This window comes from Pseudomonas sp. 2995-3 (assembly GCF_002742565.1).
GTDB lineage: Bacteria > Pseudomonadota > Gammaproteobacteria > Pseudomonadales > Pseudomonadaceae > Aquipseudomonas > Aquipseudomonas edaphica.
Genome location: NZ_LJSB01000054.1, coordinates 57,672 through 171,790 on the forward strand (window position 1 = coordinate 57,672; position 114,119 = coordinate 171,790).

105 protein-coding genes, 1 tRNA gene and 9 pseudogenes (2 of these 115 cut by a window edge) are annotated in these 114,119 nt (G+C 59.2%); 56 read left to right on the forward strand and 59 right to left on the reverse strand.

Going from position 1 to position 114,119, the window contains the following annotated elements; translation table 11 throughout:
* A protein-coding gene (locus AOA62_RS02055; RefSeq protein WP_017139019.1) for a carbon-nitrogen hydrolase family protein crosses the window boundary here: on the forward strand, positions 1-598 show its 3' portion. Its footprint begins 152 nt before the window's first position; only the last 598 of its 750 coding nucleotides appear in the window; the start codon falls outside the window, past its left edge; the stop codon is at positions 596-598.
* A gap of 1 nt (position 599) precedes the next feature.
* The gene (locus AOA62_RS02060; RefSeq protein WP_099547684.1) at positions 600-1,046 is read left to right on the forward strand and encodes an N-acetyltransferase; all 447 of its coding nucleotides are present in this window, start codon (positions 600-602) and stop codon (positions 1,044-1,046) included.
* A 35-nt stretch (positions 1,047-1,081) separates the two neighbouring features.
* Here the strand turns inward: AOA62_RS02060 and AOA62_RS02065 are convergent, their stop codons facing one another.
* Complete coding sequence (locus tag AOA62_RS02065) at positions 1,082-1,321, reverse strand: DNA-binding protein (protein ID WP_017139021.1); 240 nt, start codon at positions 1,319-1,321, stop codon at positions 1,082-1,084.
* A gap of 81 nt (positions 1,322-1,402) precedes the next feature.
* Between AOA62_RS02065 and AOA62_RS02070 the strand changes: the two genes are divergently transcribed.
* From AOA62_RS02070 to AOA62_RS02095, 6 genes and pseudogenes are all read left to right on the forward strand, one after another.
* The gene (locus tag AOA62_RS02070; RefSeq protein ID WP_099547685.1) at positions 1,403-1,768 is read left to right on the forward strand and encodes a helix-turn-helix domain-containing protein; all 366 of its coding nucleotides are present in this window, start codon (positions 1,403-1,405) and stop codon (positions 1,766-1,768) included.
* 151 nt (positions 1,769-1,919) lie between these two features.
* Positions 1,920-2,561 carry a UvrY/SirA/GacA family response regulator transcription factor gene (gene uvrY, locus AOA62_RS02075; RefSeq protein ID WP_003190387.1) on the forward strand — a complete coding sequence of 214 codons (642 nt, stop codon included), beginning with the start codon at positions 1,920-1,922 and terminating at the stop codon, positions 2,559-2,561.
* A 1-nt stretch (position 2,562) separates the two neighbouring features.
* On the forward strand, positions 2,563-4,386 hold the full coding sequence (gene uvrC, locus AOA62_RS02080) for an excinuclease ABC subunit UvrC (RefSeq protein WP_099547686.1): 1,824 nt from the start codon (positions 2,563-2,565) through the stop codon (positions 4,384-4,386).
* A 32-nt stretch (positions 4,387-4,418) separates the two neighbouring features.
* Positions 4,419-4,979 (forward strand): CDP-diacylglycerol--glycerol-3-phosphate 3-phosphatidyltransferase, encoded by a 561-nt coding sequence (pgsA, locus tag AOA62_RS02085; RefSeq protein WP_099547687.1) that lies wholly within the window; start codon positions 4,419-4,421, stop codon positions 4,977-4,979.
* Between the two features lie 63 nt (positions 4,980-5,042).
* A tRNA-Gly gene (locus AOA62_RS02090) sits at positions 5,043-5,118 on the forward strand.
* 176 nt (positions 5,119-5,294) lie between these two features.
* Positions 5,295-5,519: pseudogene (locus AOA62_RS02095) on the forward strand (integrase); the annotation flags it as partial.
* Between the two features lie 266 nt (positions 5,520-5,785).
* Here AOA62_RS02095 and AOA62_RS02100 read toward each other — a convergent pair.
* On the reverse strand, positions 5,786-6,181 hold the full coding sequence (locus AOA62_RS02100) for a RidA family protein (RefSeq protein WP_099547688.1): 396 nt from the start codon (positions 6,179-6,181) through the stop codon (positions 5,786-5,788).
* A gap of 141 nt (positions 6,182-6,322) precedes the next feature.
* On the opposite strand from AOA62_RS02100, the gene AOA62_RS02105 reads away from it, so the two are divergent.
* A complete protein-coding gene (locus AOA62_RS02105; RefSeq protein ID WP_099547689.1) occupies positions 6,323-7,237 on the forward strand; it encodes a LysR family transcriptional regulator in 915 nt (304 codons plus the stop codon).
* Between the two features lie 30 nt (positions 7,238-7,267).
* Here AOA62_RS02105 and AOA62_RS02110 read toward each other — a convergent pair whose 3' ends face one another.
* The 15 genes from AOA62_RS02110 to AOA62_RS02180 all read right to left on the reverse strand — a co-directional run bounded on the left by AOA62_RS02110 (position 7,268) and on the right by AOA62_RS02180 (position 21,365).
* Positions 7,268-7,705, reverse strand: a complete 438-nt coding sequence (locus AOA62_RS02110) for a hypothetical protein (RefSeq protein ID WP_017139026.1) — start codon at positions 7,703-7,705, stop codon at positions 7,268-7,270.
* Complete coding sequence (locus AOA62_RS02115; protein WP_099547690.1) at positions 7,686-8,453, reverse strand: SDR family oxidoreductase; 768 nt, start codon at positions 8,451-8,453, stop codon at positions 7,686-7,688. Before AOA62_RS02115 ends, AOA62_RS02110 begins: the two co-directional genes overlap by 20 nt.
* 8 nt (positions 8,454-8,461) lie before the next feature.
* A complete protein-coding gene (locus tag AOA62_RS02120) occupies positions 8,462-9,232 on the reverse strand; it encodes an SDR family NAD(P)-dependent oxidoreductase (RefSeq protein ID WP_017139028.1) in 771 nt (256 codons plus the stop codon).
* Between the two features lies 1 nt (position 9,233).
* Positions 9,234-10,382 (reverse strand): hypothetical protein, encoded by a 1,149-nt coding sequence (locus AOA62_RS02125; protein WP_017139029.1) that lies wholly within the window; start codon positions 10,380-10,382, stop codon positions 9,234-9,236.
* 13 nt (positions 10,383-10,395) lie between these two features.
* Complete coding sequence (locus tag AOA62_RS02130) at positions 10,396-11,601, reverse strand: AfsA-related hotdog domain-containing protein (RefSeq protein WP_099547691.1); 1,206 nt, start codon at positions 11,599-11,601, stop codon at positions 10,396-10,398.
* Positions 11,598-12,128: a DUF2867 domain-containing protein gene (locus tag AOA62_RS02135; protein WP_099547692.1), complete on the reverse strand. Its 531-nt coding sequence runs from the start codon at positions 12,126-12,128 to the stop codon at positions 11,598-11,600. Before AOA62_RS02135 ends, AOA62_RS02130 begins: the two co-directional genes overlap by 4 nt.
* A gap of 13 nt (positions 12,129-12,141) precedes the next feature.
* Positions 12,142-12,735, reverse strand: a complete 594-nt coding sequence (locus tag AOA62_RS02140) for an NAD(P)H-dependent oxidoreductase (RefSeq protein WP_017139032.1) — start codon at positions 12,733-12,735, stop codon at positions 12,142-12,144.
* A gap of 139 nt (positions 12,736-12,874) precedes the next feature.
* Positions 12,875-13,450 carry an acyl-homoserine-lactone synthase gene (locus tag AOA62_RS02145; protein WP_017139033.1) on the reverse strand — a complete coding sequence of 192 codons (576 nt, stop codon included), beginning with the start codon at positions 13,448-13,450 and terminating at the stop codon, positions 12,875-12,877.
* A 159-nt stretch (positions 13,451-13,609) separates the two neighbouring features.
* Complete coding sequence (locus tag AOA62_RS02150) at positions 13,610-14,311, reverse strand: autoinducer binding domain-containing protein (protein WP_032865893.1); 702 nt, start codon at positions 14,309-14,311, stop codon at positions 13,610-13,612.
* 209 nt (positions 14,312-14,520) lie between these two features.
* Complete coding sequence (locus AOA62_RS02155; RefSeq protein ID WP_099547693.1) at positions 14,521-15,513, reverse strand: LacI family DNA-binding transcriptional regulator; 993 nt, start codon at positions 15,511-15,513, stop codon at positions 14,521-14,523.
* Between the two features lie 82 nt (positions 15,514-15,595).
* Complete coding sequence (locus AOA62_RS02160) at positions 15,596-17,098, reverse strand: sucrose-6-phosphate hydrolase (RefSeq protein WP_099547694.1); 1,503 nt, start codon at positions 17,096-17,098, stop codon at positions 15,596-15,598.
* On the reverse strand, positions 17,095-18,240 hold the full coding sequence (locus AOA62_RS02165; protein WP_099547695.1) for an ABC transporter ATP-binding protein: 1,146 nt from the start codon (positions 18,238-18,240) through the stop codon (positions 17,095-17,097). Before AOA62_RS02165 ends, AOA62_RS02160 begins: the two co-directional genes overlap by 4 nt.
* A gap of 27 nt (positions 18,241-18,267) precedes the next feature.
* The gene (locus AOA62_RS02170; protein WP_017139038.1) at positions 18,268-19,110 is read right to left on the reverse strand and encodes a carbohydrate ABC transporter permease; all 843 of its coding nucleotides are present in this window, start codon (positions 19,108-19,110) and stop codon (positions 18,268-18,270) included.
* On the reverse strand, positions 19,107-20,069 hold the full coding sequence (locus tag AOA62_RS02175; RefSeq protein WP_099547696.1) for a carbohydrate ABC transporter permease: 963 nt from the start codon (positions 20,067-20,069) through the stop codon (positions 19,107-19,109). The genes AOA62_RS02170 and AOA62_RS02175 overlap by 4 nt, the downstream gene beginning before the upstream one ends.
* Positions 20,070-20,090: 21 nt before the next feature.
* Complete coding sequence (locus AOA62_RS02180) at positions 20,091-21,365, reverse strand: ABC transporter substrate-binding protein (protein ID WP_026013843.1); 1,275 nt, start codon at positions 21,363-21,365, stop codon at positions 20,091-20,093.
* Positions 21,366-21,529: 164 nt separating this feature from the next.
* Between AOA62_RS02180 and AOA62_RS02185 the strand changes: the two genes are divergently transcribed.
* Positions 21,530-23,095 carry a carbohydrate porin gene (locus AOA62_RS02185; protein ID WP_017139041.1) on the forward strand — a complete coding sequence of 522 codons (1,566 nt, stop codon included), beginning with the start codon at positions 21,530-21,532 and terminating at the stop codon, positions 23,093-23,095.
* Between the two features lie 22 nt (positions 23,096-23,117).
* Positions 23,118-23,331: pseudogene (locus AOA62_RS02190) on the forward strand (helix-turn-helix domain-containing protein); the annotation flags it as partial.
* 389 nt (positions 23,332-23,720) lie between these two features.
* Here AOA62_RS02190 and AOA62_RS02195 read toward each other — a convergent pair.
* Positions 23,721-24,208, reverse strand: a pseudogene (locus AOA62_RS02195) (enoyl-ACP reductase); the annotation flags it as partial.
* An 11-nt stretch (positions 24,209-24,219) separates the two neighbouring features.
* Here AOA62_RS02195 and AOA62_RS02200 point away from each other — a divergent pair.
* The 5 genes and pseudogenes from AOA62_RS02200 to AOA62_RS02220 all read left to right on the forward strand — a co-directional run bounded on the left by AOA62_RS02200 (position 24,220) and on the right by AOA62_RS02220 (position 29,949).
* Positions 24,220-25,343, forward strand: a pseudogene (locus AOA62_RS02200) (IS66 family transposase).
* A gap of 69 nt (positions 25,344-25,412) precedes the next feature.
* Positions 25,413-25,820, forward strand: a complete 408-nt coding sequence (locus AOA62_RS02205; RefSeq protein ID WP_017139043.1) for a DUF3224 domain-containing protein — start codon at positions 25,413-25,415, stop codon at positions 25,818-25,820.
* A 268-nt stretch (positions 25,821-26,088) separates the two neighbouring features.
* Positions 26,089-27,351 carry a serine hydrolase gene (locus AOA62_RS02210; RefSeq protein ID WP_099547697.1) on the forward strand — a complete coding sequence of 421 codons (1,263 nt, stop codon included), beginning with the start codon at positions 26,089-26,091 and terminating at the stop codon, positions 27,349-27,351.
* Positions 27,352-27,467: 116 nt separating this feature from the next.
* Positions 27,468-28,805: an alginate export family protein gene (locus tag AOA62_RS02215; protein ID WP_099547698.1), complete on the forward strand. Its 1,338-nt coding sequence runs from the start codon at positions 27,468-27,470 to the stop codon at positions 28,803-28,805.
* Between the two features lie 40 nt (positions 28,806-28,845).
* Entirely contained in the window at positions 28,846-29,949 is a 1,104-nt protein-coding gene (locus AOA62_RS02220) for a polyamine ABC transporter substrate-binding protein (RefSeq protein ID WP_099547699.1), read from the forward strand.
* A gap of 46 nt (positions 29,950-29,995) precedes the next feature.
* On the opposite strand, the gene AOA62_RS02225 is transcribed toward AOA62_RS02220, so the two are convergent.
* Together AOA62_RS02225 and AOA62_RS02230 are read right to left on the reverse strand one after the other, a co-directional pair.
* The gene (locus AOA62_RS02225) at positions 29,996-30,607 is read right to left on the reverse strand and encodes a TetR/AcrR family transcriptional regulator (RefSeq protein ID WP_099547700.1); all 612 of its coding nucleotides are present in this window, start codon (positions 30,605-30,607) and stop codon (positions 29,996-29,998) included.
* A 99-nt stretch (positions 30,608-30,706) separates the two neighbouring features.
* A complete protein-coding gene (locus tag AOA62_RS02230; RefSeq protein WP_099547701.1) occupies positions 30,707-32,461 on the reverse strand; it encodes a sigma-54-dependent Fis family transcriptional regulator in 1,755 nt (584 codons plus the stop codon).
* Positions 32,462-32,731: 270 nt separating this feature from the next.
* On the opposite strand from AOA62_RS02230, the gene AOA62_RS02235 reads away from it, so the two are divergent.
* The 3 genes from AOA62_RS02235 (at position 32,732) to AOA62_RS02245 (ending at position 36,076) form a co-directional block, all read left to right on the forward strand.
* A complete protein-coding gene (locus AOA62_RS02235; RefSeq protein ID WP_099547702.1) occupies positions 32,732-34,207 on the forward strand; it encodes a benzaldehyde dehydrogenase in 1,476 nt (491 codons plus the stop codon).
* Between the two features lie 73 nt (positions 34,208-34,280).
* Complete coding sequence (locus AOA62_RS02240) at positions 34,281-35,048, forward strand: coniferyl-alcohol dehydrogenase (protein ID WP_099547703.1); 768 nt, start codon at positions 34,281-34,283, stop codon at positions 35,046-35,048.
* Positions 35,049-35,128: 80 nt separating this feature from the next.
* The gene (locus AOA62_RS02245) at positions 35,129-36,076 is read left to right on the forward strand and encodes a transporter (RefSeq protein WP_099547704.1); all 948 of its coding nucleotides are present in this window, start codon (positions 35,129-35,131) and stop codon (positions 36,074-36,076) included.
* On the opposite strand, the gene mhpT is transcribed toward AOA62_RS02245, so the two are convergent.
* The gene (mhpT, locus tag AOA62_RS02250) at positions 36,054-37,262 is read right to left on the reverse strand and encodes a 3-(3-hydroxy-phenyl)propionate transporter MhpT (protein WP_099547705.1); all 1,209 of its coding nucleotides are present in this window, start codon (positions 37,260-37,262) and stop codon (positions 36,054-36,056) included. The two genes, AOA62_RS02245 and mhpT, sit on opposite strands and share 23 nt — an antisense overlap.
* A 306-nt stretch (positions 37,263-37,568) precedes the next feature.
* Here mhpT and AOA62_RS02255 point away from each other — a divergent pair, with 306 nt between their 5' ends.
* Positions 37,569-38,894: an OprD family porin gene (locus AOA62_RS02255; RefSeq protein ID WP_099547706.1), complete on the forward strand. Its 1,326-nt coding sequence runs from the start codon at positions 37,569-37,571 to the stop codon at positions 38,892-38,894.
* A 5-nt stretch (positions 38,895-38,899) separates the two neighbouring features.
* Here the strand turns inward: AOA62_RS02255 and AOA62_RS02260 are convergent, their stop codons facing one another.
* Positions 38,900-39,388, reverse strand: a complete 489-nt coding sequence (locus tag AOA62_RS02260; RefSeq protein WP_099547707.1) for a MarR family winged helix-turn-helix transcriptional regulator — start codon at positions 39,386-39,388, stop codon at positions 38,900-38,902.
* A 213-nt stretch (positions 39,389-39,601) separates the two neighbouring features.
* Here AOA62_RS02260 and AOA62_RS02265 point away from each other — a divergent pair, with 213 nt between their 5' ends.
* From AOA62_RS02265 to AOA62_RS02290, 6 genes are all read left to right on the forward strand, one after another.
* A complete protein-coding gene (locus AOA62_RS02265; RefSeq protein WP_017139056.1) occupies positions 39,602-40,432 on the forward strand; it encodes a p-hydroxycinnamoyl CoA hydratase/lyase in 831 nt (276 codons plus the stop codon).
* 76 nt (positions 40,433-40,508) lie between these two features.
* Positions 40,509-41,957, forward strand: coding sequence for an aldehyde dehydrogenase (locus AOA62_RS02270; protein ID WP_099547708.1), 1,449 nt, complete (start codon positions 40,509-40,511; stop codon positions 41,955-41,957).
* Positions 41,958-42,019: 62 nt separating this feature from the next.
* Positions 42,020-43,894, forward strand: a complete 1,875-nt coding sequence (locus AOA62_RS02275; RefSeq protein ID WP_099547709.1) for a feruloyl-CoA synthase — start codon at positions 42,020-42,022, stop codon at positions 43,892-43,894.
* Complete coding sequence (locus tag AOA62_RS02280) at positions 43,891-45,126, forward strand: thiolase family protein (RefSeq protein ID WP_099547710.1); 1,236 nt, start codon at positions 43,891-43,893, stop codon at positions 45,124-45,126. Before AOA62_RS02275 ends, AOA62_RS02280 begins: the two co-directional genes overlap by 4 nt.
* A 34-nt stretch (positions 45,127-45,160) precedes the next feature.
* Positions 45,161-46,903 (forward strand): acyl-CoA dehydrogenase, encoded by a 1,743-nt coding sequence (locus AOA62_RS02285; protein ID WP_099547711.1) that lies wholly within the window; start codon positions 45,161-45,163, stop codon positions 46,901-46,903.
* Between the two features lie 55 nt (positions 46,904-46,958).
* The gene (locus AOA62_RS02290; RefSeq protein ID WP_017134659.1) at positions 46,959-47,672 is read left to right on the forward strand and encodes a GntR family transcriptional regulator; all 714 of its coding nucleotides are present in this window, start codon (positions 46,959-46,961) and stop codon (positions 47,670-47,672) included.
* 6 nt (positions 47,673-47,678) lie between these two features.
* Here AOA62_RS02290 and AOA62_RS02295 read toward each other — a convergent pair whose 3' ends face one another.
* Positions 47,679-48,629: a PDR/VanB family oxidoreductase gene (locus tag AOA62_RS02295; protein WP_058420702.1), complete on the reverse strand. Its 951-nt coding sequence runs from the start codon at positions 48,627-48,629 to the stop codon at positions 47,679-47,681.
* A 29-nt stretch (positions 48,630-48,658) separates the two neighbouring features.
* Positions 48,659-49,720, reverse strand: coding sequence for an aromatic ring-hydroxylating dioxygenase subunit alpha (locus AOA62_RS02300; RefSeq protein WP_099547712.1), 1,062 nt, complete (start codon positions 49,718-49,720; stop codon positions 48,659-48,661).
* Positions 49,721-50,154: 434 nt separating this feature from the next.
* Between AOA62_RS02300 and AOA62_RS02305 the strand changes: the two genes are divergently transcribed.
* The 6 genes from AOA62_RS02305 to AOA62_RS02330 all read left to right on the forward strand — a co-directional run bounded on the left by AOA62_RS02305 (position 50,155) and on the right by AOA62_RS02330 (position 56,093).
* Positions 50,155-50,823 carry a GntR family transcriptional regulator gene (locus tag AOA62_RS02305; protein ID WP_099547713.1) on the forward strand — a complete coding sequence of 223 codons (669 nt, stop codon included), beginning with the start codon at positions 50,155-50,157 and terminating at the stop codon, positions 50,821-50,823.
* A 76-nt stretch (positions 50,824-50,899) separates the two neighbouring features.
* Positions 50,900-51,709, forward strand: a complete 810-nt coding sequence (locus tag AOA62_RS02310) for an ABC transporter substrate-binding protein (protein WP_099547714.1) — start codon at positions 50,900-50,902, stop codon at positions 51,707-51,709.
* 12 nt (positions 51,710-51,721) lie between these two features.
* The gene (locus tag AOA62_RS02315; RefSeq protein WP_056857994.1) at positions 51,722-52,498 is read left to right on the forward strand and encodes an amino acid ABC transporter permease; all 777 of its coding nucleotides are present in this window, start codon (positions 51,722-51,724) and stop codon (positions 52,496-52,498) included.
* 2 nt (positions 52,499-52,500) lie between these two features.
* The gene (locus tag AOA62_RS02320) at positions 52,501-53,280 is read left to right on the forward strand and encodes an amino acid ABC transporter ATP-binding protein (RefSeq protein ID WP_065888097.1); all 780 of its coding nucleotides are present in this window, start codon (positions 52,501-52,503) and stop codon (positions 53,278-53,280) included.
* Positions 53,281-53,303: 23 nt separating this feature from the next.
* On the forward strand, positions 53,304-54,914 hold the full coding sequence (locus AOA62_RS02325) for a gamma-glutamyltransferase family protein (RefSeq protein ID WP_099547715.1): 1,611 nt from the start codon (positions 53,304-53,306) through the stop codon (positions 54,912-54,914).
* A gap of 420 nt (positions 54,915-55,334) precedes the next feature.
* Positions 55,335-56,093 (forward strand): SDR family NAD(P)-dependent oxidoreductase, encoded by a 759-nt coding sequence (locus tag AOA62_RS02330; protein WP_017136800.1) that lies wholly within the window; start codon positions 55,335-55,337, stop codon positions 56,091-56,093.
* A 477-nt stretch (positions 56,094-56,570) separates the two neighbouring features.
* On the opposite strand, the pseudogene AOA62_RS02335 reads toward AOA62_RS02330, so the two are convergent.
* From AOA62_RS02335 to AOA62_RS32415, 5 genes and pseudogenes are all read right to left on the reverse strand, one after another.
* Positions 56,571-57,119: pseudogene (locus AOA62_RS02335) on the reverse strand (RraA family protein); the annotation flags it as partial.
* A gap of 326 nt (positions 57,120-57,445) precedes the next feature.
* A pseudogene (locus AOA62_RS32410) lies at positions 57,446-57,529 on the reverse strand (transcriptional regulator); the annotation flags it as partial.
* A 64-nt stretch (positions 57,530-57,593) separates the two neighbouring features.
* Positions 57,594-58,778 (reverse strand): MFS transporter, encoded by a 1,185-nt coding sequence (locus tag AOA62_RS02345; protein ID WP_032865561.1) that lies wholly within the window; start codon positions 58,776-58,778, stop codon positions 57,594-57,596.
* 112 nt (positions 58,779-58,890) lie between these two features.
* Positions 58,891-59,181 (reverse strand): annotated as a pseudogene (locus tag AOA62_RS02350) (hypothetical protein); the annotation flags it as partial.
* Positions 59,164-59,326 (reverse strand): annotated as a pseudogene (locus AOA62_RS32415) (serine--tRNA ligase); the annotation flags it as partial. The pseudogenes AOA62_RS02350 and AOA62_RS32415, both read right to left, overlap by 18 nt.
* A gap of 168 nt (positions 59,327-59,494) precedes the next feature.
* On the opposite strand from AOA62_RS32415, the gene AOA62_RS02355 reads away from it, so the two are divergent.
* From AOA62_RS02355 to AOA62_RS02370, 4 genes are all read left to right on the forward strand, one after another.
* Positions 59,495-60,796 carry an MFS transporter gene (locus AOA62_RS02355; RefSeq protein WP_017136628.1) on the forward strand — a complete coding sequence of 434 codons (1,302 nt, stop codon included), beginning with the start codon at positions 59,495-59,497 and terminating at the stop codon, positions 60,794-60,796.
* A gap of 39 nt (positions 60,797-60,835) precedes the next feature.
* Positions 60,836-61,831, forward strand: a complete 996-nt coding sequence (locus AOA62_RS02360) for an amidohydrolase family protein (protein WP_017136627.1) — start codon at positions 60,836-60,838, stop codon at positions 61,829-61,831.
* A gap of 62 nt (positions 61,832-61,893) precedes the next feature.
* A complete protein-coding gene (locus tag AOA62_RS02365; protein ID WP_099547718.1) occupies positions 61,894-62,667 on the forward strand; it encodes an IclR family transcriptional regulator in 774 nt (257 codons plus the stop codon).
* 187 nt (positions 62,668-62,854) lie between these two features.
* Complete coding sequence (locus tag AOA62_RS02370) at positions 62,855-63,529, forward strand: RraA family protein (protein ID WP_099547719.1); 675 nt, start codon at positions 62,855-62,857, stop codon at positions 63,527-63,529.
* A gap of 60 nt (positions 63,530-63,589) precedes the next feature.
* Here AOA62_RS02370 and mrdA read toward each other — a convergent pair.
* Positions 63,590-65,528: pseudogene (gene mrdA, locus AOA62_RS02375) on the reverse strand (penicillin-binding protein 2).
* Between the two features lie 463 nt (positions 65,529-65,991).
* Entirely contained in the window at positions 65,992-66,897 is a 906-nt protein-coding gene (locus AOA62_RS02380) for a LysR family transcriptional regulator (protein WP_099547720.1), read from the reverse strand.
* Positions 66,898-66,992: 95 nt separating this feature from the next.
* On the opposite strand from AOA62_RS02380, the gene AOA62_RS02385 reads away from it, so the two are divergent.
* From AOA62_RS02385 to gabP, 4 genes are all read left to right on the forward strand, one after another.
* Positions 66,993-67,778 (forward strand): SDR family NAD(P)-dependent oxidoreductase, encoded by a 786-nt coding sequence (locus tag AOA62_RS02385; protein ID WP_099547721.1) that lies wholly within the window; start codon positions 66,993-66,995, stop codon positions 67,776-67,778.
* A gap of 183 nt (positions 67,779-67,961) precedes the next feature.
* Positions 67,962-69,359, forward strand: a complete 1,398-nt coding sequence (locus tag AOA62_RS02390) for an aspartate aminotransferase family protein (protein WP_099547722.1) — start codon at positions 67,962-67,964, stop codon at positions 69,357-69,359.
* Between the two features lie 72 nt (positions 69,360-69,431).
* On the forward strand, positions 69,432-70,799 hold the full coding sequence (locus AOA62_RS02395) for a glutamine synthetase family protein (protein ID WP_099547723.1): 1,368 nt from the start codon (positions 69,432-69,434) through the stop codon (positions 70,797-70,799).
* A gap of 251 nt (positions 70,800-71,050) precedes the next feature.
* Positions 71,051-72,460 carry a GABA permease gene (gabP, locus tag AOA62_RS02400; protein ID WP_026013749.1) on the forward strand — a complete coding sequence of 470 codons (1,410 nt, stop codon included), beginning with the start codon at positions 71,051-71,053 and terminating at the stop codon, positions 72,458-72,460.
* A gap of 100 nt (positions 72,461-72,560) precedes the next feature.
* Here the strand turns inward: gabP and AOA62_RS02405 are convergent, their stop codons facing one another.
* The 4 genes from AOA62_RS02405 to AOA62_RS02415 all read right to left on the reverse strand — a co-directional run bounded on the left by AOA62_RS02405 (position 72,561) and on the right by AOA62_RS02415 (position 75,133).
* A complete protein-coding gene (locus tag AOA62_RS02405; RefSeq protein ID WP_099547724.1) occupies positions 72,561-73,580 on the reverse strand; it encodes an alpha/beta hydrolase in 1,020 nt (339 codons plus the stop codon).
* A 15-nt stretch (positions 73,581-73,595) separates the two neighbouring features.
* Complete coding sequence (locus AOA62_RS02410; RefSeq protein WP_099547725.1) at positions 73,596-74,051, reverse strand: GNAT family N-acetyltransferase; 456 nt, start codon at positions 74,049-74,051, stop codon at positions 73,596-73,598.
* A 257-nt stretch (positions 74,052-74,308) separates the two neighbouring features.
* Complete coding sequence (locus tag AOA62_RS31695; RefSeq protein ID WP_017137682.1) at positions 74,309-74,485, reverse strand: hypothetical protein; 177 nt, start codon at positions 74,483-74,485, stop codon at positions 74,309-74,311.
* 396 nt (positions 74,486-74,881) lie between these two features.
* Complete coding sequence (locus AOA62_RS02415) at positions 74,882-75,133, reverse strand: hypothetical protein (RefSeq protein ID WP_099547726.1); 252 nt, start codon at positions 75,131-75,133, stop codon at positions 74,882-74,884.
* 96 nt (positions 75,134-75,229) lie between these two features.
* Between AOA62_RS02415 and AOA62_RS02420 the strand changes: the two genes are divergently transcribed.
* Both AOA62_RS02420 and AOA62_RS02425 read left to right on the forward strand, forming a co-directional pair.
* Positions 75,230-76,015 (forward strand): helix-turn-helix transcriptional regulator, encoded by a 786-nt coding sequence (locus tag AOA62_RS02420; protein ID WP_017137684.1) that lies wholly within the window; start codon positions 75,230-75,232, stop codon positions 76,013-76,015.
* A 183-nt stretch (positions 76,016-76,198) separates the two neighbouring features.
* On the forward strand, positions 76,199-77,563 hold the full coding sequence (locus AOA62_RS02425; RefSeq protein ID WP_099547727.1) for a glycosyltransferase family 39 protein: 1,365 nt from the start codon (positions 76,199-76,201) through the stop codon (positions 77,561-77,563).
* 222 nt (positions 77,564-77,785) lie between these two features.
* Here AOA62_RS02425 and AOA62_RS02430 read toward each other — a convergent pair whose 3' ends face one another.
* On the reverse strand, positions 77,786-78,211 hold the full coding sequence (locus AOA62_RS02430) for a helix-turn-helix domain-containing protein (protein WP_017137689.1): 426 nt from the start codon (positions 78,209-78,211) through the stop codon (positions 77,786-77,788).
* Between the two features lie 81 nt (positions 78,212-78,292).
* On the opposite strand from AOA62_RS02430, the gene AOA62_RS02435 reads away from it, so the two are divergent.
* Positions 78,293-78,784: a DUF2938 domain-containing protein gene (locus tag AOA62_RS02435; protein WP_026013751.1), complete on the forward strand. Its 492-nt coding sequence runs from the start codon at positions 78,293-78,295 to the stop codon at positions 78,782-78,784.
* On the opposite strand, the gene AOA62_RS02440 is transcribed toward AOA62_RS02435, so the two are convergent.
* Positions 78,748-79,299 (reverse strand): GNAT family N-acetyltransferase, encoded by a 552-nt coding sequence (locus tag AOA62_RS02440; protein ID WP_099547729.1) that lies wholly within the window; start codon positions 79,297-79,299, stop codon positions 78,748-78,750. The genes AOA62_RS02435 and AOA62_RS02440 overlap by 37 nt on opposite strands.
* Positions 79,300-79,456: 157 nt before the next feature.
* Here AOA62_RS02440 and AOA62_RS02445 point away from each other — a divergent pair, with 157 nt between their 5' ends.
* The 3 genes from AOA62_RS02445 to AOA62_RS02455 all read left to right on the forward strand — a co-directional run bounded on the left by AOA62_RS02445 (position 79,457) and on the right by AOA62_RS02455 (position 81,968).
* Positions 79,457-80,311 carry an AraC family transcriptional regulator gene (locus AOA62_RS02445; RefSeq protein WP_099547730.1) on the forward strand — a complete coding sequence of 285 codons (855 nt, stop codon included), beginning with the start codon at positions 79,457-79,459 and terminating at the stop codon, positions 80,309-80,311.
* A gap of 47 nt (positions 80,312-80,358) precedes the next feature.
* The gene (locus AOA62_RS02450; RefSeq protein WP_099547731.1) at positions 80,359-81,429 is read left to right on the forward strand and encodes an FAD-binding oxidoreductase; all 1,071 of its coding nucleotides are present in this window, start codon (positions 80,359-80,361) and stop codon (positions 81,427-81,429) included.
* 239 nt (positions 81,430-81,668) lie between these two features.
* Positions 81,669-81,968 (forward strand): putative quinol monooxygenase, encoded by a 300-nt coding sequence (locus AOA62_RS02455; RefSeq protein WP_017137694.1) that lies wholly within the window; start codon positions 81,669-81,671, stop codon positions 81,966-81,968.
* Positions 81,969-82,073: 105 nt separating this feature from the next.
* Here the strand turns inward: AOA62_RS02455 and AOA62_RS02460 are convergent, their stop codons facing one another.
* A complete protein-coding gene (locus AOA62_RS02460) occupies positions 82,074-82,970 on the reverse strand; it encodes a LysR family transcriptional regulator (RefSeq protein WP_017137695.1) in 897 nt (298 codons plus the stop codon).
* 320 nt (positions 82,971-83,290) lie between these two features.
* Between AOA62_RS02460 and AOA62_RS02465 the strand changes: the two genes are divergently transcribed.
* Positions 83,291-84,145, forward strand: coding sequence for a DNA/RNA non-specific endonuclease (locus AOA62_RS02465; protein ID WP_099547733.1), 855 nt, complete (start codon positions 83,291-83,293; stop codon positions 84,143-84,145).
* A gap of 195 nt (positions 84,146-84,340) precedes the next feature.
* Here the strand turns inward: AOA62_RS02465 and AOA62_RS02470 are convergent, their stop codons facing one another.
* The 3 genes from AOA62_RS02470 to AOA62_RS02485 form a co-directional block, all read right to left on the reverse strand.
* On the reverse strand, positions 84,341-84,646 hold the full coding sequence (locus tag AOA62_RS02470; protein ID WP_099547734.1) for a hypothetical protein: 306 nt from the start codon (positions 84,644-84,646) through the stop codon (positions 84,341-84,343).
* Between the two features lie 220 nt (positions 84,647-84,866).
* The gene (locus AOA62_RS02480) at positions 84,867-85,928 is read right to left on the reverse strand and encodes an ATP-binding protein (RefSeq protein ID WP_017137699.1); all 1,062 of its coding nucleotides are present in this window, start codon (positions 85,926-85,928) and stop codon (positions 84,867-84,869) included.
* Positions 85,925-86,674, reverse strand: coding sequence for a response regulator (locus AOA62_RS02485; RefSeq protein WP_026013754.1), 750 nt, complete (start codon positions 86,672-86,674; stop codon positions 85,925-85,927). The genes AOA62_RS02480 and AOA62_RS02485 overlap by 4 nt, the downstream gene beginning before the upstream one ends.
* A gap of 389 nt (positions 86,675-87,063) precedes the next feature.
* Between AOA62_RS02485 and AOA62_RS02490 the strand changes: the two genes are divergently transcribed.
* Entirely contained in the window at positions 87,064-87,840 is a 777-nt protein-coding gene (locus AOA62_RS02490; protein WP_099547736.1) for an ABC transporter substrate-binding protein, read from the forward strand.
* Positions 87,841-87,980: 140 nt separating this feature from the next.
* Here the strand turns inward: AOA62_RS02490 and AOA62_RS02500 are convergent, their stop codons facing one another.
* From AOA62_RS02500 to AOA62_RS02550, 11 genes are all read right to left on the reverse strand, one after another.
* Complete coding sequence (locus tag AOA62_RS02500; protein ID WP_017137702.1) at positions 87,981-88,607, reverse strand: transcriptional regulator; 627 nt, start codon at positions 88,605-88,607, stop codon at positions 87,981-87,983.
* On the reverse strand, positions 88,607-89,740 hold the full coding sequence (locus tag AOA62_RS02505; protein WP_017137703.1) for an FAD-binding oxidoreductase: 1,134 nt from the start codon (positions 89,738-89,740) through the stop codon (positions 88,607-88,609). Before AOA62_RS02505 ends, AOA62_RS02500 begins: the two co-directional genes overlap by 1 nt.
* Positions 89,741-89,761: 21 nt before the next feature.
* Positions 89,762-90,709, reverse strand: a complete 948-nt coding sequence (locus AOA62_RS02510) for an ornithine cyclodeaminase family protein (protein ID WP_099547737.1) — start codon at positions 90,707-90,709, stop codon at positions 89,762-89,764.
* An 83-nt stretch (positions 90,710-90,792) separates the two neighbouring features.
* Positions 90,793-92,139 carry an ATP-binding protein gene (locus AOA62_RS02515; RefSeq protein WP_099547738.1) on the reverse strand — a complete coding sequence of 449 codons (1,347 nt, stop codon included), beginning with the start codon at positions 92,137-92,139 and terminating at the stop codon, positions 90,793-90,795.
* Complete coding sequence (locus AOA62_RS02520; protein WP_017137706.1) at positions 92,115-92,780, reverse strand: response regulator transcription factor; 666 nt, start codon at positions 92,778-92,780, stop codon at positions 92,115-92,117. Before AOA62_RS02520 ends, AOA62_RS02515 begins: the two co-directional genes overlap by 25 nt.
* 82 nt (positions 92,781-92,862) lie before the next feature.
* Entirely contained in the window at positions 92,863-93,285 is a 423-nt protein-coding gene (locus tag AOA62_RS02525) for a hypothetical protein (RefSeq protein ID WP_017137707.1), read from the reverse strand.
* A gap of 23 nt (positions 93,286-93,308) precedes the next feature.
* A complete protein-coding gene (locus AOA62_RS02530; RefSeq protein WP_099547739.1) occupies positions 93,309-94,073 on the reverse strand; it encodes a hypothetical protein in 765 nt (254 codons plus the stop codon).
* 61 nt (positions 94,074-94,134) lie between these two features.
* Complete coding sequence (locus tag AOA62_RS02535) at positions 94,135-95,202, reverse strand: ABC transporter ATP-binding protein (protein ID WP_099547740.1); 1,068 nt, start codon at positions 95,200-95,202, stop codon at positions 94,135-94,137.
* Positions 95,199-96,728 carry an iron ABC transporter permease gene (locus tag AOA62_RS02540; RefSeq protein ID WP_017137710.1) on the reverse strand — a complete coding sequence of 510 codons (1,530 nt, stop codon included), beginning with the start codon at positions 96,726-96,728 and terminating at the stop codon, positions 95,199-95,201. Before AOA62_RS02540 ends, AOA62_RS02535 begins: the two co-directional genes overlap by 4 nt.
* A 63-nt stretch (positions 96,729-96,791) precedes the next feature.
* Complete coding sequence (locus tag AOA62_RS02545; protein ID WP_017137711.1) at positions 96,792-97,805, reverse strand: iron ABC transporter substrate-binding protein; 1,014 nt, start codon at positions 97,803-97,805, stop codon at positions 96,792-96,794.
* A gap of 281 nt (positions 97,806-98,086) precedes the next feature.
* The gene (locus AOA62_RS02550) at positions 98,087-98,389 is read right to left on the reverse strand and encodes a hypothetical protein (protein ID WP_099547742.1); all 303 of its coding nucleotides are present in this window, start codon (positions 98,387-98,389) and stop codon (positions 98,087-98,089) included.
* Positions 98,390-98,999: 610 nt separating this feature from the next.
* On the opposite strand from AOA62_RS02550, the gene AOA62_RS02555 reads away from it, so the two are divergent.
* Together AOA62_RS02555 and AOA62_RS02560 are read left to right on the forward strand one after the other, a co-directional pair.
* A complete protein-coding gene (locus AOA62_RS02555) occupies positions 99,000-99,917 on the forward strand; it encodes a hypothetical protein (protein WP_099547743.1) in 918 nt (305 codons plus the stop codon).
* Between the two features lie 2 nt (positions 99,918-99,919).
* The gene (locus tag AOA62_RS02560; RefSeq protein ID WP_017137713.1) at positions 99,920-100,282 is read left to right on the forward strand and encodes a hypothetical protein; all 363 of its coding nucleotides are present in this window, start codon (positions 99,920-99,922) and stop codon (positions 100,280-100,282) included.
* A gap of 146 nt (positions 100,283-100,428) precedes the next feature.
* Here the strand turns inward: AOA62_RS02560 and AOA62_RS02565 are convergent, their stop codons facing one another.
* The 3 genes from AOA62_RS02565 to AOA62_RS02575 are packed head-to-tail and all read right to left on the reverse strand — an operon-like array spanning position 100,429 to position 104,478.
* Positions 100,429-101,766, reverse strand: coding sequence for a cytochrome c (locus AOA62_RS02565; RefSeq protein ID WP_099547744.1), 1,338 nt, complete (start codon positions 101,764-101,766; stop codon positions 100,429-100,431).
* A 16-nt stretch (positions 101,767-101,782) separates the two neighbouring features.
* On the reverse strand, positions 101,783-104,020 hold the full coding sequence (locus tag AOA62_RS02570; protein ID WP_017137715.1) for a molybdopterin cofactor-binding domain-containing protein: 2,238 nt from the start codon (positions 104,018-104,020) through the stop codon (positions 101,783-101,785).
* Entirely contained in the window at positions 104,020-104,478 is a 459-nt protein-coding gene (locus tag AOA62_RS02575) for a (2Fe-2S)-binding protein (protein ID WP_017137716.1), read from the reverse strand. The genes AOA62_RS02570 and AOA62_RS02575 overlap by 1 nt, the downstream gene beginning before the upstream one ends.
* A 427-nt stretch (positions 104,479-104,905) precedes the next feature.
* Between AOA62_RS02575 and AOA62_RS02580 the strand changes: the two genes are divergently transcribed.
* Both AOA62_RS02580 and AOA62_RS02585 read left to right on the forward strand, forming a co-directional pair.
* A complete protein-coding gene (locus AOA62_RS02580; RefSeq protein WP_026013756.1) occupies positions 104,906-105,646 on the forward strand; it encodes a hypothetical protein in 741 nt (246 codons plus the stop codon).
* A gap of 117 nt (positions 105,647-105,763) precedes the next feature.
* The gene (locus AOA62_RS02585) at positions 105,764-106,063 is read left to right on the forward strand and encodes a hypothetical protein (protein ID WP_017137718.1); all 300 of its coding nucleotides are present in this window, start codon (positions 105,764-105,766) and stop codon (positions 106,061-106,063) included.
* Positions 106,064-106,303: 240 nt separating this feature from the next.
* Here AOA62_RS02585 and AOA62_RS31985 read toward each other — a convergent pair whose 3' ends face one another.
* The 3 genes from AOA62_RS31985 to AOA62_RS31990 all read right to left on the reverse strand — a co-directional run bounded on the left by AOA62_RS31985 (position 106,304) and on the right by AOA62_RS31990 (position 107,683).
* Positions 106,304-106,831 (reverse strand): hypothetical protein, encoded by a 528-nt coding sequence (locus AOA62_RS31985; protein WP_017137719.1) that lies wholly within the window; start codon positions 106,829-106,831, stop codon positions 106,304-106,306.
* Positions 106,832-106,892: 61 nt separating this feature from the next.
* Positions 106,893-107,519, reverse strand: coding sequence for a helix-turn-helix domain-containing protein (locus AOA62_RS02595; RefSeq protein WP_017137720.1), 627 nt, complete (start codon positions 107,517-107,519; stop codon positions 106,893-106,895).
* 5 nt (positions 107,520-107,524) lie between these two features.
* Positions 107,525-107,683: a hypothetical protein gene (locus AOA62_RS31990; RefSeq protein WP_177032274.1), complete on the reverse strand. Its 159-nt coding sequence runs from the start codon at positions 107,681-107,683 to the stop codon at positions 107,525-107,527.
* A 242-nt stretch (positions 107,684-107,925) separates the two neighbouring features.
* On the opposite strand from AOA62_RS31990, the gene AOA62_RS02600 reads away from it, so the two are divergent.
* The 3 genes from AOA62_RS02600 to AOA62_RS02610 all read left to right on the forward strand — a co-directional run bounded on the left by AOA62_RS02600 (position 107,926) and on the right by AOA62_RS02610 (position 111,769).
* Positions 107,926-110,040, forward strand: coding sequence for a TonB-dependent receptor (locus AOA62_RS02600; RefSeq protein ID WP_099547745.1), 2,115 nt, complete (start codon positions 107,926-107,928; stop codon positions 110,038-110,040).
* A gap of 257 nt (positions 110,041-110,297) precedes the next feature.
* Positions 110,298-110,840, forward strand: coding sequence for a sigma-70 family RNA polymerase sigma factor (locus AOA62_RS02605; protein WP_099547746.1), 543 nt, complete (start codon positions 110,298-110,300; stop codon positions 110,838-110,840).
* A complete protein-coding gene (locus AOA62_RS02610) occupies positions 110,837-111,769 on the forward strand; it encodes a FecR family protein (RefSeq protein WP_099547747.1) in 933 nt (310 codons plus the stop codon). The genes AOA62_RS02605 and AOA62_RS02610 overlap by 4 nt, the downstream gene beginning before the upstream one ends.
* 1 nt (position 111,770) lies before the next feature.
* Here the strand turns inward: AOA62_RS02610 and AOA62_RS02615 are convergent, their stop codons facing one another.
* Positions 111,771-113,588, reverse strand: coding sequence for a sigma-54-dependent Fis family transcriptional regulator (locus tag AOA62_RS02615; protein WP_017137725.1), 1,818 nt, complete (start codon positions 113,586-113,588; stop codon positions 111,771-111,773).
* Positions 113,589-113,939: 351 nt separating this feature from the next.
* Here AOA62_RS02615 and AOA62_RS02620 point away from each other — a divergent pair, with 351 nt between their 5' ends.
* A protein-coding gene (locus AOA62_RS02620) for an ABC transporter ATP-binding protein (RefSeq protein ID WP_017137726.1) crosses the window boundary here: on the forward strand, positions 113,940-114,119 show its 5' portion. The gene runs 915 nt beyond the window's last position; 180 of the gene's 1,095 nt are visible here — the first part of the coding sequence; it begins with the start codon at positions 113,940-113,942; its stop codon lies beyond the right edge, outside the window.

A 114,119-nucleotide genomic window follows, 5' to 3' on the forward strand; every position in this document is an offset into this window, starting at 1 on the left:
ACCCGCTTTGGCCGCCCAACTGGCAATTACGCCCGAGGACGTGCTGCTGGCGCCGCTACGTGAGATGGCGCAAGAGTTGCGAATGACCGCAGTGGTGGGCATGCCGATTCGCTTGGCACCCGGGACCGGTGTGTTTATTGGCGCCCTGGTGTTGGGCGCAGATGGCTCGCTGGCGGTCTACACCAAGCAGCATTTGCACCCGGGCGAAGAGGTGGCGTTTGTCGCAGGGCAGGGCGGTGCAGCACTCGAATGGGCGGATGACCGGATTGCGCTGGCGGTCTGTGCGGACTTTTCCCACGCCAGCCATCCGCGTCTGGCAGCAGAGGCTGGCGCTACGGTGTACGCCGCCGGTGTGCTGATCAGCGAAGGCGGGTACGCGACCGACAGCGCGCTGCTTCAGGGGTATGCCGCAGAGCATCGCATGCTGGTACTGATGGCCAACCATGGTGGCCCGTCCGGCGGTTATACCTGTGCGGGGCGCAGCGCTATCTGGAGCGCTGATGGAACCCTGCTTGCCGACGTACCGGGCATTGGCGAGGCCTTGGTGATTGCTCGCCGCAACGGTGAGCAATGGACTGGCCAAGTGGTAGCCTTCTGAAATGGCTTTTCACCTGCGCGCGGCGACGGACCGCGACCTGCCATTCGCACGAACGCTGACCCATGAAGCCATGAACCGCTATTACCTGCAGTACGATTTGTTGTGGTCTGACCATGGCTTTGACGTCGCCTGGGCTTCGCGTGAAAACTGGCTGATTTGCCAGAATGAAACCGTGATGGGGTTTATCAGCGTGAATCGTGACAGCCAGGCACTCTATATTCGCGAATTACACCTGCTCGAGCGCTGCCGCAAACAGGGCGCTGGCAGTTGGGTGTTACAGCAGATGGTGCTTAAGACGTGTGCGCAGGGCTTGGGCCTTTTACGCTTGACCGTGTTCAAGACCAACCCGGCGAGACGCCTGTATCAGCGCCAAGGGTTGAGTATTGTCGGGGAGGAGGACTGCTTTTGGCGCATGGAGCGCGAGTGTCGAGCGGCTGTCGTGGACTAAATCAGGCACGCTGTAGGAATAAGCGCATACTGCGCTCAGGACACACTGCTTGGATTAAGGTGTTGAGCGACGCGTTCATCCACGATAATCCCTTCTTTCATGCCCAGCAGCACCGCTACTTTATGGGCTTCCCCACGCCGTCCCTTTTTACGCCCAGCAAGCACTTGATACGTGGTGGCCGGATCAACGCCATGTTCACGTGCGAACGCTTGAACTGACTTTCCTTGATATTCCAGCCAGGCCTTGGCTTGTGCAGCGGTACGGATTCCGGGCATAGTTCAAAACCGTTCAAGTTTGTGTAATACGAGATGAATGTGTCACCTCTTGGGGTGTGCCAGATAGGATCATACATCCAAATGAGTGGAATCGGTTCGCGTTTGCGGCAAGAAAGAGAGCGACTTGGCTTGTCGCAAAAAGCATTTGGTGAAATTGGAGGGGTTGAGGCCAATGCCCAGGGTAAATATGAAAATGGGGGCCGGGCGCCTAAAGCCGACTACCTGTCACGGGTAGCCGAAAAAGGTGTGGACATCCTGTATGTGTTGACCGGCAACGCCACCCCGATTCAATTGGAAAACCTCAGCCAGATAGAAGAAAAGGTCCTCGGTGATTACCGCGCCATGTTCAAGGAAGACCAGGATGCAATCCGCCGCCTGACGTCTACCCTGGCCGAACATTCGGCTGCGTCGAATGGGAAAAGCAAACCGCAACCCCAGGATTCCTGACCTTTTACCCAGGAAATAGCGCTGCTTGTCATCCGACGGGCCGCCGCATCGCGTTGAAACTCTATATATATGACGCTAGCAGCTAGGTCTGCGCCTTGGTTTTTTGCTAAGGTGTTCAGCAACCTATAAGACCATATCGCGAGGTGTCTGCTTGATTAGGGTGCTAGTAGTCGATGACCATGATCTCGTTCGTACGGGCATTACACGAATGCTGGCTGACATCGATGGCCTGCAAGTAGTCGGCCAGGCTGAATCGGGGGAGGAATCCCTGATCAAGGCTCGGGAGTTGAAACCCGATGTGGTTTTGATGGACGTCAAGATGCCTGGGATTGGCGGTCTTGGTGCCACCACCAAATTGTTGCGCAGCCATCCGGACATCAAGGTCGTGGTGGTCACTGTGTGCGAGGAAGATCCGTTTCCTACACGGCTTCTGCAAGCTGGGGCAGCCGGTTACCTGACCAAGGGCGCAGGCCTGGCCGAGATGGTGCAAGCCATACGCCTGGTATTTGCCGGCCAGCGCTATATCAGCCCGCAGATTGCCCAGCAGTTGGCGATCAAATCGTTCCAGCCTACCAGCGACTCGCCGTTTGATGCGCTGTCGGAGCGGGAAATCCAGATCGCCTTGATGATCGTCGGCTGCCAGAAAGTACAGACGATCTCCGACAAGCTGTGCCTGTCGCCCAAAACCGTCAACACCTACCGCTATCGTATTTTCGAGAAGCTCGCCATCAGCAGTGATGTTGAGTTGACCCTGCTCGCGGTACGCCACGGCATGGTGGACGCCAGCGCCTGACATGACCACACCGTTTGATCCAAGTGCCTTTCTCTCAACCTGCAGTGGCCGCCCTGGCGTGTACCGCATGTTCGACAGCGAGGCACGCCTGCTTTACGTGGGCAAAGCCAAGAACCTGAAGAACCGCCTGGCGAGCTACTTTCGCAAGACCGGGCTGGCGCCGAAAACCGCCGCGCTGGTGGCGCGTATCGCCCAGGTTGAAACCACCATCACCGCCAATGAAACCGAGGCGCTGCTGCTGGAGCAGACGCTGATCAAGGAGTGGCGGCCGCCCTACAACATCCTGCTGCGTGACGACAAATCCTACCCCTATGTGTATTTGTCCGACGGCAACTTCCCGCGCCTGAGCATTCACCGAGGCGCAAAGAAGGCCAAAGGCAAGTATTTCGGCCCGTACCCGAGCGCCGGTGCGATCCGCGAAAGCCTGAGCCTGCTGCAAAAGACCTTTTTTGTGCGCCAGTGCGAAGACAGCTTCTACAAAAACCGCACGCGGCCGTGCCTGCAATACCAGATCAAACGTTGCAAGGCACCCTGTGTCGGCTTGGTTGAACCTGCTGAGTACGCCGAAGACGTGCGCCATTCGGTGATGTTCCTCGAAGGACGCAGCAATGCCCTCACCGATGAACTCTCCGGCGCCATGGAGCAGGCCGCCAGCACCCTGGATTTCGAACGGGCCGCTGAGTTGCGCGACCAGATTTCGCTGTTGCGCCGCGTGCAGGACCAGCAAAGCATGGAGGGTGGCAACGGCGACGTCGATGTGATCGCTGCATTCGTCAACCCGGGCGGCGCCTGTGTGCACCTGATCAGCGTGCGTGGCGGGCGAGTGTTGGGCAGCAAGAACTTTTTCCCGCAGACCGGTATCGACGAGGAAGTGGCCGAAGTCATGGCCGCCTTCCTTGGCCAGTACTACGTCAGTAGCCCCGAGCGCGACTTGCCGTCCGAACTGATCGTCAACGTGGTGCATGAGGACTTCCCCACGCTGATCGAGGCGATCCACGAGCTGCGCGGGCGCGAGCTGGACATCAGCCACCGTGTACGCGGTACCCGCGCGCGCTGGCAGCAACTGGCGGTGACCAACGCCGAACAGGCCCTGGGCGCGCGTCTGGCCAATCGTCAGCACGTTGCCGCACGTTTCGATGCCCTGGCCGAGGTCCTCAACCTCGACGAGCCGCCCCAGCGCCTGGAGTGCTACGACATCAGCCACTCCAGCGGCGAAGCCACCGTGGCTTCCTGCGTGGTATTCGGGCCGGAAGGGCCGATCAAGTCCGATTACCGGCGCTACAACATCGAAGGCGTCACCGCCGGCGATGACTACGCCGCCATGCACCAGGCGCTCACGCGGCGCTTCAGTAAGCTCAAGGACGGCGAGGGCAAGCTCCCCGATATCCTGCTGGTAGACGGCGGCAAGGGCCAGTTGTCCATGGCCCGTGACGTGCTCAACGAACTGGCCGTGCCCGACCTGATCCTGCTCGGCGTGGCCAAGGGCGCCACGCGCAAGGCCGGTTTCGAGACGTTGTACTTGAATGATGCCGCCCATGAGTTCACTTTGAAGGGCGACTCACCCGCATTGCACCTGATCCAACAGATTCGTGACGAAGCCCACCGTTTTGCCATTACCGGCCACCGCGCCCGCCGTGGCAAAACCCGGCGAACCTCAACCCTGGAAGGGGTGGCGGGCGTTGGCCCGACGCGCCGTCGCGACTTGCTTAAACATTTTGGTGGCTTGCAGGAGCTATCCCGTGCCAGCATTGACGAAATAGCCAAAGCCCCCGGTATCAGTAAAAAGCTCGCAGAATTGATTTATGCAAGTCTGCACAGCGAATAGAATGCCTTCTCACCTCGTAGCCAGTTGTGCCGATGAATATCCCTAATCTGATCACCGTTCTACGCGTCCTGCTTATCCCGATTTTCATTTTGTTGTTCTATTTGCCCTACGAATGGAGCTACGCCGCCTCCAGTTCGGTGTTTGCCTTCGCTGCCGCAACCGACTGGCTCGACGGCTACCTGGCGCGCCGCCTGGAGCAGAGCACGCCATTCGGCGCGTTCCTTGACCCTGTGGCCGACAAACTCATGGTCGCCGTCGCCCTGGTCCTGCTGGTGCAGGAACATGGCAACCTGTGGCTGACCCTGCCGGCCGCCGTGATCATCGGCCGCGAGATCGTTGTCTCGGCCCTGCGCGAGTGGATGGCCGAAATCGGCGCCCGCGCCCACGTGGCCGTCTCCAACATGGGCAAATGGAAAACCGCCGCGCAAATGCTTGCGCTGGTGATTTTGCTGGCCAACCCATCGGACTTCTCGATTTGGGTTCTTATCGGTTACGCCTTGCTGCTCATCGCCGCCGGCCTGACCCTGTGGTCCATGCTTCAGTATTTGCGCGCCGCCTGGCCGCATCTGCGTACCACCGTTGAAAAGAAATAAAACTTTTTTGAATCAAGGGGTTGACGGGGGTTCTGGATTCTATAGAATGCACACCACCAAGACGCGGGAATAGCTCAGTTGGTAGAGCACGACCTTGCCAAGGTCGGGGTCGCGAGTTCGAGTCTCGTTTCCCGCTCCAAAATTTGATCCACAGATGTCCACTGGACGCTGGGATCCACGAAATAGACGCTTAGGCGTCTTTTTTCGTTTCTGCGGAAAACCACTGGAATCCAGGGCAATCCGGTACGTTTAAGTATCGTTTTAAGTACTGTCTAACCGACAGACTCGAATTCGTATTGTTGCTGGATCCCCTCAGGTCGCCAAACCACCCTCTCGCAAATCCTCAGGGTCTTCAAAAAAGACATTTTGCCGACCCTCGCTGAACGTCCTATCAAAAGCATCACCCGCCATGACCTGCTGGCCATTCTCAATACCATCGAACAACGCAAAGCCTTCATCATGGCTGAAAAATGCCGAACCTGGTTCAACCAGCTGTTTCACTATGCCCTGGTAAAGGTCGAAGGTATGGAACTCAATCCCCGGTGACGAACACCCCTATCTACTGATGGAGCATTCTTCCTGATTTGGTTTGCGAGCTGCGTCGAGCTGTTGGCTTCCTAGAGACGATATGGTGCCTCAAAACCTAGACAAATACCCCCATGGCCGAATCGTTATAAACATGTGTTTTCACACAGCCTGGCCAGAAGCAGGCGATGACATCAGGCATAAACCGACCGGGAGCGGAGGGTCACTTCAGAAAAAACAAGAGGGTTCCCTTTGTCGGTCGGAGAAGGCCTGAGCTGAGTTTATGGGGATAGTTTGGCAATCACCTTGATCTCGAAGTCGAAGCCGGACAACCAGGTCACGCCGATAGCGGTCGCCGTCGGGTAGGGAGCTTCGCCCCAGTACTCGGCCGCTACTTCCCAGATTGTTTCGAATGTTGAGTCGGGGTCGACCATGAAGATGGTCGTGTCCACCACATCCTCGAAACTACTGCCGGCCTCGGCCAGGATCGCGTTGAGGTTGTCGAAGGCCAGGCGAACCTGTGCCGCGAGGTCTGGCTCGGCCGAGCCATCCTTGCGGCTGCCGACCTGACCGGATACGAACAGAAAACCGTTGGAGCGAATCGCCGGTGAGTAGCGGTGGAGCTCGTACAGTGCATGGCGGTCAGGCGGGAAAACGACATCACGTTTGCGGGTCATTGCATACCTCCTTCGGGGGCCATCGCGGCCCGCTGTTTACGATGGAGCCAGTGTAAAAAGACGAGCGACCTGAATAAACGCGCAACGCTGGTCATGACTGTTTGTAGAATCCAAACTATCCAGATCCGAGTGAGGCGTGAAATGGACCGTTTCGATGCAATGCAGGCCTTTGCCCGAGTGGTGGAAACCGGCAGCTTCACCAAGGCGGCAGCCACCCTGCACATGAGCAAGACCACCGTTACGCAGCTCGTTCAGCAACTGGAAGCGAGGCTGCGTGTGCGTTTGCTCAACCGCACCACACGCAAGGTCAACGTCACCGCCGACGGCGCGGCCTACTACGAGCGCGTCATCCGGCTACTGGTCGATATGGACGACGCCGAGACCAGCCTGTCCAGCGCGTCGATGACACCGCGCGGGCGGCTGCGGGTGGATGTGCCCAGCCCGCTGGCGCGAATGCTGCTGATACCCGCCTTGCCGGGGTTCTTTGCACGCTACCCGGAAATCCAGCTGACCGTGGGCGCGAGCGATCGCATCGTCGATATCATTGGCGAAAACGTCGACTGCGTGTTGCGCGGCGGCGAGATCACCGATCAGTTCCTGGTGGCAAGGCATGTGGGCGATCTGAACATCGGCATGTATGCCGCGCCCGGCTATCTGCAGCGCTTCGGTATGCCGGCGCACCCTCGTGAGATGGAGGAGGGCAGGCACAGTACCGTTGGCTTCCTCTGGTTTCGTACCGGCAAATCCTTGCCCTACGCGATGCAGCGGGGTGAGGAACGCATTGAGGCCCAGGGTCGCCCGCAACTGACGGTCGACGACGGTAATGCGTACCTCGCCGCCGGCCTGGCTGGCCTGGGCATGCTTTGGCTACCGCAGTACATGGCCAAACCGCACCTGGTCAGCGGCGAGCTGCTGCCGCTGTTTGAGGACTGGCACATGGCGCCAATGCCGATGTATCTGGCATTCCCGCCGAATCGCCACGTCAGCGCCAAGGTGCGGGTATTTATCGACTGGGTAATAGAATTGATGGCCGAGCATGCGCCGGTGGTTAAGTGAAACAGGGCCCACAATGGGGGCCCGGCAGGATCAGGAAGAGCGGGCCCCTTGTTGGGTGGGTTTGGCGACGTTGCGCTCGAATAATCCGTGGGAAAACTCCAGTACCGCCAGCACCAGTTGAACGGCACCCAGCACCAGCAAGAACGGCGAAGCGCCACCGCTGACGGCCACTACCTGCAATACCACTACGATCACGCGTAGCAAGGCGCTGAGACGGGCGTGTTCGCGTGTGGGCGCTCGCCAACGCACAAAGCCCCACACGAGATATGCCCACGCACCGATGTTGAGCAGGAACATGGCCGTGGGGTCGAGCGTCGAGAAGGGGCTGTCGAAGCCCAGTTGATGATCGAGCCATTGGATCAGTGAATAGGCCCAGATGGACACCACCGGCAAGGCGAATGGAGCCATTGCAAGAACGTCGTATGCAGCGCCGACGCGTACGATTTTCTCATGTGTGGATTGGGTCATTGCGAGTCTCCTCCTGGAGTGGCTGGTTCAACAAGTCACGAATTTCTTGGAACTCTCCCGATTTCAGTCCATTACGATGGCGCTCGGCCAAGACGTAGGCGATATGCCCAGCGCGGGACTCGGCGTCGACGATGTAGCCGGGAGTTGCCGCTCGTTGTCGCAGCGCGACAAGGTCGCTGAAACGCTCATCCGCCGCCATGATGGTTCGTGCCACCGTTGTTTGGACGTTGCAGAGCCCCAGAACGGCAAAGAAGGTGTGTGGGTTTTCCAATTGATAGATTTTTGCCAGGGCGTTCAACGCCGCCTTGGATACCGAATATGAGAGCATCCCTGCACGTTGGCGCAGTGCCGAAATCGATGATGAGAAGACCACGGTACTGGGGGGCTGCGTCGCACTCAGCATAATGTCCAGGACCATTTTCACGGCGCCCAGGTTGAGCGCCAAGACGCTATTGAACTCCTGCATCGAGGTCTGCGTGGCCAGTTGGGGCGCGCTGCCGAACCTTCCCGCATTCAGGTAGACGGTCTCTACCGGGGTAGGGGTGCGCGATAGCAACGCCTGCAAGATTGCCGGCGCGCGCTCGATATCGGTCAAATCGCACCGCAGGAAGTGGAAGCGCTCCTGTGGCGGGATATTGGCCGCAGGGCTTCGTGACACCGCGAGCACTTCGTCGCCCCTGGCCAGGTGATAGCGCGCCAAAGCGTTGCCGATACCGGTGCTTACACCGGTGATCAATATGCTAGCCATGATTGCCCCTAGAATTTGCCGATGTGATAGCCGCCATCGGCGCTGAGCACCGTGCCGGTGATGTAGCTGGATCTCTTGCTCAGCAAAAACACGATCGCATCGGCGATTTCCTCTGGCTGGGCAAAGCGCTTCATGGCCGTCACGTCAAGCTTGCGCTGGGTGTTTTCCGGGTGGGCAGCCAGCCGTTCCGGAGAGTTCATACCTCCCAGTGTCGGCCCGGGCGCTACGGCGTTGACGCGCACGGCAAAGCGGGATTCGCTGTCGCAGGCATTTTCCATGGCGGCGACCTGCGTCAAGGCATTGAGCGCTGTCTTGCTGGCGACATAGGCCGCCTGATTGGCCATGGGCATCACGCCAGCGCACGAGGACACGTTGACGATCGCTCCATTGGGGTACTGGCTGATCAATGCCAGTTCTTTTTGCAGGCAGTAAAGGGGGCCGTTCAGGTTGGTGTGGATGACCCTGTTCCAGTCCTGCGGTTGGATTGTTGCGATCGGCGCGTAGGGGGCGGTAATGCCTGCGTTGTTGATTGCATAGTGCAACCGATCAACCTCGCCAGCCACCGTCGCGAATGCCTCGGCTACTGACGTTTGCGACGCCACATCGCAAAAGATGAACTGCGCCGAAGCACCCAGTATCTCCAGAGCGGCGTCAGCCTTTTGCTGGTTCCTGCTCATCAGGAACAGCCGTGCGCCTGCTTCGGCCAGTTGCTTTGCCACCGCCAGGCCGATGCCGCTTGCACCGCCGGTAATGACGATGTTCTTGTCTTTAAATTCCATGTTATTGATTCCCGTAATGGATGTGAGCAGGACGCTTGTAATGCTCATTTACACAGCAATACACCCGATCGAGTTGCGGATTGCTCTTGTCCCGAAAGCAGTTACCGTCAAACCGGCATTGCTGGACCTGATCCTCGTGGCCGGCGAGCGACTTGCTGATCAGGTCGTTATCGGCAAAAAGGGCCCGGCTCATGCCGATCAGGTCGCAGTGACCAAGCCGCAGTTGATCTTCTGCCTCCTGCAGGGAGCCAATGAAACCGGCATAGCCGACCGGGAGCGAGGTGAACGACTTGATCAGGCGTACCCCTTCGACGAACTGTCGCTGAATTGTCGGATGGGCAGTAAGCATGTAGCGGAAGGTTTCCTTGATGGTGATCGAGCACATGATTGCCGACGTCCCCGCGTCCGCCAGGGCTGCCACCACGTCCTCGAGCAGTTCCGGTTGCTGCCCTCTGGCGCCCAGACAATCATCGATGCCCAGGCGCACGGAAACCTCCAGGTCTCCAGCGGTAACCCTATGAATGCGGTCGATGACTTCCAGCAGGAACCGCGCTCGCTTGATGGGGCTTGCGCCATAGGCGTCACGGCGATGGTTGGTCCAGGGCGACAGAAAACTGCTCAGCAGATAGCCGTTGGATGCCTGAAGCTGGACCATCCTGGCACCGGCCTGCCTGGCACGCAGAGCCGCTTGGGCAAACTGATCGCAGACAGCGTCGATGTCCTCGACACTCATCTCTACCAATAGATCGGCGCCGCTGCTGGCGGATAACGCACTGCGGCTCGGGCAAAGCAGCGGTTGGCCGCTGATCTGCGTGCCGCCTTGGGCTCCGTAATGCTGAAGTTGCACCACCACTGGGCAGTCCCGCTGGCGACCGTACTCCACCAGCGGCACGAGCTTTTCCAGGTTGGCATCGCTGTGCAGGCACAGGCCACGCGCATGCAGGCGCGTGGAGGGCGCTATGGAGGAGTTGCCCAGCACCACCATGGCGCAGCCACCGTCGATCACATGTTTATAGAAGGTGAGCATTTCCTCGGACAGCGAACCGTCCGAGGTGGCCAGGTCGATGCCCATCGGGGCGAAATACAAGCGGTTTTTCAGCGAAACGCTCTGGCCGATCACCAGTGGGCGTTGTGATATCTCATAGCTCATGGGCGCACGATCCTCATGCCACGATTTGCTCGTGGGCGAGAGAGGCAGGTGAAGGGGCAGCGGCAGCGGCCCATTGCATCTGCCCGGCAAAGAAGCAGTGGCACTTGATCGTTTCACGCAGTTCGCTGGCCTGGTTCTTGGACAGCTTGCCGAACACCAGCACTCGCTGGTCGGACTCGCTGGTGGAGCAGCTCGAAGCAACTGGCAGACTGAGGAAACCACCCCCTTCGATGTAGAGCGATACGGTACTGACCGTGCTCCAATCGATGGCCCCGGCTTGATGAGTCACCAGCACTCCCAGTACCGAGAGCAGGCTCAGCCTGGCTTGCAACACGCTATCGGCGTGATGCACGAGGATGTTCTTGGGCAAGCGATCAGAAGGGGCAAACCAATGATCCTGAGGGTAGTTCAACGAGCGCATGCGTTTGAACAGCGGTAACTTGATCACTGCGCCTTGTAGCCAAAGACGCGACACCAGCCGACCGTTCTGATAGAAGTTCGCGCACTTGTCGATGGACTTGGGTTGTGATCGCTTGAGGCCCTGGGCCTGCTGCACCACGACTTCGACTTCATAGGCCGATTCGGTGTAGGCATTGAAGGAAATGCGCAAGTCTTCGATAGAAATGGAAACTGCGCCGCGTTGGTGTCCCAAGTAGTTGTAGACGTAGTGGTACATGGCTTGCCTGGCCACTTCGATCAACATCAGGCCTGGTACATGTTCGTGCTGCTTGTTGTAGAAGTAGTAATTCTTGGTGTCGTTGATCAACAGATAAGACCCCTGCCTGGCCTTATCCCACTGCGCGAGCGCTTCAAGGCATTCGATCATGCGTAATACCTGGTCGGCCGGTATTTCGGCATCACCGCCCTGAAAATGCTGGGCCAGGTAGCGTTGGGCCTGCTGGGGGATGAATTCAGCCGTGAGGATGAAGTGGTCGCCGCACTCGGTATAGAAGTCAGTCAGGCGGATCTCGAAGGTGGAGAGTGTGCTCGCCTGCTGCGCGCTGATGGTCAAGGGCAGATAGCGCAGCACATACTGGCCATCTTGCGCACGGTACAGGGCCTTGAACAGGGCCTGATCCTGCGCGTTGCCAGCCAGTATTTCGGCACCGATCGGAGTGCTGAGAAAACTGGGCAGAAGCAGCCTTGGTCGAGCGATCAGGACATCCTTGGATGTGTCTTTGTGCAACAGATGAGGGTCAATCGAGTCTGCGCTGTTCATGAGTTGCGATCTCCAAGTGAGCGAGTTGGGGAATGTAGGGGGAGGTGGGACAGTAAAAGCTTGATGATGAGCCCATGCACCGGCGCCACCGGCAGCATGTACAGGCGGCCGAACGTGTTGAAGGTCTTGACGGAGGTGGTGATATGCAGGCAACGCGGTTGCGCGAGTGTTGCATCGATCGAGACCATGACCGCCAGATGGGTATCGCGTGAGGTCAGTACCAGCTTCTGTGCGCTGATGGCCTCGATGGTGAAGAAATCGAGCTTTTCGCCGACCGTCGGGACGCACTGTGGTGTGACGCCCGAGAACCCGCCGATCCTCTCGACGTGAAAGTGCTGGGAGATGCTGTCGCGCAGCCTGAACGCGCCTTTGAGCCAGGCGGGCGTCGCGGCCGTCATTTGGCAGTACAGTTCGAATACCGTGGATTCGGTGTCGATGATCGCGCTGGCCGAATGCAGAAAATTCAGCTCATGGTGCGCGGCCACCAGGCTGGCGCACGGTGGGATCTGGTCATTTGGCGTCTTCATCCTTGATGACGCCTTATTGCAGCAGGGCGATTTGCGCCTGCTCGGCCTGCAACAGCATGTTTTCGTAGAGCTGGTCGGCGGATGCCTGGTCCTCAATGACCTGTTCGGCGACATTCCGAGCGGTGACGTCGATTGATTCGTCATCGATGAATACCGATTCGTAAATCCCGACAACAGGCAGGTAGATACCTTTGACATACGCCACCGTCTGCTGCAAAGGCCTGAGCAATTCATCCAGTGTGTAACGGTTGAACCCGCCAGCGCGGTAGCCTGTGGATGGTGCACCCACCGTGGTGATGATCATGAACTCCTTGTTCTTGAGCTTGTCGCCGCCGCGTGCGTAGGCATAGCCGGGGGTGAACACTTCATCGATCCACTGTTTCATGATTGCCGGGCAGGAATACCAATACAACGGAAACAACAACACGATGCGGTCATGGGCATCGAGCAACGCTTGCTCTGCATGAATATCGAACCCGGTGGGCGTGACCGCGCTGGCCAGGCTATGGACCTTGACGCCACGATGGCTGATCTTGCTCATGATCGCGGTATTGACGCGGGAAACCGAGAGATCAGGATGGCCAGAAATGACAATGACGTTTTTCATGTAGGGCGCGTGTCCTTTATAGAGTCGGTTGGAATGCCGATGCAGCACTATTTAAGAGTAGGTGCCTGAGGTTGTAACCTAACCTTTTGGGGAGTCGGCTTGGCCAACTTGCCGGCAGCGGCAGGCCTTTCGTGGTGCTTCAGGCCACTGCTCGATCAACAAGGCTGGGCGGTACCCTGATCCAGTTGGCCATGATCTTATGCCCGTCGATTACGGTCAGCTTGCCCTCGCAATGCGCGTCGAAGCCCGCTTTGCGCAACAATCGGGCAATCCCCGGCGGAGAGACCGTGATCAATTGGCGAACCTCGTGGCGAGCCGCGACCTTGAGCACTTCGTGCAGTAGCGCCACGGCGTTCGGCGATGACAGTGAATGGCCAGTGAAGGTCTGTTGTTGCAGGTCGACGGCGGCAAAACGGGAGATTTCCCAGATGTCTGCGGAATGAGGGAGTGCCTGGCCGCCAATCACCTGGGGGAACACCTCTCCCAGCAGATAGGGCTTGTGCGTGGGCAGCAGCCGCGCTACGCCGACGATGCGCGGGCCTTGATGGGCGATCACGTATACCGTGTCGTCGCGGTCGAATTGATCCAGTTCCTCACCGATCGCACAATCCAGATGCCATCCAAGCTTCTCGACAAATACGCGATAGCGATAGAGCAACAGGGCCTGCCACAGTTCTATCGGTAATGTAAGGCGCGTACCCGTGGTCATATACATGAGGAACCCTCGGCAAATAATCGAGGGGCTATTCGGCAGAATAATCGAATGCTTAGGTACTGCTCTTTTGGGCAGGTGTGCCGCCAAGGTGCGAGTATCATTATTGTTGTTATCACTCAGCGACCTTAACGCATCAGAGGTGCGGAACTGAGTTGTGTGTCAGACGAGCAAGCCCAGTGAAGTGGCGCGCACTACGGTAGCGGTACAGTTATGGACGCCCAGTTTCGAGCCTGCATTGCGCAGGTGAAACTTGATGGTTTCCCGCGATAGCGAGAGGATCAAACCGATCTCGTGGGCGGTCTTGCCGTCGGCTGCCCACTTAAGGACTTCACATTCGCGCCGCGACAGCGATTTTTCCTGTGGTAATTGCCAGTGCGGTGTCAGCACGCGCAAGAAACCCTGATGGGCGACCTGCACCAAAAAACGCATGTATTTTTGATTGGCGGCAAGCTCTTGGGTAGTAATAGGGTCATTGGGGCGCGCCAGTGTCAGCATGCCGCCGCTGCCGCGGCCGTCCAGACAGGATTGCGCCCAACCGTGGGCTAGTCCGACGGCGCGGGCTTCCTCCCACATCTGCGGGTTTTGCTGGGTCATTTGCTCGTCCCAGACAATCGGTACCGTCGATTTCGTGCAGTGTTGTACCGTCGGGTCCACGGCGATGTATTCGCATTGGGTATAGCGTTGTCGCCACGAAGGCAGAAAGTTGTTGCTCATCACGACCTTGGGGCGGGTGACGGGTATAGGTATTCGGATCCCATAGGCGCAATAGTCAAACCCTAGATGTTTTGCAGTGCTTACGATCCGGGTCAACAATTCAACTTCGGTTCGGGCATTGTCGATCGTGTCTAGCAAATCATCCATCCACTTCACTGTCATTCTCCTTGAATTGACCTTGTTACGTTCTATCTGCGCCGAAAATCACTTTCGGAGGCACTGATGACGCAGGGCAGTGTTGTCATGGCTGGGTTGACTGATCGGCCACAACCACGCCGAGCCAGCAATGCCTGCCCCTGTCGTGCTACCGGTAGCTGGATAACTGAGGGCGGCTTTCGCCGAATTAACTAAATCCTTTATAGCGATGTCCTGGCAACCAATGGGCAATCAACTGGCTGGGCTCCGGATACGTCGAGGGCTTCGATCAGGTGCCGGGCGGCCCTGCGCCCGATCTCGTAGTACGGCAGTTGTACCGTTGTCAGCGGTGGGATGAACAGTTCAGCGATACCGATCATGTTGTCGTAGCCGAGTACTGCGACATCGTCTGGAATTTTCAGGCCACGGCCCAACAACAACTGATAGGCACAAAAGGCAATGCGGTCGTTGCCACAGATCAGAATGTCGAATTGGGGACGACCGTCCATGATGTGCCTGTCGAGGATGGCTGCGGTTTCACCATAGGCGTCATGATCAGAAAGGTCGTATTGCAGGAGCGCGTCAGGCGCCAGGCCGAATGCCTGACAGGCGCGCTGCATGCCTTTTTGTCGCAGGTGCCAGGCCAGGCTCTTTTTGGGCAAATTGATACACAGAGGGCGCCTATAGCCCTGGCTCAGGGCGTGGTGTACCGCCCGATACTGTCCCATTTCGTCGTCTGGCACATAACTGACCAGGTGACTGTCATCGGCCAGGCAATTGGCGAGTACCAGGGGTTTGCTCTTCAAACGCTCAGGAATGCACACCTGGCGTAACCCCATGGCACTGAAGATCAGCCCGTCGGGACGGTGCGATAGCATCAGGTCGATATTCTGGTCGGTGGGCGGGTTGCTTAGCAGGTTGAGGATAAAGACATTCCAGCCAGCTTGCTGTGCGGTCTGTTCGATGGACAGCAGTAACTCGACAGCAAACGGTGTTGTAGCAGTGTCCAGTGCGAACACACCGATGGTTCGACTCTGGAGGTTGTCGCCACGAATCTTTCGCGCCGACATGCTCGGCACGAATTGTAATTCGTCAATGGCACGACGCACCCGTTGATAGGTTTCGGGGCTCAGTTTTTCCGGATTGCTGAGCGCTCGGGAAACCGTCATCAGGGACACGCCGGCCAGCCGTGCAACGTCTTTCACTGAAGTCATGCGAAGAGAAACCGGTCAGATTGACGACGAATCATGACACATGACACATGGTTTGCGCTTCTCGCGACTCCAATGACGCTGCTCATAACCATCCCGAGGCGAGAGACCATGCCCTGGAAATCGAGACACGTCCGCCACTCCCGCTTGCAACAAGCTTCACACCCAAACTACCGGGCTGTGGGTATAGGCGACTGCTGAGGCTGAAACGCCCGTTTTCGTCGAACACCTCAATGGACGAGCGATCGAGGAACACACGCAGTGCCAGCAAGCCTTGTGTCGGGTCTATCGCCACGCTGCGCTGACCGGTGACTTGCGCACCTGAGCGGCTGCGGTCAAGGACCAGGCGCTGCAACACCGCATCGTAGTAGAGCAGGGTCTGTTCATGGCCATCGTCGCTACAGCGCAAGGCGATCCCCAAGTGCCCATCGGTGCAGTCGAGCACATCCAGGTGCACATGGATTTCCAGCCTATCGCCATTCACGTGCGGCACGTCCCGGGTTCCCTGCTCATCCCACCAGGGCGTACTCGGCAACGCTGCCTGGCGCAGAGCGGTGAGCTCCCGTGCCGGAAACATGCAAAGGCGATCTGCGCTGAGTTCAAGCTCGCGTGGCAAACCGAGCATGCCGCACCAATGATGGGCCTGGCTTGGCATCGGGCTTTCCCACATGTCGAGCCACGCCCACACGAGGCGCCGACCATCGGGGGCCAATAGCGTTTGTGCGGCATAGAAGTCGTGGCCATTATCCAGCTCGATAAACGGCCCGCCAGTGAAGTGCCACTCGTTGTCGAGTCGGCCCACGCGGTAACCCGTCTGGTACTTGTTGAGCCGTTCGTAACCTTCGGACTGCATTCCTTGAGGGGAGTACAGCAGTACATCGTGTCCGTTCAGCCGAAACAGGTCCGGGCATTCCCACATATAGCCATCACCCTCGCTGCCGCTTGCCACATAGTCGAGAAACTCCCAGGCGTGCAGATCGGTGGAACGGTACAACGGCAGCAGCGGCGTATCGCCCAGGCGTGCGCCGACAATGAGGTACCAGCAGCCATTTTCCTTCCATACCTTGGGGTCACGAAAGTGCATGATGGTGTCTTGCGGTGGGGTCTCGATGACGGCGCCATGCTTGACGAACTGGATGCCGTCAGTGCTGGTGGCCAGGCACTGAACTTGACGGATCAAGCGTTCATCCCCCACTTCTCCCAGCCAGGTGTGGCCGGTGTAGATCAGGGCCAAGGTCTCTCCACACACCACGGCACTACCGGAAAAACAACCGTCACGGTCGAAGTCTTCGCCAGGTGCCAGCGCGATGGGCAGGTGCTGCCAATGAACCAGGTCGGTACTCTTGGCGTGCCCCCAATACATAGGGCCCCATTTGGCTTCGAAGGGGTAATGTTGATAGAACACGTGGTATTCGCCACGAAAGTACACGACCCCGTTAGGGTCGTTCATCCAGCCTGCCGGGGGGGCGATATGATAATCGGGTCGATAATCCTGGATGACGCGAGACAGGCCATCAGTCAGTGCACGCTGCGCAAGGTCGAGGCAGGAAGACATTGGATCGCTGATGTTATTTGACGGCATGGTCATAGGGCCTGTACTCGGACTGCGTGCAGGGAGACATCACTGCGCGGGTTTTCAACAGTGTGGGGGGGGCGCTTCAAGGCAGTGCCGTCCTCGCCGAACAGGTGCAGGTTGCCGATGTCCAGCTGCAGCTCGACCCGATCGCCAGCCTGCCAGCCGGCGCTGACCTCACAACGACAGATCAGTGGCTCGTCCTGACCTGTTTCGAGGTGCACATACGTTTCGCTGCCAAGGTATTCGACCCCGGTCACGACGATTCCGGCGTCTGCCTCTGCCGCTTTGAGCGAAATGTGCTCGGGGCGAACCCCCAGGGTCAGCAGCGTACCCGCCGCCAGGTCGGCGCTCTCGAAGGGCAGGGTGGTCATGCCCAACACGGGGGCGTCGACCAGGCTGGTGGCTCCCGGGGCCTGCAGGCGTGCCGCCAGAAAATTCATTTTGGGCGAGCCGAGGAAACCGGCGACAAAGCGGCTTGCTGGACGCTCATAGAGTTCACGCGGTGAGCCGACCTGCTCTACGCGACCGCCGTTGAGCACAACAATTTTATCCGCCAGGGTCATCGCCTCCACCTGATCGTGGGTGACGTAGACCATTGTCGAGCCAAGTCGATCATGCAGCCGGGCGATTTCGTTGCGCATCTGCACCCGCAAGGATGCATCCAGATTGGAGAGCGGCTCATCGAACAACAAAATGTCCGGTTCGCGCGCCATGGCCCTACCCATCGCCACACGCTGACGCTGCCCGCCAGACAGTTCCTTTGGCTTGCGTTGCAGCAGTTTGTCCAACTGCAGGATTTGCGCAGTTTTCAGCACGCGCTCGCGCAGACTGGTCTTTTCAGTCTTGGCCAGTTTGAGACCAAAGCTGATGTTGTCGTAGACGCTCATATGCGGGTACAGCGCATAAGACTGAAACACCATGCCGACGCCACGCTCGCGCGGTTCCAGGTCGTTGACCCTTCGCCCGTCGATCAACAAGTCGCCGCCGCAGATGGAATCCAGCCCGGCGATCAGTCGCAGCAGGGTCGACTTTCCGCAACCCGAAGGGCCAACGAAGACCACGAATTCACCCGCAGCAATCTCCAGGCTGACGTCGCGAAGAATCCGTGCGCCGCCCAATTGTTTGTTCACATTATCTAGCTTCAATTTGATCACGATGCTGTTCCTTGTAGTTGTTGGGCATCAACCCTTTAGCGCGCCGGCAGTGAGGCCGGAAACGATTCGACGCTGGAAGATCAGCACCAGGACCACCAGTGGGACGGTGACCAGTACCGATGCGGCCATCAACAGCCCCCAAGGCAGCTCATGGGGGCTCCCGCCGGAAATCAAGGCGATGGCAACAGGCACCGTGCGTTGTGAGTCTGTAAGGGTGAAGGTCAAGGCGAACAGGAACTCGTTCCACGCGGCGATAAAGGCCAACAAACCGGTGGTGACCAGTGCGGGCCATAGCAGTGGCAACAGCACCCGGGTAAGCGTGACCCAGGGCGAAGCGCCATCCATGATTGCCGCTTCTTCCAGTTCATGAGGGAGTTGACCCATGAACGTGGTCAGCACCCAGACGGTGAAGGGCAGGGTGAAAATGGTGTAGCTCAGGATCAACGCCCAAGACGTGTTGTACAGGCCCAGAGCGCGGATCACTTCGAACAGCCCCGACAGTACCGCGACCTGGGGAAACATCGACACGCCCAGCACCATCATCAATACCGTGCCACGCCCACGGAATTTCACTCTTCCCAAGGCATAGGCGGCAGTCACACTGAGGAACAGCGCCAGCGTCACCACGCAAAGCGCGACCGTCAGCGAGTTACCGATAGCCCGCAGGAATGAGGCTTGGTGGAGTACCGTCGCATAGTTGGAAAAGTCGGGATTGTCGACCCAGTAACTGACCTCGAACAAAGCGCTGGACGGCTTTAGTGACGTCACGATGGCGTAATAGAAAGGGAAGACCGCATACAGCAACAAAACCCCGATCAGGCACCAGAACCCGAAGCGCAACAGCGCTTTTTTGAGTAAGCGCAGGCTCATGCTCGAACCTCCATTTGACGGCGTCCGAGGTAGAGGTAAAGCATGGCGATTACCGCAACGACCAGAAACAGCAGAGTCGAGGCCGCGCTGCCATAGCCAACATCCTGGAACTCCACCAAGTGTTGGCGGGCATAGACCGACATGCTCATGGTGCTGGAAGAGTTTGAGGTCAGCACATAGATGACGTCGAATACCCGCAGGGAATCGAGGATGCGGAAGATCGCGGCCACCAACAAGGCTGGCATCAACAGTGGAAGCGTAACGCGCCAGAACACTTTCAGCGGATGAATACCATCGACCTTGGCGGCTTCGTAACAATCGCTCGGCAACATCTGCAAGGCAGCCAGCATCAATAGCGTGACAAAAGGCACCGTCTTCCAGACGTCGACGATGATGACCGCCCACATCGACAGATCCGCATCTGCTGTCCAGGCCAGGGGAGCATCAATCAGGCCGACGCTCAGCATCATGTGATTGATGATGCCGAACTGGTCGTTGAGCATCCATGACCAGATCTTCGCCGAGACAATGGTAGGAATTGCCCACGGAATCAGAATCAGCGCACGCACCAGGGAGCGGCCGGTGAACTTGGTGTTCAGCAGCAACGCCACCAGCAGCCCCAGGACGACTTCCAGTCCCACCGACACCACGGTGAAATGCAACGTGTTGCGCACGGCGTTCCACCATTGTGGATCAACCAGGATGCCCGACCAGTTGGCGCCGTCGCGGGACAGATAATTGCTCAAGCCCACGAAGGATCCGCCACCGGTGTCCGCCAGGTCGGCGTCGGTCAGGCTGAACCAGAATGTCCGTAGCAGCGGCCAGGCGGCCACCAGGGCCAGACACAGCAACATCGGTGTCAGAAACAGCCAGGCAGCGCGTATTCGGCGACGCTCTATGGGGGTTTCCCTGATGAGCAGGCGCTCATCAGGGCAGGCATGGGTAATAGAGGCAGGCATGGTGATTTTCTTCCTTGTGGCTTACCAGTTCTTGCGTTTGATGCGCGTGAGTTCGCTTTCCAGTTCGGCCAGTGCCTGATCGACAGGCAACTCGCCTGCCAGCACGCCATGCACTCGATCGAAGAACGCATTGGAGACCCGTGGGTAACGCTCGGCGGTGATTGAGGCGGGGCGCATGACCCCGTCGCTGAGAATGCTGTGGAGCTGACTGTAATAAGGCATTGACGCGAGCAATTCGGGGTCCTGATACAGCGACTCGATAACCGGGTTATAGGCGCCGATCAGGGCACGGTGTTTTTGCTCTTGAGCACTGGTGAGGTAGCTCACCAACTCTGCCGCGAGTTTGGGATGAGCGCTGTAACGGGATACCGCCAGGCCCCAGCCGCCGAGCGTGGACGCATGGCTACCGGTCATGCCGCCTCGGGGCAGGGGAGCAACCCCAACCTTGTCCTTGACGACACTGTCCTGGCTTTGCACCAGGGCCCAGACATAAGGCCAGTTACGCATGAACAACGCATTTCCCGACTGGAATACGCCACGTCCTTCTTCCTCGGTGTAGTTGAGTACGCCGCGTGGGGAGATGTCGCCTACCCAGCTTTTCGCCAGGGCCAAAGCAGTTCTTGAGGCCTGACTGTTGACCACGATCTCTCCGCGTGGATTGACCAGCCCGCCTTCCGGTTGGCTGCTGATCCACTCCAGCGCATTACACGTCAGCCCCTCGTAAGCGCGTCCCTGGAAGATATAACCCCACGCATTGGCGTTCCCGGCGTTGCGTTCAGCCTGTTGAACCTCCCTGGCGGTAGTGGTCATTTCCTCCCAGGTCTGGGGAACCTGCTTGTTGTACTTCTCGAGCAAGTCCTTGCGGTAATACAGCAGGCCCGAGTCGGTGAACCACGGCATCGTTACTAGCCGTCCATTCACAGTCGCGTTATCCACCTGTGCCTGGAAGTAGCCTTGCGTCGCATCGGCGGGCAGCACGTCGCGCAAATCCAACAGATGTTTGGCCAGCATCCCGGGCCACACCATATCGATTTGAATGATGTCGATGTCAGTGGACTGCGCGCTGAGAATTTGTTGGTAGAACGACAACCTCTCGGTCGCCGAGTTAGGCGTGGAAACCACTTGGACGTTGTGGCCGGTCTGTTTGGACCATGCCTCGACTGCCTCTTTGCAGAGTTGCAGCTCCGCACCCACCGCGCCGCACGAGATCGTCAAATCGGCTGCGTTCGAGACGGATGGAAGTCCGACACAGAGGGTGAACAGTGCGGCAGGAAGAAGAGATTTCAGATGTTTCATTGATCACCCTTTATTTTTGTTTTTAGAGAAGTTAACGTTAACACGGCCAAATGTATCAGCGTATTTGCGATAAGACATCCTTTTTTCGCCAATTGGAACAACTCGCAACTCACGCAAAAAAGCCCGGTCGCGGGAGCAAACAATAAAAAAATAGGAAATCCACCATGCGGAAAGGATCAAACTGGCTACTTGCAGGTGTGCTCGGCACATCGGCGGCAACCTCTCAGGCCATGACTCTGGAAGAGCGCATGGCCGCGTTTGAAGCCCGTGCCAGCGCAGCAGAACAGCGTGCAGCCGCGGCTGAACAGCAGACCCAAGCACTTGCCAGGGAACTGCAGCAGATCAAACTCGCCACACCTCCCTTGCAGCCCGCCGCGTCTACAGCGAAAGTCATTGCGGAGCCTGCTTTGGACACCCGGGTGGCGAAACTCGAAGCCCGTCAGCAAAGCCTGGAGAAAGAGGGCAATACCGGACACCTCACGGATGGGTTCAGCTTCCACGGCTATGCCCGCTCTGGATTGCTGGTCGACGAAGGGCTTGGTGGTGGCCGTGGTGGCCCTTATACAACGCCGGCCGGCTCGGTCGGTGGCGCAGTCGGGCGACTCGGTAACGAGGACGACACCTACATGCGTATAGACCTGTCGAAAGAAATCTATGCGCAAAACGGTACCCGTTCCAAATTCACGGTCTCCATCGCCGACGGGGTGGAAAGCTCCAATGACTGGACGGCCGACGAGAGCAAACTGAACGTACGCCAGGTGTTCACCGCGCTCGACCATGTGGCGGCGTTCAAAGGGAATTCAGTGTTCGAGAACGCCACGCTGTGGGCAGGCAAGCGATTTGATAGAGATAATTTCGATATCCACTGGTTGGACTCTGACGTCGTCTACCTGGCCGGCACCGGCGGTGGCATTTACGATGTGCAGATGAACAAGAATTGGCGCTCCAATTACTCCTTGATTGGGCGTAGCTACGGGGATTTCAGTCAGGGCGGTATTAATGCCAATGTGGAAAGCTACATCCTGACCTCCAACCAGTTCTTCGAGGAGGGTCAATGGCAGTGGATGTACAACGCCATCGGCGCAAAGAAAAACGATTTCGGTACCCGCACCAATAAGGCAGGTTTGACGCCTGCGAATTCCGGCTTGCACACCATGTTGGCCAATCACCAGAAAAACTTTTTCGGCAGAGAAGGCTTCTTCAAAACCGCGCTGCTCTATGGGCAAGGCCTGGGGGCCGAGGTCAAGAACGTTGGCTCGGACGGTGAACTGATTGACGACGCCCGCGCTCTGCGTCTTGCACTTTACGGTGAGACGCCTATTGCGCCTGACTGGCGCATCGGGCCCAGTTTGCTGGCCGAACAGAGCAAGGACAGATACGTCAAGGGTGACGACTACCGCTGGCTAACCCTCAACGTGCGATTGGCTAACCAAATCAACAGCAACTTCGAGATGGCCTACGAAATGAGTTGGCAAACCATGAAGCTCGACCCCAAGGGCTATCTACAACGTAATGCGGTCGACGGTAACTTCTGGAAATTCACTGTCGCCCCGACATTCAAACTTGACGTTGGAGATCTTCTCACGCGTCCCGAATTGCGAGTGTTCGCAAGCTTCATGAACTGGTCTTCGGATCTGGACAGATTCAGTACCACAGACTCCTTTGGCATGACGGACTTCCACGCTGGAGGCGTATGGCAATACGGCATACAGATGGAAACCTGGTTTTAATATTTGAACGCGTCCGGCCAACCGCCTTCAGCGCACCTGTCGGCTGTTGTCGCAAACAGAGATGTCGGCTGCAGACATCTGCTTTGAAGTTGGCTATGAAGACCTCTCTAACTTCAACAGACACTTTCGCATCGAAATGGAACAGACACCGAGCGAACATCGTCGCGGAACAGGCGATGACGTTATTCAATCGAAACGGTGCTCATCAATCCCTGCCTTTCACCAAAGCGCATTGAGTAAGTGATTACCGGTCGAAGCTGATCAGCCAGCAGTTGTCCCTACGACAAGAAAATGAGGAAATGACGATGATATTGCCTCGCGCAGTGGTATTTGGCGAAGCCCTGACTGAATCGCCCCGGGTTTCGTAGACACCTCTTTGCCTTACATTGGATTAATATCGAGCCGTGTGAGTTGCATGGGATTAATCATTAAGATGGGGGGGCGTAACATAACGCATTTACGTCCCCCGGTAACCGGGGCAAGTTGGATTTCTTGCCTATACGGTTAAGTTATTTCAGCAAATGAATGCTTCATGAGTCTCCAGGTGGCGGCCTATTGGCCGCCCCTGATCCAAAAGTGCAGAAGCATTGAGTCTTAATAACAAGCTTCCGCAACCTATGAAGCCTCAATCTTCAATGTTGCCCATCGCTGTGGTATTGAAGCCGCCATCGACATACAGTATTTCGCCGCTAATTCCGGACGCCAGCTCCGAACACAAGAATGCGCCAGCGTTGCCAACTTCTTCGATAGTAACGTTGCGGCGCAGTGGAGTCTGCGCCTCGTTAGCCGCGAGCATCTTGCGGGCCTAGTGAGCCGGCAAGATAACGTACACTGGCTTCGAGAGAGGCTTTTGCCATGCCCATGACGTTTATAGTTAGGCATGGTGCGTTCCGTGCCCAGGTAGGAAAGTGTCAAAAGGCTGCCATTACGGCCTGCCATCATTTTACGCCCTGCCTTGGCCAGCGCGACGAAGCTATAAGCGCTGATATCGTGGGCAATCCGAAAACCTTCACGGGTGGTCGATTCGGTGAAGTCGCCCTCAAGTTGGTCACTGGGGGCGAAGCCGACAGAGTGCACAATGCAGTCCAGGCTGTCCCAATGAGCGCCCAAGGCTCGCGGCGCAGTTGCTGTCCCAGGTTGATTCCCTCGGGCAGCAGGTCGACCGGATGGGCAAGAAGAACGACCGCTACCAAACCATCATCGAGCAGCTCACCCACGAAATCGCCTGGTTCAAACGTAACAAGTTTGCCAAGCGCAGTGAGCAATTGAGCCCTGCCCAAGGCTGCCTGCTCGACACCGACATCGCGGCCATCGAAGCCGAGCTGAAGGCGTTGAATCCGCCGGCCGCGCCGGCCTGGCTATCGCCCGCTCGACACTGGCGCAGTGGGTCGGCCAAACTGGCGTGCAGCTCCAGCCCTTGGTCGACGCACTGCGCGAAACAGTGCTTGCTCAAGGTGTGATCCACGCTGACGAAACGCCGGTGCAGATGCTCACGCCGGGCGAGAAGAAAATCCATCGCGCTTATGTCTGGGCCGACTGCACTACGCCTTTTTCGGCGCTCCAGGCAGTGGTGTACGACTTCAGCCCAAGCCGTGCGGGCGAACATGCACGCAACTTTCTTGGCCAGTGGAATGGCAAGCTGGTTTGCGATGATTATGCCGGCTACAAAGCCAGCTTCCAGCAAGGCATCACCGAAATCGGCTGCCTGGCTCACGCCCGCCGCAAGTTTTTCGATTTGCACGCGACGAACAAAAGCCAACTGGCTGAGCAGGCGCTGCACTCAATTGGCGGGTTGTACGAAATTGAACGGCAAGCGCGGGAAATGATCGACGAAAATCGCTGGCGAATACGCCAGGAAAAAGCGGCCCCCATTATCGACGCACTGCATACCTGGATGTTGGCCCAGCGTGATCTTGTGCCCGAAGGGTCGGCTATCGCGAAAGCTCTGGATTACAGCCTCAAACGCTGGACGGCACTGACTCGATATCTCGAGGACGGGGCTGTGCCCATAGATAATAACGCGGTCGAAAATCAGATAAGGCCGTGGGCACCTGGACGCTCGAACTGGTTGTTCGCCGGGTCGCTACGCAGCGGTAAACGGGCAGCTGCGATCATGAGCTGGATTCAGTCCGCCCGCATGAATGGGCATGATCCTTATGCGTATCTCAAAGATGTGCTGACGCGCCTGCCGACGCAGCGAGCAAGTGAGATCGACCAACTGCTGCCAGAGCATTGGATCTCGGCCTGACGTTCTCAACGTGAGGGTGCTCTTGCATTAGAATGACCGCTCAACTCATATGGAACAGGATTGATCCGAATGGAAGCGCGAGCCACTTTTTCCTCCAAGAATTTCAAACCAACTGACCTGACTCTCACGCCCGAAATTACAACAGGCTTACCAGTGTCGATCAGCTCCATGGAAAAGTCCTATACAGGAGCTATCGATGGTATTTCTTCAACAGCCTTTACTGCGGCGTTCGACCAAGCGTCAAGAAGGGGCAGCTACATCGCGATGGAGAGCTTCAAGGGTACGGTGAATGGGGTAGAGGGTTCCTTTAACTTCATTCATTCCGCCTCCACTACCGGAATTGATCGTGCAGATGAGTTTTTCTGCATAGTTGGAGGCAGTGGTACGGACGGTTTGAAAGGGATATCAGGGTCAGGAGGGATCACAATTGACACCGATGGAACGCACCATATTTGGTTGAATTACCACCTCGAATAATTTAACAAACCGTAAGGGGCACCGCCCCTGACGCACCAGGGAGGTGTCCTGGCTAGGTGCTTACCGTGGCTTTGCCGGACGCTTACCTTTGATCGACGGTAACAATCCACGCAAAGGTAATGTGTGACCACACAGGCTGCAGTTGCCCCGGGCACTGCGTGTAAGGGGATATATTTTCATGGTAAAAAGTTTTATTGACTAAAATATTATATGGGGTAATTATTTCTCTGCATCTGCTTCATGCAGAGTCATCTTCAGGGTTACCCCGATGAGTCATAAAGCCCAATTCTCCCTCGCGACTTCTTATGTCGAGGCCAATGAGTCTTCATTGGCCACTCGCGTGGCGCCGCTGCTGATGCAGGGGTTTCCCGCCGCGCCGGAACACCGGGTAACGTGGAACAACTGGATGCGCACGCCCTTCAATCAGTGGGGGTTCCGTCATCTGGCGCGACTGCGCCCCAGCATTGATGTGTCGGCGGGGCCAGGGCCTGTCGGTCAGCTTCAGGAGGCCCCGCGCGCGCTGGATCAGCTGTGTTTCGACAGTGAGAGTGGGCTGGGCATCCGTGTGATCGAGCACCTTGTCGCCAGCCAGACGGACGCCTTTTTGGTGATGCAGGGTGACACGGTGTTGTACGAGCGCTACTTCAACGGTCAGCGCGCCTGTGACCGGCACATCATGTTCTCGGTCACCAAGTCGCTGATCGGTACCTTGGGTGAACAGTTGGTGACGAGCGGCGTGCTCAAGCCCGAGCGGCCGGCCGCTTACTACGTGCCTGAACTGGCGGGCAGCGCATTTGGCGATGCGACGGTGCGCCAATTGTTCGATATGGCGGTGGGCATCGACTACAGCGAAGTGTATGACGACCCCAATTCAGAAAGCTCGCAGTACGGCTATGCCTGCGGCTTTCAACCCGCACCGGCGCAGTACGCGCAGTTCGAGTCGTTGTACCAGTACTTGCCATCCCTCAAGAAACGCGGCAGCCATGGGGGCTTTTTCCATTATGTGACGGCCACCACCGAAGCCTTGGCCTGGGTCATGGAGCGTGCCTCGGGCAAGGCCTGCAGTCAGATGCTGGAAGCGATCTGGGGGCGCTTGGGCTGCGAGCGCGACGGTTATTTCATGGCCGATCCCTGGGGCCGTAACGTTGCCGGGGCGGGCTTCAGTGCCACCTTGAGAGACATGGCGCGCTTCGGTCGCCTGCTCGCCAACGACGGTCGCCAGGACGGCGTTGAGCTGCTGTCGCCCGAGACCGTGGCCCGTATCGCCTCCGGCGCTGATCCGGCGATCTACGCGCAAAATGCCGAGTTCTCCAGCTGGACGCCGGGTGCGTCCTATCGCAGCCAGTGGTACGTGTTCAACGACCACAGCCAGGCCCTGATGGCCGGGGGTATTCACGGCCAGTACCTGTTCATCGACAAGCCGTCCGGCGTAGTGATCGTCAAGCAGTCTTCGCTTACCGATGCGGTCAGCCCATTTGATACTGACAGCGTGCGCATGCTGCGCGCGATCGCCGCCCACCTGAGCCACTGACCCACGCCAAACAATAAGAGTTTTGCGTTCTATTCACCTGGCTTGCCCAGGTGTTGGCGGCGCCCTGCGTCGCCATTGACTGCCCTGTAACAACAATAATTCCACAGGAGCTTCTAATGGTATTCAGCAAGCGTTTCTCTCGAGCGCTGTTGGCGGTCGGCTTACCCTTGACCACCCACGTCGCATTCGCGGGCTACACCTTTGAGGACGGCGATCTCAAGGGCGAAGTCAATCTCACCGCAGGCGGGGCAACGTTGTTTACCCGTGGGGTCAACTTCGGCAGCGGCCGGGTCGATGCGCGCAACGGTAAAAACGGCGGCGCCCGGATCAACTGGCAAGAGGTTTACGTAAAACCGGGGGTCAAACTCGAGTACGCGCTGCAACCGGATTTCAGCCTGCTCGCGGGCGGTTCCCTGGTGGCGGCGAGCACCTTTGGCGATGGTGACGCGGGTGGCTTCAGCCGCAGTTCCGATGGCAAGGCCGCCGCCGAAGAACTCTATGGCGGTTTTCGCGCCGGCGAGTGGAAGCTCACCGCCGGCCGCCAGAACTACATGATCGGTACGGGGTTCATCGTCATGGATGGCAACCTCGACCAGTACAAGGATGGCGCTTACTGGCTCGGCCCGCGAACCGCGTTCAGGGATTCGGCGATCCTCGCCTGGGATCATGGTGCGCTGAAGTCTCAGGCTTTCACCTTGCGCACCGATGATGACTTGGGCGATTTTCGCATGACCGGCGTCAACCTGGATTACAACCTCGATGACCAGGTGACGCTCGGCGCCATGGCCATGAAGGTCAATGCCCTTGGCCCCAGAGGTAGCACGCTCCCGCGCCGCCGGGACGGGATGCAGGTGTATAACCTGCGGGCGCTCAACGCCAAAGTGCCCGGCGTACAGGCGCTGACGCTGAATGCCGAGTACGCGCTGGAGCGGGGCAGCGGCGAGGGTGTCGATTACGCTGCCAGCGCCTGGTATGCCCAGGCCGACTATGCCTTCAACACCTTGCCGCTGACGCCGGTCCTTGGCTACCGCTACGCGAGCTTTTCCGGCGACGACAACCTCACCGACAACCGGCAAAAAGCCTGGGACCCACTGAGCAAAGGCTTCGTCGATTGGAGCACGTGGCTGGTCGGGGACGTGGTCGGCAACTACCTGCTGTTCAACAGCAACGAAAATGTCCAGCAGTTCTCCCTCAAGACCCACCTCAACGAAACCCTGACCCTCGGCGCGATTCACTACCAGTTCTGGCTGGATGAGAAAAACTACCTGGGCGCACCGGTCAGCGATCGGCGCTTTGCCGACGAAAGTGTAGTTTTCCTCGACTGGACACCCACGCCGTCGTTCTATACGTCGCTGTCCTACAACTGGGTCAAGCCACTGGCCGCCGCCAAACAGGTGTTTGGCGATGACCAGACGTTCAGTGCGCTGGAACTGTATTTCACCTACCGCTATTAAGTGCTGCGAGCCATCGCGGCCGCGCTGGAGTGTTTTGATCATGAACAGATTTCTGCGTAATACCGTACTGGGCACTGTCGCCTCGTTGCTCATCAGTGGTGTTTGCCTGGCTGAAGAACGCACCGTACGGATCTACAACTGGATCGAATACCTGCCACCCGAAGTGCTGAAGAGCTTCGAGGAAGAAACCGGCATTCGGCCTATTTATGATGTGTTCGACAGTGCCGAAACCATGGAGTCCAAACTGTTGACGGGCAACTCCGGGTACGACGTGGTGTTCCCCGGCACCGCTAACCTGGGGCACTTGATCACGGCCGGTGCCGTGCAACCGCTGGACCGCAAGCAGTTGCCCAACTGGCAGCACCTGGACCCGCAGTTCATGCAGTCCCTGGAAGCCGTGGGTGACACCGGCAACCGCTACGCCGCGCCTTACCTGTGGGGCACCACATTGATCGGCTACAACGTCGACAAGGTGCGCAAAGCCCTCGGCCCCGACGTGCAAATGAACAGCTGGGACATCATCTTCAAGGAAGAAAACCTCGCCAAACTCGCCAGTTGTGGCGTGGGTTTTCTCGACGCCGGCAACGAGATCCTGCCGATTGCCTTGCACTACAAGGGCCTCGACCCCAATAGCCAGAAGCGTGAGGACTATGTGCAAGCCCAGGCGGTGATGATGAAGATTCGCCCTTACGTGACTTACTTCAACTCGTCGCGCTACGGCATGGACCTGGCCAACGGTGATATCTGTGTGGGCGTGGGCTGGTCCGGCGGCGTCGCACTGGCCATGCGCCTGGCAGATGCCGCCGGCAAGGGCGTCAAGGTCCAGATGGCACTGCCCAAGGAAGGCGCGCCGATGTGGTCGGACGTGATGATGATCCCGGCCAAGGCCCCTGATCTGGCGGAGGCCCATGCGTTCATCAATTACATCCTGCGCCCGGACGTGATTGCGCGCATCAGCAACAAGATCGGCTACCCCAACCCGAACAGGGACGCTACCGCGCTGGTGGACGCCAGCATCCGCAACGACCCCAACATGTATGTGCCGGACGAAGCGCGCAAGACCCTGTTTGCCCTGGAGCCGATTCCGGCCGCCGTGGAGCGCATCCGTACCCGCACCTGGACCGCCATCAAGAGCAACCGATGATCTGTGTGACCCGGTGCGTGCGCGCCGGGCTCGACTCAGGAGGCAATCAGGCCTGCATGCCGTAAAACACCAGCTCGGTGATACGCCTGACCTGCAGGGAGTGCGCGTCGATATCCGGGTGTTCCTGGTTTACCAGCCTGAACAATTGCAGGTGCGAATAGTCGTTCAACAGGAACGCGGCCAATTCCACATCGAGTTGCGCGCGCAGCTTGCCGGCCCGTTGCAGTTCCCGCAGCAGTTCGCTGATTTCGGCCCTGAGCGCATCGTTCATGGCCCGGTAGCCTTCGGGCAGTCCATTGCTGCCGCCGAACAGGATCAGCGGCAGCAGTTCACGCCACAGGCTGGGGTGCATGACCTCCAGGGCATAGCCCGTGAGCAGGCGTTCCAGGTGGCAGAGCGCTTCGACCGGGTCGTCTATTTGGTGGATCAGGCTGCGGGTGTCGCTGATCGCGCGTTGATCGGCGTGATGCAGGATCTCCAGGATGATTTCCTGCTTGTTGCCGAAGTACTTGAACACCGTCGGCGGCGACACTCCGGCCTGGCTGGCGATCTGTTCGATGGTGGTGTTCTGGAAACCCTGGCGCTCAAACAGTTCGACCGCAGCTTCACTGATAGCTTGCCGGCGCTCGGCTTTCTGACGTTCACGCAGTCCACTCACAGGAGATCCTTGTCACGAATAATAAAGAGGGGCGCGTGTCGGCCCCATACCCCTGCAAAATACTTAATTGGGTAAAGCTTTTAAAGCACTAATTGCCATTCAAGGAGTTTGCCGCCGGTGCTTCTTCATACGGTAAGCAAATTGAGCACGGCTGAGCCCCACGAGCCTGGCGGCCGCGGCCAGGTTGCCGGCGCTTTGTTGCAATGCTTCAGTGATCAGGCGCGATTCAAGGCCTTCAATGGAAACCCCCTGGTCCAACGGGTCGAGGGTATCCAGCAGCGTCGAGCGAGGCGCCTGCGCGGTATTTGACAGGCTGCCTTGGTCGTCGAGGCCATAGGGCTCGGCGGGCATCGGTTCGTTGCGAAACAGATGCACCAGGTCAATGGCCTGGCCTTCGTCGCTGGCGATCAGGCCGCGTTCGATGAGGTTTTGCAGCTCGCGCACATTGCCCGCGAAGTCGTAGCGCAGCAACGTCTTCAGGGCGCGCATGGTCAGGCCTGCCGGGGTCCGGGCGTAGTCCTGGCAGAAGCGCGTCAGGAACGCATTGATCAGTAGCGGGATGTCGTCCCGGCGTTCACGCAGCGGGGGCAGGGCGATGGGGTAAACGTTCAGCCGGTAGAACAGGTCTTCGCGAAAGCTCCCGTCTGCCACCGCTTTACGCAGGTCGATATTGGTGGCGGCCACCACGCGCACATCCACCTTGATCCCGCGCACCCCGCCGACCCGTTCGATTTCCCGTTCCTGCAAGGCTCGCAGCAACTTGCTTTGCCCGGGCAGGCTGAGGCTGGTGATTTCATCCAGGAACAGGGTGCCACCCTGGGCCCGTTCGAATCGTCCGGGGCGCGAGTGCGTAGCGCCGGTATAGGCGCCGCGTTCGACACCAAAGAGTTCGGCCTCCACCAGGTTATCCGGGATGGCGGCGCAATTGAGTGCCACAAACGGGCTGTCATGGCGACGACTGAGCTGGTGCAGCTGGCGCGCAAACATCTCTTTGCCCACACCGGACTCACCGCTGATCAGCACCGTCGCGGGCGTCAGTGCAACCCTTTGCAGCGCTTGCATCGCCGCGTTGAACGCGGCACTGGCGCCTACCAACGGTTGCGGCTGGCGGGTTCCGCCACTGCTGCCCACGGGGCCTGCGAGCGTGGGGGTGGCAGGGCCAGTGACGGCCTGGGACACATTCAGGTAGCGCAGGTCCTGTTCGACATCACCCCATTGCTCGGCCGTCTTGCCAATCACGCGGCAACGGCGATGGCCCATGCCACGGCATTCCACTTCGCGGAAAATCACCATTTGCCCGAAGAGGCCACTGACGAAGCCGATGGCGTAGCCGGTTTCGGTCCAGCACACCGGGTCCTGGCCGATGCCGTAGGCCCCCACATGTTCATCGGCTTCGCACGAGTGGTGCCAGAGAAATTCCCCTTCATAGAACCCCGAGTCGGCATCGAACTTGAAGTGCAGCGGTTCGACCTTGGTCATGCCTTCCAGGGTGTGCAGGTGTGTCCCGGCGCGAAATACCGCGGCGGCATCGGCCTGTGGCCAGCGCTCGCGGATCAAGCGCGCATCCCGTGCGCCGGAGGCATAACCGGTGCGGGTGAACAGGCCCCGGGCCTGGTCCAGTCCCAGGCGCTCGATGACCTCGGCGCGCAGGGCGCCGAACGACGAACTGTGCAGCAACAACATGCGTTGATCGTTGAGCCAGATGCGCCCGTCTTCAGGGGAAAAGAACAGGCAGTCGGCCAGTTCCGCAGTGGTGGGCGAGCTGCTGTCACTGAGTTGGCGACTGTCGCCTCGCGGAGGGTAGGGCGCGCTGGCCACCCGGTCGTCGGGCAGCGCGCTGTGGGGATTAGTCATTGTTATGCCCCTGCAAAGCGAGTGATCGATATGAGCAACTGCTCAGATAGTTATAAAACATAACCTTATCAATTGAACAAGTGGCTGAGCCCGGGTTTTTTGCGGGTCAACGCCCCAGGCGTGTGAGCGTTGCGCGGCAGGCCTCGACCCAGAGCCCTCGCCGGTTTATGTGCGCGCCGTTGCGTGCAAGCGGCACAGCCTTTGCTCAAGACTGGATGCGGCGTTTGCACCCTGTGCAGACGATGACAATTACAAGAACCGGAGTTGCCAATGCCAGTGTCTGAAACCACCCCCTTTCTACAGCGGGCCATCGCGTCCGAATGCCTGTTCAACGGCGACTGGATTCCCGTGTCGGGATCTGTGATTGACGTGATTGAACCCGCCACCGGCGAACCCCTGATGCGCTGCGCCATGGCCAACGCGGCCGACATCGCCGTCGCCTGCCGCAGTGCGGCCCTAGCGCAGCCGGCCTGGGCTGCGTTGGGCCCACGGGAGCGCGCCGAGGTGTTTCGCAAGGCGGCGGACCTGGCCCAGCGGTCCTTCGCCGAGCTGGCGCTGTACGTCGCCCGGGAAACCGGGGGCGCGTTGTTCAAGGGCGAGCACGAAGTGCGTGAAGCGATTGTGCTGCTGCATCAGGCGGCGGGGCTGTTGTCCCAACCTCACGGGGTGGTGCTGCCCAGTGCAGCCGGCCGACTGTCCTATGCACGGCGCCAGCCCCACGGCGTGGTCGGGGTGATTTCACCGTTCAACTTTCCGCTGGTGCTGTCACTGCGCTCAGTGGCCCCGGCGCTGGCGGCAGGCAATGCAGTGGTGCTCAAGCCTGACCCGCAGACCCCGGTCAGCGGGGGTTTTCTCATTGCCCGGCTGTTTGAAGAGGCGGGCTTGCCCAAGGGCCTGCTGCAGGTGATGCCCGGCGCGGCGCCGGCGGGGGAAGCGCTGTGCCGCGATCCGAATGTGCGGATGATTGCGTTCACCGGGTCCACGGCGGCGGGGCGCAAAGTCGCTGAAGTGGCCGGGCGACACCTGAAAAAGGTTGCGCTGGAGCTGGGCGGGAAAAACCCGCTGATCATTCTTGAAGACGCCGACCTCGACCTGGCCGCGAGCAATGCAGCCTGGGGCGCCTGGCTGCATCAGGGGCAAATCTGCATGGCGACCGGGCTGATTCTCGTGCATCAATCCATCGCTGAAAGCCTCACCCGCAAGCTGGTGGACAAGGCCCGGACACTCACGGTGGGCAATGCCGCCCGGGGTGAAGCGGCGCTCGGCCCGTTGATCAACCAACGGCAATTGCTGCGCGTGCACGAGATCGTCAGTGACAGCCTGCAGGCCGGCGCACGGCTCGAGGCGGGCGGCGACTATGACCGGTTGTTCTACCAGCCCACCGTACTCAGTGGCGTACGTCCGGGCATGCGCGCCTTTGAGGAAGAGCTGTTCGGCCCGGTGGCCACGGTGGTCAGCTTTACCACCGACGAGGAAGCGATCGAACTGGCCAACCGCACGGAGTACGGCCTCTCGGCCGCCATCATCTCGCCGTCGGTTGGGCGCGCCATGGCCATCGGTGAGCGGCTGGACTGCGGCCTGCTGCACATCAACGACCAGACCGTGGCCGACGAATGCATCAACCCGTTCGGCGGGCGCGGTGCTTCCGGCAACGGCGGCAGCGTCGGCGGGCCGGCCGACTGGGACGAGTACAGCCAGTGGCAGTGGGTCACGCTGAAAAATACGCCGCCTGTCTATCCATTCTGAGCCATAGCCGTTCTGGGCGCTGGCTCATCGCTTTGTTACCCCCGTGCCTATACAAAAATAAGAGGGCTTGAACATGAACCTGTACAACAAAACCCTGATTGTCACCGGCGTCGCTTCAGGCATTGGCGCCGAACTGGCGCGGCTCGCGCGTTTCCAGGGGGCCACGGTGATCGGCGTGGATCGCCATGAACCGCAACTGACCCTGGATGGTTTCTTCCAGGCTGACCTGGGTGACCCTGTCAGCATTGATGCGCTGGTGGCGCGCCTGCCCGCGCGGGTCCACGGGCTGTGCAACATCGCTGGTGTGCCCGGTACGGCGCCCGTGCACGCGGTGGCCACGGTCAATTACCTGGGGCTGCGGCACCTGACTCAATCGCTGCTGCCACGCATGCCGGCGGGCGGCAGCATCGTCAATGTCGCCTCGGTGCTTGGCGCGCAATGGCCGCAACGGCTGGAGCTGCACAAGGCGCTGGCCGCGATACCCAGCTTCGAGGCCGGGCAGCAGTGGCTGGCGGCCAATCCGGTGGAGCAGGGCAGCTGTTATCAATACTTCAAGGAGGCGCTGATCGTGTGGAGCTTCCAACAATCCCAGGGCTGGTTTCGCGATCACTCGGTGCGTATCAACTGCGTGGCGCCGGGGCCGGTGTTTACCCCGATTCTCGGCGATTTCGTCAGCATGCTCGGGCCGCAGCGGGTGGCCGAGGACAGCCAGCGCATGACCCGTCCAGCCCTGGCCGATGAGGTAGCGGCGGTGATTGCCTTCCTCTGCTCGGATGCTGCGCGCTGGGTCAACGGGGTCAATCTACCGGTGGATGGCGGTTTGGCCGCCACCTACGTGTAGGGCCTGCCACAGCAATAAATCCCGGTGCGGCCCCTCGTGCCGGGAGTCTTGAACAACAACAAAAATACAGGACATACAAGATGCTCAAGCCTATCTTGCGGACGGTTGCGGCCACGACATTTGTCGCACTGACATCGACTGCACATGCTTACGACCTGCCCGGACTCAACCTCGGCACCACCAGTTTCTACGACGGCTCGCCAGCGCCGGCCGGCCCTGGCTGGTACCTGGAGGAGTACCTGACCTACTCGCGGGCCAGCCGTTTCAATGATGCCCACGGCAACAAGCTGGCGCTGCCCAAGCAGGACCTGGAAGTGGTGGCGCCCACCACGCAGATCATCTACGTCGGCCAACCCCTGGCCAATGGCGCGATGCCCGGCTTCACCCTGATCAACACTTCCCTGGCCCGGGTGAATGTCGACGATGGGTTGAACAATGTGGCGCTGAGTTCCCGTGCTGGCTTCGGTGACCTGACTGTCGGTGCCTTCCTGCAACTGCCAACTCTGAATCGCGCCGATGGCAGCCCGCTGTTGACCCAGCGTGTCGAGGCTGATGTCTCGATCCCGGTGGGGGCCTATGACCGCCATCGCTCGATCAACCCCGGCAGCAACTTCTGGTCATTCAACCCGTATTACGCGGCGACGTACTGGTTCAGCCCGACATGGTCGGCGAGCGGGCGTTTCATGTACCTGTGGAATGGCAAGAATGATGATCCGCAGGCTGGCTTCGGGGATGTTTCCGATACCCAGGCCGGCCAGGCATTGCATGCCAACCTGACGCTGCAATATGCCTTGAGCCAGCAACTGAGCGTGGGGGTGAACGGCTATTGGTTGAAGCAGATCACCGACACCCAGGTCGATGGGCACGCCGTGAGCGGGCGCCGGGAAAAGGTCTGGGCCATTGGCCCAGGCCTGGTCTATGCGTTCAGCAAGGAGGAGGTGCTATCGGTAAACGCCTACTTTGAACAGCAGGCGCAGAACCGCACCGAGGGCAACAAACTGGTGCTCAACTGGCTGCATAAGTTCTAGTAGGCGCGGTACGCACCATCACGCTGATGATGGTCAGTGCGGCAATCACCACCCCGGGGGACGTCGCCAGCAGTACCCCCGCGGTGCCGGCGCCGGCAGCGAGGAGTTGCCCGGCCGCCAGCGGCCCGGCCACCGAACCCAGGCGGCCCACTGCCACGGCGGCCCCGACGCCGGTGGCACGCACCGAGGTGGGATACGAGGGCGGTGCCGAGGCGTACAGCACCAACTGCGCAGCCATCACGAACAAACCGGCGGCAAAGCCGGCAATGGCCATGGGCACGATGCCCACTGACAGCCCGACCCCGGCCAGGGCCGCCAGCAGCCCGGCGTACACAGACAGCACCACTTTGAGGGCATTACAGCGGTCCAGCAGCACGCCGCCGAGCAGCGACCCCAGGGCGCCGCCGATATTGAAGAGCATCTGCACCATGCCCGCCTGGGGTTTGCTGAAACCCTGTTCCAGCAACAGCGACGGCAGCCAGTTAAGCAGCATGTACATCACGGTCAGGGTGAAGAAGTAGCTGAGCCACAAGGCCAGCGTGGTACGTGCGCGACCTTCGCCGAACAGCGCCTGGCCGGTGGAGGGGCGGGCGCCGTGGGTGTTGTCGAGCTGTTGGCGAAAGGCACTGGATTCAGGCAGCAGCAGGATCATCAGCGGCACGGCCAGCAAGGGCGCCAGGCCGCCGATAATAAACGTGGTCTGCCAGTGCTCACTGGAAAACATCGCCACCACCGCGGCCAATGCTCCCCCCAGCGGCACCCCGCAGTACATCACGCTGATGGCCGTGCCACGGTTGCGTTCGCTCACCGCTTCGGCGCACAGCGCGATCAGGTTGGGCAACGCGGCGCCCAGCCCCAGGCCGGTGAGAAAGCGCACCAGCAACAAGCTTGAGTAGCTCTCGACAAATGCGGTGCTCAGTGAAAACAACCCGAACAGCAGCACGGCGCTGACCAGGATTTTCTTGCGCCCGATCCGGTCGGCAATCCAGCCCCCGAAGAACGCCCCCGGCAGCAGGCCGATGATGCCGACGCTGAACACCCAGCCGAGCATCTTCGGATCCAGGGCGAAGGTTTGACGTAACCCAGCGGCGGCGGTGCCGGCGGCTTGCAGATCGAACCCTTCGATCAGCGCAACGATAAAGCACAACGCAATAGTCAGCGTCGAACGACGCGATGGACTGTCCATGGCAAACCTCATTGTTGTTTTTGTTGTGGTGGCGAGCTTGAGTGGCTGCTAAGGATTAAGATAACAAATATAACTAAAAAATGAATCGTGGAATAAAATCAGTAAAAAAACAGAATAAAGTCATTAAATTCAATTGATTGAGATATTTGTTTGTTCATGGATAAAAAATAGATAGCTTTATTAATGTTCGATTATCGGTCAGTTACGGTTGACGAGTACCGTCGGCTGTTTCCATTCTTGGTTTGCGAGGCTCACAGGGCCGCGCGTGCGCCAACCCAATAACAACAACAAAAATGGACATCGAACATGCCAGAACTCCCTATGGAGGACGCCGTTGCAGCGGCGTCCGTCTCCTGTGTGTCGAACAACACTCCACGCCGGCTGATGGCATTGTTGGCCTTGAGCGTGCTGCCCGGTTCGCTGTGGGCTGCAGGCTTTATCGACGACAGCCACGGCACCCTGACCTTGCGCAATTACTACCTGGACCGCGACTACAAGGATGACGGTGCGAAGACCGCCGCACGGGAATGGGCACAGGCGTTCATCCTCAACCTGGAATCGGGTTACACCCCTGGCCCGGTCGGCTTTGGCCTGGATGTACGCGGGTTGATGGGGGTCAAGCTCGACTCTTCGCCGGACCGCAGCGGTACCGAGTTGTTGCCGGTGTCGGCCAGCGACAAGCGCGCCGCCGACGACTACTCGCGCCTGGCCCCAACCGCCAAACTGCGGTTCGCCCAAACCACGGTCAAGGCCGGCGATGTGTCGATCTTCCTGCCGTTTGCCTTTGCCAGTCCGTCGCGGCTGCTGCCGCAAACGTTTCGCGGCACCACGTTGAGCTCCAAGGACATCGATGGCCTGACCCTCAACACGGGCTATATCGACCGCATCAACAAGCGCGACTCCACCGACTACCAGGCCATGACCATCGCCTCACCCAACCGGCGCTTCAACGCCACCGCCACCACCTCGCACCTGGCTTATGTGGGCGGTGATTACCAGGTCAACAAAGACCTCAGCCTGCGGGTCTATCACTCGCAGATCGCGGACCTCTATCAGCAGGACACTCTGGCGCTGCTGCACAACCTGCCGGTGGGTGATGGCGTGCTCACCAGCGACCTGCGCAGTTTTTTCAGCCGTGAGGATGGCAGTGCCAAGGCGGGCAAGGTGGATAACCGCAACCTCTCGGCGTTGTTTGGCTACCGCCTGGGCGGCCATCGCGTCAGCCTTGGCTACATGCACTCAAGCGGGGAGACGGCCACGCCCTATATCTCGGGAACGGAGTTGATGGGCATGAGCGAACTGACCATGAGCTCGGACTTTCTCAACGCCAAGGAGCGCACCTGGCAGGCCATCTACGACTATGACTTCGCGGCATCGGGTGTGCCGGGGCTCAAGACTCGGCTGCGCTACGTGCGTGGCGACCACATCGAACTGGCCGCGTTGAGCGCCGAGGATCGCAAGGAGCGCGAGTTCCAGATGGAACTGGGGTATGTGATTCAGAGCGGTCCGCTGAAGAACGTCGGGTTCATGGCGCGCAAGTCGATCTACCGCAATGACTTCCCGAGCGGCGCGGCCTTTCGCGATGAAAACCAGACCCGTTTCCTGGTGCTCTACACCGTGGCGCTCTGGTAGGCCGATCAGTCCTGGTAGACCTTCTTCAGCAAGCGCAGCAGCTCTTCACGTTCCTGGCCGTCGAGGGCGGCCGTGGCGTCGAGGTCACTCTGGGCGGCGATCGCCTTGAGTTCCTTGAGCAGGGTTTCGCCGCTCTTGCTGAGGAAGATCCCGTAGGAGCGCTTGTCCGGTTTGCAGCGTACCCGCACGGCCAGAGCGCGGCTTTCCAGCTTGTTCAGCAATGGCACCACCTGGGGCGGCTCGATGGCCAGGGCGCGAGCCAGGTCGGCCTGCATCAGCCCGGGGTGCTGCTCGATGATCGCCAGGGCCGAGAACTGCGCCGGGCGCAGGTCGTGGTCCGATAACCGGCCGATCAGGTTCTGGAACAGCTTGAGCTGGGCGCGGCGCATGGCGTAACCGATCAGATCGTCCAGGGCTGAATCCAGCGGCGGCCGTACCTCGTCGTTGTCGGGCAGGGCCTGGCTGGCGGTGGCGATGGTGGAAGGCTTGGCCATTGGCAGTGCAATCCTCAGAAGGTGCAGGTTAATAAGAGTATCTAGTTTGCCGGTGTTGGCGCGCTATGGCTATGCCGGGTTTTGAAAGCGCCTGCACCGCGCGGGTTTTAAGCAGGAAAAATATTGGTTATTCAGATTAATAGTTAATTGACATAACTATATTTGCGGTTTAATTTCGAATCATCTTCACACCCAGAACAAGAGCGTACCGCCATGAGCAATTACGAAGGCCGTTGGACCACAGTCAAGGTTGAGATCGAAGAAGGCATCGCCTGGGTCATTCTCAATCGTCCGGAAAAACGCAACGCCATGAGTCCGACCCTGAACCGGGAAATGATCGACGTCCTGGAAACCCTCGAGCAGGATCCTGCCGCCGGCGTGCTGGTCCTCACCGGTGCGGGCGAAGCCTGGACGGCGGGCATGGACCTCAAGGAATACTTCCGCGAAGTGGATGCCGGCCCGGAAATCCTCCAGGAAAAAATCCGCCGCGAAGCCTCGCAATGGCAATGGAAACTGCTGCGCATGTACGCCAAGCCGACCATCGCCATGGTCAATGGCTGGTGCTTCGGCGGTGGCTTCAGCCCGCTGGTGGCGTGCGACCTGGCGATCTGCGCCGACGAAGCGACCTTCGGCCTCTCGGAAATCAACTGGGGCATCCCGCCGGGCAACCTGGTGAGCAAGGCCATGGCCGACACCGTGGGCCATCGTCAATCGCTGTACTACATCATGACCGGCAAGACCTTTGGCGGGCAGAAAGCTGCGCAAATGGGCCTGGTCAACGAAAGCGTGCCCCTGGCTCAACTGCGCGAAGTGACCATCGAACTGGCGCGCAACCTGCTGGAGAAAAACCCGGTGGTGCTGCGTGCCGCCAAGCATGGCTTCAAGCGCTGCCGTGAACTGACCTGGGAGCAGAACGAGGATTACCTCTACGCCAAGCTCGATCAGTCGCGCCTGCTCGACACCGAAGGCGGTCGCGAGCAGGGCATGAAACAGTTCCTCGACGACAAGAGCATCAAGCCTGGCTTGCAGGCCTATAAACGCTGAAGGGCGCGGCCGCCTGGCCGCGCCGTTGTACCCTGCTTGAACGTATTCCCGATAAAGACAATAAAGAGGAATCACCATGCTGGACGTGCCCCTGTTGATCGGCGGCCAGTCGTGCCCCGCCCGTGACGGTCGAACCTTCGAACGTCGCAACCCAGTGACCGGTGAAGTGGTCTCGCGGGTGGCTGCGGCGACCCTGGAAGATGCCGACGCCGCGGTCGCCGCCGCCCACGCCGCGTTCCCCGCGTGGGCGGCGCTGGCGCCCAACGAACGCCGCACCCGCTTGCTCAACGCTGCCGAGCAATTGCAGGCGCGCAGCAGCGAATTCATCGCCGCCGCCGGCGAGACCGGCGCCATGGCGAACTGGTATGGCTTCAACGTGCGTCTGGCGGCCAATATGCTGCGCGAAGCGGCGTCGATGACCACCCAGATTACGGGGGAAGTGATCCCCTCCGATGTTCCCGGCAGTTTCGCCATGGCCTTGCGCCAGCCTTGCGGTGTGGTGCTGGGCATCGCGCCGTGGAACGCTCCGGTGATCCTCGCCACGCGCGCCATCGCCATGCCGCTGGCCTGCGGAAACACCGTGGTGCTCAAGGCCTCGGAGCTGAGCCCGGCAGTGCACCGCCTGATCGGCCAGGTATTGCAGGACGCCGGCCTGGGCGATGGCGTGGTCAACGTCATCAGCAATGCCCCGGCCGATGCCGCCGCGATTGTCGAGCGATTGATCGCCAACCCGGCCGTGCGGCGGGTCAACTTCACCGGCTCGACCCATGTCGGGCGGATTGTCGGCGAGCTCTCGGCGCGTCACCTCAAGCCGGCGTTGCTGGAGTTGGGTGGCAAGGCGCCGTTGCTGGTGCTCGACGATGCCGATCTTGACGCGGCTGTGGCGGCGGCGGCCTTTGGCGCCTATTTCAACCAGGGCCAGATTTGCATGTCCACCGAACGCCTGATTGTCGATGCCAGGGTCGCCGATGCGTTCACCGCCAAGCTGGCGGCCAAGGTCGCGACCCTGCGTGCGGGTGACCCTGCTGCGGCGGATTCGGTACTCGGTTCCCTGGTGGACGCCAGCGCCGGCACACGCATCAAGGCCCTGATCGACGATGCCCTGGCCAAGGGCGCGCGACTGGTGATAGGCGGCCAGCTCGAGGGCAGCATCCTGCAGCCGACCCTGATCGATGGCGTCACCGAACACATGCGCTTGTACCGCGAAGAGTCCTTTGGCCCGGTGGCCGTCCTGCTGCGCGGAGACGGTGATGAAGCCTTGTTGCGCCTGGCCAACGATTCCGAGTTCGGCCTGTCGGCGGCGATCTTCAGTCGCGACACCGGGCGCGCGCTGGCACTGGCGCAGCGGGTCGAGTCGGGTATTTGCCATATCAACGGCCCGACCGTGCATGACGAAGCGCAGATGCCGTTTGGTGGGGTCAAGTCCAGTGGGTACGGCAGCTTTGGTGGCAAGGCGTCCATTGAGCACTTCACGCAATTGCGCTGGGTGACCTTGCAGAACGGGCCACGGCATTACCCGATCTGAGCAGTTGCTGCGACATAACAATAACAAGGCGGCTGTGATCCGCCTTGCTGGAGGACATCCTTGTGAGTTCCGAATTCCGACCGCAACCCCAGCCCGCACCGCGATACCGCGAGGTCTCCATCGGCCACGCACCGGTGGCGGTCACTGAAGAACACGGCGTGTTGCACATGCGCTCCCTGGAGCCCCTGGCCGAGTTGCCGGCGCGCCTGCTCGATCGCCTGGTGCATTGGGCTCGGGTACGGCCCGAGCAGACGTTTATCGCGGCACGCCAGGCCGGTGGGGATTGGCGCCGTGTCAGCTACCGCGAGATGCTCGACAGCGTGCGCGCAATTGCCCAGGGCCTGCTCAGCTACGGGCTGTCGGCGCACAAGCCGCTGGCCTTGCTGTCCGGCAACGACATCGAGCATTTGCAGGTTGCCCTCGGCGCCATGTACGCCGGTATTCCGTACTGCCCGGTCTCGCCGGCGTACGCGTTGTTGTCCCAGGATTTCGCCAAGCTGCGGCATGTCTGTGACTTGCTGCAACCCGGGCTGGTGTTCGTCAGCGATGCGGCGGCCTACCAGCGTGCGATCGAGGCCGTATTGCCGGCCGAAACCCCGTTGATCTGCGTGCGTGGCCAAGTGCCCGGGCGTAGCCAGACAAGCTTCGCCAGCCTGTTGCACACGCCGGGGGGCGCTGAGGCCGAGCAGGCCTTCAATGCCACCGGTCCCGACAGCATTGCCAAGTTTCTCTTCACCTCGGGCTCGACCAAATTGCCCAAGGCCGTGATCACCACCCAGCGCATGCTCTGCGCCAACCAGCAGATGCTGCTGCAGACGTTTCCGGTGTTCGGTGAGGAGCCTCCGGTGCTGGTGGACTGGCTGCCGTGGAATCACACCTTTGGCGGCAGCCACAACGTCGGCATTGTGCTCTACAACGGTGGCACCTTTTATCTGGACGACGGCAAGCCCACGGTCCAGGGGTTTGCCCAGACCTTGCGCAACCTCAAGGAAATTTCGCCCACGGCTTACCTGACGGTCCCCAAGGGCTGGGAAGAGCTGGTCAACGCCCTGGAACAGGACGCCGAGTTGCGCGAGCGTTTTTTTGCGCGGATGAAACTGTTCTTCTTCGCCGCCGCCGGCCTGTCCCAAAGTATCTGGGATCGCCTCGATCGCGTAGCCGAACAGCACTGCGGTGAACGCATCCGCATGATGGCCGGGCTGGGCATGACCGAAGCCGCGCCGTCCTGCACCTTCACCACCGGGCCGTTGTCCATGGCCGGCTATATCGGTTTGCCCGCGCCGGGCTGCGAGGTGCGCCTGGTGCCGGTGGACGGCAAGTTCGAAGGGCGCTTTCGCGGGCCGCATATCATGCCGGGATACTGGCGGGCGCCCCAGCAAACCGCCGAAGTGTTCGACGAACAGGGGTTCTACTGTTCAGGAGACGCGATCAAGCTCGCCGATCCTCGGCAGCCGCAACTGGGCCTGATGTTCGATGGGCGAATTGCCGAGGATTTCAAGCTCTCTTCCGGGGTGTTTGTCAGCGTGGGTCCGTTGCGCAATCGCGCGGTGCTCGACGGCTCGCCCTATGTGCAGGACCTGGTGATTGCCGCGCCCGATCGCGAGTGCCTCGGAGCACTGGTGTTCCCCAGGCTCTACGAATGCCGTCGGCTGGCGGGCCTGGACGCCGCCGCCAGCGACGCCGACGTGCTGGCCAGCGCGCCGGTGCGCCAGTGGTTCGGCGACTGGTTGCAACGCCTCAATCGCGAGGCCACCGGCAATGCCAGTCGCCTGGAATGGATTGCCTTGCTCGACGAGCCGGCGTCCATCGACCGTGGGGAAATTACCGACAAAGGTTCGATCAACCAGCGCGCCGTGCTGCAATGGCGCGCGGCCAAGGTCGAGGCGTTGTATCGCGGCGAAGAGTCGACGATCCTGCGCGCCGAGCCGAAACCTTGAACGGGCAGTATTCGGCATTTGCCGATGTGGCGATTTTCGAGGCCGTGCGCACCCCCTGGATTGACCTGGGTGGAGCACTGTCTCAGGTCTCACCCATCGACCTGGGGATCAAGGTCGGCCGTGAGGTCATGGCCCGGGCGGGTATTGAACCGCAGGCAGTGGACAGCGTCCTGGCCGGCTCCATGGCCCAGGCCAGTTTCGATGCCTACTTGCTGCCACGGCATATCGGCTTGTACAGCGGGGTGGCGCAAGCGGTCCCGGCACTGGGGGTGCAGCGCATCTGCGCCACCGGTTTCGAACTGTTGCGCCAGGCTGCCGGGCAACTGCGGGACGGCGTGCAACTGGCCTTGTGTGTGGCCAGTGAATCCATGTCGCGCAACCCCATCGCGGCTTACACCCACAGGGGCGGGTTTCGTCTTGGCGGCGAGGTCCAGTTCAAGGATTTTCTGTGGGAGGCCTTGTACGACCCGGCTCCGGGCCTGGACATGATCGCCACGGCCGACAACCTGGCGCGCCGTTATGGCCTGGGCCGCGAGGCGGTGGACCGCTACGCCTGCGCCAGCCACCAGCGAGCGTTGCAGGCGCAGCGTGACGGCGCTTGGGTTGACGAGGTGGTGGCGGTCGATAACCAGCTATTCGAGCTTGAGGGATACCAGCCCAGAGGCATCAGCCTGGCGCGTCGGACCGCTGCCGTCAGCGAGGACAGCCACCCTCGGCCCACCGACCTTGCGAGCTTGAAACGCTTGCACGCCGTGCATCCCGGCGGCGTGCAAACCGCCGGCAACAGTTGTGCCGTGGTGGATGGCGCGGCGGCGGCGTTGGTGGGCCGCGCCTCGGCCTGCACGCGGCCGGCCCTGGCGCGGTTGCTGGCCAGCGCGGTGGTCGGCGTGGCCCCCGAGTTCATGGGCATCGGCCCGGCACCGGCGATTCGTCTGCTGCTGCAACGCAGCGGGTTGAATCTGGATGACATCGGCCGCTTCGAGATCAACGAAGCCCAGGCCGCCCAAGTGCTGGCGGTGGCCCATGAACTTGAGCTGGACAGCGCCCGCCTCAACGTCCAGGGCGGTTCGCTGGCACTGGGGCATCCACTGGCTGCCACTGGCCTGCGCCTGGTCATGTCCCTGGCCCGACAACTGCGTCAGCACAACCTGCGCTACGGGATTGCCGCGGCGTGTGTGGGCGGCGGGCAGGGCATGGCGCTGCTGATCGAGAACCCTGCTTTTCGCGCTTGAGTACGTGATTCTTTTTAGTCGATGAGGTGTCCCGATGTGGAGCTATGAGGCGCCCCTGCGCGATATGCAATTTGTCCTCGAACACTGGTTGCAGGCGCCCGACAGCTGGCGACGCAACCCGGCGTTCGAGGCCCTCGACCTGCCGCTGGCATTACAAGTATTGGAGGAGGCGGCACGCTTCAGCCAGGGCGTGCTGGCGCCGTTGAACAGCCACGGTGATCGCCAGGGCTGCCGCTGGCAGGCGGGCCAGGTCAGCACCCCGGACGGCTTCGTCGAGGCCTATCGTGCTTACGTCGAGGGTGGTTGGCCGGCGCTGGCGTGCGCCGAAGAGCAGGGCGGGCAGGGCCTGCCGCAACTGCTCGATGCGGCGCTGCAAGAGATGCTCTACGCCAGCAACCATGCCTGGGCCATGTACACCGGGATCGCCCACGGCGCCTACCTGTGTCTCAAGACTCACGCCGCCCCTTGGCTGCAGGCACGCTACTTGCCGGAGATTGTCAGTGGCCAGGCGTTGCCCACCATGTGCCTGACTGAGTCCCAGGCTGGCAGCGATGTCGGTTTGCTGCGCTGCCGCGCTGAACCCCAGGCGGATGGCAGCTATCGCTTGAGCGGCAGCAAGCTGTTTATCTCCGGCGGTGAGCATGACCTCACGGCCAATATTCTGCACCTGGTGCTGGCGCGCCTGCCCGATGCGCCGCCGGGCAGTCGCGGCATTTCACTGTTCCTGGTACCCAAGCAGCTGGACGATGGCCGGGCCAATGGTGTGCATTGCGACGGTATCGAACACAAGATGGGCATCAGGGGCAGCGCCACCTGCTCCCTGGTATTCAACGCCGCCCAAGGCTGGCTGATCGGTGATGCCAATCAGGGCCTGGCGGCGATGTTCGTGATGATGAATTCGGCGCGCCTGCATGTCGGCCTGCAAGGTCTGGGGCATGTCGAGGCGGCTTGGCAAAATGCCCGGCAGTACGCTGCCGAGCGTGTGCAGATGCGTGCACCGTCAAGGCCCGAAGACGTGGCGGCCCAGGCCGCTGACCCGATCCGTTATCACCCGGCCATGCGCCGCGTGTTGCTGGAGCTGCGCACCACCAGCGAGGGCATGCGCGCCATCGGCTATTGGGCGGCGCACCTGCTGGATCAAGCCGAGCATGGCCAGGATTCGTCGGCCGCCCGGTTGGCGCCTTTACTGACGCCCATCATCAAGGCGTTTTTCACCGAGCAGGGCTTTCGTCAGGCGAGCAATGCGCTGCAGGTATTCGGCGGTTACGGCTATGTCACCGAGTTCGCTATCGAGCAAACCCTGCGGGACAGCCGCATCGCGATGATCTACGAGGGCAGTAACGAGATCCAGGCCAATGACCTGTTGCTGCGCAAAGTGCTGGGGGATGAAGGTCGAGCCTTTGGCCTGCTGCTGGCCGAGTTGCGTGCCGAGGCCGGGCAGGGCGTGCAATATGTCGAGTGCGCAGGGTTCTCCCGCGCATTGGGCAGCCTGTGCGACGCGCTGGCCAGTGTGGTGAGCGCCGTGCATGAACGCGCGCAGGAAGACAGTGAATACCCCTATCGGGCCGCGCCGGATTTCCTCCAGCTCTGTGGCGTGGCGTTGCTGGCCTTTGCCTGGGCGCGGGCTGCGCGGGTCTCCAGGGCATTGCCCGAAGACGATCCATTGCGTGCCGCCAAGCTGCAAAGCGCCGGGTTCTTTTTCGATTACCTGCCGTCGCGGCTGGCGCAACACCTGGGTGCCATAGAGGGGGCGCGCGCCGCGCTGGCGTTCGTCTGACGGGATCGGATGCTTGCGGTACTATGGCAGGCCACGTTTTCTGGAAGTTGCTTGGATGAGTAAGCCCGGTCAATTGGTGCTGGTTGCACTGCGCAAGATGATTGCCAACGGGGAGTTGGTGGCGGGGGAGCGCCTGATGGAAACCCCTACGGCGCAACGCTTTGGTGTGTCGCGCATGCCGGTGCGCATGGCATTTCGTACCCTGGAGCAGGAAGGGCTGCTGGTGCCGTTTGGCGGGCGCGGCTATCAGGTGCGGTCGGTCAGCGCCAGCGACATTGCCGGCGCCGTCGAAGTGCGCGGTGTGCTGGAAGGCCTGGCTGCACGGCAAGCCGCCGAGCAGGGTCTTTCCGACGCGGCGCGTGCGGCGCTGGAGCGCTGCCTGGTGGAAGGCGACCAACTGTTCGAGAAAGGCTACGTGACCGAAGATGACCTCGAGGTTTACCACGATCTGAACATGCGCTTTCACCAGGTCATTGTGGAGGGCAGCCACAACCCCGCGATCACGGATGCGCTGGCACGCAATGATCACCTGCCCTTCGCATCGGTGACCGCGCTGGCGGTGGATCGTGAGGACATGGCTCGTGAATACCGACGCTTCAACTATGCCCACATGCAGCATCACTCGGTGTTCGATGCCCTGGTCAATCGCCAGGGCGCGCGCGCCGAAGCCATCATGCGCGAACACGCCAATGCGACATTGCGTTATGCCGAGATCTTCAGTTCAACCACCGCCGACGCGCGCATGAAGGTGATTTTGCCCGCGTCGTGACACGGTTCAGATGTCCAGCACCAGCAGTGGCGTTTTCGAGCGTGAGCAGCAGGGCGTGAACTGGTCATTCAGCGCCTGTTCCTGCTCGGTGAGGAACAGGTCGCGGTGCTCGGGGATGCCGTCCAGCACACGGGTCAGGCAGGTGCCACAGATCCCTTGTTCGCAGGACACGGCAATCTCGATGCCTTGGCTTTCCAGGACCTGGACCACGGTTTTGTCGGCGGGGATCGTGAAGACCTGGCCGCTGCTACCGAGCTTCACCGAAAAGCTCCCGTCGAGGCTGTTGTCCACTGGCGCCGCCGAGAAGTACTCGCGATGCAGGCAGTCCTCCTGCCAGCCCTGTGCCCGTGCGCTGTCGAGCACGTGTTGCATGAAGCCGCCGGGGCCGCAGACATACAAGTGCACATCGTCTGCGGGCGCAGCCAACACCTCGGCAGTCTTGAGGGCCGTGTGGGGCTGCTCATCGAAATGCAGGAACACGCGCTCGGCAAACGGTGACGCCTTGAGCCGCTGTACAAACGCAGCACGCTCACTGGCGCGAGCACAATAATGCAGGTCGAAGTCCGCACCTGCATGGGCCAGGCGCTCGGCCATGCACAGGATCGGGGTGATGCCGATGCCGCCGGCGAACAGCAGGCTGCGTCGCGCTTCATGGGCCAGGGGGAATAGATTGCGTGGTTCGCTGATCGTCAGGTGGGCGCCCTCGTGTACCTGCTCGTGCAAGCTGCGCGAGCCGCCGCGAGAAGCCGGGTCGTTGAGTACGCCGATCAGATAGCGATGACGCTCTTCGGGGTGATTGCACAGCGAATACTGGCGCACCAGCCCGTCCGGCAGATGCACGTCAATGTGCGCGCCGGCACTGAAGGCGGGCAGCGGCTGGCCATCGACCCTGGCCAGTTCATAGCTGCAAATGTCTTGGGCTTCGTTATTACGGGATACCACCACCACATCGATCATGTTCGGTCCTCGCAGTGTTGTCGCGCCGTTCAGGCGGTGGTGGTCGTGATCAGTTGTGGTTCGAGGGTGCGTTCCTTGGCGATCAGTCGCTCCAGGATTTTGCGCGACTGCACGCCGCCGGCATCGATATTCAACTTGAGCAGGTTGCGTTGCGGGTGGGCGAGCAGGTTCTGCTGCTGACGTTCGAGCATCTCCAGGTCTTCGCTGAAAATCTTCCCTTGGCCTTCGCGAATGCTGGCGGTCAGCGCCTCATCGTGAGGGTTGAAGTTGCGCGCCATGCCCCAGAAATACCAGATCGACGTCTCGGTTTGCGGGGTGATGAAGTCGACCACGATGCTTGCCGCCTTGTGTTCGGGCGCTGCGTGGTAGCCGCCCTTGCCGGCGTGGGCCACGCCGACTTCGATCAGCACATGGCTGGGCGGGGTGAAGCGACAGATCTGCCAGCGGTCCACCGGCACATCGTCGGCGAGGTTGTTGCCGCGCAGGGCCATGCGCCAGAACGGCGGAGCCATGATGTTTTCCATGTGCCGGGCGGTGACGACTTCGTCGCCTTCAACCGTGGTGACGGGAGGCGCTTCATCGATTTCCTTTTGGCCGATGCTGGAAGCGTGGACGTAGGTTTCGTGGGTCAGGTCCATCAGGTTGTCGATCATCAGGCGGTAATCGCACTGGATGTCAAACAGCCCGCCGCCGTACGCCCACTGGTCACTCACTGCCCACTCCAGGTGATGAATCAGCGCCGGGTCGGCAAGGGCCTGATCGCCGGGCCATACCCAGATAAAGCCATAGCGTTCAACCGCGGCAAAGGTCTTGTTGCACGGAAAACCACGCACCCGCTGCCCGGGCATTTCGACGGTCTTACCGTCGGCCCCCATGACCAGGCCGTGATAGCCACACACCAGGTTGCCATTTTCGACATAACCCAGTGAAAGCGGTGCGCCGCGATGGGGGCAGAAGTCTTCGACGGCTACGACGCTGCCTTGCGAGCCACGATAAAACACCATTTTTTCACCGCAGATCTGCCGACCCAGGGGTTTTTGGGCGATTTCATCGGGTGTGCAGGCGACGTACCAAGTGTTTTTGGGGTACATGGCGACTCTCTGGCTGGTTAATTATTTTTGTTTAATGGATCCATTAGATTTCCAGAGCTGCTATGAGTCAATATATATGGCAGTGATTTTGAGGTTATTATGGGCGATTATCGACCAATGGATTCTTATTGGATCCATTGAGTGGGCGGCGTTTGGTGCGCTGATGGCAAAGAAAGGCCTGCCAAAAAATACCCTGTCTAGATCAGCGGGCGTAGCCAAGCCCTTCACCGGACATCCGCTACTTTTTTGCGCAGAAATGGGAAGTTGCTGCGTCATTTGGTAGCAAATCGCTTTACCCGCTTTGCGCAATTTCCCCCACCCGAACGGAAGACTTCATTTAAATCAATGACTAATGTTCTGCGGCAAATGTTGGCACGCGTTATGCCTTTTTGTATTCGTGGATAATTGGATACAAAAATACAAAGAGGCCGCCAATGCAATTTGCTCCCGCTCACGTTGACCGCCAGCCCCTCACTGCCGAGGAGGAGGCCTACAACTTCCTGCTCGACGCCATCTGCGGCGGTCGTTTCCGCAAGGGCGATCGTCTGATCGCCGAGGATATCGCCGGCGAGATCGGCATGAGCCGCATGCCGGTGCGTGAGGCATTCCGCCGCCTGGACGCCCAAGGCCTGGTGACGCTGCGGCCCAATCGCGGTGCCATCGTCAGCGGCCTGGATATCGCGGAGCTGCACGAGGTGTTCGAGATGCGCAGCGCACTGGAAGGCCTGGCGGTGCGCGTCGCGGTCAGCCGTATCGGTGAGCGCCAGATGGCGGCTCTGGAGCGGCTGCTGGACGAGATGGATGACTACCGCGACGAGAGCGCCGCGTGGGTCCGTTGCCACCGTGCCTTTCACGAATACCTGTGCGGGCTCAGCGGCCGGCCACGCTTGCTCAAGCAGATTTCGGCGTTGTATTCGCTGGTGGAAGCGCCCATGCGCTTGTGGCTGCAGCACAGCGAAAAACCCCTCAGCGCACGCCAGGAACACGCGGTAATCCTCGACGCGATTCGCGCCGGTGACGCCGCCGGTGCCGAAGCTGTGGTACGCGAACACATCGAAAGCACCGTGCCGCTGCTGATTCAATTTCTGCAATTGGAAAAATAAAAGAGGCGGGTTCCAACCCGCCCATGTTTAGACGTTGATTCCTGCCCCGTTATTTAACGAAGTGGAGTGTCTGGTCATGCATAAACAACACCGCGCCTTGCTGGTGGCTGTCACCCTGGGTCTCTGTACACAATGGGCCAGCGCCGCAGTCCAGGTGCCTGAGCGCCTGAAGAGCGTCGACAAACTCACCTATTGCTCGGGGATGGATTCACCGCCCCTGGTGTCCTTCGACGAATCTCAGAAACCGCGTGGGCTCACCGTCGACCTGGGCCTGGAAATCGCCAAGCGCCTGGGCAATAAAACCGTGCAATGGCGGGTCATTCCGTTTTCCGGCCTGGTGCCGGCGCTGCTTGCCCAGCAGTGCGACATGATCGTCGACCAACTGTTCGACAAACCCGAGCGGCGCCAGGTGATCGACATCGTCAACTACATGTACTCCAGCCAGTCGGTGGTGGTGCCCAAGGGCAACCCCAAAGGCATCAAGACCCTGGATGACCTGTCGACGCGCAAGGTGGCGGTGCTCAACGGCTCTACCATCAAGACCCTGCTCGACACCCAGAACGAGAGCCTCGCCAAGGCCGGCAAGCCACCGATGAAACTGGTGGTCTACAACACTGACACCGATGCGTTCCAGGCGCTGCGCATCAGCCAGGTTGACGCCTATGGCACCACCGTGGAAACCGCCGGTTACTACGCGGCGATGGCCCCGGAGCTGTTTCAGGAAGGGGTGCCTGCGTTCAGCCGCATCCTCACCGGCCTGGGCATGCGCAAGGACGACCCGCAACTGACCGCCGCCGTGCAGCAGATCATCAGCGACATGCGCAGCGACGGCAGCTATGTGCAATTGCTCAACAAATGGCATGTCAGCAGCGACACACTTGACTGAGGTTCTACCACGATGAATTTCAATTGGGATGTGTTCTGGCAATACCTGCTGCAGCCCAGTGGGGTCTACCTCACCGGGCTGTGGCTGACGTGCCTGATCAGCGTGCTGGCGATGCTGCTCGGCTGTGCGCTGGGCCTGGCGGCGGCGCTGTTGCGCCTGTCGAAGAACCCGCTGCTGCACTTGCCGGTACGCCTTTACGTGTGGCTGATGCGCGGCACGCCGCTGCTGGTGCAGATCGTGTTTTTGTACACCGCACTGGCAGCGGGCGGGATCTTCCGCTTCGAGGACATCGAGCTGTTCGGGCTGATCATCCCCGGCAATATCCAGGCGGCGATCATCGCCCTGGGCCTGAATGAAGGCGCGTACATGGCCGAAATCATCCGCGCCGGCATTGGCGCGGTGGACAAGGGCCAGTACGAAGCCGGGCGTTCCCTGGGCATGGGGTTCGGCAAGCTGATGCGGCGCATCGTGCTGCCCCAGGCGTTTCGAGTGATCGTGCCGCCGCTGGGCAATGAGTTCAATGTGATGCTCAAGAACACCACCCTGGTGAGTGTGATCGGCGTGCAGGAGTTGTTGCTCAGCACGCAGATGGTGACCTCGGCGACGTTTCGCGTATTCGAGTTGTACCTGGTCGTCGCGATTTACTTCCTGACCCTGACCACGTTGTGGGGCTTTTTCCAGCGCTGGCTCGAACACCGTTTCGGCCAGTCCGATCGACCTTCGGCGCCACCTCCGGCCGCCAGCCGCATGTTCGGTCGCAGCACCCTTAAACTGCTGAGGGGACGTTAACCATGGCGCACCAAAGTGAAGAGCTGATCATTGACGCACAGGATATCCAGAAGTCGTTCGGCGAGTTGCAGATCCTCAAGGGCATCTCCCTGCAAGTGCGGCGTGGCGAAGTGGTGGTGCTGATCGGCGCCTCCGGCTCCGGCAAGACCACCTTTATCCGCTGCATCAACCTGCTGGAAGACATCCAGGGCGGGCGCATTCGCGTCAACGGCCGCGCCATGGGCTATCGCGAACGCGCCGATGGCAGCCTGGTGCGCGATTCGGAGCGCAACATCGCCCGTCAGCGCCGCGACATCGGCATGGTGTTCCAGCGCTTCAACCTGTTCCCGCACATGACCGCATTGGAAAACATTATCGAAGCGCCGATCCAGGTGCTCGGCGTACCGCGTGCCCAGGCGCTGGAACAGGCTCGGGGCTTGCTGGCACGTGTCGGCCTGGCGGACAAGGCCAGCCACTATCCGTCGATGCTCTCCGGTGGTCAGCAGCAACGGGTGGCGATTGCCCGTGCGCTGGCGATGAAACCCCAGGCGATGCTGTTCGACGAACCCACCAGCGCCCTCGACCCGGAAACCGTCGGCGAAGTGCTGCAGGTGATGAAGGAGTTGGCCGAGGAGGGCATGACTATGGTGGTGGTCACCCACGAAATGGGCTTTGCCCGTGAAGTGGCCGACCGCGTGGTGGTGCTCGACCAGGGCGAGCTGATCGAACAAGGGCCGCCGGAGCAGATTTTCAGCCGTCCCAGCCATCCGCGTACCCGGGCGTTTCTCAGCCGCGTGTTATGACCTTTTTTTGAAGAGCCTTTGCCATGTTGAAATTCTCCGCTCATGAATACCCCTACCCGTCGCAACGCCAGAGCGTATTTGCCCGTCGCGGCATGGTTGCGGCGTCCCAGCCGCTGGCGGCCCAGGCCGGCATCGAAATCATGCAAAAGGGCGGCAATGCCATTGATGCCGCCATCGCCACCGCCGCTGCGCTGACCGTTGTAGAACCTACCGGGTGTGGCCTGGGCGGCGATGCCTTTGCGCTGGTGTGGTGCAAGGGCCAGTTGCATGGCCTGAACGGCAACGGCCATGCGCCGGCCGCCTTGAGTATCGAGGCGGTCAAGGCGGCAGGGCATCAACAGATGCCGCTGTACGGCTGGACCTCGGTGACGGTGCCCGGTTGCCCGTCGGCGTGGGCCGAGTTGTCCAAACGCTTCGGTAAATTGCCGTTTGCTGATTTGCTGCAGCCGGCCATCAGCCTGGCGCGCGACGGTTTCCCGTTGTCGCCGGTGGTCGCCCATCAATGGCAGATCTCCTTGAACGAATTCAGCCCGCACCGCGATGACGTACTGCAAGCCTGGTTCGACACCTTCCTCATCGATGGGCGCGCGCCCCGGGCCGGCGAGATTTTCCGCAACCCGGCCCAGGCCCGTACCCTGGAAGAACTCGCCGCCACCGGCTGCGAAAGCCTGTATCGCGGCGCTCTGGCCGAGCGCCTGGATGCGCATTCGCGCGCCAGCGGTGGTTACCTGCGCGCCAGCGACCTCAAGGATTACCGCGCGCAGTGGGTGGAGCCGATCCACATCAATTACCGGGGCGTGGATGTTTGGGAAATCCCGCCGAGCGGCCAGGGCCTGGTTGCACTGATGGCGCTGAAGATCCTCGAAGGCTTCAACTTCGATCACCGCGACAGCCAGCAAACCTGGCATCGCCAGCTGGAAGCCATGAAGCTGGCCTACAGCGACGGCCTGCATTACATCACCGACCCAGCGCACATGCGCGTGGCGGTGGCCGACTTGCTGAGTGACGACTACAGCACCCGTCGCCGTGGCGAGATCGGCGAGCAGGCGCAGCCGCCCAAACCCGGCACCCCCCATGCCAGCGGCACGGTGTACCTGGCGACCGCCGACGCCGAAGGCAATATGGTTTCGTTCATCCAGAGCAACTACCACGGCTTCGGCTCCGGCGTGGTGCTGCCCGACAGCGGCATCGCCTTGCAGAACCGCGGGCAGGAATTCAGCCTCGATGAGTCCCATGCCAATTGCCTGGCACCGGGCAAGAAAACCTTCCACACCATCATCCCGGGTTTTCTCAGCAAGGACGGCCAGGCCCTTGGCCCGTTCGGCGTGATGGGCGGCTACATGCAGCCCCAGGGCCATGTGCAGATGGTGATGAACCTGGTGGACTTCGGCCTCAACCCCCAGGCGGCCCTCGACGCACCGCGCTGGCAATGGCTGGGCGACATGAAGGTCGGCATCGAACACGGCGCGTCCCGCGACCTGGTCAATGCGCTGGCGCGGCGTGGGCACAAGGTGCAGACCGACAGCGACCTGACCGACTATGGGCGTGGGCAGATCATCCTGCGTGACCCCGCCACCGGCGTGTTGTGCGGGGGCACTGAGCCAAGGGCGGACTCACATATCGCGGTTTGGTGAGCGGCTACACAAGCGCTGAGCCAGACGGATAGTAACGAAGGGGTTGATGAGTTGTTCGATCTTCGCTGCGGCGGGTTGGTGCTCGTTGGAGTAAGGATTGAACCTCACAACTCAGGCCTCTGTTCCATCTGCTATCTGATTCTGGACACCCTTACTCGTGCAACCCGTCCTAAAGAGCCAGCGTCCATGACCGAGAGGAGGACCTTTATTACCTCGCTGGTAAATACCATGGCATTGTCAATTTCTCTGATAATAATCGTCTTTTTTCAATTAGATAAAAGCGCCTAAATTCCACCTCCACAACGTCGGCATGTCCATGCAAGGGAGCCCGGAGGGTGGAAATTGCTTGGTCGAGAACAAGACTCTTTGAGTCTGGATGCACCCTATATGTTCTTAAACCCTATCTTGGCAGGAGGTTCCATGGCCCCTCGAAATGTACTGATCACTGGCGCAGCAGGTGGTGTTGGTCGCGCGTTGGTTGAGCGTTTTTTAAATGAAGACTTCAGGGTTTTCGCGACAGATCTGGACGCGAAAAAGCTCGCAGACTTACGGGTTAAATATCAGGTATCAGGCATTTTTTGCGGTGATATCCGCCAACCCGCCGTGTGTGCTGCGGCCGTTAATGCAGCCGTTATGGCGATGGGCCGACTGGATGTATTGATCAACGCCGCAGGAGTATGGCGCGAAGGTCCGGTTGAAGATTTTACCGAAGAGGATTTCGACCTCGTTCTGGACGTAAACCTAAAGGCTACGTTCTTCATGTGTTCAGCCGCTATTCCCCATCTGAAATTATCAGAGGGTTCCATCCTGAATATTTCAAGCGATGCCGGCCGGCAAGGCAATCGAAACGCCGCAGCTTATTGCGCAAGCAAGGGCGGCGTGACCCTGCTGACAAAAACCCTGGCATTGGACCTGGCACCCTTTGGCGTGCGCTGCAACGCTATTTCCCCAGGTGATATCGAAACCCCAATGCTCAAATTTCAAGCCACTCAATATGGGCAGGGAGACCCTCAGGCCTACTATCAGGATCTGTTGGACAAGTACCCCCAAGGTGCCCGAGCCCGATTTATCCAGCCGGAAGAAGTTGCCGAGCTGGCGTTTTTCCTGTCCCAACCCGGTGCGCGATCCATCACTGGCGCGGACATGGCGATTGATTGCGGCGTCTCCGCTGGAAACTAACAGTGGCCCATTGATGCCGATATTTGACAAGAGGTAATGATCATGTCGAAAGGTGGAGTTAGTGAGTCGACGGTGGAATTGATCTACTTTCCTGCGCTTTGAAACGATCCCAAACCCTGCGTGGATTGCTGCTTCGACAACCAAGTTCATTAATGAGATCGTCTGTAAGGTCTTTCGGGTGAAAGATGAGGAACCAAGAGAAAACTCCGAGATTGAGCAAAAATATGCCACTCATGCTTATCGCTTTAGACAAAAAGCAATACCTGGAGTCTTGAAAGGCTTTCTATTCATGTTTTGTCTTTTTTTATTAGAGGGGATGGAACTGTCGGCCCCTGGATCACCTAGCGCTGCTTTTTAAGCGTTACGCATAGAAAATGGCTAAACTTCACCCTGGCATAAATTCTTGCGAAGGCGCCATAGGGCGCCTTCATTACATTATTTTTTAGATCAGGTAAGTTTATAGTTAGAGAATCTGGATCAGTTGTCGAAAATACATCCTTTGGTTTGGAGTGACTTTATCACCCATGCACGACTATTATTTTCAATAGCAATATCGCGAAGCTGTTGAGTTTCCGTAGCGTGTTTTGCGCTTGCCTTTTCCAATATCGATTCAGCATCCTCGTAAGGAATGGCTAGGAATCCATCGTCATCTCCAACCACAAGGTCCCCTGGATGAATAACCATTCCGTTAATTGATATAGGAACGTTCACCTCTCCAGGGCCATCTTTGTAAAGGCCTCGATGGGTGACGCCTGCTGCGAAAACCGGGAAGTCACCGTTTCGAATATAGGCGGAGTCTCGTATCGCGCCGTTGATCACAAAACCTTCCAAGCCTTTTTTAACGGCATAGGAGATCATCAACTCACCTGTTAGGGCATTGGTTAGATCACCGCCGCCGTCGACTACGATTACATCACCAGGCTCGGCGATGTCCAAAGCATAGTGGAGCATCAGGTTGTCACCTGGCCGGCATTTCACCGTAAGAGCTATTCCGCTCATCACTCGTCCACTATGCAACGGACGTAGGTCGACGGTAAGCGTCCGGCGAACTCACCTTCCGAACTCCAGCATTAAGGGCGATGGTATCCGCGTATTTTGGTGGACACCATCGCCTCAAGCGACGGTGTCAGGAAGGTGTGTTGCCCGGTCGGTTACGCTGGTGCTGGGCTTCTGAGCATAAGATCAAAGTCAAACCATCAATGATGGATTAGAACAGGTTGCTTGCAAACGATTTTGGCATGACGGTTTTATCCGACATGGTTTATCGAGCATGGCAAATTTGGCGTCGACCGTTGAAGCGCGACGACCGGAGTGGCAGGCATCAGGTGATTACATTAGGTAGGCCATAAATCGTACTCAGCAAGCAAAGCGCGTAGTTTAGTTTCGAATTCGATACCTTTCTTGATGCCAGCGTTGCCTGTGAGGGCTTCTAGCACTCTGGGCTGCTAGGCTCATGATTCAGGACAAAACCTCTATTTAAAAGTAAATGATCTACTGAAGTTACGACGCTCCACGATTGGCGATTTCACGAGCAGCAATGATTACTAGCAACAGGCCACCAGCTATCCCAAGCGTCACAGGCGCCCCCAACTGAGCAGCAATCAGTCCCGCGAACAGTCCACCAATAGCCTCAAAGCCGAAGCGCAACGCGATGTAGAACGCTATAACTCGTCCGCGAAGCGCGCTTGGAGCTCCACTTTGTAGCTGCATATTACTGCTCACATTAGTGATGGTGATCCCAAACCCAAGCACCGCTAAACAACTTAATGCCAGCAGTAGATGGGTAGGTATGGCCAGCCCAAGCAAACCAAAGGCGCACAACACAGCTCCAGCCAATATAAAACGCTGCAAACTCGATGCTGAACCACTTACAGCTAGAACCAAAGTTGCCAAGAAGGCGCCGGCACCTGCTGCGCCCCACAGCCACCCAAGCGTTCGAGCATCCCCCTCATAAACTGTCTTAGCGAGGACGGGCAGCAACGCGGTGTAACATGACGCGAGGAGATTGATAATTGCAACGCTGACCATCAAGCGACGGACTTCAAGCGTTGTCCAGAGATAACGCAACCCTTCGCGGAACACTTCACCTGTTGTGCCACCGGCTTTAGGGCTCGGAGTGGCGCGCACTTTCATTAGCCCTACCAACAGGCACAGAAACGCTAGAGCGGTCAGTAGAAAACAGCCCGCTTCACCTGCTAAAGCAATCAAGAGACCGGCCAAAGGGGGGCCAACAAAGCGAGCTGCATTAATTAGCATTGCGTTAAGAACGAGTGCGTTGGGTAGGTCTGCAGGATCCGGAACGAAGCTTCCGATCAACGCCTGACGAAGCGGGGTTTCCACGGCATTAAGCAATCCAAGTAGTAAGGCCATCAGAGCAATGGTCAAGGCGCTCATCAACTGCGCATAGGCGAGGATCGCAAGTGCCACGGACTGCAGAGCGAGGACACTCTGAACGATAATTAACAGGCGTCGCTTGTCGTGTCTATCCGTCCAGGCGCCCGCCAAAGGGCCAATCAGAAGCTGTGGCGCCAATGTAAGAAAGGTAATGGTGCCGAGTAACACCGTCGACCCTGTCAAGTGGTAGGTCAACCAAGACAAAGCGACTTGTTGAACCCACTTCCCCAGAGTGGAAACGGCTTGTCCTGCAAAATAAATCTGAAAATTACGATGTGCCAACGCCCTCACAGATGAGGGCCACTTACTATGTTGCGTCTTCGTGGTCGGGTCAGGCAAGTAATTGCTCCTGCTTAATCAAGTAGCTGCGCTTACCCGACCCATCCGTTTCAACGGGCCATTTCGGCAGCAAGCAACCTTCTTTCTTCAGCGATTCCAACACCCAAGAACGGTCATTGGTGCCTTGAGCGATTTGCTCCATCTGCTTGTTCTCGGCAGCATGTTTTGCAGCTGCGCGATCATATACCTCAGCGACTTGATCAAATGGCACGCACAGCAGACCGTCATCATCGCCAATAATCAGATCACCTGGCTCGATCACCATACCATCGATTGCAATCGGTACGTTGATCTCACCCGGGCCATCTTTGTAAGGGCAGCGATGTGAAATGCCTGCCGCGAACAATGGAAAATCGTCTTCACCTTTAGCCTTTGCCTGCCCGATAGATTTTGAACGGGCATTACGCTCTCCCTGCAATTGCTCCATGCGGGTCTGCACCGTGTTCTGCGCTCTTCCAGTGATGCGATGCGCGGGACACGTCCAGGCTGAAACCACGGGAACCGGTCTTGCCCTACCAACGGCAGCGCTCGGTTAGCAGCTTCGACGAATGGCTCTAAATTTTTCAACCGATCGCTTGTTTTCCAACCCCCAGTTGAAGTTATTATGCGTAACCCCTGTAGATACAGCGTATCGTACAGCGTTACAATCATAAGAACTGGAGATGGCAATGCGGAAATTCGGCTGGTATTCCGAGCTTGGCCGGAAGGAGAAGCGCACCTACTGGGCATGCTTTGGTGGCCTCGCACTCGATTCGATGGACTCAACGATCTTTGCTTTAGTGATGCCGGTACTCATCACCGTGTTAGGCATCACCAAAGGTGAAGCCGGCATTCTGGGCTCCGTTGCGTTGGTCGGCAGCGCTATAGGCGGCTGGGGAGCAGGATTACTTGCCGACCGTTACGGTCGCGTGCGGATGATGCAGATAACTATTGTGTGGGTAGCTGCTGCGACTCTCATGGCAGGTGCGTGCTCAGAGTTTTGGGAGTTCTTTATTGCTCGTGCGCTTCAGGGTATCGGTTACGGCGGTGAGGCTGCTGTGGGTGCCGTGCTTATCAGCGAAACCATTGCCCCAAGGTTACGCGGTCGCGTTGCTGCTTCAGTGCAGAGCGGTTACGCCCTAGGCTACGCAATGTCCACTTTGGCCATGCCTTTAATCTTCGCATTCGCCCCCGAGCATATTGCTTGGCGCTTGTTCTTCGCGATCGGTGTGTTACCGGCTTTGTTTGTATGGTTTATCCGCAGACTCGTCGTTGAGTCTGACGTTTTCAATGCTAACCAGGAGCTGGCAAAAAAAACGAACAAACGCTCAGACTTCAGAGCAATATTTCGCGGCCCACACCTACGAGTCACGATAATAGGAACGTTGCTAGCCAGCGGAATACTTGGTGGCGCTTATGTCCTCATAACTTGGCTACCAACTTATTTACGTATGGTTCTTGGTCTCCCAATCACATCAACTGCAGGCTATTTGGCGGTAAACATTTTTGGTTCTTTAGTTGGCCCCGTCGTCTACGGAATTCTGAGTGATCGCATTGGTCGCGGTCGAACTTTCATGGTTTTCCTAGCATTGCAAACCGTGAACGTAGCGGTGTATTTGTTCGCCGCTATTAACCCTAGCCTGACGCTGGTAATGGGGTTCGCGTTAGGCCTTTGCCAAGCGGCCCTAGCCTCAGGCCTTACTCCCTCGTTCGCGGAACTCTATCCCACCGCAATACGTGCAAGTGGCGCTGGATTTTGTACCAGTTTCGGGCGTGGTATCGGCTCTATCGTACCCGCCGCGGTGGGACTCCTTTCCACGTCAATACCGTTGGGTACCGCAATGGGCATCTGTGCAATCACTTCTTACGGGATTGGCTTTCTCGCAGCGATCATGCTGCCCAATGCAACGGGGGTCGACATGAGTGCTGCAGATCAGAGCGCAGCAATTATCAACCCTAGAGCCGCGACCGACGAAACCAGTGCGCACTAACCCCAATGTAATTAACAACTGCAGCCAGTCGAGGCCAGTATGATCATAGATATCCATGCCCACTACACAAAGGCCCCACCAGAGCTTGATGCCTATCGTGGTCAGCAGATTACGCGCCTCAATCGTCCAACAAAGGGCTTGTTGGTCATTAGCGATGATCAGATCAGAGAGTCACTCACCGGTAATATTCGCCAAATGCAAGAACGAGGCATTGATCGGCTAATGTTCTCCCCACGCGCTTCCGGGATGGGCCATGATTTCGGCAATGAACTCGTCAGTCGTTACTGGACGGAAGTCAATAACGACTTGATTGGTCGTGTTTGCAACCTGTTCCCGCAGCACTTTTCCCCCGTCTGCCAGCTCCCTCAAACGCCGGGTATCAGCCCTGTCAATTGCCTGGAAGAGCTTGAGCGTTGCGTTAAAGAACTAGGTTTCGTAGGTTGCAACATCAATCCGGATGTATCCGGCAGTGTCGAGCCTTTCACTCCTGGATTAGGGAGTGAGTGGTGGTATCCCCTTTGGGAGAAGATGGTGGAGCTTGACGTCCCAGGTATGGTTCACGCCAGTTCAACCCTCAACCCAGCTTTGGACGTAAACGGTTGTCATTATGTCAACATGGACACGGCTGCGGTCGTGGAGCTATGCCGATCTAGAGTATTCGAAGATTTCCCAACGCTTAAGTTGATCATCCCTCATGGCGGTGGTTCTGTGCCCTATCAATACAGCAGGCATCGTGCTCTCAATCAAGGCTGGGGCGCCCCTCCCTTCGAGGAGCAGATTCGCAAGTTGTATTTTGACATGGCCATCTATGACCAAGATTCAATGGAAATGCTCATCCGTCGAGTAGGTGCAGACCGAGTGCTATTTTCCAGCGAGATGTTCGGAACAGCCAAGTGCTGCAACAGCCACACCGGACGACCGTTTGACGACACCCTCGAGCTCGTTAGGGGAATCGAAAGCTTGAGCGAGGCAGACCTGGCGATGATTTTGGGGGGGAATGCACAACGGGTCTTCAGCAAGGTACAAAATTGGTGAGATGATTACGCTAGGGTGTTTGCGACTTTAAGCACCAATGAACTCACTTTAAAGAGCGCACCATGAGCGAATCCACCATACGTTCAGTCCACCGGGCATTAAGAATTCTTGAAGCTTTTCGCATTCAGGACGAGGGAGTCACTCTAAGTGAAATCGCTCGTCGTACAGAGCTCAATAAAATGACTGCCCTGCGGCTATTGGGCACGCTGGAGGAGTCTAGATATGTTGAACGCCTACCCTCTGGCGGCTACCGTCTCGGGGGAGCCGTAATGCAACTGGCAAAGGTATTCAGCGCATCACTGAAACTGGAAGACTACGTTATGCCTTGCTTGCAGCGCCTTGGCACCAAAAGCGGTGAAAGTGCCTCGTTCTATCGTAGAGATCAAGATCACCGCGTCTGTTTGTTTCGGGTGGACTCGCAACATCGTGTTCGAGCGCAAACTCGTGTAGGTGATCGTGTTCCACTGCCAAAGGGCGCTTTTGGACGCGTACTAATCCGGTACGAGGATGCTGAAAACTGCAAGGCCGGATGTCCAGCGATTGTCATCACGTACGCTGACAATGATCCGGAGTTGGCTACCGTTGCGGCGCCAATTTTTGACTTCACCATGGGTGTTATAGGTGCTGTTGGAGTTTCACTACCCATTTACAGGTACACAGACGAGGTGGCTCTTCGGTTAGCAACGCTCGTACAGGAGGAGGCTGGGTTACTAACAGAACAACTTGGGGGGAGTATTAGTTTTCATCAAGAGGCGCTACCTGATGACTACGTACTCTTTCGAGGAAAGGACGCACTGCAAAATAACGCTCACCTCATAGAGAAACCCGCTATGTAAACAATAAATACACCCAGGTAAACTCTCTACTCAAGTGGCGTGACAATGACGAGTTGCACGCCTACTGGCAACAGTATTGCATCTTCCAAGTTCGCAAAACTTTCTTTTAGTGCGGGCGACGTTGAAATTCGTCCCGCAAACGCTTCGCGCAATTTAAACCAATGAACCAATGAGCCAAGGAGTTTATATGTCGAACGGTTTCCGTGTCTGTCAACGGTCTAAGTGCGTAACAACGTCGTTAGTTTCCGCATTCCGTACAGTGCCTGTAGCAAACGTAAGCGACTCAATGAATCGCATGTCCTCTGGAGGATCAAATCTCCGTCCGATGCATGCAGGGGGAGTGATGGCTGGGCCAGCAATCACGGTAAAATGCCGTCCTGGGGATAATTTGATGCTTCACCACGCGTTAGACATTGCATCACCAGGAGATGTCATTGTTGTCGATGCAGGAGGAGATTTAACAAACGCCTTGATTGGCGAGTTGATGGTTGCATATGCCATTAAACGAAAGCTCGGGGGTATCGTGATCAATGGCGCCATCCGTGATTCGGAAAGCATTGCCGCGGGTAGCTTTCCTGTATTTGCTGCCGGAGTGACTCACCGCGGCCCTTATAAAGATGGCCCTGGCGAAGTGAATGTCCCTATTGCGATAAACGGGATGGTAATTGAACCTGGCGACTTAATATTGGGCGATAGCGACGGATTTGTGTGCGTACCCATTACCCACGCTGAGGATATATTAAAACGGGCATCCGCTAAACATGCAGCAGAAGTTCAACAGTTACTGGATATCGAACATAGTAAAAACAAACGTGACTGGGTTATGGAGTCGCTGCGAGTGAAAGGATGTGTGTTCGAGTAATCAATTTCTGCGCACCGCTAAATAAGCGCCCACGGGCGCTTATTTAACATCCTGTATAGCTCAGGGGTAAAATCCCAAAAACTCGCGAAAATCGAGACAAGAAGCATCAACCTCCATTATTAGCTTTTTTTTCACATCAGAGGTCAGATACTCCTGCTTCAAATGACCTTGTGTGTCGAGCAACCAAGCATCAAGTACCTCACGCACCACTGGGCCAGCGACACGCCCTCCTGCCTCGCCATTCTCGATCATCACTGCAACCACTATCTTCGGATTTTCTGCAGGAGCAAAGCCGACGAACAAGGCGTTGTCTCTATTTCTTTCCGAGGTTTAAGCCGGTTGTATCGTTCACCCTGGCGAATAGCAACAACCTGTGCTGTCCCACTTTTACCCGCGATACGGTACTGAGCACCTACTGCAACCTTCCTGGCAACTCCGCGAGCTGAGTGAAGCACCCCTTGCATAGCCTTATTGATAATTTCCCACTGTTTTGGATCGTGTAGGGTTAAATTTGGTACTGGATGTTCATCTACAAGTGCTTGGCCACCGATATTTAGCGCAAGGCGTGAACGATGCCATATACCTTTACTTGCTATCAAAGATGTAGCACTCGCCAACTGTAATGGAGTAACCTGCATGTAACCTTGACCTATACCGAGAATCAATGTCTCACCTGGATACCAAGATTTGTGCCGTGTTAGCCGCTTCCAATTTTCGGACGGCATGAGGCCCGCAGCCTCCTCTGAAATATCTAACGATCTCTTTTCTCCGATTCCGAACTTGCTAAGATAATCGTGCAGGCGGTCAATTCCTAGACGATGGGTCGTCTCATAAAAATACACATCGTTTGATCGGGCGATTGCTAAATTCAGATCTACCCAACCATCGCCGGCGGGGTTCCAGTTTAGGAATTTGTGATCGTAATTAGGGAGCTGGTAATATCCCGGGTCGTAAATTTTACTATCAAGGCTAATAATTCCTGCGTCTAAGCCTGCAATCGCAACTTGCGGCTTAATTGTAGACCCTGGCGCGTATAATCCTCGCAACACACGATTGAATAGTGGGCGATCAATTGAATTTCGCAGTTCTTTGTACTATTTTGAGCTGATACCTGTCTCAAACAAATTTGGATCGAAACTTGGCTCGCTTACCAACGCTAGAACCTCACCAGTCTCTGGATCTAGTGCAACGACAGCCCCTCGTCGCCCTTTCAATGCTCGCTCCGCAGCTCTCTGCAGGTTTACATCGAGTGTTAACGTAATATTTTTCCAGCGACTGGATCGGTGCGCCGCAGTACTCGCATCACCCGACCCTGGGCGTTAGTTTCAGCCTCTTCATAACCTACATGACCATGCAGTTGTTGCTCATAGAAGTTCTCTACACCAGTTTTGCCTATCGATTGTGTTCCACTATATTCAGTCTGATCAAGATGCTTCGATTCAAACTGATTGATACGCCCGACATAATCCAGAGAGTGCGCAAAAAGTTCCTTAAACGGATACTCGCGGACAAACGGAGCTTCAACCTCAAAACCAGGAAGTAAGAACTGATTTACAACAATGATTGCGATTTGCTGTTCAGTGAGCCCGTACATCAGGGTGACGGGGCCATACACATGACGCCCCCTCTTCAAAACTTTACTAAAAGCAATGCGCTTATCAGCGGGAAGATGCAATATCTGTATAAGAACATCCAGTTATTTTGGAATGTCAGTGCCACGTTCGCGAGTTAGTGTTAGGTTGAAGCTAGATCGGTTTCCCGCCAAAACCACACCATTGCGATCATAGATTGTGCCGCGTTCTGGGGGAATAGGTAGTACGTGGACACGATTATTGTAAGACACAGTTGAGTTGTAGCTGTGCTGAGTAACCTGCAAGTAATAGAGCCTGCATACTAAGATCATTGAGAGAAATAAAACCAGCATGCTACAAAACACCAATCTTTTCTTAACCAGATTGTTCTCGTTTTCATAGTCCTTCAAACGTATCGGATCTAGCATAAGCTGTTGTAACAACCTCTAAATTTTTTGCCTGACACGGAAAACGCCTTCAGAGCGTGGACTGCCTTGAGCCAGGTCTTTATGCTCATAGGCTGTGATGCTTGTCTACAATACATAGAGGCTGAAGCTGAGAACGCCGAGGTGATCAACCGTCGGACCACATTTTCGACTAAGTATCATCGCCTACGCGCGCGTGGTGGGCTCGTGGTACTGATCGGAGAGCTCAGCTCCATTGGCGATTAATCTGGTCAACTGCCTTCCGCCGCCCTTCATCTCCGCATAGGCCAAGTGTCCTCGCATCATGGCCTGCTAAAAATGAAGCTAGTGGTCACGATTTATAATCGAACCGCAACCAATTCATTGGTTGTTTCTCCGATCAGTGCTGCCTGAGGTAGATAACCTACCTATTGAAAATGCGATCCAGCGAATTGCTATCGACAAACGGGCCAAAGATTTTTACCAGTCAAACACGGCGAGGCTCGCCCTCTGCAATTTCGCGTATCAGGCTCAGGTAACGAAGTGCGCCCAGTCCCAGGGGCCGGTTTTTTACCCAGATGATATCGACCCATAGCCGCATCTGACTCGGCATGTAGTCAAACACCACCTCCGTCAAGGCGCCTGACATGATGAGAGGGTGTACCAGCGATTTTGGAAGATATGCCCAGCCTAATCCTTGCTGCACCAGGTCCAGCGTGGCCAGATAATTGTCGCTGTGCCAAATCCGCCGCGACAGCACAACACGTGGATCAGAGTCTGCAGGTCCTCCGGTCGCGACGATGATCTGCCTGACGTTGACCAGTTGCTCCTCACTCAAGGGGCTTTTTTTGCCGGCGGCCGCAGGGTGATCCAGAGCAGCAACCGCGACTAACAACTGGCTCCCCGCCTCAAGAAATGTCTCGCGCTCGTCAAGCCCTGGTCGTTCGAACCCAAGTGCCAATTGCACACGACCTTCATGGAGCATGCGCATCGCTTCTGGATGGGATGCGGAGCGAATCTCGATTTCCAGCGTGGGAAACTCACTAGCGATAATGGAGAGCGGACGATTCCAGATGCCTGTTTGCAACTCCGGCGCCATCGCAAGGACCAAGCGATCTTCCAACCCCTGATGAAGCTGTAGCGCATGGGCGTCCAGCAGATTCAGTTGGCTGGCGACCTGTCGTGCCTGGGGCTCGAGTGCCTTGGCGGCTGGCGTAGGAATGGCTTTGCGGGTTGATCGGTCAAAAAGCAACAAATCCAGCTCGGCTTCAAGCTGCGACACCGCCATGTTGATGGCCGAGGGCACCCGGCCTAATTTTCGCGCCGCCGCCGAAAAGGATCCGCTGTCGATGACCGAGAGGAAAATTTTAAGTGACTCACTGGTAAACGCCATAGGTGTTGTCAAATTTTCTGATGATGATCGTCTTTATGTATCAGGTTTATTCGCCTAGTTTCTACTCTCTTTCAAATTAAATACGTGGGCACACCATGTTGGATACGCAATTTAGAGGGCATGTTGCACTCGTCAGCGGTGCCGGAAGTGAGGCCGGGATCGGAATGGCCATCGCTCGCAGGCTAGGTGCATCCGGAGTGAAGTTGATCATTACTGCGAGCAGCGCTCGTATTCTGGATCGGGTGCAAGAGCTGCGCGCTGAAGGGTTAGATGTTGAAGGCCGACCCGCTGACCTCACTGATGAAAGTCAGGTGCGTGAATTCGGCCTATGGGCAGAGTCAGTCTGGGGGCGGGTCGATATTCTGGTGAATAACGCCGGTATGGCCATGCAAGGAAGCCCTGAGGTTTTCTCGGAATTGGCAGCAATGGAACTGCATGAGTGGAATCTTTCACTGGCCAGAAATTTAACTACGGCTTTTCTTCTGACCCGCGCTGTTTTGCCTGGCATGAAGACGAGAGGTTATGGGCGCATTGTCAATATCAGTTCCACCACGGGCACCCGTTGCAGCAATCCTGGTGAAGCCGCTTATAGCGCCGCCAAGGCCGCGATGGTGGGTATGAACATGGGGCTCGCACTTGAAGTCGCCAAACAGGGAATTACCGTAAACAGCGTGGCTCCGGGATGGATCACCACCTGCTCCACCACGCCGGCCGAAACAGAGGCGGGGCGTTTTACCCCGATTGGGCGCTCGGGCAACCCCCGCGAAGTGGCGGCGGCGGTTGCATTTCTGGCGTCGCCTGACGCCAGTTACATCACCGGTGAAGTCCTGGTGGTGGATGGCGGGAATTGTCTGGTCGAGAACAAATCCCCTCACGCCTGACGTCAAGAATGGGGCTGTCACTGCGCGCTATAAAAGCGCGATGTTTCGAATAATGGGTAAGTTCGCCGTGCCGTATTAATGCATCCGTCAGGCGCCGACAAGCATCAATGCGGTGTTGGATAGTTCCTCTCTGAGCGGCACGGATTTTTAACTGACTTTTGTAATTAACATAGGGTGTTGATCATGTCGAAAAGTGGAATTAGTGAATCAGCGATTGCTGCTTTTACCGCCTCCGAGCGTGCTCGTTTTATAGAAAACAACCCAACGTCAATAGGGCTTGCCAAACGCGCCAAGGCGAATCTGTTCAACGGTGTGCCCATGCATTGGATGAGCGATTGGTCCATGCCTTCGCCACTCTTCGTCCAGCGTGCCAAAGGGGCGCGCTTCACCGATGTTGACGGTCATGAGTACATAGATTTTTGCCTGGGCGACACCGGCACGATGTTTGGTCATTCACCTGATCCTGTTGCTCGCGCAATAGCCGAGCAGGCGAATAATGGCTTGACCACGATGCTGCCTGGCGAAGATGCGGTGGTCTGCGGCGAGTTGCTGGCTGAGCGATTCGGGCTGCCTTACTGGCAGGTGACCGCCACTGCGACGGACGCCAACCGTTATGTGTTGCGCTGGGCGCGCGCGATTACCAAACGCAACGTCTTGCTGGTGTTCGACGGCTGCTATCACGGTACCGTGGATGACGTCATGGTGCGCTATCGCGACGGCAAAACAGTGCACCGTTCAGGTCTTGTGGGCCAAGCCTACGACTTGAGCCAATACAGTCGCTCCATCCCCTTCAACGATGTCGCCGCACTGGAGGCGGCGTTAGCCCAGGGCGATGTGTGCGCGCTGATGTGCGAGCCGGCGATGACGAACATTGGCATGGTCCTGCCGGATCCGGGGTTCATGCAAACGTGTCGAGAGCTGACCCTTAAATATGGCAGCCTGTTGGTCATTGATGAGACGCACACTATTTCCACCGGCCTCGGTGGATGCACGCGCCAGTGGGATTTGAAACCCGACTTTTTCGTGGTGGGTAAACCCATTGCAGGTGGCGTGCCTTGCGCGGTGTTTGGCGTTAGCGAGCCAGTCGCCTCGGCCATGCGCGACGTCCAGAAGACCATCAGCGAAGAGAGCGGCGGGCATGGCCACAGTGGCATGGGAACGACGCTGTCCGCCAACGCACTGGCGATGCGTTGCATGCGCGTCAGTCTAGAAGAGGTCATGACCGAGTCTGCCTACGAGCACATGCTGGCGCTGGCCTCAAGGCTGGCCCAGGGATTTCGAGCGTTGTTCAAGCGGCACCAACTGAACTGGTCGGTAACAGAGTTGGGCGCGCGTTGTGAATTTCAATTCTGTGCCACACCGCCAAGAACCGGTGCGCAAGCCGAGGCGGCTTTTCACGACAGCCTTCAAATGGCGCTGCATCTCTATCTGATCAATCGCGGAATTCTGATCACGCCTTTTCACAACATGACCCTGTGCTGCCCGCAGACACGTGACGCGGATATCGACAGGCTGATCGCTGAGTTGGATAACGCCCTGACCACGCTGCTTGCCCTGCCTGGCGCGCGGGTTATCGCTTGATAACGGCACGTCTGAAAACGCCATTGTTCTTAAATACTGCCAGTCGCTTGAATGAGCGCTAAGAGGTTTGACATGCAATTTGCGGATAAAAAAGAGGCCTTGGATTATCTGGCCGCCCACCCTGAAGTGCTGAGCATCGAGTTGTTCCTTATCGACGCGAATGGCGTTCCACGGGGCAAACTGTTGCATCGCGACGAACTGCTGGCGATCTACGAAAATGGTCGGCCATTGCCCAGTTCCATTCTCGCCTTGACCGTGCAGGGTGAAGACGTAGAAGACACAGGCTTGGTCTGGGAGGTTGCTGACGCCGATTGTTGGACATACCCCTTGGCGGGAAGCCTGACCTTACAACCCTGGCGCACCAACCCCACCGGTCAAGTGCAGGTGAGCATGCACCCGACCCAAGGTATTCCCGCCGCACCGGCGGACCCGCGTCACGTACTGGTGAACACCCTCGAGCGGCTGAAAGCCGATGGATTGCATCCGGTCATGGCGGTTGAGTTGGAGTTTTACCTGCTGGACCGACAACGCGACGTCAACGGTCGGCCGCAGCCGGCGTTGCAGGCCAATGGCGTACGCCCTGTTGCACCACAGGTTTATGGCGTTTACGAGCTGGAGCAGCTGCAACCGTTTCTGGATGACCTCTACGCGGCGTGCGCGCTGCAGGGCTTGCCGGTACGTACGGCGATATCCGAGTACGCGCCAGGCCAGGTCGAGTTGACGCTGGAGCATCGGTTCGACGCACTCCAGGCCATTGATGAAGGCGTACGTTACAAACGCCTGGTCAAGGGTGTGGCCAACAAACATGGGCTGCAAGCGTGCTTCATGGCCAAGCCATTCAGCGATCAGGCCGGCAGCGGTATGCACCTGCACGTCAGCCTTGCCGACGAGCACGGCAATAACCTGTATGCGAGCGAAGACCCACAGGGCACGCCATTGTTGCGGCACTCCATCGGCGGGATGATGGAGACCTTGTTTGACGCTCTGGCGATATTTTGCCCCCACGCCAATTCATATCGACGCTTCCAGGCCGGTAGTTACGCGCCGCTGGCTAAAAGTTGGGGCGTCAACAACCGTACCGTTTCGTTCCGCGTGCCCGGCGGCCCTGCAATCAGTCGGCATATCGAACACCGCATTTGCGGTGCTGATGCCAACCCCTATCTCGCCGCTGCCGCGTTACTGGCGGGCATTCACTACGGCATCACGCATGAAAGCGATCCCGGCGCGGCGATTGTGGGGAATGGCTATGAACAGGCGACCGATTTTCTACCCACCGACTGGCTGACAGCCTTGCAGGCACTGCAACGTTCAACCTGGGCACGTGAGGCGCTGGGCGCTGAGTTCCTGAAGGTGTTCCTGGCGATCAAGTGGCGCGAGTTCCGTGAATTCAATGCTGAAGTCGGAGAACAGGACTGGCGCTGGTACCTCACTCACGCATAAATGCTGGCCCGTCAGTTTGGGATTGCACGGCGTGATCCGCTCACGCCTGCTGAGGTGCTGGATCAACTCAATGTGACACGTGTTGTGCCTTATGAAGCGCACTGCATGTCGATATCAGGCACTAGTGTGCCGTTATGAGGCTATTTTTGCGGTTGGAAGGCCGCGTATTGTGACTCGTCATTGGAGAATGATGATCGCCTGACCCTATAGTCAGAACGTCTTAAAGCCGATCACAGAGAACAATAAAAATGATCAACAGCCCAAGTTCGAAGGATGCAAGCGGCCAGCTGGCGCAGGGTTTCAAGCCGCGTCACGTCACCATGCTCTCCATTGCAGGGATTATCGGCGCGGGGTTGTTTGTCGGGTCTGGGCATGCCATTGCGGCGGCGGGCCCGGCGGTGATGCTGGCCTACCTGTTTTCCGGCCTGCTGGTGGTGCTGGTAATGCGAATGTTGGGAGAGATGGCGGTCGCCAACCCCGACACAGGCTCCTTCTCAACCTATGCCGATCAAGCCATCGGCCGCTGGGCCGGGTTCACCATCGGCTGGCTTTACTGGTGGTTCTGGGTGCTTGTGATTCCCATCGAAGCATTGGCCGCCGGGCATATTCTCAACCAGTGGTTCCCGCAGATCGACGCTTGGCTGTTTGCCTTGTTGTCGATCTTTTTGTTGGTGGTTACCAACTTGTTCAGTGTGTCCAAGTACGGCGAATTCGAGTTCTGGTTCGCGATGGCCAAGGTGGTGGCGATCATAGGTTTTATCGGCCTGGGGGGCGCGGTGTTGATGGGCTGGATTCCCGAACGGGAGGCCAGCGGTTTGAGCCGACTGATGGATGAGCATGGAGGCTTTGCGCCTAATGGTTTGTCGGCCGTCGTCGGCGCATTCATTACCATCATGTTCAGTTTTATCGGCACTGAAGCCGTCACTATTGCGGCTGCGGAGTCCAGCAACCCGGCGCAGAATATCGCCCGAGCGACACGTTCGGTGATGTGGCGCATCGGCGTGTTTTACGTGTTATCGATCTTCGTGGTTATTTCCGTGGTGCCCTGGAATGACCCGTTGCTGGCGTCGGTCGGCTCTTATCAGCGTGCACTGGAGTTGATGAACATTCCCCATGCCAAGCTGCTGGTGGATGTCGTCGTGTTGATTGCGGTGGCCAGTTGCATGAACTCCTCCATCTACATTGCTTCGCGCATGCTGTATTCACTGGGCAAGCGTGGGGACGCGCCAGCCTTGATGAAAAAGACCTCGGCACAGAGTGTGCCCAGGGCTGCGGTGATCGCCAGCACCATCCTGGGCGCTGGCGTGACCTTGCTCAGTTACTTCATGCCGGCTGGGCTGTTCCAGTTTTTGCTGGCCAGTTCGGGCGCCATCGCCTTGCTGGTGTACCTGGTGATCGCCGTTTCACAATTGCGCATGCGCAAGGTATTGCAACAGCGCAATATTCTGCTGACGTTCAAAATGTGGCTGTTTCCCTGGCTCACCTGGGCGGTAATTGTATTTATCTGCTGTGCATTGGCGGTGATGCTTTTAACGCCCGAGCATCGCTTCGAGGTGTCTTCGACGATCGGCCTGGCCTTGCTGATTTCACTGATCGGCGTCATCACCGCGCGGGAGCCCCACTCTGTACAAAAACCGATTCCCGCCGTCTCGCGCCCATGAAAGCACGGCCGGCGCACTGTTATTGGCTTATCCATGGGTGAGTGGTTTTTTTGCCTGCGATTTACGTAATAGACACTTCGGTGTTTTTTTGTCTCGACCGTCACCCGAGTTTTCTACCCAGCAGCCAAGTGCTTATAGCCTCAACCAGTTCCGTCTTGCACTCCACCGGCAACCAATGCCCACCGGGCAAGCTGGTTACACTGAGGTCTGCGCAAGCCGCGCGCATGGGGTCGCCCAACCGATTGCCCTTGATGGTATTCATCGGGTCGTAATCGCCATTCACAAACAACACGGGTAATGACAGGCGGCCGCCATCGGGCGCTCGGTGCGCATAGTCGATATTGGCATCGTCGTTCAGATACCACGCGCAGGGTGCGCGGAAACCATGGGCTTCGAAACTGCGTACCAGTGCAGCGAAGTCCGCCTGCGGCCATAGCGCCAGGTCTGGTTGGGTAGGTGGCGCCCGATGCGCCTCGCCAAACCGTCCACCTTTGCGGGTCACTTCGGCATTTGACGTCACCTTGGAGATATTGGCCGGGTCGCCTCGCCGATAAATCGACGCCAGCGATGCGGCTTTATCCGCATCAAGATCAGCGACAGCAGACGCAAAGTGCGTGTTGTAGTAGCGGTAGTAATCCCATTGACCATCAGGGTACTGGTCCGCCGGATAGAGCGTTCGGTCCACCAGCGGGACGAGCGTGGGCAGTGCATTGGTGCTCGGGAAGTACGGCACCGACACCAGCACCACGCCACGGCTGCGCTGCGGTTGATGGGCGGCCAGTTCACCTGCCACCACGCTGCCCCAATCATGGCCCACCCAGATGGCGGGTGCGCCACCGAGATGGTCATGCAGCTCTGCCATGTCAGCCACGATGTGTGCAAGGGTGTAGGCGTTGATGTCGGAGGGCGCAGAGGAGCCCCCATAGCCGCGCATGTCGGGTGCAACGCAGTGCCAACCTTGGGCAGCGAACGCCTCGATCTGCGCGCGCCAGATCAGGCTTAGTTCTGGCCAGCCGTGCAGGAAGATCATCAACGGCCCATCGGCCGGGCCCGACTCCAGATAGTGCGTGGTATGGCGGGGCGTGCTGTAAAAACGCGAAGTCAGCGTGGAAGTGGTCAAAGGAAATCCTCCTGATTAGCGCACGAACTTTACATAGACAAGCTCAGGGTCATGCTCATCAAGGTTCTCGATTCGCCCGCTCGGTATAAACCCGGCCTTGGCGAGCATGGCCTGGGACGCCAGGTTGGAGGCGTTGGTTGACGCAAACAACTTGGGCGTTTTGCACAACGCTTCTGCGCCCGCCAATAATTGCAGCGCCAGACCCTGGCGTTGATGTATCGGCGACACAACCACCAGCGCAACAAAGTCGTAGCTGAAAAACTCATCAGTCAACACCAGGTAGCCCGTGCATTCACCGGCAATGACGACGACCAGGCATCGCTGGCTAATTACCGCGTCATGGATAAACACGCGTCGATGAGCGTGGGCTGTGGCGTAGGCGTCCAACTCCACCAGGGCGCGCACATCATCAGGCGTGGCCTGGCGGATTAGCCGGTTTTCATGGGCCGGCGAGTGTCGGTCTTGGGCCATTGGAATCACCGTTGGGGCGAATGGGTAATGTATTAGTGTTGAAGGCGTTTGCAGTGTTCAAAAAAAGAACAGCGGGCAAGTGCATCAGCAGCATACAGCCAGCGCTGGCCTTGAGCGCCTCCTTGGCCAGCGCTTTGCTGTCAGCGTGTCAAGCACCAGGCCTGACGCGCAATGCCAGGAAGACCGGGCCGTCCTGGAAGGTACTGGCTTGCAGCTCATCGAGTGGATTGAGCGTATTTGTTCGCACCCCTGGGTTGCTAACGTGTGGAGGTATCAACCTGGTAGTCGATGTAATCTGTCGAGACGATGGTGCTGGTCGTGTTGGCGTCAGGTGTCCAGGTGAAATCCAGGACTCTTGCGGCTTTGATCTGCTCCTGCGAGACGGTGGCCTGGGTGGTAGTGGTAGCGCCTGACTGCTGCAAGTCGTCGTTCATGATACTCATCCTTAAGTAAAGTGCGTGCTTGAATGCGGGTCGACATGGCCCGAAGCGTATGACTGCCGTCATAGCGCTATTTTTCTACAGCGCAAGCGTGCTTCATTTTTTATGCTGTGTGGATAAACAGTGGTCTGAGTTTTGTCGCCTCGCAACTGTGGCGAGGGAGCTTGCTCCCGCTGGGGCGCGAAGCGGCCCCAAAAATGGGACTGCTACGCACTCCAGCGGGGCCAATCGCCCTCGCCACGGGTCAGTGATTGTCAGCTCGAACGCTTAACTGGCTGGCATTACGTAGGCTGGGTTGTTTTAACTCAGCTGCGCGCCGCCATCCGCACGTGCGTATTGCGCCAGCAGATCGGCCGCATCCTGGTAGCAACCCGTCCGCCAGTCGTGCGCTCAATACTGATCCACCAGGCGCTGCAACTGCGGGTCTCGAATCCTGAACACCTCGAACAGCCCAAGGGCACGTAACGCCGGGAGCAACGCCAGCAGGTCCTGCTCGGCGACGGTTCGCTGTTGTGCATCGATATTTGGATCACACCAGGCCTGGGCATTCACCAGAAAGGCTCCGACGCTGCCTTTGCGGATCACAACGCCGTGGCGTTCAGTCTGGTTCTGGTCATCGGGCAACAGTTCTTCGGCGCGCATGCGGTGTATTCCTGGGAGTTGAGGCTGCGACTATAGACGCACCAATGTGGCCTAGGTACGCTATTGAAGACAATCAATAGTCCGCTAAGGCCACTTATGTCCGCTCCGCTGATTCCCACTTCGGTATTAACGGCTGTCGATGACCCGCTGGTTGTCGCCGTGGTCCGAGTGGGCGCTGAACCGCGTATCACCGAACGCCATTGCCATGCGCGTGGGCAGTTGCTGGGCACACGCCAGGGCTTGTTATCGGTGGACGCCGGCGTCAGCCAGTGGGTGGTGCCGGCGACCCATGCGGTGTGGATCCCGCCGAATGTCGCCCATGGCGCGCGCTCCCATGGTCCCTTCGCGGGGTGGAGTGTCTACGTGTCGCCGCAGGGCTGTGTCGAGCTGCCGGATACGCCTTGCATCCTGGCCACCTCCGGCCTTTTGCGCGAGGCGGTGATGCGCGCTGCCGCCTGGCAGAGCCCTGAACTGGATGCTGCGCAGCAACGCTTGGCCGGGGTGATTGTGGATGAGATTCGAACCTTGCCGCGTGTGACCCTGGGCTTGCCGATGCCTCAGGATGCGCGCCTGCGCAAGATCGCCGAGGCGCTGTCCGATTGCCCGGATGACGAGCGCCACCTGCAGGAATGGGCGACATGGGCGGGCATCGCCCCGCGCACACTGACGCGTCGCTTTGCGCTGGAAACTGGGTTCAGTTTCACCGCGTGGCGCCAGCGCGTGCGTTTGTTGCGCGCGCTGGAGAGGCTGGCGGCGGGTGTGCCGGTCACGCGTGTGGCGCTGGAGTTGGGCTATGACAACGTCAGTGCTTTTATCGCGCTGTTTCGCCGCACGTTTGGGGTGACGCCTGGGCGTTACTTCACAACGCATGAGAGTTTATGAGTAAAAAATCAATACCTGAAGTTAGTGGTTTGCACTTTTAATGATGGTTATTCAGCTGTTGTTCAGGTCGAATTAAACTGAATAAACAGGGCGTATAACCTTTACAACTCTTTACCTTTGCAGTCTGGATGAGCGAAAAAACAACATGCTAGCCTGCGCGTTTTCGACAGGCAGCAGGCGCGCATGAAAAGGCTAAAGGAACTGGCTGTAAACAAGCCCTGTTCATCAATATTTATAGTGGCGTTTATTGTATTGGCTGTGCTGCAATACAAACCGGCCGTGCTCAACTACACCACACGCTTTGTCGACTTTGCCGAGTATATGCTCGCCCATGGCGTGACACTGTTTCCCATTGCTGATGACCTGCAGCCATACCCCGATTACACGGTGCTCAATACACTGCTTGTGTACCTGGTTTCCTTGCCGTTTGGGCGTGTATCCATACTGTCGATGGGGCTGCCTTTTTGCGTGGCGGCTGCCTTGATGCTGGTGTTTATTTACAAGTTGGGTGCCCTGCACGAAAAAAAATGGGGCGCCTATGCGGTGGTCTTTGCGCTGTTTACCTGGTCATTTCTGGACGGCGTGAATTCCTTGGCGCTGGACATCTACCCGGCGCTGTTTACCGTGATGTGTTTTTACCTGGCTTATGCGGGCCAACTGCACCCGCACCGTTTTCATGTGCTGCCGGTACTCCTGGGCCTGGCGCTGGGCTTTGCCTTTCGTGGCCCTATTGGCCTGATCGGCCCGGCGGGCGTGGTCGCCTCCTATTATCTGTTAAGTCGACAATGGCGCCTGCTGGTGGTGTTCTGCTTGCTCGCAGGCCTGGTGCTGGCCGCAGGTATCACAGTGCTGAGCGGCGCGGCCTACCTGCAAGGTGGGCAGGCTTTTGTGCAAGAGGTGCTGGTTATGCAAGGCTTGGGGCGCTTTGGCGCTGATCACGCCCCGCGTTATTACTTCTACTTCTCTGCAGGCTTGCTCACCTATGGCGTCACAGCCTTTATCGCATTAAACGTGATCATCAAGAAGGGCAAACACTTCTTGGATCGCTCGCCGGCGCCGGCCACTCAGATGCTGCTGTACCTGACCGGTTGGTTATTGGTAGTGATCGTACTGTTCACGATTCCAAGTTCCAAGAAAGCGCGTTACATTCTTTCGATTACGCCGGCGATTTCATTATTGGCCGCGTATATCTTCGTGGATCGCAGTCAGCGCTTTGCAAGTACCCGCGACAAGTTGCTGAAGTTCTGCCTCAACTTACCTATGGTCGGCCTGGGCATGTTGTTACTTGCCTTTATCTATGGCCTGTATGCAGCGACGCCGCTGCGGCCTAACTATCTTGGCGCGTGTGCCGGGTTGATCAGCCTTATTGCCATTCGCTCTTGGGTGACGTCGCGGTTTCATGCACATCCACACCGGGAGTTCGTACTGTTGTGTTTTGGTGCTGCCGCCTTCCTGGTCCTGGATATGTTCTTCTTTAATTCGATTACTTACCACCTGGAATTGGCCGATGAGCCGACACCCAAGTTTCTGCCTTATTGGTTTTGGTAGGGTATGTTCGCAGCCAGACCCGGAATCAAGCCAAACAAAAAAACGTCACGCGCCAACCTCAGTCGAGCATCGGGTGGTCGTTCAGGCGGGTGTTCAGGAAGTAGCCGAATAGCAAGGCGATCATCATACCCAACCCCGTGACTGGAAAATTGCAGGCTGCCTACTGCGCTCCATGGCTTTATCGAGACCTTGATCGGCTGCCTGCAACGGGTCAACTGAACACTAACGTGTCAGGCTCGCGCCCGCGTGCCTGGCACGCTTGAACGCCCCCGCGGCGGCAATGTCGAGTAACCGCCGAAAGTTCGGGCATTGCGCGTGGTCGGGAGCAGGGCAGGCCGCAGCGTGGCGCAAGCCGCGGCTCATGGCTTGCAGTTGTTTGACCGTCGCGTCGAGTTCATCGGCCTTGGCCAGCAGCAGCGTTCTGTCCACCGTGGCCTGGCCATTGGGGGACAGCATGGCCTGTATCTCGTCCAGCGACAGGCCGCCCGCCTGGCCGAGGGCGATCACCGCCAACTGCTCAATCACCGCCGCGCCAAACTGACGGCGAGCGCCGGGCGGGCTGATGGAGGTGATGAGCCCTTTCTTCGCATAAAAACGCAAGGTGTGAGCCGGCACGCCCGTGCGTTTGACCACCTCAGTGATATCCATTACCAGACCCTTGACTTGAAGTTGACTTCAACTTCTATGATGCCTGCGCAGGTTAAATGGGTCCATGAATCAGAGGTCGATATGGCATCGCTGCACGTGGCTGCACAGGTAATTTTATTGGGGGCCGGGGCTACGGTCGTGATGGATATGTGGATGCTGTTGATGAAGGCACTGAAGGTGCCCACGCTGAATTTCGCCTTCGTGGGGCGCTGGGTCGGGCATGCGTGCCAAGGGCAGTTTACCCATCGCAGCATTGCCCAAGCGGCGCCCGTGCAGGGCGAGGTCGCCCTGGGCTGGATCGCGCACTACGTCACCGGGATTGTGTTTGCGCTGCTGCTGGTGGGGATAGAAGGAGTCGACTGGTTGCAGGCGCCCACATTCATGCCGGCATTGGTGCTGGGTATCGCCACCGTGGCTGTCCCGCTGTGTGTCATACAACCTGCCATGGGCGCGGGGTTTGCCTCCTCCAGGACACCCACGCCGGGCAAGAACTGCCTGCGCAGTCTGATCAGTCATGCGGTGTTCGGCGTGGGGCTTTATCTGGCTGGAGTATGTTCCAGCCACTGCTGGTAAGTGATACGGCTGATGTGCTCGGTCCGATAATCGTCGAAGAAGGCGTTGTAACGGTTTTCCTCGGTGTGATGAACGCGAAAGCCACACTTCGATTGAACGCTACAGGACTGGGTGTTATCGGCAAAGTAACCACACCAGAGCGCTTCAAGGTGCAAGGTTTCAAAGGCGTGTCGCATCACTTCGCGCACGGCTTCGGGGATCAGGCCTTTGCGCCAGTACGGCACGCCGATCCAGTAGGCGATTTCACCTTCACGCTCGCTGATCTCAAAGTTGCTGTGGCTGCCGATCAGGATGCCCACGCAGCCCACCGTGCGGTGGTTCTCTTTGAGTTCGACGGCGTAGACTTCTGGGTGATTGAAGACGGTGCGGATGATCTCGGCACTTTTCTGCACACTGGTGTGCGGCGGCCACCCAGCGATGGGGCCGACGCGGGTATCCTTGGCATATTCGTAAAGGTCGGCGGCGTCTGTGTCTTGCCAGGGGCGCAGCAAGAGTCGTTGTGTGTTCAGTGGCATGGCCTATGTCCGTCAGCGATGGGTTCGTTTGGCACAGCCTAGTGACAGGCGCCTGATCGGTACACGCCAGTACCTTGGCGATTTCGGTACTTATCGAAACTCCTCTGTCCGCTGATGATAGGATTTACGCTCTTGCAGGTTGCAGCGCTGAGGCTTAATGCATCACATTCCGAAACTTTCTTCCCCCGATGACCCGCTACTGATGGGCGAGACCACCTTGGCCGAAGGGCTGGGGCTGCCGCTCGCTTTCGGTCATGCGTACCTGACCTTGCTGGTATGCCTGTCGGGCAGTGCGCGCCTTACTCTGAATTTCAAAGAGCATGCGGTAAGGCGCGGTGATGTGCTGGTTCTGGCTGAGGACACGATTGCCTTGTTCAAGCGCCACTCACGCCAGTTCAACGTGTTTTTTTGCCTGATACCCAAACGCTTTGCAGCGGAGGTGGCCTACCCACTGCCAAACCCCTTGTTTGTGTTTTTGCATGACCATCCCCATTGCGTGCTTGCCCCGTGCCACAGGCCGCTGATAGAGGGCTGGGTCGCACAGATGCGCGACATCGCGGGCAACTGTCCCACTTACCGGCACATCATGCTGCGCAACCAGCTGCAGACGTTTTTCCTGAAGATCGCCGAACAACTTCCGGCCCAACCAGCGGGCGGTCGGGCGTTCAGCCGCAAGGAAATGCTCAGTTGGCGGTTCTGGGAGCTGATTGGCAAGCATTGCACCCGTCATCGAGAAGTGAAGTTCTACGCCGATGCGTTGAGTATCACGCCGTTCTACCTGTCGCAGCTGACCAAGGCGTTTTTCAATGACAGCCCCAAGGGCTTGATCGATCGGCAGGTCACCCTGGAGATCAAGGCGCTTCTTTCTTACAGTAACCTGGCGATTGGTCGTGTGGCGGACGCTCTCAACTTTGCCGATGCTTCCTACTTGTGCCGCTATTTCAAGCGTCAAACCGGGGTTTCACTTTCCGGCTATCGCAGGCATCAGCATGCGGCAAGCGGGCAGGGTTGATCTGCGGCCCAGGGAAGAAGCAAGTACCAGGCAAGGGAGTTGTTTTAATGAACCAATACGATCTGATTATTGTGGGGGCCGGCATTCATGGTGCGGCTTTGGCCTATTACAGCGCCAAGGCCGGGCAGCGCGTGATGCTTATTGAAAAAGCCCGGCCTGCCAGCGGTGCCAGCGGCCATGCCTTTGGGTGGATCAATGCCAGTGCGTTGATTGAACCCGTGCAGCATCTGGCGCAAAACGTGATGGATGATTACCACCACCTTCAGGCTGCGTTGCCATCGTTCCCGTTGCGTTGGTGTGCAGAATTGACCTATGGCGTCTGCCCGGAAAATCCCCAAGCATCAGCAGCGGGCCTGAACCTTTCTTCCCTTCAACCGCGTACGGTTTCGCAGGCTGAAATCCGAGTAATTGAGCCCAATCTTGCTCACCCGCCTCTTCACGCCCGTTATACGCAGGCGGCAGGGATCATCTCGCCGGTCGAAGCCATTGAGTGCCTGGTTCTGGCCGCTGAAGGCTTTGGCGCACGGGTAGTCTGCGATTGTGCAGTCAGCCAGTTGCTCGTTGAAAATGGCCAGGTTGTGGGCGTCAGTACGCAGGCAGGCAATTGGTATGGCAAAAAAACGGTACTGGCTGCGGGCTTGGGAGTGCTTGATCTTTTAGTTGGCCAAAGCCTGCATCTGCCCATTCGACCGTCTCCGGCGATTCTGTTGAAGTTTGAAGTGGCGCAGGCGCTGCTCAATGGCATTGTTTCGAACGCCGATATGGAGGCTCGTCAAGGCGACACCTGTACGCTGATTGCGGCTGAAGACTACATCGACGATACGCCCGAAAATGGCCCCGCTGCCATTGGGCTCAGAGCCCTTGAGGCCATTCGTGGGCAGTTGAACGGTGCACAATCCATCGCGCTGAAGTCCGTAGCGGTGGGGTGGCGACCGCTGTCTGACGACCACCTGCCTATTGTGGGGCCAGCGGGCGACGACGGCGGGCTTTATATCTTGAGCGCCCATCCAGGCTTGACCCTGGCGCCCACCTTGGCGCGGCTCTTGAGCGAAGAGCTGATCACCGGTGTCGCGTCGCCATTGCTGGGCAACTTTCGGCCGATGCGTTTTCGGGTGTGAGCGTCAGAACCTTGTATCGTCAGCTGCCGTTTCAATCACTTTCAACATTCCATTGAAAGTCTATGCGCCCCGAGCGGATGGCTAACGCAGCCGGGGTTTCATTACGCTGGGTTTCTCCTTAACCACCTGCGGCGTATATCAACATGGTATTTAAAAACCTCATCACTTCTACGGGTGTGACGCTGCTTGCGCTGTTGATTGCAGGTTGTGCGAGCCATTCCCCTGACGGAGCGACCCCTGTGTCAAAACCCTTGGTTTCCATCGCCGTACTCAAAGCCAAACCTGGCAAACAGCAGGCACTCAAACACGGCCTGCTGGCCCTGGTTGCGCCAACGCGCACCGAGCCCGGTAACCTCGACTATGTGCTGTTTGAGCTGCGCGACGCCCCCGGCACCTTCTACATGCGTGAGTCGTTCAAGGACCAGGCGGCCCTCGATGCGCATTTTGCCACGCCGTACTTCAAGCAATTTGCAGCCACGGCCGACGACTTGCTTAGCGAGCCGCTGCAGCTGATTTTCCTTGAGCAAGTGTCGAACTGAGCCATTCGTCATCTTGCACCGTTATCGACATAACGGTGGTGCGACGCTGGACCTGTGGCAAGCAGGCTTGCCACAGTCAGAGTGTTCGTCCTTTCGCGCTGCAGATCAGTGCGTGCCGTTGCCGGCAAACATCTGTTTGGCGTGTGCAAAACACTTCTCGGCGATGGCCGAGCGCGGTTCGGTCTTGCGCATCACCAACCCCAGTGGCGCGAGCACGCTGGCGTCCGGCAAGTTGATAAAGGCGAGGTTCTCGATCGGGTTTTCCATGCCACTGTCCAGCGGCATGATCGCGCAGCAAAAACCTTCGTGGATCGCCTGGAACAACTGATAGGTCGAGTCGCTTTCGAGAATGGGCTGCGGGTCGAGGCCACGGCTGCGGAAACTCAGGTCAATGGATTTTCGATAATGCATGCCGTTGCTGATCATCCCCAGGGGCAACTGCGCGGCATCTTCCCAACTCATTTCGGTGCCTTCGAACTGGAAGTGGCGCGTGTCGTACAGCAGGCCGACGCGGGTTTCGCCCAGTTCAAAAACCTCCAGGTAATTGGGGTTTACGTGGTCCAGGTAGCACACGCCCAAATCCAGTTGATTGGTGCCCAGGGCTTCGATGATCTTGTCCGAACTCATGGACGACAGGCTGAATTTGAGCTCTGGAAACGTCTGGGACAGACCTTGGATGTAGCTGATCGAGTTGAACCCGCTGAGCGGTACCAGCCCCAGGCGCAGGCTACCCACTAACTGCCCGCGACACGCCGCCGCTTCGGCAAACAAACCGTCATGGGCGGCGAGCAGGGTTCTGGCCCAGGCCAACACGCGTTCGCCGGCCTGGGTGAAGCCTTCGAAGCGCTGGCCACGGGTGACCAACTCCAGGCCCAGCTCATCCTCCAGATTGCGCAGGCGCATCGACAGGGTCGGCTGGGTGATATGGCAGCGCGCAGCCGCCTGGCCGAAGTGCCGGGTCTGCTCCAGCGCGATCAGGAATTTGAGTTGCTTGATGTCCATTTAAAGCCCCAGCCTGGGAATAAGTGAGCGGTCAGGATAAGTGCCCGTGCCTGCACCCGCAGCAGACCCTCTCATTGTAAGGCCTGCGTGTCCAATCACCTGCATTGAAGTGATCCTCACCAACGGATAAAAAGCAGAGCAGCCACCTGATGTAACGCGATCTGAATGTGGGCTCGCGCGGCGTGATCGGTTTTTTTAGCGCCCACTGAAACCTGTACGCAATTTGAAACGTTTAAGTGGTTTAATGTTTATGTCGGCTTGCGATGGATCGCAGCCGCCGACAGACCTTCTGTCATTGAATCATCCCAAGGAGCTACACCATGCATGGAAGTATGAAGTCCAAACACCTCGCGTTTCTGTTGATCCCGCTGGTTGCCGCTTGTACCACACCGGACAGAACCCGTGAGTCGGCCGTCACACCGCAAGCCCAGCCCCAACAGGCCTGGCAGTTCGACAACTGCTCGGTCGGCTGCCCCAGCGGTGGCAGCCCACTGACGCTGAACCGCCAGGCGTACACCCTGAACAATAATGGCTCGACCAAGTTTGCCAACTGGGTGTCATACAAAATCACCAAGACCACCCCCGCCAGCGGCCGCTCGCGCGACTGGCAGACCGACCCGGACATTCCGGCCGGCGAAACCCTCGACCCGGTGGATTACAACGGCGCCAATGTCGCGCTCAAAGTCGACCGTGGCCATCAGGCCAACCTCGCCTCGATGGCGGGGGTAGCCGATTGGCAAAGCCTCAATTACCTGTCGAACATCACCCCGCAGAAGTCCGACCTCAACCAGGGGCCGTGGGCGCACCTGGAAGACCAGGAGCGCAACCTGAGCAAGCAGGCGGGGATCGACGCGGTGTATGTCGCCACCGGGCCGCTGTATGAGCATTTTGTCGGCACGCTGCCGGGTACGAACAAGGTGCACACCATTCCCAGTGGCTACTGGAAAATCATCTTTGTCGGCAGCTCGCCTGAAGGCGGAATGTACGCCTCGTTCGTCATGAACCAGGAAACGCCCAAAGGCGCGAACTTCTGCGATTACCAGGTGCCCGTGAGTCAAATCGAAGAGCGCTCCGGGCTGACGTTCTGGAGTGATCTGCCGCAGGCGGTGCAGGCCGCGTTGAAGGCCAGGCAAGGGCAGTTGCCGGGGCGCATTGGGTGCAAGCAAGCGTTGTAATAGTTAAGGATCCGTATCACTTCTGTGGCGAGGGAGCAAGCTCCCTCGCCACAGGTTACCGGTGCAGATACTGGCCTTTACTGTCAGCTTCGCTCGGCCTTCACATAGTCCAGGCGTAGTTCACGGACCTGAAGAATCTGCTGATCAAAATTGACTACGATGATTGCGCAAAGGCTCGCCAGCAACCTGCGCTTATCAACACAGATAGCGGTTGCGTGCTTCTCTGAGCAGGTCACGCATCTGGTCGACGCGCAATAACAGCGTCATTTGCCGCTCATCGACGATAATCTCCGCCACGATCAATGCGCAGATCATCGGTGCGGTCACCAGCCAGTGCTCGTAACACTGGGTGGCCAGCGATATGAAGATGCCTGCAATCCACAACGCCAGCACCCACTTCGGGGCACGCCGTTGCAGCGGCACCCAGAAACGCTGCAACCTTTTCAAACGGGCCGTGTGCAGCCTTAACGAGGCTTCGAGTCGGGACACGTCATTGCTCATTTATACACTCGCTCAACGGTACGGGCGCAGCCTGGGAGCGTGGTTCCCAGCCAAGACAGGTTGACCCGTTCGACTTCTATCCAATGCTCGCCGACAGGTTTTGTGCGGCAGCTTTTAAACGCAATACACACCTGCTTTGCGTCCAATAAAGCAAAGTGCCGATAACGGGGCGGGCGCTTAAACACCGAAAAAAACATACGCATCACCGTGCCTCGCCCAATCAAACGTGCCAACTGAGTTCAAACAGCGTGCCGCCGTTTTCCATACGCCGGCAGGTCACGGCGCCGCCATGGGCGAGGGCGATGGCGCGCACCACGGCCAGGCCCAGGCCACTGCCGCCCTGGGCGCGTGAGCGGGAGTTTTCACCGCGTTGGAAGGCGTCAAACAGGCGCGCGGCAAAACCTTCGTCGATGCCGGGGCCGTCGTCGCGCACGCGCAGGTAGTTGAAGCCGTCGCGGGTGCTCAGGTGGACGATGACATTGCCCGGTGTCGCGTGCCGCCGAATGTTATCCAGCAGGGCCAGCAAGGCCTGGCGAATGCGCGCCGGGTCGCAGCGCATCGTGCGGCGTTGCAGGTCCAGTTGCAGCACAAAACCTGCGGCCACCAGGCTCGGTTCGAACAACCGTACATCGTCTTCGATGCCTGTCGCCAGGTCGGCTTCTTGCAGGTTGAGTTCCAGGTAGCCACTGTCGGCCAGGCCCACCACGCGCAAATCCTCGATCAAGCGCGTCAAGCCTTCGACCTGGCCCAGCAGGCTGTAGAACTGTGCGGTGTCGGGTTCGAATACACCCTCGGCCAACCCTTGCAGGCGCCCGCGCAGAATAGTCAGGGGTGTGCGCAGTTCATGCGCAATGGCGGCATTCCAGAACGCTTGCTCCTGCGCCATGCGCTGCAAGCGTTTGGCCATGCTGTTGAAGTCATTGACCAGGATCGCCGCTTCGCCGATCGACTGGTCACCGGCAACGGCCTGTACGTCCAGGTCGCCGTCGGCCAGTTTGCGCAGGTTCTCGGCCACGGAGTTGAGCGGCATCAGGATTCGCCGCGACAGTTTCAGCGCCACAATCGAGCCCACCGCCAGGCTCACACACGTGGTCAGGCCCATCCACACCCATTCAGCCTTGGCCGGCAGCCAGGCATCCACTTCGGCGTCGGTGAGCGGCCAGTAGGTCCACAGCAATGCATAAAAAATATATGAGCCGATCACCGCCAGGGCGATCACGCACAGCACCACGGCGCACATGGACAGGATGATCTGGCGGCTCAGGCCATTGAGCCCTTTCACACCATGCTCCCGAACCGGTAGCCGACGCCACGGATACTGGTGGGCACACCCTGCACGCCGAGGTCTTCGAGCTTGCGCCGCAGTTTGCTGATATGGCTGTCGACCGTGCGCTCCAGGCTGTCGCTTTCCGGTGAGCACTGGGCCAACAGCTCGGCGCGGGTGAACACCCGTTTCGGTGCCTTGGCCAGTTGCGCCAGCAGCCTGAATTCGGTGACGGTCAAGGCCAGCGGCACTCGGCGGCCGGCCAACGTCACCGTGGCTTCATAGCTTTCCAGGTCAATTTCAAACGCGTCCACCCGCAGCACCGTGGGGCAGGCGCGGTCGCGATAAGCGATGGAGCGGCGCAGTACCGCCTGGGTGCGCGCCACCACTTCGGCGGGGTTGAACGGCTTGACGATATAGTCGTCGGCGCCGATGCGCAGGCCCATGAGCTTGTCCATGTCCTGGTCTTGCGCGGTCAGCATGATCACCGGCGTATGGCCGCGCTGGCGCACTTGCGCGAGCACTTGCCAGCCGTCCACGTGGGGCATCAGCACGTCCAGCAACATCAGCTCCGGCTTGAGCGCCAGGTGCATGTCCAGCGCCTGTTGGCCGTCACGCGCGTGGGCGGTGCGAAAGCCGCTGCGTTTGAGGTAAGCCTCCAGAATGTCGGCGATTTGCGGCTCATCTTCGGCAATCAGCACGAGAGCCTGGGGTTCTCTGACGCAGTCCGGGCGGGGCATCGATGCAACGGGGAAATCAGTCATGGTCTGCTCGGTGAATACGCGGCGAGCCTGTGCATCCCTGCGCTCGTGCTTATCTGCCTTATCGTGGCTGCCGGTCCATGGCCACGTTTGCCAGTAGTGATCATAGCTTCTGGGTGAGGGTGCTGACCTCCAGAGCAGGAATCATCGTGTTCTCCTGGTAAATCTACGCAACGGTGAACGCAAGTGTGCGCAACCAACGTGCGCATTCATGGGAGGTTTTGTGGAGAAACGATGGAGGCGGGCAATAATTTGTGCCCGAGCGCTTAGGAAGGTGGCATGGATTGACGTTCAATACCTAAAAGTCCAATATGGAATTATAAGTACAAAAAAGCCTATACCTCTCTTTCTTCACGCTTGCCAAACCAACAACAACTTGCGAGATAACGACCATGAAGAAACCCGCGCTGATCGCAATACTTGCCCTGGGCCTGTTTGCTTCAAGCCATGTGCTGGCCGCTGAGAAAACCTTGCGTATCGGCATTGAGGCGGCCTACCCACCGTTCGCTTCCAAGACCCAGGATGGCAAGATCGTCGGGTTCGACTACGACATCGGTAATGCCTTGTGCGCGCAGATGAAGGTCAAGTGCGTGTGGGTGGAAGGTGAATTCGACGGCCTGATCCCTTCGCTTAAAGTGAAGAAAATCGACATGGCCCTGTCATCCATGACCATCAACGAAGACCGCAAGAAATCGGTGGATTTCACCCACAAGTATTACTTCACTTCCTCGCGCCTGGTGATGAAGGACGGCGCGGTGGTGGATGACCAGTACGCCAGCCTCAAGGGCAAGACCATTGGCGTGCAGCGCGCCACCACCACCGACCGCTATGCCACCGAGGTGTTCGAGCCCAAGGGCATCAACGTCAAGCGCTACAGCAATAACGAAGAGATCTACATGGATTTGGCGGCGGGGCGCCTGGATGCGATTTTTGCCGACACCATCCCGTTGAGTGACTTTTTGTCGATGCCACGCGGCAAGGGCTACGCCTTCGTCGGGCCGGAACTCAAGGACCCCAAATACGTGGGCGAGGGCGCCGGGATCGCAGTGCGCAAGGGCAATACCGAGTTGGTCAGTGAGTTGAATGCGGCCATCGACGGCATCCGCGCGAATGGCGAGTATCAGAAGATTTCACAGCAGTATTTCAAGTCCGATATCTACGGCGACTGAGCGTGAAACAGCAACAGTAGAGCCATACTCGGTCACATGTGGGAGCTGGCTTGCCTGCGATGCAGACACCTCGGTACATCAGGTATACCGAGTTGATGCCATCGCAGGCAAGCCAGCTCCCACAGTTGATGAATGATCGTTCAGCCCTTCAATTCCTTAAGGTGCTTGTACACCGTCGCCCGCCCCATCCCCAGCACATTCGCCACGTAGTTCGATGCGCTCTTGCCCTTGAACGCGCCCTCGGCATGCAATGCCAGCACCAGCTCACGCTTATGGTCGCGGGTCAGCAGGTTCAGGCTCAACTGACGTTCACGCATCCAGGCATGCAAGAAGGTGTTGATGCGCTCCTGCCAGTCATCACGAAACAGTGAATCCGGCTGTGGGATCAGCTTGCTCGGTGACAGGAACAGGTCCAGCGCCGCCTTGGCGTTTTCGAACAACGAGATATTCAGGTTGATGCACAGCACCGCCAGCCGACGACCTTTGTGGTCATGCAGCACCGTGCTCAGGCTGCGGATTTTCTGACCGTCCCAGTTGAGCTTTTCGTACGGGCCGATATTAACTTCGCGGATGTCATCGCTGAGCATGTCCTCCAGCGACGAGTCGTCACCGATGGCGCGTTTCGACAAGTTGTTGGCGATGTAATCGACCTTTTGCGTGCGCAAGTCATGCAGCACCACTTCGGCGTGGGGAAAGAACAGCGTGGCGATCGCATCGGCGATCGCCCGAAAGTTCTGCACAACGTTTTCTTGTTCAGCAATGCTCATCAATGCGGCTCCAGGCGGACGGGCGAGAGCATACCAGCGTCCAGGCCAAACCGCGTCAGCGGCTCCGGCAACGGTGCGCCGCGTACCAGCGCCGCGCTGGCCTGGCCCATGGCCGGTGAGGTCTGGATGCCATAACCGCCCTGCGCCGCGACCCAGAACAGCCCCGGCACCTGCGGGTCGAAGCCCGCGAGCAAATCACCATCAGGCACAAAACTGCGCAGCCCGGCCCAAGTGCGGGTAGGACGGCGGATGGTCAAGGTGGTGGCTTCTTCGATCTGGTAAATGCCCATGGCAATGTCCAGTTCTTCGGGCTGCACATCCTGGGGTTCGACCGGGTCGGCGTTGGCCGGTGAGCCGAGGAACATGCCCGCGTCAGGCTTCATGTAAAAGGCTTCGTCGAGGGCCACCAGCATCGGCCACCCATGCGTGTCGACACCCTCTGGCCCGGCGAAGATAAACGCCGAGCGCCGTTTGGGCTGCAGTCCGATGGACGCCGCGCCAGCGAGGCCGCCGATCTGATCGGCCCAGGCACCGGCAGCGTTGATGATGATCGGCGCGGTGTAGGTCGCGTCCTGGGTACGCACCTGCCACAGGCCGTCGGCGTCACGGCTCAGGCCCAGTACCGGGCTGTCGGTACGCACTTCGCCGTGATGGCGACGGATACCGCGCAAATAACCCTGGTGCAGGGCATCGGTGTCGATGTCACTGGCGGTCGGGTCGAAGATGGCGCCGTGGACTTTTTCACGACGCAAAATCGGCAAGCGTGCGCACGCCTCATCGACACTCAGCCGTTCCACCTGCGCCACCGTGGCCTTGGCGCTCTGGTATTGACGCTCCAGTTCCGCCGGGTCGCCGCTGAAATCCACGGTGATCTCCCCGCGTGGCGTCAGCAACGGGTGCTCACAGAAGCCTGCCGGCGGGTTATCAAAAAATGCACGGCTGGCCAGGGTCAACGCGCGCACTTGCGGTGTGCCATAAGCCGCGGTGTAGAGCGCCGCCGAGCGCCCGGTGGAGTGATAGGCCGGGTGGCTTTCGCGCTCCAGCACCAATACTTTGCCATGCTGCGACAACCAGAACCCGGTGGATGCACCGGCAATGCCGCCGCCGATGATGATGAAGTCTGCATGGCTCATAAACATCTCCTTAAACAATGGTTAGCGCTGGGTTTGGTACAGGGCATTGGCCAGTGCGACGTCTTCCAGGCCCAGGCCGATCGAGCGGAAAAACACGTGGCGGTCATAGTCCGGGCGCTGCGCCATATCACTGAGCAACTCCGGCAGGTCGCCGATCACGGCGCGCTTGTCCCAAGCGTGTTGCTCGGCGGCGATCAGCATCTCACCGGCCGCGCCCGGCGTGGTCTGGCGATAGTCGCAGAACACATGCATGGCGTGCAGGCTGGCGGGTGGCACTTCATGGGCGCGTGGCGCATTGGTGCTGATGGAGGTGATCAGCGCTGGCTTACGCAAACGCGCCGGGTTGAGCACCGGGCCGGCCGATGAGGTACACAGCAGGATCACATCGGCGTCTTCCACGGCGCTGTCACAGCTGTCGGCCAGGGTCAGGCGCGGGTCCAGGCCTTTGAGGTGGGCGAGGGTGTCGACGCTGGCGTGGCCCAGGCTCGGTGAATACAGGCGAATCTGCTGCCAGTCGCGCAGGTTGCGCACGTAGTGCAGGTGCGCTTGCGCCACCTTGCCACTGCCGATAATCGCCAGGCGCCGCGCGGCAGCAGGTGCCAGCACGTCCACCGCCAATGCAGTGGTGGCAGCGGTGCGCGCGGTGGTCAGCTCGGCCGCATCACACAGCATCAGCGGCTGGCCGCTGTGCATCGACATCAACAACGTCCAGGCCGTCACCAGTGGGCCTTGCTCGCGCACGATGTAGGGCGACGTCTTGACGCCATAAACGCCCTCATCGGCCAGCACGCCCAGGTAGTTGATAAAGTCGCCGGCCCCATGCGGGAACTCCACTAACTGCTGCGCCGGCTGCACCGCCAGCCCGGCCGCCAGGTCGCGGAACAGCTTGTGCAGAATGTGGGGCACATCGACCTGGGCGAGCAATTCACGGGCCTGGGCCTGATTCATGACAAGGGGCGTGCTGGACATGGCAATCTCCGCAGATAAACTAATTTGTCCATTATGGACTTTTAGTTCTGTTGGGCAATATCCACGTCAGAAAAAACTGCACGTTACTTCGCCAGCCACACCGTGACACACAAGCCCCGTTGCGCAATGGCGTCAGTAAACGCGAGTTGCACCCGTGCGCCTGTGCGATCGGCAATCACCTTGACGATCGAGAGTCCAAGCCCGGAGCCGGCCTCGTCGGTGCCCAGGCTGCGATAGAACGGATCGAACACGCGCGCCTGTTCCTCTAGCGTAATGCCGGGGCCGGAATCTTTGATTTGCAGTTGAGCGCCGTCGGCAGTCAGCGCAACCGACAGGTCGATACGCCCACCCGGCGGGGTGTAGCGAATGGCGTTATCCACCAGGTTTTTCACCAGCGTAAACAGGTCCAATTCGTTGAACGTCACCTGCACATCCTGGGTGCTTTCAACGCCTATATCGATCTGTTTACTCTCGGCCAATGGCAGCAAATCTTCCAGTATCTGGCGGTACACGGTATGCACCGACAGTGTGGTTTGCGCCCGCTCAGACGCCGACTGCGCCGCCGCCAGGCTCAGCAATTGATCAATCAGTTTGCGCCCGCGTTGAATGCCGCGTGACAGCGGCTCAAACCGCTCGCGGCTGACGGGCGACAGCTCGGTGGCGGCCAGCCGGTCGGCTTGCAGCGCCAGGGCGGTCATCGGTGAACGCAGTTCATGGGCGGCATCGGCGACAAAGCGCCGTTGGCTGTCCATGGACTGCCCGACGCGTGCCAGCAGGCGATTGATCGCGACCACAAACGGGCGTACTTCGCTGGGCAGGTGCTGCTCTTCAATCGGGTGCAGTTCCTGCTCGGCCCGTTGGTCGATCTCTGCGGCAAGCACGCCAATGGGGCGAAACAACTTGCGCACCAAGTCGCCGACCACCAGTAACAACACCGGAAACAGAATCAGGAACGGCAACAAACTGCGCCAGGCGCTTTCGCGGGCGTCCTTGTCGCGGGCATCGGATTCCTGGGCCACGGCGATGCGTTCACCACGGGCGGTGGTGTGCACCAGCACGCGAAAATTTTCGCCGACCACGGCGACGGTGGACAGGCCATCGGCGAGGCTGGCCGGAAACGGCAAAGGCAAGGCTTCATCCGTGGTGCCCGTGGCCCTTGGGCTGTCACTCAGGTGCTGGATGATCACCCGGGTTTCTTCGTCATCGCCTTTAAGCGCCGGGCCTTGTGGGTATTGCAGGGTCATGTGCTGGCGGTCATACAGCATCGCCACCTGGCGCAAGGTGGCGTCCTGCTGTTCGTGGGTTTCTTCAAACGCCGAGACAAAGGCGAACACGCTGGCCACCAAGGCCACCAGCAAAATAGCGAGGGATAACGCCACCGACAGGCGCAGTTGCACTGACTCGCTCAGACGTTTTTTGAAACCATCCATCCCATGCCCCTGACGTTCTTGATCACGTGAGTGCCCAATTTGCGCCGCAAGGCGTGAATCAGGAATTCGATGGCGTTGCTTTCCACCTCATTGCCCCAGCCATACAAGCGGTCTTCCAACTCGCTGCGCGAAAGGATGGCGCCGGGACGAATCAACAGCGCTTGCAGCAGCGCAAATTCGCGACTGGAAAGGGCGACCTCATGCTGTTCTTGCGTACTGGCTTGCTTGGTGAGCAGGTTCAGCGTCACCACGCCATTGCCCAGCAACGATTGAGCGCTGCCGCCTTTGCGGCGTAATACCGCACGCATGCGTGCGAGCAGTTCCGGGATATCGAAGGGCTTGAGCAAGTAATCATCGGCGCCGCCGTCAAGGCCCCGCAGGCGGTCGTCGAGGCTGTCGCGGGCGGTGATGATCAGCAAGGGCACGGGGTTGTTGCGTGCGCGAATCGTGTCCAGCACGTCGAGGCCATCCTTGCCAGGCAGGCCAAGGTCGAGCAGCACCAGGTCATAGGGATGGGTGTCGAGGGCGGCGAGGGCGGTGAGGCCATTCTTGACCCAGTCAGCGGCATAGCTCGCGTCGCTGAGCGCACGCTGGATCGCATCGCCAATCATCGGGTCGTCCTCGACCAGCAGTATTCGCATAAGTCTCTCCGCACAAAAAGCACGCGCGGCGAGGTGATCGCCGCGTGTGTATTGAAGCACCTGGGCAGGCATTTGTCCGATATCAGCCTTTCATCAGGTCGAAGGTCTTGAGCAGGTCGTCCATCGAGGCTTTGCACTCTGCCTGGTTAGGGTTGCCGTCACGCAGGGCCGAGAGGGCGCGGTCGATGGCTTTGTCGAGCACGTGCCAGTCGTTGGCGGCACGTGGCTTGATCCCGGCTTCAGCGCTGTCCCAGCTGGTTTCCAGGTCTTTGATGCGGGCTTTGGCACCTGCCAGGTCGTTCTTGGCAACAAGACCGGAAACGTCTACCGCGATGTTACGAAACGCCGACAGATCACCCAGTTGCGACATATGGCGCTGGCTGCTGGTGGGGTTGGCCGCGCTGGCAGGTTTGTCAGCCGGCTTGGAACAACCGGTGGCGATGCCCAGCATGAAAATCGCTGAAACAATTGCGGCGTGGCGGATCACATTGCGAACTTTGCTCATGGCAGTTTCCTTGGAGTGAGAATTTATTGAATGAGGGTTTTACGGCTGCCGATGCTGATTTGCGCCACGGCCACCAGCAACACGATCACGCACAAGAACAGCGCGCTGGTCCAACTGGCGCCCATGCCCAGGCCGCCGTACGTCTTGGCTTGGGTGAGCAGGTCGCCGAGGGAGGCGCCGAACGGGCGGGTGAGGATGTAGGCGATCCAGAAGGTCAGCACGCTGTTGACGCCCAGGCGCCAGGCCAGCAGTGTCACGCCGATTAAACCGGCAAAAATCACCGCGCCGAGGGTAAAGCCCAGGCCCAGGGCTTCGGTGGCCAGGTCACCGGCGGCGGTGCCTAAAGCGAAGGTGCACAGCACGGTGGTCCAGTAGAACCACTCGCGCCGTGGGGTCACGATGTCGCGGATCGACAGGCTGCGCTCGGTGCGATACCAGACGATGAAGTTAAGCGCGAGCAGCACCGAAAAAATCGCCGTACTGGTGTACAGGCTGACGTCGAGCTTATCGGTGAGGATATCGGTGATCTGTGTGCCGACAATGCTCACCAGCACCACCGTCAGCCAGTAGATCCAGGGCGTGTAGGCCTTGGTGCGCAGTTGGCAGAACAACGCGAGCCCCAGCAAAGCGGCCATGCCGAAGCTGGTCCAGCCGGCGCCGAAGCCTGCATCCACGGCGAGGTAATCCGCGCCGGTTTCGCCCACGGTGGTGGACAGTATCTTGATCATCCAGAATGACAGCGTCACCTCGGGTACTTTGTTCAGCCAACGGGCTGCTGTGGCATTCATCGGGGTTACCTCTCCTTGACTGCGCAGTGGTTGGCGCAGGGGAGAAGGTAAGCCCCGACACTTAGCTGAGACTGAGGGCCTGGGTTTTTTTCAATACATGCGCCGTGCCGAGTGTCGTGAGGTGCACCACACTGCCGGTGGGCGGGGCTTGCAGGCCGGAACTGCGCACCAGAATCGCCTGGCCCGGTTCATCCTCGGCAGGCTGCAACACCACGGTCAACGTGCAGGTATTGCCGCCGAATTCGCGCTCGGTCACGACACCACGGCAGCCCGACAGGTCGGTGGTACTCAGCTGCAATTGCTCCGGGCGCAGCATGATCCGCGTTGCTGCGTGGTCCGCCGTACTGTCCACCGGCACACGGCCCAGCCCGCAATGCGCCCAGCCAGCTTCAATACGGGCGGGCATCACCACCGCTTCGCCGAGGAACAACGCGGTTTGCTCATCGACCGGGTATTGGTACAGGTCCATCGGGTGGCCCGCCTGCACCAGGCGCCCCTGACGCATCACTGCCAATTGGTCGGCAAACGACAGCGCTTCACTTTGATCATGGGTGACCAGGATCGTGGTGATGCCCGCGTCGCTCAGCAGGCGCGCGACCATTTTGCGCATGGCCGAGCGCAGGCCGGTGTCCAGCGCGGAAAACGGTTCATCCAGCAACATCAACCGGGGTTGCTGGGCCAAGGCCCGGGCGAGTGCCACGCGTTGCTGCTGGCCGCCAGACAGTTCATGGGGCCAGCGCCGGGCCATGTTGGCGTCGAGGGCCACGCTGTCCATCAGTTCGGCGATGCGTGTGTGCCGGGCTTCACCTTGGGTGGCCAGGCCAAAGCCGATATTGTCGGCCACCGTCATGTGCGGGAACAGCGCGCCATCCTGCGGCACATAGCCGATCTGGCGCTGGTGGGCCGGCACCGCGTGGGTGGCGTCGACCAATACCTGGCCGTTGAGCGTGAGGCTGCCGGTGTCGGGGAATTCAAAGCCGGCGATCATGCGCAGCAAGGTGGTCTTGCCCGAGCCCGAAGGGCCGACGATCACTGTGCGGCTGCCGGTGGGCACCGCCAGGGAGACGTCCGCCAGGGCACGCTGGGTGCCGAAGGTCTTGCAGAGGGCGTTGAGTTCGAGGGCGTTCATCGGCCTGCCGTGCGTTTGGATTGATGGTAGAGAAGGCCGGTTAACGGCAGTGACAACAGGATCATGATCAGCGCGTAAGGCGCGGCAGCGGCGTAGTCGATTTCGCTGGTCAGCGCCCAGAAACCGGTGGCCAGGGTGCGCGTGCCGTTAGGCGCCAGCAGCAAGGTGGCGGTCAACTCGTTGGTGATCGCCAGGAACACCAGCGCCGCACCCGCAGCCGCAGCAGGCGCGGCCAGCCGCAACGTGATCAGCCACAGGGCGCGGCCCGGCGAACGGCCGAGGCTGCGCGCCATGTTTTCCAGTTCTACCGGCGCCTGGGCGATACCCGCGCGCAGGCTCACCAGCGCCCGTGGCAGGAACATCAGCAAATAGGCGAGCAGCACGGTGATGGTGGTCTGGTAGATCGGCCGGGCGAAATGAATGGTCACTGTGACCAAGGCCAGCGCCACCACAATGCCGGGCAACGAACTGGTGATGTAGTTGCAGCTTTCCAGGATGCGCTGTAAACGCCCTGGCGCCCGAATCGACAGCCACGCAATCGGCACCGCCGCACAGGTGGTCAGCACGGCACCGGCCACGCCCAGTAGCACGGTCTGCTCCAGCGCGGGCAGCAGTTCGTTGAACTGCCAGACCTCACGGCCACCGGCGATCAGCCACTTGCCCAGGGTGATCAACGGCACACCCAGGGCCAGCGCGCAGGTCAGCCCTTGCAGGCCAAGGGCGAGCAGCGTGGTGCGCGTGCGCAGGCTCACAATACGTTGCTCGCGTGCGCTGCCGGAGCCGACCCGCGCATAACGCGCATGCCCGCGTGCAGCGGATTCCGCCGTGAGCATCGCCAAACAACACAGCGCCAGCACCGCCGCAAGCATATTGGCGGCAGGGCCGTTAAAGGTGGATTTGAACTGATCGAAAATCGCGGTGGTGAACGTATCGAAACGAATCATCGCGTACAAGCCGTATTCGGCGAGTAAATGCAGGCCTACCAGCAGTGCGCCGCCGCAGATCGCCAGGCGCAACTGCGGCAGCACCACGCGAAAAAATACCGCCCAGGGCTTGAGGCCCAGGGACTCGGCCACGTCTTCAATGGCAGGGTCGAGCCGGCGCAAGGTCGCCGCCACCGGCAAGTACAAAAACGGGAAATAGGCAATCACCGAGACCAGCACGCCGGCCGGCAAACCATGCATCGACGGCACCAGGCTGACCCAGGCGTAACTGTGCACAAACGCCGGCACCGCCAGCGGCGCAACCGCCAGCAGCGACCACACACGGCGCCCTGGCAGGTTGGTGCGCTCGGTCAGCCACGCCAGCGCAATGCCCAGCACCACGCACAAGGGCAGGGTGAACACCACCAGCAACACGGTGTTGACCAGCAGTTCACCCACACGCGGACGCCACACCAACGCTTCAATCTGCGCCCAGCCGATTTGCCAGGACACGCCGATCACAAACGCAATGGGCAGCAGTGCCAGCAGCGACACCACTACTGACAAACTGGTGACCCACGTGCCCCCACGGCTTTTAAACAAACCGTGGGCGCGTTTACGCGGTTGCGCCTGCGTTAAGGCGGGAGCTAAAGGTTCAGGCAGCAATCAGAGCAGTCCGGCTTGGGTCATCAGTTCGACGGCCTTTTTGCTGTTGAGCTTGGAGGCGTCCACTTTCGGCGCGTCCAGCTGGGCCAGCGGTGTCAGCTTGGGGTTGGACTGTGCGCCCTGGCCCACGGCGTATTCGAACGAGTTGCCGTCCTTGAGGATCGCCTGTCCGTCTTTGCCGGTGATCCACTTCAAGAAGGCCTGGGCTTCCTCTTTATGCTTGCTGGAGGCCAATACACCGGCGCCGGAGATGCTCACAAAGGCGCCTGGATCCTGGTGTTTGAAGTAGTGCAATTGGGTGTTCTTGCTGTTTTCGCCGGTCTTGGATTGGTCGACAAAGCTGTAGTAGTGATAAATCACGCCGCTGTCGACCTGGCCGGCGTTGACGGCTTTAAGCACCGCGCTGTTGCCACGGTAGATGCTCGCGTTGGCTTTCATCGCCTTGAGCCAGTCGAGGGTGGCGGCTTCGCCTTTGAGTTCCAGCACGGCGGCGACGATAGCCTGGAAGTCGGCACCGGCCGGTGAGGCAGCCCAGCGGCCTTTCCAGCTTGGCGAGGCCAGGTCCAGCAGGGACTTTGGCAGCTCGGCTTCTTTGAGTTTGCTCGGGTTGTACACGAACACCGTCGAACGTGCGGCGATGCCCAGCCACTTGCCGTGGGCGGGGCGGTAGGCGGCGTCCACTTGTTCCAACGTGCTCGGCGCTACTGGCGCGAACAGCCCGGCGTTGTCCACCAGCACCATGGCCGGGGAGTTTTCGGTGAGGAACACGTCGGCCGGTGAGGCCGCACCTTCCTGCACAAGCTGGTTGCCCATCTCGGTGTCGTCGCCATTGCGGATGGTTACCGGAATCCCGGTTTCCTCGGTGAAGCCCTCAACCCAGGCCTTGGTCAGGCTTTCGTGCTGGGCGTTGTACACCACGATGCCGGCGGTTTCGGCGGCATACACTTGCCCGGCGCCAACCAATGCAGTGGCGAGCAGGGCTTTAGTGAGGAAAGACGGTAGACGGGAAGCCATACGTTGAATGCTCCGGTTTTTATGTAGGCACGGGAAGCCCGTGAGGGGTCGACTGAGACTAGACCAATAGGAATCATTTGCATATTGAGGCGCGGCGAATGTAGAGGCGCAGATGAGAAAAAAACGTCAAATAAACGGTTAACAAATGTGATGAGGCCTATTAAATGACGCAGGTCAAATGTGGGAGCTGGCTTGCTCGCGGATGCAGTGGTTCAGTCAGCATCTCTGGGTCTGACCCACCGCATTCGCGAGCAAGCCAGCTCCCACCGTTTTTATTGTGTTCAGGCAGGCGGGGCTGTGGGTTTAAGGCACTCGATGGATCGGTCCACGGTGGTCTTGGCCATCTCCAGCAAATGCCACACCGCCAGAATCTTCGCGCGCTGGGGACTGGCCAGCAGATCACCGCAATTGAGTGCGGTAGCTGAAGCACTGTCGAGCAAGCTGGCGGTGTAGAGCAGGGCGTCTTCGAAGCTCAGGTCTTCGATTTTAACGCCGTTGGAGGGCAGGTAATGGTCGATGGCGCGGTTGAAGGCGGCGCGGTCTTTGGTGGTGTTGCGGGGTGGGTCGGGGACGACTTTTTTCATGGTGTAACTCCACATGGTTGGAGCTGACACTTGTCGCGACTAAACGAGGGTGGCAGCTGTACGCAGGTTAGTCGACCGGTCACATGGAAAACCGGCGCACCCGAAGGTGCCCTACGCACAGCCACCATAAAACTTCACGGAGGACCATGCGCCATGTAAGACCCGAGCGACTAAACCCGATCACTGATAAGCAGTGACGGATCGCAGACTAGCCATCGATTCCAACAGGCACAAGGCGGCAAGGATTGTCTAGGAAACGTCCTGCAATTTAAAGGGACGCGCCCTGCTGGCCCTTTAAAAACCATGACCAAATGCCACTAATCTCGCCACAGATCGTTCCCGCGCTCTGCGTGGTAACGCAGCCTGGGACGCTCCGCGTCCCGCCCACAACATTCAAGTTTTGCGCAGCTGTGACGCGGAGCGTCCCAGGCTGCATTCCCACGCGGGAGCGTGGGAACGATCTATCAAGTCCGGCCATTTTTGTAGGCGTTAATTTCTAGTGATGTAGGCAACTTCCCAAATATCACTCAGCCTTCCCGACCTTGTGTCCGAGCCCTGTTCGCCTGCTTATATTCCAACGCCATCTTCATTGCATTCAGGGATACGAAGCATGGCGCAGGGCTATATCAACGACCGCCTCACGGACTACATCAGCTTGAAAAACCAGTTGATGGGTCATGCCCCGGGACGGCAGCGTGCCGATCCCTACAGCGTGATCTGCTCGCTGGAAGAGGCCTGGCTTGTGCGCCATGCCGAGGCAATCGGTCGGGAGCTGGACGCGCGCGCCGCCACCCAATTGGTCAACAACTATGACCTGCTGCAAAGTCTTCTCGGGTACGGCTCGTTGGGAATGGGCAGCTCAACATCGGCGTGGGCGCGGCATCTGGACGAAGTGGCGCAGACGCTGGAAGAGATTGAGCGGCTGCACCAGCGCCTGAAAACCGCAGGCTTGGAGCGTGAGGCTTTTTTGCGCCAGCGCCAGGCGCTGTTTGGGCTGCTGGATACCCAGTTGCAAGGCGCGGCGCGATTTGGCACGGGGTTGCGAGGTAATCAGGCGTTGAAAAAGATATTGGGGGTTTCAACCAAAAGCTATCTGCACAAGGGTGAGATTGCCGGGTATGCGCAGCGGATGCGGAGCATTGCGCAGACCTCGAAGTGGTTGGGGATGGGCACCTATGTGGGCTTGGCACTGGACGTGGGCGTGGCAGGGTTGGAGATCAAGGAGGCGTGTGTGGAGGGGCGCGAGGCGCAGTGTCGGCGGGCGAAGTATGTGGAAACGGGGAAGTTGGTGGGTGGCGTAGGGGGCGCTTATGGCGGAGGGAAGGCGGGCGCGAAAATAGCCCGTCTCGGCTGCAAGGTTTTTTTGGGCGTCGTGGCTAAAGGAAACGGTGACCTGGCTTGCGCAGTGATCGGTGGCGCTGCGGGAGGGTTTGCAGTAGGCAATGTAGTTGGCGATTTCGGTGCGTTTCTGGGCGGGCAAATCGAAGAGATCGACGGTGATCTGATCTTTCAGCCAGAGGGCGCATAAGCATGGATTTTCAACTCATCCTTGCAATCATTCTATCCATAGCGACGTTCGTTTTTGGCGGACTCACTTTCTACGCCGAGTGCACAAAGCTCGAAGCCCTGGAAAGCTACTTCAGCGAAAACGAGGTGGTCTGCGCCAACAAACGGTTTTGGGGCAGAAACAAGCACATCGACAGGTTTCATCGCATGCTTGTGATCAGTGACCTGTTGGGCATGCCTAAATTTCACATCAAAAGAGGCGAGGTGACCGAGGCAGAGGTGGCGGCCGTCCCTCTGTCCCTCAAGCGTTGGGCGGTGTGGCCGTATCATTTTGGGATGGTATGGTTTGCTGGCTGTATCCTCTGGACCCTCTTGTATGGCTGGTAGCCTGCGGCCATCAGATCGTTCCCGCGCTCTGCGTGGTAACGCAGCCTGGGACGCTCTGCGTCCCGCTCACAACATTCAAGTTTTGCGCAGCTGTGACGCGGAGCGTCACGGGCTGCATTCCCACGCGGGAGCGTGGGAACGATCTGTTAGCGCATGTGCAGGATAATCGGGCTACTACTGGCCGGGTCCGTATGCCCGCGCAGCTTGTTCACCGCCGCAGCCTCCACCGCGCCGCCGTTGTTGCCCCATGTACCGCGCACGTAGCTCAACACCTGGGCGATTTCCTGGTCGGACAATTGCTCGCGGAATGCCGGCATGCGGTACGCGTCCGGCATACCGGCGGTCACGATGCGTTGCGAGCCATTGAGGGTGATGTTGATCGCCGAGGCGCTTTCCTTGGCCAAGGCTGAGGTAGCACCGGCCAGCGGTGGCATCCACTCCGGCTGGCCTTTGCCGTCCAGGCCATGGCAGGAGGCGCAGCGGGTGGCATAGGTGTGGGCACCCGGTGCGCTCGTGTCGAGCGCTGCCGTTTGGTACTGCCACGGCGAACCGTCACGCTGCGGGTCGCCCGGCAGTGATTTGAGGTAACGCGCAATGGCGGCCAGGTCGTCGTCTTGCATGAACTGCGTGGAGTTGTTAAACGCCTCGGTCATCGAGCCATACACCACTGCGTGTTTGTTACGCCCGGTCTTGAGGAATTGCACAATCTCCGGCTCGCTCCAGCGGCCCAAACCGGTGTTGTGGTCCTGGCGCAGGCTGGGTGCGTACCAGCCGTCGAGCAAGGCACCGGCGAGGAACGGCGCGCCGGACTCGTCCAATGCCTTCTCGTTGAACGCCAGCCCACGCGGCGTGTGGCAACTGCCGCAATGGCCGGGGCCTTGGACGATATAGGCGCCTCGGTTCCACAACGCGTCCTGCTCGGGTTTGGCGGCATAGGTTTTAGTCGGCGCGAACACGCCGTTCCACAGTGCGATGGGCCAGCGCATGTTCAGTGGCCACGGGATGCTGCTGGGAATGTTCGGCTCGCTGGCCGGTTGCACGCCTTGCATAAAAAACGCATACAGCGCGCGCATGTCGTCGTCGCTGAGTTTCACGTAGGACGGGTAGGGCATGGCCGGGTAGAGCCGTCGCCCACCCGGCGCCACGCCGTGGCGCACGGCGCGGTCGAAGTCAGCCAGGCTGTAGGTGCCGATGCCGACGTTTTTGTCGGGCGTGATGTTGGTGGCATGAATGGCGCCCAGCGGCGTGGCCATCTCCAGGCCGCCGGCAAACGGCGCTTTGCCCGGCAGGCTGTGGCAGGCCACGCAATCACTGACGCGGGCGACGTACTCGCCACGGCTGACCAGTGTCGGGTCAGCCGTGGCGTTGGCCTGTTCAAACGGCGAAGCAGGTTGACGGGTGACGTACCAGGCCAGCAGGCCGGCGGCGACTGCGCCGGCCAGCACCAGCCAGCCAGCGGTTCTAGCCAATCGTTGGTTGTTCATAGGCGTTCCTTGTCGGTCAGGCGAAGGTGTATCGGCTCAGGGGCAGGCTGCGGATGCGCTGGCCGGTCAAGTGCGCCACCGCATTGGCCACGGCAGGCGCCACTGCGGGTAGCGGCGGCTCGCCGATACCGCCCATCTTTTCGCCGCTCTCGACGATCTTTACGTGCACCTTGGCCATCCGCGAGGGTGGCAGGATCGGGTAAAGGTCGTAGTTGCGCGCCCGTGGTTTACCGTCCACGTACACCGCTTCTTCCACCAACGTTTGTGACAAGCCCAACGCTACGGCGCCGTTGACCTGGGCCTCGATGATCGCCGGGTTGACGATGCTGCCAGGGTCGATGGCTTCCCAGATGTTATGCACCTTGACCTGGCCGTTTTCGATCGACACTTCGGCAACCACCGCCGCATGCGAGCCAAAGGGCGAGGCCATGGCCACCCCACGGGCGCGCCGGCTGCCGTCTTCTGCGGTATACGGGCCACGTTTCCAGCCACCGGACAACTCGCCCACCGCTTGCAGCAACGTGGTCAGGCGTTTGTTGTCGCGCAGCAGGTGCAGGCGCAACTCATACGGGTCATGGCCGCCTTTGTCAGCCAGTTCATCGAGGAAGGCCTCGTAGAAAAAGTCATTCAGCGAGTTGCCCACCGAGCGCCAGTAGCCGAGCATGGCCGGGCCTTTGACGTAGATCTGGGCGATGCGTTTGTTGGGAATCGCGTAGGATTTGCCTGACAACCCTTCAAGGGCCGTCGGGTCGATTTTGTCGCCCTGTTTGCCGGCGATGGCCTCGGATGGGCCTTCGGTGGCGCTCACGGCTTCGATGGCCACCGGCAAGCCTTTGTCATCCAGCGCCGCGCGGAACTTGACCACCGCGACCGGGCGCAGCACATCGCGCAGGAACTCTTCTTCACGGCTCCAGATCAGCTTGACCGGGCGGCCCACAGCCTTGGCCAATGCGACGGCCTGCGGGTACGGGTTGGCTGAGTCGTACAGGAAATGCCGGCCGAAAAAGCCGCCCAGCAACGGCGAATGCAAGGTGATCTTCGACACATCCAGCCCGGTGCGCTTGGCGATGTCGGCGCGGAACATGTCTGGCGCCTGGTTGGGCAGCCAGACTTCCAGCGTGCCGTCCGGGTTATAGCGCGCCAGGGCCGATGGCGGCTCCAGTTGGGCATGGTTGACGTACTGGTTGTGGTAGGTGGCTTCGACCTTGGTCTTGGCGTTTGCCAGCGTGGCGTTGACGTCGCCTTCGTTTTCTTCGTCGCGGGCCGGGCCTTGCTGGGCGGCGAGGAAGTCACGGTATTTGTCGCTGGAAAAGTCTGCCGGCATGGCGCGCACTGTAGAGTCAGCGGCGGCTTCCAGCCATTCGACCTGAATAGCTTCTACTGCACGCTTGGCGTGCCACCAGCGCTCGGCCACCACTGCCACGGCGCCAGGCAGTTGATGCACCGAGTGCACACCTTTCATGGCCTCAACTTGCGCCTGATTGCGCAGGCTGCCCACGGTCATGCCCAGGCGCGGCGCATGCTGCACGGCGGCGTGGAGCATGCCGTCGACCTTGAGGTCGATGCTGTATTGCGCCTTGCCGGTGGATTTGTCGTAGGCATCCAGGCGTTTGACCGGCTTGCCGATCCAGCGGAACTGGCTCGGATCGCGCAGGGTGATGGTGGACGGGTCAGGCACCGGCATGTCGAGGGCGCGGCTGGCGAGTTCGCCGTAGCCCAGCGAGCGGCCCGAGGCGGCGTGTACCACGCGGCCGGGGGTGGTGGTCAGTTGCGCGACCGGCACGCCCAGTTGCTCGGCGCCGGCCTGCAACAGCATGGCGCGGGCCAGGGCGCCCAGGCGGCGCATTACCGGGTAACTCATGCGCACCGACATGCTGCCGCCGGTGATGCGCATGCCGTTTTCCATCACCACATAGGCATCGCCCGGTGGCGCGGCTTCGACGACAAAGGTGGCAGGGTCGGCGTCCAATTCTTCACCAACAATTTGCGCCATGGCGGTGTGGGTGCCTTGGCCGCCTTCCATAAAGGGGCTGAGCAGGCGCACCGTGCCGTCCGGGCGAATCTCGAGAAACGCCGGCACCTGCGTGCCGCGCTCCGCAGGGTTGGCGGTGGCCGCGAAGGCGCGGCCGCCACCCAGCGGCAGGCCGAAACCAATCACCAGCGCGCCCACGGCGGTGCTGGCCAGAAAGCGCCGGCGTGACAGGTTGACCGGGTCGCCCAGGGCCACATCAAGCAGTTCGTTGCGCGTATTCATCATGCGCGCTCCTTCTGCTGGGCCAAATCCTGCATGGCGGTGTGGATGGCGTTATAGGTGCCGCAGCGGCACAGGTTGACCATCGCGGCATCGATTTGCGCGACCGTCGGCGCGGGGGTGTGCTTGAGCAGCGCCGTGGCCGCCATCACCTGCCCGGACTGGCAATAACCGCATTGCGCCACCTGATGCTCGACCCAGGCGGCGACCACGTGCTTGCCCACCGCATCGTCCTCAATGGCCTCGATGGTCGTGACCTCGCGGCCGACCACACCTGCCACCGGGGTAACGCAAGAGCGCACCACATTACCGTCTACCAGTACCGAACAGGCGCCGCACTGGGCCAGGCCGCAACCGTACTTGGTGCCGGTCATGCCGAGGTCGTCGCGGATCACCCACAGCAGCGGCGTGTCGGCGTCGGCATCGACCTGGTAGGTCTTTTGGTTGATACGTAATTCCATGGCGGGTTCACCTGCTGATCATCGGTTGGTGGTGCTGAGCTCTTTTGAGCCCTTATAAGAAGAGTGGGACTTGTGGCCCATCGTTGCACTCTAGACCACGGCGCAAGGGCTATCTATCCGCCAGTCGATAAGTCGGAGGATCAGGCAAGTATTTCGCAGGAATGCACTACCGGCAGCTTGACCGTTCCCACGCTCCGCGTGGTAACGCATCCTGTGACGCTCTGCGTCACGGCGTCAGAAGCGGGACGCGGAGCGTCCAGGGCGGCATTCCTTTGCGGCGCGTGGGAACGATCCTATAGGCACTCCTTTGTGTGTAGGCAACCTCTGATCCGACCCGGCTCGCCGCACTTTTTTTGATTCTCCTGATCTATCCCTGTCACGACCCCACTCATTCAGAGTGTGGGCAACAGAATCAGACCCGGTGCCGATGGATCGAACGTCACATACTTGTATCTCCCGCTGGCCGTTGTTTTTGGTTGTTCTTTTGGCACTGTTTACCAGTGGTTGCAGCCAGCAGCAGGGCCGCGACATCGCCAGCCAGTTCAGCAATGGCAGGCCCGATGAGTTCTTTCAGACCAGCGTTGACCGCATGGCAACCCTGAGCATGCGCGACAACTTGCAAAGCCTGTATCTGCTGATGAGCAAGCTCTACCTGCGCAACCCCAGCCAGTGGCGCCAATCCGGTTACCCGGATGCGGTGAGTGCCGCGCGGGAAATCCGCCAGGCCATCGAGCATCAGCAACCGCTGCCGGCCCTCGGCGAGCGGCGCGATCTCGCGGCCTTGAGTTACTCGTTAAGCCCCGACTTCAAAGGCGACCGGGTCGGTGCGTTTATCTACGCGATCGGCAGCATGCTGGTGACCGCCCACGGCGGCCGCACCCAGTTTTATATGACTGACTCGATCAACCCGCAGTTTGTCAGCAACGCCGCACGTAATATCGAGAAAGCCACCTGGCTGCTCAGCCAGCGCCAGGACGCCAACGGGGTATTGCTGCTGTTTTCCAACGAGATATCGGAGGAGGGCAGCAACCTCAGCTTTGCGGTCGAGTTCGGCAAAGTGGTTGCGCGCCTGGACTTGCTCGCGCAGATGCTCGATGAACGCTACCGACGTGTGGCGCTCAACTACGCGCAGAGTTTGCTGCTGATGAATTTCTTGCCGGTGCAGTAATGTAGGTACGGTATTTCCCTTTCAGGTGTAGGAAGTGGCCTATCTTAAGTCCCCACGCTTGAAACACCCCTCGGTGGGCAATAGCCTCGGACTTTTCTCAACGGATGAGTGCCTACCTTGGGTAAGCGAAAAACGGTTTGGCCTACGGATCGCGAAGTTCGTCTGCGATTCATTCTCTTTGCGGTGATCGACGTGGCAAGCGCCCAGGGTGTTCCTGCCGAGGTGTTATTGACCGCACATAAACTGCTGCGCGACTCGCCGGCGGAGTCTCAGTTACGTAAAGCCCTGGCTGACATCCTGGCCTGCGATGAAATGGCGGGGTTCAGTTTCCTCAGGGGGTCTGAGGCGGATGATTTTATGCGCACGATCGAACCGCTCACGGAGGCGACTGATCACCAGGTTTTGCTCTCGGGTTAGATCGTTTATTTCCTTAAGTAAGGTCGCAAGGCTTTAATCGCATATCCATCCTGACGTTTATGCGGTGCCAGTAGCGGCTTTAAACGTCTTTACAGCGATTTATCTGTTATCACGCCCGGTGTCGCTGTCCTGGTCACCCAAGCACGCTCCCGAACAGCCATTTGTGCTGCTCTGCCGTCGTCTTGCGCCGTCGCCCGGTGTCTCTAGAATCGGCGCCAGAACTTAGCCATTTCCTGTCGATTACGGAGTTTCGAACATGATGAACGCAATGCAGATGCCGATGAACACGTCCATGCCAATGATGCCGATGATGGGCATGCCGATGATGATGGCGACCATGAAGTGCGAAATGGCGGGCGACGCCATGATGTGTACCATGAAGCCGGCGGCCGGTATGGACATGGCGCAGTTCAAGACCAATGCCGACATGATGGCGATGATGATGAACTGCGGCATGCCGATGATGATGCAGTGCGCAAACATGTCGATGCTGTGCATGTCGGCCGATGCCATGAAGATGATGGCTGACATGAACATGCCGATGATGACCATGGGCATGTCGATGTCGATGTCGATGCCGATGCCGATGATGAAATGCATGATGGAATGCAGCGTGATGGGCGACAGCATGATGTGCAAAATGATGCCAATGCCAGGCATGAGCATGGCCATGATGGAAAACTGCTGCATGCTGATGAACAAACTGATGAATGACTGCGCCATGCCGATGATGATGAGCTGCAACGGCATGCCGATGATGTGCTGCACCTGCTGACCGCTGCTGCCTAAAACGCAAAAAAAAGCCCCGACTTGTCGGGGCTTTTTGCATTCAGTCCATGCGTTCCGGGTAGGTTATCACCAAAAATGCCACCGCCTCGCTGTCCGCCGGGTTGCGGTAGCGGTGGGGCTGGTCGGCGTAGAACAGGATCGAGTCGCCGGTGGAGAGCAAATAGCGCTCTTCGTTGACGCTGACTTCCAGTACGCCCTGGGCCACCACCAGGTTTTCCTGAATGCCGGGGCCGTGACCGGCAGAAATTTCCTCGCCGAGCGCACGCAAGCGGATTTCGTAAAATTCCGATTGGCGGGCGGTATCAAAGGGAAACAACGCACGGCTGACGAATGCCCCGTCGGCACTCACCAGGCGTTTGCTTTGTTGCGCCGGCAACACCTCGACGCCTTCAAAGGCACGGTCCTCCAGAAAGGCCGCGACCGACACCTTCAAGCCTTTGGCGATTTTGCACAGCACCTTGATCGACGGCACGCTGCGGCCCGACTCGATCTGCGCCAGCATCGCCCGGCTCACGCCACACGCGCGTGCCAACCCGTCCAGCGAGAGGTGGCGCTTACTGCGCAAACGTTGCAGGTTCTGCGCCACGCACAGGCTGGTGTCGTCATCCTCAATCGCAGGTTTTGGCAGTGCTTGGGCTGATTCGGGCAGTACCTGTAAAAAATTCATCGGCGTTACGCCCGGCGCGTATCACTGGCGGTTGCGGTGTGGGCGGAGAACACCGCAAGCCCCGCGCGTGCCGCGTACATGGCCCACATCAGCTCGGCCGCGGCACGCGCCTGGCGGCGTTTACGGTGGAGGGTGAAGTTAATAACGCTGGCGGATGTTTGCATGGGGGAAATCTCGTGGGCGACTCAATGCCTCCACAGTAATGCGTGCTGGTTATTTCTTTAAATACTGAGTTTGCATGTGTTAATGCGATTTTGGACTTAGAAAATAATCCCGGTCCGATGCTGTTGTGGGAAGGGTCTGGTCCGTTAATTAAGCGTGACCTGGTGAGCCTGCCTGGCTTCCCATCACTGTTCGCGTGATGGCCCAGGCTTTGTCACGCCCCCGAATGCCAAGGATTTACCCCATGCTGTTGCGCCAACCCCCACTGCTGTTTGCCGCCCTGACCCTCAGTTCACTGGCGCACGCCGATACCCTGCAACTGGCCCCGGTCGAGGTCTCCAGCAGCGAAGCCAGCGCCGCCGAAGTGGCCCAGGCGCAGCTCAAGAGCGTGCCCGGTGGCACCAACTTCATCGATATGAGCAGCGTGCAACAGGGGCGCGTCAGCACCAACGAAGACGTGTTCAAGTACCAGGCCGGCGTCTACGCCAAGGCGGCGAATAATGAAGGCGTGAAGTTGTCGATCCGCGGTTCCGGCCTGAACCGCAGCCCCGGCTCCCACGCCTCGGGCCTGTATGAAATGCTCGACGGTTTGCCGCTCACCGGCCCCGGCGGCACGCCCTATGAACTCAAGGACCCGCTGTGGCAAAGCCGCGTCGAGGTACTGCGCGGCGCCAACGGTTTTGACCAGGGCGCCCTGGCCCTGGGTGGCTCGGTCAACTATGTCACGCACACCGGCTATGACGCGCCGAAGTTGCAGGTGCGCTATGAAGTGGGCAGTCGCGGTTATGCCCAGCGCGAAATCAGCTCCGGCCAGGTGCTGGGCGACGCCGACTACTACATCAGCCTCACCGACTCCGAATCCGACGGCTACCAGCACCAGAGCGCCGGCACCGGCAAGGGCATTGCGGCCAACTTTGGCTACCGGTTCAACCCGGACCTGGAGACGCGCTTCTATTTTCGCTACCGCGAAACCACCAACGACAGCCCCGGCAAGCTGACGCGCTACCAGATCAGCCACGATCCAACCGCCGCCAACAGCCTCAACGCCGCCCGCGACTCGAAACGCCTGCAGCCGGGCTCGACCTGGATCGCCAACAAGACCACCTTGCAGCTCGATGACACTTCCCGCGTCGAGGTGGGGCTGGCCTATCACGACTACCCGATGGATTTGCGCGAAGGGCTCAACCGCCTGAAAGTCGCCTACACGGATGTCAGCGGCACCCTGAACTACATTCGCCAGGACAGTTGGTTCGGCCACGACAGCAAAACCACCATTGGCCTGCGCACCACCCAGGCGATGCCCAACAACGGTGCCTCGGAATATGTGCGCGTACCGTCGAGCAACCCCGCCACCTATTACGCCCCCGGCACCAAGACCCGCGACTACAGCTACCTGGGTTCCGACACGGTGTTGCATATCGGCAACGAGCTGGAACTGGTGCAAGACCTGTGGCTGACCACCGGCCTGGCTGCGATCTACACCCGCCGCGAAACCCAGGTCAGCTACCCGCAAGGGCAGGCGCCGCTCAGCCAGCATGATTGGGACTACGCGCCGCGCATTGGCCTGCGCTATGACTTCACCCCGCAGTTGCAGGTGTACGGCAACCTGAGTCGCTCGGTCGAACCGCCGCACGCGTGGTCGATGATTTGGGGCTCCAACAAGTATTTCACCGGCGGCCCGGCCAAGGGGCTGGCCCGCGAAGGCGTGAGCTTGCGCAATCAGACCGCCACTACCCTGGAGATAGGCGGGCGTGGTGAGCAATGGTTCGGCCAGTGGGATTTGGCGTTGTATCGCTCCGAAGTGCGTCACGAACTGCTCACAGTGGAGACCCAGGCGCAGACACAGACCAGCAGCGCCGTCGTCGCCGAAGCCAACGCCAGCCCCACCGTGCACCAGGGCGTGGAGTTGAGCCTGCTCAGCCCACTCTGGGACGGCGGTGGTAATGGCCAGTTGGCCTTGCGCCAGGCCTACACCTACAGCGATTTTCACTACCGTGACGACGACCGCTTCGGCGCCAACACCTTGCCGGGCATCCCCAAGCATTACTACCAGGCGCAAGTGCGCTACAGCCACCCGACTGGTTTCTACACCAGCCTCAACACCGAGCACGCTTCACGGGTGGCGGTGGATTACGCCAACTCTTACTACGCGGCGGCGTACACAACGCTGGGCGCCACTTTCGGCTATGACGCGCCGAAACAGGACTGGCAAGCCTGGGTTGATCTGCGCAACCTCACCAACCGGCGTTATGCCAATACCGTCACGCCGGGGTATGACGACAAGGGGTTGGATGTGGCCCGCTCCACGCCGGCCGATGGGCGCGGTATCTATACCGGTGTGTCGTGGAGCTGGCGTTAAGCCAATTTAACTGTCACCGAGGTCTAACTGTGGGAGCGAGCTTGTGTGGGGGGCTGGCTTGTGTGGGAGCTGGCTTGCCTGCGATGCAGGCGCCTCGGTCATTCAGTTGAACTGAGGTGATGCCATCGCAGGCAAGCCAGCTCCCACAAAAGCCCGCCCACAGCATCCAGCCCACCCGAGTGGCCCTTGCCCCGCCACAGTTTTACTGGCATTGTTCGCTCAATTGGTAATCTTTCCCATTTGAGAAGTTTTTGCGCATGCATGACATTCCGGCCGCGCCGGGCGATTGCGCCCGTCAGCAGACCCTTACGGCGATGTACAGCGAGCACCATGCCTGGTTGCACGGCTGGCTGCGCAAAAAACTCGGGTGTTCCCAGTACGCTGCCGACCTGGCCCACGATGCGTTTATCCGCGTGTTGATGCTGGCCGATCCGCACACCATCAAGGAGCCTCGCGCCTTTCTCGCCACCACCGCCGGGCGCCTGTTGATCGATGGGGCGCGGCGCCGCCGGATCGAAAAGGCCTACCTGCAAGCCCTGCTGGTGCAGTGTGAAGACGCCGGCATGCCCGACCCGGCCGCGATCCATGTGGCGCTGCAAGCCCTGGAGCGCATCGCCGAGATGCTCGCCGGCCTGCCGGCGAAAACCCGTGAAGCCTTCCTGTTAAGCCGCCTGGACGGGCTCACCTACAGTGAGATCGCCACGCGCCTTGAGGTGTCATCCAGCACGGTCAAAAACTATCTGTCCACCGCGCTGGTGCATTGCTACCACAGCCTGTACGGGGCGGATCCGTTGCCGTGAACACCGAGCAGATCATTCAACAAGCGGCGAATTGGCTGACGCGGCTGCACGACGAAGACGTCAGCGATGCCGAGCGCCACGCCTTCAATACCTGGTGTCAGGCCGACCCGCGCCATGCAGTAGCCATCGAGCGTATGCGCTCGCTCTGGGGTGACTTCGATACGTTGCCCGCGCAACCGGCACGCATCGCCCTGAATCGCGCCTTTGCGCCCCAACGTTCGCGCAGGGTGCAGGCCTTGGGGGTGCTGGGCGTAGTGCTGTGCGGCTGGTTTGGTGTGCAGCACATGCCGGTGTGGACGGCCGACCAGCGCACCGGCATCGGCGAGCGCCGCCAGGTCGCCCTTGAAGACGGCAGCCAGTTACAGCTCAACAGCAACTCGGCGGTGGACGTGAAATTCGACGGCCACCAGCGCGTGATCGAACTGCTGCAGGGCGAGCTGTGGGTTGACGTGGCCAAGGACGCGCAACGGCCGTTCGTGGTACGCACCGATCAAGGCACGGCCACGGCCTTGGGCACGCGTTATCTGGTCAAGCGCGCAGTGGACGGCAGCACCGTGGTCACGGTGATCGAGTCCACTGTGGCGGTCCAAGGTGACACGGGCGAGGGCGTCAAGGTCACGGCCGGGCAGCGCGCGATTCTTGATCATGGCCACGCGGGGCCTGCACAGGCCAGCGGCAGCGCCGACCCGGATGCCTGGACCCGTGGCCTGCTCAAGGTCAACGACCAACCGCTGAGTGAGGTGCTGCAAACCCTGGCCAGCTACCGCCACGGCTTGGTGCGCTTTGATGCCCAGGCGTTGAAAAACCTGCGTGTGTCCGGGGTGTTCAAGCTCGACGACACGGCGGCGGCGCTCTCGGCGCTGGCCGATAACCTGCCGATTCGGGTGGAGTACTTCACCGACCTGATGGTGGTGGTCAAACCGCTCTAGATCAGCCTTCGTGCTGGCGCAGGCGCTTGTACAGGGTGTTGCGGCTTACGCCCAGTTCCCGCGCCAGGTGGGAGATGTTGCCGCCCGCTGCTTTCAAGCGTTGGCTCAGGTCGCTGTTGTCTTCCAGGCTTGGCTGGGTGGGCAAGGGCGCGGTCACGTTCAGGTCGACAAAGAAATCATCCGGCAGATGCTCCGGTCGCACCGGCTGCTCCTCGGCCATCGCCAGCGCCACCTGCAACACGCTGCTGACCTGGCGCAGATTGCCCGGCCACGGGTGTTGCTCGAACAACGCCAGCACTTCGGCACTCAGCCCGGCCCATTGGGTCGGTTCACGGTGCTGCTGCCACAGCTGCTGGAACAGTGCCTGCTTGTCGGTGCGTTCGCGCAGGGGCGGCAGTTCCAGGGTCAGGCCACCGATGCGGTAGTACAAATCCTCACGAAAGCGCCCGGCCTGCACCCAGTCGCGCAGCACACGGTTGGTGGCCGAGATAATGCGCAAGTCCACCGGGAACAGCTCGCTGCTGCCTACCGGCTGCACGCAGCGCTCCTGTAGCACCCGCAGCAAGCGGGCCTGGGTCGGCAAGGGCATGTCGCCAATTTCATCCAGAAACAGCGTGCCCTTGTCCGCCTTGCGGATCAGGCCGATGCTGCCTTTCTGGTTGGCACCGGTAAAGGCGCCTTTTTCATAGCCAAACAGCTCGGACTCGACCAGTTCGGCGGGGATCGCTGCACAGTTCACCGCAATGAACGCCTGTTTGCTGCGCGAACTGGCCTGGTGCAGGGCTTTGACGAACACCTCTTTGCCAACGCCGGTCTCGCCGTGTATCAACAACGGAATGTCTTTTTCCAACAAACGCTCAGCCTGGCGCACGGCCTTTTCTACGCGCACATCGCCAAAATGCAGGGTCTGGATGCCCATCGGCGCAGGTTTTGTGGGCTTGGGCTCAGCAAAGACCCGCGCCTGCACCGGCATCTTCTGCGGCCGCTTCAATAAACACTGGAACCGATTGCGGCCCGCGGCCTGTAACGAGAACGGCAAGCCCTCGGGTTGATTCAACAATTCCAGCAGCGAGACTTTAAACAAACTGTCGATCAGCACCCGCGACAAACTGATGCCCAGCAAGTTGTCGGCGCGGCGGTTGGCCGACAGCACCTGGCCGCTGTCATCAAAGATGATCAGGCCCGCCCACTGGCTGTCGAGGTTGTTCAGGCCGGTGTTGAAGGTCAGTTGGAAATGCTCGCCGCGAAACAGGTTGAGGATCAGCCGGTTCTCGACGGTCTGGCTCATCATCTTGACCATGCCCAAAGTGTGGGAGGGCGGCAGGTAGCTGTCGCTGGACACATCCAGCACCGCGATGATTTCACGCTGGGCATCGAAAATCGGCGCCGCGGAGCCGGTCATGAAGCGGTTGGCCTTGAGAAAGTGTTCATCGTGCTCGATATGCACCGCCTGGGCACAGGCCAGCGCAGTGCCGATGGCATTGGTGCCGCTTGAGCGCTCCCTCCAACTGGCACCGGCACTGAAGCCGCGCGCCAGCTTCGGCTCGATAAAACGCTGGGTGCCCCACGAGGTCAGCACCTGGCCCTGGTTGTCGGCCAGCATGATCAGGCAGTTGGAATTGCTGAGGATGTTTTCGTAGTAGGGCAGCACTTCCTGATGGGTGGTCTGCACCAGGGAATGCTGGCTTTCGAGCAACTGGCTGATGCCTTCGGCGGGCAGTTGATCAAAGCTGGGGGTGCTCTGGTGGTCCAGTCCAAAGGCGCGGCAACGGCGCCAGGATTCCTGGATAAGGGTGTCGTGTGCGAGGGGTTCGGCCATGGGGGCGACCTTTTTTTATTTTTATTGTTATCAAGCCTTACGCCGTCCAACTGTGGGAGCTGGCTTGCCTGCGATGGCGGTTTGTCAGCCACCGAATTGGCAAGCTGGACCATCGCTATCGCAGGCAAGCCAGCTCCCACATTAAATCTGTGGCGCCCATCGATTGTTGTTCAGAACTGTTCAATGTCAACCCGCTTAATGTTCAGTTGTTCAGCGCTGGTTGTTCATTTGTGTTCATGCCTGAACATCCTGTTCAACCCATTTCCTTACAGATCAACCACCTGCCACTTCTGGCACGAAACTCGCTCTTACGAATGGCCAGAATCATTCCAATAATAAAAAGGGCGTGTCATGTCATTGACCCTGGAACATGTCTCCCGCGTTGTCGAAGGCCAGACCTGGATCGACGACGCCAACCTGCGTTTCGAAGCCGGTTCTTTCAACGTATTGCTCGGCCGCACGCTGTCCGGCAAGACCAGCCTGATGCGCCTGATGGCCGGGCTGGACAAGCCCGACAGCGGCCGCATCCTG

Bases quoted from the DNA above. Each gene is read 5' to 3' on its own strand.
- AOA62_RS02060 (WP_099547684.1), top strand. From the start codon at position 600: ATGGCTTTTCACCTGCGCGCGGCGACGGACCGCGACCTGCCATTCGCA.
- AOA62_RS02065 (WP_017139021.1), bottom strand. From the start codon at position 1,321: ATGCCCGGAATCCGTACCGCTGCACAAGCCAAGGCCTGGCTGGAATAT.
- AOA62_RS02070 (WP_099547685.1), top strand. From the start codon at position 1,403: ATGAGTGGAATCGGTTCGCGTTTGCGGCAAGAAAGAGAGCGACTTGGC.
- uvrC (WP_099547686.1), top strand. From the start codon at position 2,563: ATGACCACACCGTTTGATCCAAGTGCCTTTCTCTCAACCTGCAGTGGC.
- pgsA (WP_099547687.1), top strand. From the start codon at position 4,419: ATGAATATCCCTAATCTGATCACCGTTCTACGCGTCCTGCTTATCCCG.
- AOA62_RS02100 (WP_099547688.1), bottom strand. From the start codon at position 6,181: ATGACCCGCAAACGTGATGTCGTTTTCCCGCCTGACCGCCATGCACTG.
- AOA62_RS02105 (WP_099547689.1), top strand. From the start codon at position 6,323: ATGGACCGTTTCGATGCAATGCAGGCCTTTGCCCGAGTGGTGGAAACC.
- AOA62_RS02110 (WP_017139026.1), bottom strand. From the start codon at position 7,705: ATGACCCAATCCACACATGAGAAAATCGTACGCGTCGGCGCTGCATAC.
- AOA62_RS02115 (WP_099547690.1), bottom strand. From the start codon at position 8,453: ATGGCTAGCATATTGATCACCGGTGTAAGCACCGGTATCGGCAACGCT.
- AOA62_RS02120 (WP_017139028.1), bottom strand. From the start codon at position 9,232: ATGGAATTTAAAGACAAGAACATCGTCATTACCGGCGGTGCAAGCGGC.
- AOA62_RS02125 (WP_017139029.1), bottom strand. From the start codon at position 10,382: ATGAGCTATGAGATATCACAACGCCCACTGGTGATCGGCCAGAGCGTT.
- AOA62_RS02130 (WP_099547691.1), bottom strand. From the start codon at position 11,601: ATGAACAGCGCAGACTCGATTGACCCTCATCTGTTGCACAAAGACACA.
- AOA62_RS02135 (WP_099547692.1), bottom strand. From the start codon at position 12,128: ATGAAGACGCCAAATGACCAGATCCCACCGTGCGCCAGCCTGGTGGCC.
- AOA62_RS02140 (WP_017139032.1), bottom strand. From the start codon at position 12,735: ATGAAAAACGTCATTGTCATTTCTGGCCATCCTGATCTCTCGGTTTCC.
- AOA62_RS02145 (WP_017139033.1), bottom strand. From the start codon at position 13,450: ATGTATATGACCACGGGTACGCGCCTTACATTACCGATAGAACTGTGG.
- AOA62_RS02150 (WP_032865893.1), bottom strand. From the start codon at position 14,311: ATGGATGATTTGCTAGACACGATCGACAATGCCCGAACCGAAGTTGAA.
- AOA62_RS02155 (WP_099547693.1), bottom strand. From the start codon at position 15,513: ATGACTTCAGTGAAAGACGTTGCACGGCTGGCCGGCGTGTCCCTGATG.
- AOA62_RS02160 (WP_099547694.1), bottom strand. From the start codon at position 17,098: ATGACCATGCCGTCAAATAACATCAGCGATCCAATGTCTTCCTGCCTC.
- AOA62_RS02170 (WP_017139038.1), bottom strand. From the start codon at position 19,110: ATGAGCCTGCGCTTACTCAAAAAAGCGCTGTTGCGCTTCGGGTTCTGG.
- AOA62_RS02175 (WP_099547696.1), bottom strand. From the start codon at position 20,069: ATGCCTGCCTCTATTACCCATGCCTGCCCTGATGAGCGCCTGCTCATC.
- AOA62_RS02180 (WP_026013843.1), bottom strand. From the start codon at position 21,365: ATGAAACATCTGAAATCTCTTCTTCCTGCCGCACTGTTCACCCTCTGT.
- AOA62_RS02185 (WP_017139041.1), top strand. From the start codon at position 21,530: ATGCGGAAAGGATCAAACTGGCTACTTGCAGGTGTGCTCGGCACATCG.
- AOA62_RS02205 (WP_017139043.1), top strand. From the start codon at position 25,413: ATGGAAGCGCGAGCCACTTTTTCCTCCAAGAATTTCAAACCAACTGAC.
- AOA62_RS02210 (WP_099547697.1), top strand. From the start codon at position 26,089: ATGAGTCATAAAGCCCAATTCTCCCTCGCGACTTCTTATGTCGAGGCC.
- AOA62_RS02215 (WP_099547698.1), top strand. From the start codon at position 27,468: ATGGTATTCAGCAAGCGTTTCTCTCGAGCGCTGTTGGCGGTCGGCTTA.
- AOA62_RS02220 (WP_099547699.1), top strand. From the start codon at position 28,846: ATGAACAGATTTCTGCGTAATACCGTACTGGGCACTGTCGCCTCGTTG.
- AOA62_RS02230 (WP_099547701.1), bottom strand. From the start codon at position 32,461: ATGACTAATCCCCACAGCGCGCTGCCCGACGACCGGGTGGCCAGCGCG.
- AOA62_RS02235 (WP_099547702.1), top strand. From the start codon at position 32,732: ATGCCAGTGTCTGAAACCACCCCCTTTCTACAGCGGGCCATCGCGTCC.
- AOA62_RS02240 (WP_099547703.1), top strand. From the start codon at position 34,281: ATGAACCTGTACAACAAAACCCTGATTGTCACCGGCGTCGCTTCAGGC.
- AOA62_RS02245 (WP_099547704.1), top strand. From the start codon at position 35,129: ATGCTCAAGCCTATCTTGCGGACGGTTGCGGCCACGACATTTGTCGCA.
- mhpT (WP_099547705.1), bottom strand. From the start codon at position 37,262: ATGGACAGTCCATCGCGTCGTTCGACGCTGACTATTGCGTTGTGCTTT.
- AOA62_RS02255 (WP_099547706.1), top strand. From the start codon at position 37,569: ATGCCAGAACTCCCTATGGAGGACGCCGTTGCAGCGGCGTCCGTCTCC.
- AOA62_RS02260 (WP_099547707.1), bottom strand. From the start codon at position 39,388: ATGGCCAAGCCTTCCACCATCGCCACCGCCAGCCAGGCCCTGCCCGAC.
- AOA62_RS02265 (WP_017139056.1), top strand. From the start codon at position 39,602: ATGAGCAATTACGAAGGCCGTTGGACCACAGTCAAGGTTGAGATCGAA.
- AOA62_RS02270 (WP_099547708.1), top strand. From the start codon at position 40,509: ATGCTGGACGTGCCCCTGTTGATCGGCGGCCAGTCGTGCCCCGCCCGT.
- AOA62_RS02285 (WP_099547711.1), top strand. From the start codon at position 45,161: ATGTGGAGCTATGAGGCGCCCCTGCGCGATATGCAATTTGTCCTCGAA.
- AOA62_RS02290 (WP_017134659.1), top strand. From the start codon at position 46,959: ATGAGTAAGCCCGGTCAATTGGTGCTGGTTGCACTGCGCAAGATGATT.
- AOA62_RS02295 (WP_058420702.1), bottom strand. From the start codon at position 48,629: ATGATCGATGTGGTGGTGGTATCCCGTAATAACGAAGCCCAAGACATT.
- AOA62_RS02300 (WP_099547712.1), bottom strand. From the start codon at position 49,720: ATGTACCCCAAAAACACTTGGTACGTCGCCTGCACACCCGATGAAATC.
- AOA62_RS02305 (WP_099547713.1), top strand. From the start codon at position 50,155: ATGCAATTTGCTCCCGCTCACGTTGACCGCCAGCCCCTCACTGCCGAG.
- AOA62_RS02310 (WP_099547714.1), top strand. From the start codon at position 50,900: ATGCATAAACAACACCGCGCCTTGCTGGTGGCTGTCACCCTGGGTCTC.
- AOA62_RS02315 (WP_056857994.1), top strand. From the start codon at position 51,722: ATGAATTTCAATTGGGATGTGTTCTGGCAATACCTGCTGCAGCCCAGT.
- AOA62_RS02320 (WP_065888097.1), top strand. From the start codon at position 52,501: ATGGCGCACCAAAGTGAAGAGCTGATCATTGACGCACAGGATATCCAG.
- AOA62_RS02325 (WP_099547715.1), top strand. From the start codon at position 53,304: ATGTTGAAATTCTCCGCTCATGAATACCCCTACCCGTCGCAACGCCAG.
- AOA62_RS02330 (WP_017136800.1), top strand. From the start codon at position 55,335: ATGGCCCCTCGAAATGTACTGATCACTGGCGCAGCAGGTGGTGTTGGT.
- AOA62_RS02355 (WP_017136628.1), top strand. From the start codon at position 59,495: ATGCGGAAATTCGGCTGGTATTCCGAGCTTGGCCGGAAGGAGAAGCGC.
- AOA62_RS02360 (WP_017136627.1), top strand. From the start codon at position 60,836: ATGATCATAGATATCCATGCCCACTACACAAAGGCCCCACCAGAGCTT.
- AOA62_RS02365 (WP_099547718.1), top strand. From the start codon at position 61,894: ATGAGCGAATCCACCATACGTTCAGTCCACCGGGCATTAAGAATTCTT.
- AOA62_RS02370 (WP_099547719.1), top strand. From the start codon at position 62,855: ATGTCGAACGGTTTCCGTGTCTGTCAACGGTCTAAGTGCGTAACAACG.
- AOA62_RS02380 (WP_099547720.1), bottom strand. From the start codon at position 66,897: ATGGCGTTTACCAGTGAGTCACTTAAAATTTTCCTCTCGGTCATCGAC.
- AOA62_RS02385 (WP_099547721.1), top strand. From the start codon at position 66,993: ATGTTGGATACGCAATTTAGAGGGCATGTTGCACTCGTCAGCGGTGCC.
- AOA62_RS02390 (WP_099547722.1), top strand. From the start codon at position 67,962: ATGTCGAAAAGTGGAATTAGTGAATCAGCGATTGCTGCTTTTACCGCC.
- AOA62_RS02395 (WP_099547723.1), top strand. From the start codon at position 69,432: ATGCAATTTGCGGATAAAAAAGAGGCCTTGGATTATCTGGCCGCCCAC.
- AOA62_RS02410 (WP_099547725.1), bottom strand. From the start codon at position 74,051: ATGGCCCAAGACCGACACTCGCCGGCCCATGAAAACCGGCTAATCCGC.
- AOA62_RS31695 (WP_017137682.1), bottom strand. From the start codon at position 74,485: ATGAACGACGACTTGCAGCAGTCAGGCGCTACCACTACCACCCAGGCC.
- AOA62_RS02415 (WP_099547726.1), bottom strand. From the start codon at position 75,133: ATGCGCGCCGAAGAACTGTTGCCCGATGACCAGAACCAGACTGAACGC.
- AOA62_RS02420 (WP_017137684.1), top strand. From the start codon at position 75,230: ATGTCCGCTCCGCTGATTCCCACTTCGGTATTAACGGCTGTCGATGAC.
- AOA62_RS02425 (WP_099547727.1), top strand. From the start codon at position 76,199: ATGAAAAGGCTAAAGGAACTGGCTGTAAACAAGCCCTGTTCATCAATA.
- AOA62_RS02430 (WP_017137689.1), bottom strand. From the start codon at position 78,211: ATGGATATCACTGAGGTGGTCAAACGCACGGGCGTGCCGGCTCACACC.
- AOA62_RS02435 (WP_026013751.1), top strand. From the start codon at position 78,293: ATGGCATCGCTGCACGTGGCTGCACAGGTAATTTTATTGGGGGCCGGG.
- AOA62_RS02440 (WP_099547729.1), bottom strand. From the start codon at position 79,299: ATGCCACTGAACACACAACGACTCTTGCTGCGCCCCTGGCAAGACACA.
- AOA62_RS02445 (WP_099547730.1), top strand. From the start codon at position 79,457: ATGCATCACATTCCGAAACTTTCTTCCCCCGATGACCCGCTACTGATG.
- AOA62_RS02450 (WP_099547731.1), top strand. From the start codon at position 80,359: ATGAACCAATACGATCTGATTATTGTGGGGGCCGGCATTCATGGTGCG.
- AOA62_RS02460 (WP_017137695.1), bottom strand. From the start codon at position 82,970: ATGGACATCAAGCAACTCAAATTCCTGATCGCGCTGGAGCAGACCCGG.
- AOA62_RS02465 (WP_099547733.1), top strand. From the start codon at position 83,291: ATGCATGGAAGTATGAAGTCCAAACACCTCGCGTTTCTGTTGATCCCG.
- AOA62_RS02470 (WP_099547734.1), bottom strand. From the start codon at position 84,646: ATGAGCAATGACGTGTCCCGACTCGAAGCCTCGTTAAGGCTGCACACG.
- AOA62_RS02485 (WP_026013754.1), bottom strand. From the start codon at position 86,674: ATGACTGATTTCCCCGTTGCATCGATGCCCCGCCCGGACTGCGTCAGA.
- AOA62_RS02490 (WP_099547736.1), top strand. From the start codon at position 87,064: ATGAAGAAACCCGCGCTGATCGCAATACTTGCCCTGGGCCTGTTTGCT.
- AOA62_RS02500 (WP_017137702.1), bottom strand. From the start codon at position 88,607: ATGAGCATTGCTGAACAAGAAAACGTTGTGCAGAACTTTCGGGCGATC.
- AOA62_RS02505 (WP_017137703.1), bottom strand. From the start codon at position 89,740: ATGAGCCATGCAGACTTCATCATCATCGGCGGCGGCATTGCCGGTGCA.
- AOA62_RS02510 (WP_099547737.1), bottom strand. From the start codon at position 90,709: ATGTCCAGCACGCCCCTTGTCATGAATCAGGCCCAGGCCCGTGAATTG.
- AOA62_RS02515 (WP_099547738.1), bottom strand. From the start codon at position 92,139: ATGGATGGTTTCAAAAAACGTCTGAGCGAGTCAGTGCAACTGCGCCTG.
- AOA62_RS02520 (WP_017137706.1), bottom strand. From the start codon at position 92,780: ATGCGAATACTGCTGGTCGAGGACGACCCGATGATTGGCGATGCGATC.
- AOA62_RS02525 (WP_017137707.1), bottom strand. From the start codon at position 93,285: ATGAGCAAAGTTCGCAATGTGATCCGCCACGCCGCAATTGTTTCAGCG.
- AOA62_RS02530 (WP_099547739.1), bottom strand. From the start codon at position 94,073: ATGAATGCCACAGCAGCCCGTTGGCTGAACAAAGTACCCGAGGTGACG.
- AOA62_RS02535 (WP_099547740.1), bottom strand. From the start codon at position 95,202: ATGAACGCCCTCGAACTCAACGCCCTCTGCAAGACCTTCGGCACCCAG.
- AOA62_RS02545 (WP_017137711.1), bottom strand. From the start codon at position 97,805: ATGGCTTCCCGTCTACCGTCTTTCCTCACTAAAGCCCTGCTCGCCACT.
- AOA62_RS02550 (WP_099547742.1), bottom strand. From the start codon at position 98,389: ATGAAAAAAGTCGTCCCCGACCCACCCCGCAACACCACCAAAGACCGC.
- AOA62_RS02555 (WP_099547743.1), top strand. From the start codon at position 99,000: ATGGCGCAGGGCTATATCAACGACCGCCTCACGGACTACATCAGCTTG.
- AOA62_RS02560 (WP_017137713.1), top strand. From the start codon at position 99,920: ATGGATTTTCAACTCATCCTTGCAATCATTCTATCCATAGCGACGTTC.
- AOA62_RS02565 (WP_099547744.1), bottom strand. From the start codon at position 101,766: ATGAACAACCAACGATTGGCTAGAACCGCTGGCTGGCTGGTGCTGGCC.
- AOA62_RS02570 (WP_017137715.1), bottom strand. From the start codon at position 104,020: ATGAATACGCGCAACGAACTGCTTGATGTGGCCCTGGGCGACCCGGTC.
- AOA62_RS02575 (WP_017137716.1), bottom strand. From the start codon at position 104,478: ATGGAATTACGTATCAACCAAAAGACCTACCAGGTCGATGCCGACGCC.
- AOA62_RS02580 (WP_026013756.1), top strand. From the start codon at position 104,906: ATGGATCGAACGTCACATACTTGTATCTCCCGCTGGCCGTTGTTTTTG.
- AOA62_RS02595 (WP_017137720.1), bottom strand. From the start codon at position 107,519: ATGAATTTTTTACAGGTACTGCCCGAATCAGCCCAAGCACTGCCAAAA.
- AOA62_RS31990 (WP_177032274.1), bottom strand. From the start codon at position 107,683: ATGCAAACATCCGCCAGCGTTATTAACTTCACCCTCCACCGTAAACGC.
- AOA62_RS02600 (WP_099547745.1), top strand. From the start codon at position 107,926: ATGCTGTTGCGCCAACCCCCACTGCTGTTTGCCGCCCTGACCCTCAGT.
- AOA62_RS02605 (WP_099547746.1), top strand. From the start codon at position 110,298: ATGCATGACATTCCGGCCGCGCCGGGCGATTGCGCCCGTCAGCAGACC.
- AOA62_RS02615 (WP_017137725.1), bottom strand. From the start codon at position 113,588: ATGGCCGAACCCCTCGCACACGACACCCTTATCCAGGAATCCTGGCGC.